The 115,343-nt window shown below is 47.4% G+C and carries 95 protein-coding genes, 1 pseudogene and 1 riboswitch (2 of these 97 cut by a window edge); of the genes and pseudogenes, 56 read left to right on the top strand and 40 right to left on the bottom strand.

The features are described from left to right. The 3 genes from H3H32_RS23400 to H3H32_RS23390 all read left to right on the top strand — a co-directional run. On the top strand, positions 1–2,535 hold the 3' portion of the coding sequence (locus H3H32_RS23400) for a TonB-dependent receptor domain-containing protein (protein WP_182458020.1). 318 nt of this gene lie to the left of the window's left edge; 2,535 of the gene's 2,853 nt are visible here — the last part of the coding sequence; the start codon falls outside the window, past its left edge; its stop codon occupies positions 2,533–2,535. 33 nt (positions 2,536–2,568) lie between these two features. Next, positions 2,569–3,315, top strand: a complete 747-nt coding sequence (locus H3H32_RS23395) for a GLPGLI family protein (RefSeq protein ID WP_182458019.1) — start codon at positions 2,569–2,571, stop codon at positions 3,313–3,315. A 167-nt stretch (positions 3,316–3,482) separates the two neighbouring features. Continuing rightward, positions 3,483–3,815, top strand: a complete 333-nt coding sequence (locus tag H3H32_RS23390; RefSeq protein ID WP_182458018.1) for a hypothetical protein — start codon at positions 3,483–3,485, stop codon at positions 3,813–3,815. Positions 3,816–4,089: 274 nt separating this feature from the next. On the opposite strand, the gene hemN is transcribed toward H3H32_RS23390, so the two are convergent. After that, entirely contained in the window at positions 4,090–5,466 is a 1,377-nt protein-coding gene (gene hemN, locus H3H32_RS23385) for an oxygen-independent coproporphyrinogen III oxidase (protein ID WP_220472558.1), read from the bottom strand. Between the two features lie 210 nt (positions 5,467–5,676). On the opposite strand from hemN, the gene H3H32_RS23380 reads away from it, so the two are divergent. The 8 genes from H3H32_RS23380 (at position 5,677) to H3H32_RS23345 (ending at position 16,803) form a co-directional block, all read left to right on the top strand. Beyond that, positions 5,677–8,199: a heavy metal translocating P-type ATPase gene (locus H3H32_RS23380; protein ID WP_182458016.1), complete on the top strand. Its 2,523-nt coding sequence runs from the start codon at positions 5,677–5,679 to the stop codon at positions 8,197–8,199. Positions 8,200–8,579: 380 nt separating this feature from the next. Next, a complete protein-coding gene (locus tag H3H32_RS23375; protein ID WP_182458015.1) occupies positions 8,580–9,092 on the top strand; it encodes an RNA polymerase sigma factor in 513 nt (170 codons plus the stop codon). After that, positions 9,082–9,654, top strand: coding sequence for a hypothetical protein (locus H3H32_RS23370; RefSeq protein WP_182458014.1), 573 nt, complete (start codon positions 9,082–9,084; stop codon positions 9,652–9,654). Before H3H32_RS23375 ends, H3H32_RS23370 begins: the two co-directional genes overlap by 11 nt. A gap of 82 nt (positions 9,655–9,736) precedes the next feature. Then, on the top strand, positions 9,737–10,915 hold the full coding sequence (locus H3H32_RS23365) for an MFS transporter (RefSeq protein WP_182458013.1): 1,179 nt from the start codon (positions 9,737–9,739) through the stop codon (positions 10,913–10,915). A gap of 164 nt (positions 10,916–11,079) precedes the next feature. Continuing rightward, a complete protein-coding gene (locus H3H32_RS23360) occupies positions 11,080–14,322 on the top strand; it encodes a BPTD_3080 family restriction endonuclease (RefSeq protein ID WP_182458012.1) in 3,243 nt (1,080 codons plus the stop codon). A gap of 161 nt (positions 14,323–14,483) precedes the next feature. Next, positions 14,484–15,422 (top strand): HNH endonuclease, encoded by a 939-nt coding sequence (locus H3H32_RS23355; RefSeq protein ID WP_182458011.1) that lies wholly within the window; start codon positions 14,484–14,486, stop codon positions 15,420–15,422. After that, complete coding sequence (locus tag H3H32_RS23350) at positions 15,419–15,763, top strand: nucleotide pyrophosphohydrolase (protein WP_182458010.1); 345 nt, start codon at positions 15,419–15,421, stop codon at positions 15,761–15,763. The genes H3H32_RS23355 and H3H32_RS23350 overlap by 4 nt, the downstream gene beginning before the upstream one ends. 107 nt (positions 15,764–15,870) lie before the next feature. Continuing rightward, complete coding sequence (locus H3H32_RS23345) at positions 15,871–16,803, top strand: hypothetical protein (RefSeq protein ID WP_182458009.1); 933 nt, start codon at positions 15,871–15,873, stop codon at positions 16,801–16,803. A 153-nt stretch (positions 16,804–16,956) separates the two neighbouring features. Here H3H32_RS23345 and H3H32_RS23340 read toward each other — a convergent pair whose 3' ends face one another. Continuing rightward, the gene (locus H3H32_RS23340) at positions 16,957–17,706 is read right to left on the bottom strand and encodes an acyl-CoA desaturase (RefSeq protein ID WP_182464459.1); all 750 of its coding nucleotides are present in this window, start codon (positions 17,704–17,706) and stop codon (positions 16,957–16,959) included. 185 nt (positions 17,707–17,891) lie between these two features. Between H3H32_RS23340 and ccoS the strand changes: the two genes are divergently transcribed. The 8 genes from ccoS (at position 17,892) to H3H32_RS23300 (ending at position 25,344) form a co-directional block, all read left to right on the top strand. Further along, a complete protein-coding gene (ccoS, locus tag H3H32_RS23335) occupies positions 17,892–18,065 on the top strand; it encodes a cbb3-type cytochrome oxidase assembly protein CcoS (protein ID WP_182464458.1) in 174 nt (57 codons plus the stop codon). A 21-nt stretch (positions 18,066–18,086) separates the two neighbouring features. Continuing rightward, positions 18,087–20,309: a cytochrome-c oxidase, cbb3-type subunit I gene (gene ccoN, locus H3H32_RS23330; RefSeq protein ID WP_182458008.1), complete on the top strand. Its 2,223-nt coding sequence runs from the start codon at positions 18,087–18,089 to the stop codon at positions 20,307–20,309. A gap of 116 nt (positions 20,310–20,425) precedes the next feature. Continuing rightward, positions 20,426–20,596, top strand: coding sequence for a hypothetical protein (locus tag H3H32_RS23325; RefSeq protein ID WP_182458007.1), 171 nt, complete (start codon positions 20,426–20,428; stop codon positions 20,594–20,596). An 11-nt stretch (positions 20,597–20,607) separates the two neighbouring features. Then, the gene (locus tag H3H32_RS23320) at positions 20,608–21,447 is read left to right on the top strand and encodes a cbb3-type cytochrome c oxidase N-terminal domain-containing protein (RefSeq protein WP_182458006.1); all 840 of its coding nucleotides are present in this window, start codon (positions 20,608–20,610) and stop codon (positions 21,445–21,447) included. Positions 21,448–21,562: 115 nt separating this feature from the next. Further along, a complete protein-coding gene (ccoG, locus tag H3H32_RS23315; protein ID WP_182458005.1) occupies positions 21,563–22,987 on the top strand; it encodes a cytochrome c oxidase accessory protein CcoG in 1,425 nt (474 codons plus the stop codon). A 93-nt stretch (positions 22,988–23,080) separates the two neighbouring features. Continuing rightward, positions 23,081–23,521, top strand: a complete 441-nt coding sequence (locus H3H32_RS23310; protein ID WP_182458004.1) for a FixH family protein — start codon at positions 23,081–23,083, stop codon at positions 23,519–23,521. Positions 23,522–23,524: 3 nt separating this feature from the next. Next, complete coding sequence (locus tag H3H32_RS23305) at positions 23,525–24,223, top strand: sulfite exporter TauE/SafE family protein (RefSeq protein ID WP_182458003.1); 699 nt, start codon at positions 23,525–23,527, stop codon at positions 24,221–24,223. Positions 24,224–24,417: 194 nt separating this feature from the next. Next, complete coding sequence (locus H3H32_RS23300; RefSeq protein WP_182458002.1) at positions 24,418–25,344, top strand: bestrophin family protein; 927 nt, start codon at positions 24,418–24,420, stop codon at positions 25,342–25,344. A gap of 83 nt (positions 25,345–25,427) precedes the next feature. Here H3H32_RS23300 and ygiD read toward each other — a convergent pair whose 3' ends face one another. From ygiD to H3H32_RS23255, 9 genes are all read right to left on the bottom strand, one after another. Continuing rightward, complete coding sequence (gene ygiD / locus H3H32_RS23295; protein WP_182458001.1) at positions 25,428–26,261, bottom strand: 4,5-DOPA-extradiol-dioxygenase; 834 nt, start codon at positions 26,259–26,261, stop codon at positions 25,428–25,430. 121 nt (positions 26,262–26,382) lie between these two features. Then, on the bottom strand, positions 26,383–26,928 hold the full coding sequence (locus H3H32_RS23290; RefSeq protein ID WP_182458000.1) for an NAD(P)-binding domain-containing protein: 546 nt from the start codon (positions 26,926–26,928) through the stop codon (positions 26,383–26,385). Positions 26,929–27,360: 432 nt separating this feature from the next. Further along, a complete protein-coding gene (locus tag H3H32_RS23285; protein ID WP_182457999.1) occupies positions 27,361–27,570 on the bottom strand; it encodes a helix-turn-helix domain-containing protein in 210 nt (69 codons plus the stop codon). A 3-nt stretch (positions 27,571–27,573) separates the two neighbouring features. Further along, positions 27,574–28,107, bottom strand: a complete 534-nt coding sequence (locus H3H32_RS23280; protein WP_182457998.1) for a DUF2975 domain-containing protein — start codon at positions 28,105–28,107, stop codon at positions 27,574–27,576. A gap of 396 nt (positions 28,108–28,503) precedes the next feature. Then, a complete protein-coding gene (locus H3H32_RS23275) occupies positions 28,504–29,616 on the bottom strand; it encodes an acyltransferase family protein (protein WP_182457997.1) in 1,113 nt (370 codons plus the stop codon). Between the two features lie 175 nt (positions 29,617–29,791). Continuing rightward, positions 29,792–30,205: a hypothetical protein gene (locus tag H3H32_RS23270; RefSeq protein ID WP_182457996.1), complete on the bottom strand. Its 414-nt coding sequence runs from the start codon at positions 30,203–30,205 to the stop codon at positions 29,792–29,794. A 345-nt stretch (positions 30,206–30,550) separates the two neighbouring features. Next, entirely contained in the window at positions 30,551–31,132 is a 582-nt protein-coding gene (locus H3H32_RS23265) for a Crp/Fnr family transcriptional regulator (protein ID WP_182457995.1), read from the bottom strand. 71 nt (positions 31,133–31,203) lie between these two features. Beyond that, positions 31,204–31,623 carry a hypothetical protein gene (locus tag H3H32_RS23260; RefSeq protein ID WP_182457994.1) on the bottom strand — a complete coding sequence of 140 codons (420 nt, stop codon included), beginning with the start codon at positions 31,621–31,623 and terminating at the stop codon, positions 31,204–31,206. 12 nt (positions 31,624–31,635) lie between these two features. Continuing rightward, on the bottom strand, positions 31,636–31,950 hold the full coding sequence (locus tag H3H32_RS23255) for a thioredoxin domain-containing protein (RefSeq protein ID WP_182457993.1): 315 nt from the start codon (positions 31,948–31,950) through the stop codon (positions 31,636–31,638). Positions 31,951–32,089: 139 nt separating this feature from the next. On the opposite strand from H3H32_RS23255, the gene H3H32_RS23250 reads away from it, so the two are divergent. The 4 genes from H3H32_RS23250 (at position 32,090) to H3H32_RS23235 (ending at position 40,157) form a co-directional block, all read left to right on the top strand. Continuing rightward, a complete protein-coding gene (locus tag H3H32_RS23250; protein ID WP_182457992.1) occupies positions 32,090–33,307 on the top strand; it encodes a PAS domain-containing sensor histidine kinase in 1,218 nt (405 codons plus the stop codon). Beyond that, positions 33,285–34,343, top strand: coding sequence for a response regulator (locus tag H3H32_RS23245; RefSeq protein WP_182457991.1), 1,059 nt, complete (start codon positions 33,285–33,287; stop codon positions 34,341–34,343). Before H3H32_RS23250 ends, H3H32_RS23245 begins: the two co-directional genes overlap by 23 nt. Positions 34,344–34,447: 104 nt before the next feature. Beyond that, positions 34,448–34,909, top strand: coding sequence for a hypothetical protein (locus H3H32_RS23240; RefSeq protein WP_182457990.1), 462 nt, complete (start codon positions 34,448–34,450; stop codon positions 34,907–34,909). A 427-nt stretch (positions 34,910–35,336) separates the two neighbouring features. Continuing rightward, positions 35,337–40,157 carry an SdrD B-like domain-containing protein gene (locus tag H3H32_RS23235; RefSeq protein ID WP_182457989.1) on the top strand — a complete coding sequence of 1,607 codons (4,821 nt, stop codon included), beginning with the start codon at positions 35,337–35,339 and terminating at the stop codon, positions 40,155–40,157. An 82-nt stretch (positions 40,158–40,239) separates the two neighbouring features. Here the strand turns inward: H3H32_RS23235 and H3H32_RS23230 are convergent, their stop codons facing one another. Continuing rightward, the gene (locus H3H32_RS23230; RefSeq protein WP_182464457.1) at positions 40,240–40,608 is read right to left on the bottom strand and encodes a hypothetical protein; all 369 of its coding nucleotides are present in this window, start codon (positions 40,606–40,608) and stop codon (positions 40,240–40,242) included. A 584-nt stretch (positions 40,609–41,192) separates the two neighbouring features. Here H3H32_RS23230 and H3H32_RS23225 point away from each other — a divergent pair. Together H3H32_RS23225 and H3H32_RS23220 are read left to right on the top strand one after the other, a co-directional pair. Then, a complete protein-coding gene (locus H3H32_RS23225; RefSeq protein WP_182457988.1) occupies positions 41,193–43,976 on the top strand; it encodes a GEVED domain-containing protein in 2,784 nt (927 codons plus the stop codon). A 42-nt stretch (positions 43,977–44,018) separates the two neighbouring features. Continuing rightward, positions 44,019–44,909, top strand: coding sequence for a hypothetical protein (locus H3H32_RS23220; RefSeq protein WP_182457987.1), 891 nt, complete (start codon positions 44,019–44,021; stop codon positions 44,907–44,909). A gap of 3 nt (positions 44,910–44,912) precedes the next feature. Here the strand turns inward: H3H32_RS23220 and H3H32_RS23215 are convergent, their stop codons facing one another. Further along, positions 44,913–47,183 carry a T9SS type A sorting domain-containing protein gene (locus H3H32_RS23215; protein ID WP_182457986.1) on the bottom strand — a complete coding sequence of 757 codons (2,271 nt, stop codon included), beginning with the start codon at positions 47,181–47,183 and terminating at the stop codon, positions 44,913–44,915. A 144-nt stretch (positions 47,184–47,327) separates the two neighbouring features. Between H3H32_RS23215 and H3H32_RS23210 the strand changes: the two genes are divergently transcribed. The 9 genes from H3H32_RS23210 (at position 47,328) to H3H32_RS23170 (ending at position 61,600) form a co-directional block, all read left to right on the top strand. Beyond that, positions 47,328–48,653 carry a UDP-N-acetylmuramoyl-tripeptide--D-alanyl-D-alanine ligase gene (locus tag H3H32_RS23210; protein WP_182464456.1) on the top strand — a complete coding sequence of 442 codons (1,326 nt, stop codon included), beginning with the start codon at positions 47,328–47,330 and terminating at the stop codon, positions 48,651–48,653. 332 nt (positions 48,654–48,985) lie between these two features. Beyond that, positions 48,986–51,307 (top strand): NHL repeat-containing protein, encoded by a 2,322-nt coding sequence (locus tag H3H32_RS23205; RefSeq protein WP_182457985.1) that lies wholly within the window; start codon positions 48,986–48,988, stop codon positions 51,305–51,307. Between the two features lie 70 nt (positions 51,308–51,377). After that, positions 51,378–52,052 (top strand): GDSL-type esterase/lipase family protein, encoded by a 675-nt coding sequence (locus H3H32_RS23200; RefSeq protein ID WP_182457984.1) that lies wholly within the window; start codon positions 51,378–51,380, stop codon positions 52,050–52,052. Between the two features lie 198 nt (positions 52,053–52,250). Beyond that, a complete protein-coding gene (locus H3H32_RS23195; protein ID WP_182457983.1) occupies positions 52,251–52,832 on the top strand; it encodes an RNA polymerase sigma-70 factor in 582 nt (193 codons plus the stop codon). Between the two features lie 53 nt (positions 52,833–52,885). Next, a complete protein-coding gene (locus H3H32_RS23190; RefSeq protein WP_182457982.1) occupies positions 52,886–53,938 on the top strand; it encodes a FecR family protein in 1,053 nt (350 codons plus the stop codon). A gap of 29 nt (positions 53,939–53,967) precedes the next feature. Continuing rightward, positions 53,968–57,534 (top strand): TonB-dependent receptor, encoded by a 3,567-nt coding sequence (locus H3H32_RS23185; RefSeq protein ID WP_182457981.1) that lies wholly within the window; start codon positions 53,968–53,970, stop codon positions 57,532–57,534. A gap of 21 nt (positions 57,535–57,555) precedes the next feature. After that, positions 57,556–59,286, top strand: a complete 1,731-nt coding sequence (locus H3H32_RS23180) for a RagB/SusD family nutrient uptake outer membrane protein (protein WP_182457980.1) — start codon at positions 57,556–57,558, stop codon at positions 59,284–59,286. Positions 59,287–59,535: 249 nt separating this feature from the next. Further along, complete coding sequence (locus tag H3H32_RS23175; protein ID WP_240543470.1) at positions 59,536–60,762, top strand: metallophosphoesterase family protein; 1,227 nt, start codon at positions 59,536–59,538, stop codon at positions 60,760–60,762. A 40-nt stretch (positions 60,763–60,802) separates the two neighbouring features. Then, on the top strand, positions 60,803–61,600 hold the full coding sequence (locus tag H3H32_RS23170; RefSeq protein WP_182457979.1) for an endonuclease/exonuclease/phosphatase family protein: 798 nt from the start codon (positions 60,803–60,805) through the stop codon (positions 61,598–61,600). 359 nt (positions 61,601–61,959) lie between these two features. Here H3H32_RS23170 and H3H32_RS23165 read toward each other — a convergent pair whose 3' ends face one another. Further along, the gene (locus tag H3H32_RS23165; protein ID WP_240543469.1) at positions 61,960–62,955 is read right to left on the bottom strand and encodes a 3-hydroxyacyl-CoA dehydrogenase family protein; all 996 of its coding nucleotides are present in this window, start codon (positions 62,953–62,955) and stop codon (positions 61,960–61,962) included. 399 nt (positions 62,956–63,354) lie between these two features. Between H3H32_RS23165 and H3H32_RS23160 the strand changes: the two genes are divergently transcribed. The 5 genes and pseudogenes from H3H32_RS23160 (at position 63,355) to H3H32_RS23135 (ending at position 73,939) form a co-directional block, all read left to right on the top strand. Further along, positions 63,355–66,537: a SusC/RagA family TonB-linked outer membrane protein gene (locus tag H3H32_RS23160; RefSeq protein WP_182457978.1), complete on the top strand. Its 3,183-nt coding sequence runs from the start codon at positions 63,355–63,357 to the stop codon at positions 66,535–66,537. A gap of 18 nt (positions 66,538–66,555) precedes the next feature. Further along, positions 66,556–68,109 carry a SusD/RagB family nutrient-binding outer membrane lipoprotein gene (locus H3H32_RS23155; protein ID WP_182457977.1) on the top strand — a complete coding sequence of 518 codons (1,554 nt, stop codon included), beginning with the start codon at positions 66,556–66,558 and terminating at the stop codon, positions 68,107–68,109. A gap of 112 nt (positions 68,110–68,221) precedes the next feature. After that, positions 68,222–71,645, top strand: a pseudogene (locus H3H32_RS38440) (VCBS repeat-containing protein). Between the two features lie 338 nt (positions 71,646–71,983). Next, positions 71,984–72,616, top strand: a complete 633-nt coding sequence (locus tag H3H32_RS23140) for a PDDEXK family nuclease (RefSeq protein WP_182457975.1) — start codon at positions 71,984–71,986, stop codon at positions 72,614–72,616. A gap of 96 nt (positions 72,617–72,712) precedes the next feature. Continuing rightward, complete coding sequence (locus H3H32_RS23135; protein WP_182457974.1) at positions 72,713–73,939, top strand: ABC transporter permease; 1,227 nt, start codon at positions 72,713–72,715, stop codon at positions 73,937–73,939. 70 nt (positions 73,940–74,009) lie between these two features. On the opposite strand, the gene H3H32_RS23130 is transcribed toward H3H32_RS23135, so the two are convergent. The 3 genes from H3H32_RS23130 to H3H32_RS23120 all read right to left on the bottom strand — a co-directional run bounded on the left by H3H32_RS23130 (position 74,010) and on the right by H3H32_RS23120 (position 77,483). Beyond that, positions 74,010–74,549, bottom strand: a complete 540-nt coding sequence (locus H3H32_RS23130) for a pyridoxamine 5'-phosphate oxidase family protein (protein WP_182457973.1) — start codon at positions 74,547–74,549, stop codon at positions 74,010–74,012. Positions 74,550–74,965: 416 nt separating this feature from the next. After that, positions 74,966–76,681: an arylsulfatase gene (locus tag H3H32_RS23125; RefSeq protein WP_182457972.1), complete on the bottom strand. Its 1,716-nt coding sequence runs from the start codon at positions 76,679–76,681 to the stop codon at positions 74,966–74,968. A 76-nt stretch (positions 76,682–76,757) separates the two neighbouring features. Next, positions 76,758–77,483: an NUDIX hydrolase gene (locus H3H32_RS23120; protein ID WP_182464453.1), complete on the bottom strand. Its 726-nt coding sequence runs from the start codon at positions 77,481–77,483 to the stop codon at positions 76,758–76,760. A 238-nt stretch (positions 77,484–77,721) separates the two neighbouring features. Here H3H32_RS23120 and H3H32_RS23115 point away from each other — a divergent pair, with 238 nt between their 5' ends. Further along, a complete protein-coding gene (locus H3H32_RS23115) occupies positions 77,722–78,678 on the top strand; it encodes a TolB family protein (RefSeq protein WP_182457971.1) in 957 nt (318 codons plus the stop codon). Positions 78,679–78,704: 26 nt separating this feature from the next. Beyond that, the gene (locus H3H32_RS23110; protein ID WP_182457970.1) at positions 78,705–80,108 is read left to right on the top strand and encodes a Gfo/Idh/MocA family protein; all 1,404 of its coding nucleotides are present in this window, start codon (positions 78,705–78,707) and stop codon (positions 80,106–80,108) included. Positions 80,109–80,156: 48 nt separating this feature from the next. On the opposite strand, the gene tenA is transcribed toward H3H32_RS23110, so the two are convergent. The 7 genes from tenA to H3H32_RS23080 all read right to left on the bottom strand — a co-directional run bounded on the left by tenA (position 80,157) and on the right by H3H32_RS23080 (position 85,033). Further along, complete coding sequence (gene tenA / locus H3H32_RS23105) at positions 80,157–80,807, bottom strand: thiaminase II (RefSeq protein ID WP_182457969.1); 651 nt, start codon at positions 80,805–80,807, stop codon at positions 80,157–80,159. A 6-nt stretch (positions 80,808–80,813) separates the two neighbouring features. Beyond that, complete coding sequence (gene thiD / locus H3H32_RS23100; RefSeq protein WP_182457968.1) at positions 80,814–81,620, bottom strand: bifunctional hydroxymethylpyrimidine kinase/phosphomethylpyrimidine kinase; 807 nt, start codon at positions 81,618–81,620, stop codon at positions 80,814–80,816. Positions 81,621–81,684: 64 nt separating this feature from the next. Beyond that, positions 81,685–82,329, bottom strand: coding sequence for a thiamine phosphate synthase (gene thiE, locus H3H32_RS23095; protein WP_182457967.1), 645 nt, complete (start codon positions 82,327–82,329; stop codon positions 81,685–81,687). Positions 82,330–82,331: 2 nt separating this feature from the next. Beyond that, positions 82,332–83,132 (bottom strand): hydroxyethylthiazole kinase, encoded by an 801-nt coding sequence (gene thiM, locus H3H32_RS23090; protein WP_182464452.1) that lies wholly within the window; start codon positions 83,130–83,132, stop codon positions 82,332–82,334. 46 nt (positions 83,133–83,178) lie between these two features. Beyond that, a riboswitch (TPP riboswitch) is annotated at positions 83,179–83,280 on the bottom strand. 218 nt (positions 83,281–83,498) lie between these two features. Further along, the gene (locus tag H3H32_RS23085; protein WP_240543466.1) at positions 83,499–83,954 is read right to left on the bottom strand and encodes a hypothetical protein; all 456 of its coding nucleotides are present in this window, start codon (positions 83,952–83,954) and stop codon (positions 83,499–83,501) included. After that, positions 83,918–84,112 (bottom strand): hypothetical protein, encoded by a 195-nt coding sequence (locus tag H3H32_RS37600; RefSeq protein WP_240543465.1) that lies wholly within the window; start codon positions 84,110–84,112, stop codon positions 83,918–83,920. The genes H3H32_RS23085 and H3H32_RS37600 overlap by 37 nt, the downstream gene beginning before the upstream one ends. A gap of 66 nt (positions 84,113–84,178) precedes the next feature. Then, positions 84,179–85,033 (bottom strand): AraC family transcriptional regulator, encoded by an 855-nt coding sequence (locus tag H3H32_RS23080; protein ID WP_182457966.1) that lies wholly within the window; start codon positions 85,031–85,033, stop codon positions 84,179–84,181. Between the two features lie 200 nt (positions 85,034–85,233). Here H3H32_RS23080 and H3H32_RS23075 point away from each other — a divergent pair, with 200 nt between their 5' ends. The 4 genes from H3H32_RS23075 (at position 85,234) to H3H32_RS23060 (ending at position 90,360) form a co-directional block, all read left to right on the top strand. Continuing rightward, a complete protein-coding gene (locus H3H32_RS23075; RefSeq protein WP_182457965.1) occupies positions 85,234–87,267 on the top strand; it encodes a beta-L-arabinofuranosidase domain-containing protein in 2,034 nt (677 codons plus the stop codon). 134 nt (positions 87,268–87,401) lie between these two features. Beyond that, positions 87,402–88,247: a sugar phosphate isomerase/epimerase family protein gene (locus H3H32_RS23070; RefSeq protein ID WP_182457964.1), complete on the top strand. Its 846-nt coding sequence runs from the start codon at positions 87,402–87,404 to the stop codon at positions 88,245–88,247. A 194-nt stretch (positions 88,248–88,441) separates the two neighbouring features. Then, positions 88,442–89,257 carry an MbnP family protein gene (locus tag H3H32_RS23065; protein WP_182457963.1) on the top strand — a complete coding sequence of 272 codons (816 nt, stop codon included), beginning with the start codon at positions 88,442–88,444 and terminating at the stop codon, positions 89,255–89,257. Then, positions 89,254–90,360: a cytochrome-c peroxidase gene (locus H3H32_RS23060; RefSeq protein WP_182457962.1), complete on the top strand. Its 1,107-nt coding sequence runs from the start codon at positions 89,254–89,256 to the stop codon at positions 90,358–90,360. Before H3H32_RS23065 ends, H3H32_RS23060 begins: the two co-directional genes overlap by 4 nt. A gap of 105 nt (positions 90,361–90,465) precedes the next feature. On the opposite strand, the gene H3H32_RS23055 is transcribed toward H3H32_RS23060, so the two are convergent. The 3 genes from H3H32_RS23055 to H3H32_RS23045 form a co-directional block, all read right to left on the bottom strand. Continuing rightward, entirely contained in the window at positions 90,466–90,846 is a 381-nt protein-coding gene (locus H3H32_RS23055) for a MerC domain-containing protein (RefSeq protein WP_182457961.1), read from the bottom strand. A gap of 146 nt (positions 90,847–90,992) precedes the next feature. Beyond that, positions 90,993–91,700, bottom strand: a complete 708-nt coding sequence (locus H3H32_RS23050; RefSeq protein ID WP_182457960.1) for a TapB family protein — start codon at positions 91,698–91,700, stop codon at positions 90,993–90,995. 157 nt (positions 91,701–91,857) lie between these two features. Then, positions 91,858–92,733: a geranylgeranylglycerol-phosphate geranylgeranyltransferase gene (locus H3H32_RS23045; RefSeq protein WP_182457959.1), complete on the bottom strand. Its 876-nt coding sequence runs from the start codon at positions 92,731–92,733 to the stop codon at positions 91,858–91,860. 158 nt (positions 92,734–92,891) lie between these two features. Between H3H32_RS23045 and bshA the strand changes: the two genes are divergently transcribed. The 3 genes from bshA to H3H32_RS23030 all read left to right on the top strand — a co-directional run bounded on the left by bshA (position 92,892) and on the right by H3H32_RS23030 (position 96,258). After that, positions 92,892–94,031 (top strand): N-acetyl-alpha-D-glucosaminyl L-malate synthase BshA, encoded by a 1,140-nt coding sequence (gene bshA / locus H3H32_RS23040; protein ID WP_182457958.1) that lies wholly within the window; start codon positions 92,892–92,894, stop codon positions 94,029–94,031. Positions 94,032–94,187: 156 nt separating this feature from the next. Next, on the top strand, positions 94,188–95,525 hold the full coding sequence (locus tag H3H32_RS23035) for an NAD(P)/FAD-dependent oxidoreductase (RefSeq protein ID WP_182457957.1): 1,338 nt from the start codon (positions 94,188–94,190) through the stop codon (positions 95,523–95,525). 85 nt (positions 95,526–95,610) lie between these two features. Next, positions 95,611–96,258 (top strand): sterol desaturase family protein, encoded by a 648-nt coding sequence (locus H3H32_RS23030; RefSeq protein ID WP_182457956.1) that lies wholly within the window; start codon positions 95,611–95,613, stop codon positions 96,256–96,258. An 88-nt stretch (positions 96,259–96,346) separates the two neighbouring features. Here H3H32_RS23030 and H3H32_RS23025 read toward each other — a convergent pair whose 3' ends face one another. Together H3H32_RS23025 and H3H32_RS23020 are read right to left on the bottom strand one after the other, a co-directional pair. Next, positions 96,347–96,673 carry a nucleotide pyrophosphohydrolase gene (locus tag H3H32_RS23025; RefSeq protein WP_182457955.1) on the bottom strand — a complete coding sequence of 109 codons (327 nt, stop codon included), beginning with the start codon at positions 96,671–96,673 and terminating at the stop codon, positions 96,347–96,349. A 71-nt stretch (positions 96,674–96,744) separates the two neighbouring features. Continuing rightward, complete coding sequence (locus H3H32_RS23020) at positions 96,745–97,980, bottom strand: M16 family metallopeptidase (RefSeq protein ID WP_182457954.1); 1,236 nt, start codon at positions 97,978–97,980, stop codon at positions 96,745–96,747. A 43-nt stretch (positions 97,981–98,023) separates the two neighbouring features. Between H3H32_RS23020 and H3H32_RS23015 the strand changes: the two genes are divergently transcribed. Next, positions 98,024–99,049: a glycosyltransferase family 9 protein gene (locus H3H32_RS23015; RefSeq protein WP_182457953.1), complete on the top strand. Its 1,026-nt coding sequence runs from the start codon at positions 98,024–98,026 to the stop codon at positions 99,047–99,049. 252 nt (positions 99,050–99,301) lie between these two features. After that, positions 99,302–100,444, top strand: a complete 1,143-nt coding sequence (locus H3H32_RS23010) for a pyridoxal phosphate-dependent aminotransferase (RefSeq protein ID WP_182457952.1) — start codon at positions 99,302–99,304, stop codon at positions 100,442–100,444. 132 nt (positions 100,445–100,576) lie between these two features. Here H3H32_RS23010 and H3H32_RS23005 read toward each other — a convergent pair whose 3' ends face one another. Continuing rightward, complete coding sequence (locus H3H32_RS23005) at positions 100,577–101,134, bottom strand: hypothetical protein (protein WP_182457951.1); 558 nt, start codon at positions 101,132–101,134, stop codon at positions 100,577–100,579. A gap of 164 nt (positions 101,135–101,298) precedes the next feature. On the opposite strand from H3H32_RS23005, the gene H3H32_RS23000 reads away from it, so the two are divergent. After that, positions 101,299–101,421, top strand: coding sequence for a hypothetical protein (locus H3H32_RS23000; RefSeq protein WP_445265562.1), 123 nt, complete (start codon positions 101,299–101,301; stop codon positions 101,419–101,421). 360 nt (positions 101,422–101,781) lie between these two features. Here the strand turns inward: H3H32_RS23000 and H3H32_RS22995 are convergent, their stop codons facing one another. Further along, positions 101,782–103,023 (bottom strand): MFS transporter, encoded by a 1,242-nt coding sequence (locus H3H32_RS22995; RefSeq protein WP_182457950.1) that lies wholly within the window; start codon positions 103,021–103,023, stop codon positions 101,782–101,784. Positions 103,024–103,110: 87 nt separating this feature from the next. Between H3H32_RS22995 and aroB the strand changes: the two genes are divergently transcribed. The 3 genes from aroB to H3H32_RS22980 all read left to right on the top strand — a co-directional run bounded on the left by aroB (position 103,111) and on the right by H3H32_RS22980 (position 105,532). Next, the gene (gene aroB, locus H3H32_RS22990) at positions 103,111–104,151 is read left to right on the top strand and encodes a 3-dehydroquinate synthase (protein ID WP_182457949.1); all 1,041 of its coding nucleotides are present in this window, start codon (positions 103,111–103,113) and stop codon (positions 104,149–104,151) included. 119 nt (positions 104,152–104,270) lie between these two features. After that, positions 104,271–104,804 (top strand): DUF4136 domain-containing protein, encoded by a 534-nt coding sequence (locus H3H32_RS22985; protein WP_157586287.1) that lies wholly within the window; start codon positions 104,271–104,273, stop codon positions 104,802–104,804. Positions 104,805–104,956: 152 nt separating this feature from the next. Beyond that, complete coding sequence (locus tag H3H32_RS22980) at positions 104,957–105,532, top strand: REP-associated tyrosine transposase (protein ID WP_182457948.1); 576 nt, start codon at positions 104,957–104,959, stop codon at positions 105,530–105,532. A gap of 73 nt (positions 105,533–105,605) precedes the next feature. Here the strand turns inward: H3H32_RS22980 and gldA are convergent, their stop codons facing one another. Continuing rightward, on the bottom strand, positions 105,606–106,523 hold the full coding sequence (gldA, locus tag H3H32_RS22975; protein ID WP_182457947.1) for a gliding motility-associated ABC transporter ATP-binding subunit GldA: 918 nt from the start codon (positions 106,521–106,523) through the stop codon (positions 105,606–105,608). 143 nt (positions 106,524–106,666) lie between these two features. On the opposite strand from gldA, the gene H3H32_RS22970 reads away from it, so the two are divergent. Then, positions 106,667–108,331 carry an amino acid permease gene (locus H3H32_RS22970; RefSeq protein ID WP_182457946.1) on the top strand — a complete coding sequence of 555 codons (1,665 nt, stop codon included), beginning with the start codon at positions 106,667–106,669 and terminating at the stop codon, positions 108,329–108,331. 116 nt (positions 108,332–108,447) lie between these two features. On the opposite strand, the gene H3H32_RS22965 is transcribed toward H3H32_RS22970, so the two are convergent. Both H3H32_RS22965 and H3H32_RS22960 read right to left on the bottom strand, forming a co-directional pair. Next, entirely contained in the window at positions 108,448–109,257 is an 810-nt protein-coding gene (locus tag H3H32_RS22965; RefSeq protein WP_182457945.1) for a toxin-antitoxin system YwqK family antitoxin, read from the bottom strand. 123 nt (positions 109,258–109,380) lie between these two features. Next, positions 109,381–110,109: a class I SAM-dependent methyltransferase gene (locus tag H3H32_RS22960; protein WP_182457944.1), complete on the bottom strand. Its 729-nt coding sequence runs from the start codon at positions 110,107–110,109 to the stop codon at positions 109,381–109,383. A 76-nt stretch (positions 110,110–110,185) separates the two neighbouring features. Here H3H32_RS22960 and H3H32_RS22955 point away from each other — a divergent pair, with 76 nt between their 5' ends. Continuing rightward, the gene (locus H3H32_RS22955; protein WP_182457943.1) at positions 110,186–110,584 is read left to right on the top strand and encodes a phage holin family protein; all 399 of its coding nucleotides are present in this window, start codon (positions 110,186–110,188) and stop codon (positions 110,582–110,584) included. A gap of 82 nt (positions 110,585–110,666) precedes the next feature. Here H3H32_RS22955 and H3H32_RS22950 read toward each other — a convergent pair whose 3' ends face one another. The 6 genes from H3H32_RS22950 to moeB all read right to left on the bottom strand — a co-directional run. Then, the gene (locus H3H32_RS22950) at positions 110,667–111,332 is read right to left on the bottom strand and encodes a zinc metallopeptidase (RefSeq protein ID WP_182457942.1); all 666 of its coding nucleotides are present in this window, start codon (positions 111,330–111,332) and stop codon (positions 110,667–110,669) included. Positions 111,333–111,544: 212 nt separating this feature from the next. Continuing rightward, entirely contained in the window at positions 111,545–111,967 is a 423-nt protein-coding gene (locus tag H3H32_RS22945; protein WP_182457941.1) for a DUF2147 domain-containing protein, read from the bottom strand. Positions 111,968–112,161: 194 nt separating this feature from the next. After that, positions 112,162–112,641 (bottom strand): D-glycero-beta-D-manno-heptose 1-phosphate adenylyltransferase, encoded by a 480-nt coding sequence (rfaE2, locus tag H3H32_RS22940; protein ID WP_182457940.1) that lies wholly within the window; start codon positions 112,639–112,641, stop codon positions 112,162–112,164. 114 nt (positions 112,642–112,755) lie between these two features. After that, positions 112,756–113,007, bottom strand: coding sequence for a hypothetical protein (locus tag H3H32_RS22935; RefSeq protein ID WP_182457939.1), 252 nt, complete (start codon positions 113,005–113,007; stop codon positions 112,756–112,758). A gap of 29 nt (positions 113,008–113,036) precedes the next feature. After that, the gene (locus tag H3H32_RS22930; protein WP_182457938.1) at positions 113,037–114,089 is read right to left on the bottom strand and encodes a lysylphosphatidylglycerol synthase transmembrane domain-containing protein; all 1,053 of its coding nucleotides are present in this window, start codon (positions 114,087–114,089) and stop codon (positions 113,037–113,039) included. Positions 114,090–114,225: 136 nt separating this feature from the next. Further along, positions 114,226–115,343, bottom strand: the 3' portion of a protein-coding gene (gene moeB / locus H3H32_RS22925; RefSeq protein WP_182457937.1) for a molybdopterin-synthase adenylyltransferase MoeB. 22 nt of this gene lie beyond the right edge of the window; the window shows 1,118 of its 1,140 coding nt (coding positions 23–1,140); the start codon falls outside the window, past its right edge; it ends in the stop codon at positions 114,226–114,228.

The following is a 115,343-nucleotide window of genomic DNA, read 5'->3' as shown; positions in this document are numbered from 1 at the left end:
CTTTTGAAGATGAAACCCATCACCCGAGAGTTGATGGAAGTGGTAGTCAGAACAGCAAAAGCCCCGTTGACCATTAAAGGCGATACGATTGAGTATAATGCCAGTTCGTTTAAGGTGCCGCCCGGTTCGACAGTTGAGGATTTGCTACGTAAACTGCCTGGTGTTCAGATTGATCAGGATGGGAATATTCGGGCGCAGGGGCAGGAAGTAAAGAAGGTGACGGTTGATGGAAAAAGCTTTTTCGGCGACGATCCGAAACTGGCTACCAAAAACCTTCAGGCCGAAGCGATCACTAAAGTGCAGGTTTTTAACGACAAAACCGAGCAGGCGAAAATGACGGGCGTTGACGATGGTAAAAAAGAAAAGACTGTCAACCTGCAACTCAAGGACGAATTTAAAAAGGGAGGTTTTGGCAAAGTAACTGCCGGAGCAGGCCCCGCTTCGAATAACGTATCGACCCGTTTTGAAGGAAAAGGGAGCTACAACAAATTTGACAGTAAACAACAATTTTCAGCTTTATTGCTAGGGAATAATACAAACCAGCAAGGGATTTCCTTTAATGATTATCAGGACTTTCGCGGAAGCAATTCGTTTAACTGGAACGATAATGCTGACTTTGGATTCAGTGGCTCTAATCGCTTTCTTTACTTTGGTGATGACAATGAAAGCCTGACCATTCCAATTAGCGGGGGCAATGGGCGGGGCTTTACCAAAAACGCGGCAGGGGGGCTTAACTACAACTACGACACCAAAAAAACCAAGCTGAGTACGAGCTACTATTTCAACCAGACCCGGTTAGATCTGGATGCGCTTCGGGAAAATAAAAGCTACCTGCCTGGGTCAACCAATTTGCGGAAAACAGATACCAGCAGCCAGGCTAACCTGACAACGAACCACCGAGTCAGCTTCCGTTTAGAAAAGCAACTCGATTCCATGCAAACGTTGCTGATAATTAGTAATAGCCGGTTTGGTATCAATAGTAGCAATCTGCAAAGTCAGCAACGGGTCTTCCAGAGTGTAGCCAATAGTTCTGAAATTCCGACTACCTATAGTCAGTCGACGAATAATTCATCGGCAAATCAGTTCGCAATGGCCAATACGCTGCTATATCGGCTGAAATTCAAAAAGAAAGGACGCAATTTTGGCGCAAGTGCGACCTTTCAGATCAATAAAAACGATGGCGATTTGCTGCTGAAAGCCCGAAACGAATTCTTTCAGGCCACTAGTGTCAATGATATGCTACGTGTGCTGAATCAGGATCAGGGAACGGCCTCGATCAGTAATCAGTACAAGGCCAATCTGCTCTACGTGGAACCGTTCGCCAAAAAATTCTTCTGGGAGACGTTCTATAACTTCAACCTCCGCTACGATGAAGTAGACCGCGATGTATCGAACCTGGACGACAGTCGCCGACAGATCGATTCATTAAGTTTGTACTATAAGAACAATTACCTGTTCAACCGACTGGGAAGCAGTGTGCGTTATTCCTACAAAGGGTTGAATATTTCGGTAGGGGTAGCTGGGCAACAATTCCAGCTCGATGGGAAGTTCGCCCGTGATCAAAGCCAGCCGCTCCAGCCTATCAAACGGACATTTACGACGGTAATTCCGAACTTTTCGCTCAACTACGATCTGAAAAACAACCGATACCTCAACGCTAGTTATGATGTAGGGGTGCAGATTCCATCTTCGCGCGATTTGCAGCCGGTAACCAGCAACAGCAACCCACTGGCAATCACCCGTGGAAATCCGAATCTGTTGCCCCAATTGGGTCATAATTTGAGCGCTTATTTCAGCTATTTTAATCCGGGTAGTTTTATTAATTTCTGGTCGAATATCTACACGACCTACTTTGTTAACCAGATTATTTACAGCCAGATCGTTGATCCGAAAACCCTGATTACGACCACAATGCCCGAAAACCTGACGGGGGGTAAAAATCTGGGTTCGTATATCGGTTTTGGTTTCCCATTGAAGAAAACCAAGGCAACCCTAAACCTGAACACGCAGTTGAATTTTGGCCATAATCTGACGCGTATCAATGAGGTGTTGAACGAAACCAACAACCAGAATTACTCGTTCGGCGTCCGGCTTGAATTGACGCCTAAAGAGTGGATTACGTTTTATGGAAATGCGAACATAGGCATTACCAATACGAAGTATTCGATCAACACGGCGCAGAATCAGACCATTTACAACAACAGCGTTCGGGGTGATCTGAACCTGAAATTACCCGGAGGTTTTTACCTGAATACAACAATGAACTATAACGAGTACAAAAACGAGAAGTTGAATTTCAATCAGCAGATTCCCTTGTTAAGTTCGTCGATCTATCGTATTGTTGGGAAAGCTAAAAAAGCGGAAGTTCGTTTGTCGGGCTTCGATCTGCTCAACCGGAATGTGGTGGTATCGCAATATGCCGGACAGAATTATACCAGTACCGAACGAATTCAGTCGCTGGCCCGGTATTTTATGCTGAGCTTTACCTACAACATGCGTGGTGTTCAGGCTAAAATGCGCCGGGATTATTATTGATTTTAACCCACTTCTAAACGCACTTAATTTACCATGAAGAAACTAGCCCTATTACTATGCCTCCTGATCAGCTCGATGGCTATGGCCCAGAAAACGGAAGGTGTAGTGACCTATGTTCGTAAAGACTACTGGAGCAAAATGATCAATAGACTGACGTTTCTGAATCAGGAACAAAAGGACCGTCAGACGCAACTACGGAAGAACTGGGAAGAGAACAACAAAGGCACAAAAATGAAGATGGCCTTCAATGCCAACGAAAGCCTGTATACCTATTTCAGCTCTGAGCCGGAAGAAGGGGGTTATTCCTGGCGGCAGTATGAATTGGATCTGTACCGCAATTTTGAAAAAGACCATAAAACCGACATCATCGAAATGCTGGGTAAAACTTACATTGTTGAAGATTCAGTCCATGCGCCTGTCTGGAAAATTGGGAATCAGATCAAAGAGGTAGCTGGTTTCATCTGCATGAAAGCTGAGACGGAGGATTTAATTAAGAAACAGAAAATTACGGCCTGGTTTGCGCAGGATATCCCGGTTTCGGCTGGTCCCGAACGGATGTGTGGATTGCCTGGCCTGATTCTGGAACTGGACATTGATGACGGAACTGTGCTTATTGAAGCGACAAACGTTACTTTCCGGTCCCTCACCCCAAACGACCTGAAACTACCCAAAACGAAAGGCAAAAAAATTGACGACGCTGGCTACGATAAGGTGATAAGCCAATACATTGCTGAGCAAATGGTTGCTCATAATAATCCGTATTGGGAAATCCGATATTGAGTCAGTTACCAGTGTTTTTGCAAGCCTGCTTTTAGCCGTTTCGGGTATAAAAGCAGGCTTGAATTTTTTGGTGGGTGGTGAAAAGTCATTTTTTGAGCTGATCTACGTCAGGTAAGTTGCCAGCGCGCTATGGTTGTTTTGTGACATCATTTAAACGCACACAAGTCATGGCAACGCTCGCACACTCAACTGATAATTATACAAACACAGCCAACACCAGCTGGCTGGCTACGTACAAAAACTATGTTGCTAAAGCCGAATTCAACCGTTTTGGCTGGGCCGTTTCGGCACTGGCTATTCAGGGTTGCATTCTATCGCCCGCACTTTTATTGATCATGTCGAATTTTGGTGGTGGCGACTGGCAGTTTCTGGTGAGTATGCTTTGTTTTCTATTAGTACTCGTACCAATTCTGTCGGCTTTCCCGGTAAAATATATTTTCCCAACCTTTGCAACCAGCCTGGTTTTGCATCTGCTGATGATCGCAATCGACTTGCTGTAAAGCCAAGAAACCCACCGTAATATCTCACGTAATAGAGTCGCCTGGTCGCTGGATCAGGCGACTCTATTTTTTCGTGGAAAGCGCTCTTCCGTTTTGAATTGTTGCTCCCCACTCCCATTTTGGGAGAGGGGCCGGGGGTGAGGGTAAAACGGCCTGCTTAAGCGATTCACCTCACGGCAGCGGCTGACCGTCCCAACCCCTCTCCTTGAAAATAAGGAGAGGGGCTAAAAGCTAGGAACTTAACAGCATTATATTGGTAAGGGGAACATATAAATCAAACCGTCTGCGAAAACAGCTTAGTTTTCATAGTGCTAGCCTTCGATTGGGAATAATTCAGTCGCTCATCGAAGGCCATGCAGATGTTCCGGAGAAAGGGCCGGCCTTTGGGATGCACACGTAGCCCCTCGGCATTATATTCCAGCAATCCATCAAGCCAGAACGATTCCAGTCGGGCGCTTAGGTCTTCCCACTCGTGTTTCGACCAACTGCCCAGGTGCCACTGCGTTTCTCCCTGACACATAATGTTCAGAATTTGCCGACGCAGAAATTGATCCTGATCATCGAGAATGTGGCCGCGTAACAAGGGCAATTGACCCGACATAACTTTATCCAGATACGCATCGATATCTTTCTCGTTCTGGGCAAATGCCGACCAGACGTCGCTAATCGAAGATGCGCCTAAGCCCAACAGAACACGCGTTTGGGTAGTGGTGTAACCCATAAAATTCCGATGAAGCGTGCCTTCCTGCATGGCGCTGTAGAGCGAATCATGTGGCAAGGCAAAATGGTCCATACCGATTTCGGTATAACCAGCATGTTCCAGTAAATCCCTGCCTGTTTCGTACAGAGTACGTTTCTGTTCGCCCGAAGGCAGGTCTGCGTCGCGAAAACCCCGTTGGCCGTTGCCCTTAATCCAGGGGACATGGGCGTAGGAATAAAAGGAAATCCGATCGGGTTGAAGTGTGATGGTTTGATAAATCGTATCGGCAATTGACTTGGTCGTCTGAAATGGTAGCCCGAATACCAGGTCGTGACTGATGGATGTATAGCCAACCTGGCGTGCCCACTCGGTTACCTGCTTAACCTGCTCGAACGGCTGATGCCGGTGAATGGCACGCTGTACTTCCGGGTCGTAATCCTGAACCCCAAAACTCACCCGCCGAAAGCCGAAATCATATAGAACCTGCAAATGCTGTTGGGTCGTGTTGTTCGGGTGTCCTTCCCAGCCGTAATCAGGCGATTCGGTTGGGGTAGCTCGTTCAAAGATTCCGGTTAAGAGTCGTTTGAGTTGATCGGGTGCAAAAAAGCTGGGAGTTCCTCCGCCCAGATGTAGTTCGGCAATGCGCGGTCTCTCGGGCAACAAATCACAATACAGATTCCATTCGGCCAGGAGTGCGCTGATGTAGGGACTTTCGACACTGTGATTTCGGGTGACGCGTTTATTGCATCCACAGAACGTACATAGGCTTTCGCAATAGGGTAGGTGCATATACAGGCTAATGCCCGTTGTTGCATTGCTCGCCAAAAAAGCTCGTTGCAGATTATGGACCCAGGCGGTTTCGCTAAAGGTTGTTTCGTCCCAGAAGGGCACCGTTGGGTAGCTGGTATAGCGTGGGCCAGGAACGTTATATTTTTGAATGAGCGGATTCATAGTAAGGAGCATTGGGCAGAGGGGGCAGGGCATAGGATGAGAGAAATTGACCCCACCTACCTATGCCCCAAGCCCCATGCCCTCTGCCATTGATTACACAAAAATGGCTTCCTGACGAATGGTGAATCCTGAGTCGTATCAGGCCGGGAGCTGATGATTATCAGGAGTTAATAAGTGGCTGCTTGCCAACTTGCCTCCAAATTCTTAGGTATGAGTACGGCCACGATTTCATCAACCATCTGCTACCATTGTGGCAATGATTGCCCCGACGAGTCAATCGTTCTTGACGATAAATTATTCTGTTGCGACGGCTGTAAAACGGTGTACAGCATCCTGAATCAACACCAGCTTTGTCAGTATTATGACATTGAACAACTAACGGGTTCTGACCAATCCAGACCGGGTCAATCCAGACCGGGCCAATCCAGGCCGGGAAACAGTTTGAAAACGGACGGCGCACGGCAGACGCGGCTGGAGTTTCTGGATCATCCCGATATCGTGGCCCAGCTACTCGAATTTTCGAGCGAGTCGGTAGCGAAGGTTACGTTTTATATTCCGACGATTCACTGTAGTTCTTGCCTTTGGCTGCTTGAACACCTCTACCGGATCAATCCGTCGATTCAGCAGGCGCGGGTTGATTTCCTGAAAAAACAGGTTCACCTGACCTATAACCCAACAGAGCTGACGCTTCGGCAGGTGGTCGAATTGCTCAGTTCTATCGGCTATGAGCCGTTGATTAGCCTGAATGACGTTGTTCAGGCCGGTCAAAAAATATCGAACCGGCCCTTTCTGTATCGGCTGGGCATAGCCGGGTTTTGTGCCGGAAATATCATGCTGTTCAGCTTCCCGGAGTATTTGGGGCTTGACGATTCGTCGTTTAAACACCTCTTCGGGATTCTTAATCTGCTGTTGGCAATTCCGGTCGTGTTCTACTCAGCATCGGGTTATTTCGAATCGGTTTGGGCAAGTTTGAAAAAGGGAGTTATCAACATTGATTTGCCGATTTTACTCGGGATTCTGGTGGCTTTTTTTCGAGGAACCTATGAAGTACTCTTTCTCGATGGAGCAGGCTATTTCGATTCACTTACCGGATTGATTTTCTTTTTGTTATGCGGGAAATGGTTTCAGCAGCGAACCCACGAATTCCTTTCTTTCGAGCGGGATTATAAGTCCTACTTCCCAATGGCCGTAACGGTGGTAGGGCGTGGGGCAACGGGCATGGGGCAAGAGGGAAAGGAAAATGAGCAGGGGGTAGGTGTAAACAACCCACTGCCCACTGCCCCATACTCCATACCCCTTGCTCAACTGCGGAAGGGAGATCGAATCCGGGTGCGTAATAACGAACTGATTCCGGCCGATGGGCTGCTTTATAAAGGGCAGGGAATGATTGATTATAGCTTCGTAACGGGCGAATCGGAACCGGAATCTAAAGAACCTGGTGCGCTGGTTTACGCGGGTGGCAAGCAGGTGGGAGAAGCCATCGAGTTGGAAGTTGTGCGTGATGTATCGCAAAGCTACCTGACTCAGCTCTGGAACAACGATGCGTTTCAGAAGAAAGACACGTCCCGGATTCGCACCTTTGCCGACGCCGTTGGAACGTATTTTACCATTACCGTTATTTCGCTGGCTACGCTCGTTGGCTTATATTGGTACGCCTGGCATGACCCCGCTCGGGCTATCAACGCCTTTACTGCCGTACTGATCATTGCGTGTCCTTGCGCGCTTTCGCTTTCGTATCCGTTTGCGTTAGGGAATGGGTTGCGGTTGCTGGGTAAACGTCATTTATATCTCAAAAACGCGGATGTTATTGAGCAGATGAGTGCTTGTGATACCATCGTTTTTGATAAAACCGGTACGCTCACAACACCGCAACAGGCTGTAGTCGAGCGGTTTGATAAATCGCTAAGTTCGCTAGAGCGGGGCGTGGTCGTATCCCTGGTTCGGCAGTCGGTACACCCGCTTAGTCGTAAATTAACTACGCATCTTTCCAATGCGTTACCACTGCCTGTCGATGGCTTTACGGAGGTGCCAGGGCACGGAATTCAGGCAATTGTAGATGGGCTAATTGTTAAAATAGGCAGCCGTTCGTTTGTGGACCCCTCGTTCGGTGAGGGTACAGAACGCAGGGAGACACTAACGGAAGCACGAACATATCTCAGCATTGATCACCAATATCGGGGTTATTTCGGTTTCCCGAATCAATATCGGTTAGGGTTAGAGCCTATGCTGGCTAGTTTACATAAAACGCATCGGCTTTACCTGCTCTCTGGCGACAACGACCATGCGCAGGCTGAACTGACTCGTTTGTTTCCTGATGCTGGACAGATGTATTTCAACTTCCGACCCGAAGAGAAACTGGCCTTCATTAAACACTTGCAGGACAATGGTCGGCGTGTTATGATGGTTGGCGATGGGTTAAATGACGCCGGAGCCTTGAAACAAGCCGATGTGGGCATTGCCGTTACCGACGATACCATTCAATTCACACCCGCCAGCGATGCCATTCTGGAGGCCGGGGCGCTTATGCAATTACCTGCCATGTTGAACTATACCCGGTTTGGTATGCGCTTAATCCGGTTCAGTTTTGTCGTATCGCTGGTGTATAATTTCATTGGTTTGAGTTATGCGCTGACGGGGCATCTATCACCAGTCGTAGCGGCTATCCTAATGCCGATCAGTTCGGCTACCATGCTGGCGATTTCTACCCTGGGTATGCGCTGGAAGAAGTTTTGATCTGTTCCTGGCGCGAGTATATTGATTTGTAAAATAACCACCTAAATACACAATACCCTTTAGGTTAACGTGTCCGTCATTCGTATCCTCGGTCTGAGTATATGCACATTTCTAGTGATGCCGTTAGGCATCGAATGTTTATAGAAAAATAGCGAACCACCTCAGTTTTTGGTCGCGTAGCGATCAGACTTTTGCTAGGTTCGATCGCTACGCGACCAAAAACTGAGGTGGTTCGCTATTTTTCTATAAACATTTGATCGCTACGCGATCGAAAAAAGATGTGTATATACCAATACTCGCGCCATTTTTGCTTAACTATTTTTTTCCTGTTTGTAAGAATTCTGGCCCTAACTAGTACTAATAGAGTAAATAGTGGGGTCATGAGTGAAATTGAACAGAATCGTATTTTTGATACATGGCTTGGCCAGTATAAGGCACTGCTGTTCAAGGTGGTGCGGGCGTATGCGGCAACCGCTATGGATCAGGACGATCTCTTTCAGGAGATTGTTATTCAGGTATGGCACTCCATTCCAACCTTCCGGCAGCAGTCTTCCAGCTCCACCTGGATTTATCGCATCGCCCTTAATACGGCCTTGAAATGGGTGGGCAAAGAGCGAAAACATGCTGCCGCTCAGGAGTCCCTCGACAGTATACCCGCTATTTTACAGGAAACTAAAGTTCAGGTCGATGAACGGCTGACCTGGCTTTATGAGGCAATTTATCAGCTCGATGAAATCGATCGATCCATCACGTTATTGCTTCTCGATGGATTCAGCTACAAAGAGATGGCTACTATAGTCGGAATCTCAGAATCAAATGTGGGTGTCAGAATCAACCGAATCAAAAAACAACTGATCACAAAAGCTAAACAACAGGACCACTATGGAATTTGACGAATTGCAAAAAATCTGGCATTCCCAAACGAACGAGCCGCTTTGGGTTATCAATGAAAAGGCACTGTACAAGCGCATTCTCGTAAAAAAGGCCAAGGCTAGTCATATCACTAACTTTAGTGAATTACTTGTCCTGATTGTTTATGCGGGAGCCGGAAGCCTGATTGCGGGTCTGAATTATGTAAAGCCCAAACCGAATCTGATGCTATACCTGATGGCAGCCTGGATGTTTGCTACGGCTTTGTATGTGCTGGTGAGTCGGATTCGCCGGATAAAAGGAAGTCATGCCTTTGATCGATCCATGCTTGGAGAATTAAATTATGCGGTCTCTATGGCAACCTACCAGGTCCGTTTTTCTCAGTTAATGCGTTGGAATATTATTCCAGTTGGCATCCTGAGTTTGTGGGGTGTCTGGAGAGTTGATCAATCGGTTTGGCTAGTGTTGGGAATAGTGATGGTGTTTATTCTGGGCTACGCTGGTGGAGGCTGGGAACATCGTATATACATCGCGAAAAAGCGGGAACTTGAAGCGTTGCAACGTAAACTGATGATCGGTTTATAGGGTCAGTAAATACCGATGCTATAAATCGATACGACGTGGCCGCCCGAGCGGTAAATACTCGCGCCAGACCTTATCTTTGGTCATGCTCCCTTCGTCGCGTATCAATGTTCAGTTACTGGTTGTTGTGTTTGCTCAATTTGCCGGAACGTCCCTCTGGTTTGCCGGAAACGCCATCCTGCCTGAACTTCAGTCGCTGTTAAACACGACAGGCACGGGACTAACTGGCTGGATTACGTCGGCAGTACAAATTGGTTTCATTGCGGGCACGCTACTCTACGCGCTCTTCGCTATACCGGATCGATTTCGATCAACGTATGTCTTTCTGGTATCGGTTATGTTAGCCGCTGCGGTTAATATACTCTGGCTACTCCTACCCATAAAAGCAGAAACGATCTTGGCCAGTCGGTTCCTGACGGGTTTCTTTCTGGCAGGTGTTTATCCAGTTGGAATGAAGATAGCCGCTGATCGATTTAAGCCCGTTTTAGGAAAAGCGATGGGTTTCCTGGTAGGTGCTTTGGTACTGGGCACAGCCTTCCCACATCTGATACGAGGTTTGGGAGGGAGCCTGCCCTATCGAACGTTGATCCTGTCGGTCAGTCTATTAGCCATTAGTGGTGGGGTTTTATTGACGCTGGTTGTACCAGCAAAAGCTACCCAGTTTTCTGGAAGTTTCTTTCGGTTGCAAACCCTGTTTTCATTAGGCAAACCTTCCGCCTACCGACCAGCTATGCTGGGGTATTTTGGGCATATGTGGGAGTTGTACACCTTCTGGGCGTTTCTACCAGCCCTGATCACGTACTACCAGGTGCAGCATCCTGCTATAGAGCTAACCAATTCGCTCTGGTCTTTTGGTGCTATTGCAGCGGGAGCAATTGGGTGTGTAGGAGGAGGGTATCTTGCTTTGCGCATCGGTAGTGCGCAAGTGGCCCGTTATCTATTGCTGACATCGGGCCTTTGTATTTTGTTAACCCCTTTGCTGGTAACCGCACCACCCATTCTGTTCGGTTTGTTTCTTGTACTTTGGGGAGCCACAGCGGCTGGTGACTCTCCGCAATTTTCGACGCTCGTTGCCAGTCATGCCACGCTAGACAATCGGGGAAGTATCCTGACGCTGGTTACCTGTTTCGGTTTCCTGCTAACGGTCTTGTCTATCCAGCTTATGGCCTGGCTGGTCGCTCACATTGGCCTCTCTGGCTGGCTGTTTTATATACTACTTCCAGGGCCGATTTTAGGCTTGTTGGCAATGCGCTGGATGCGGTAGAGCTAGCCTTATTGCTGCTTTTCTTAACGTAGAAATAAGGTATAGATACTTGTCGTTATTGGCCTATTTATGTATGCATAGTTACATTAGTACCGTATGTACTAGTCGGTAAATATTATTTATTCCATTTATCGGTTGTAATTTGAGCCTCCAATTAATGGTTTATGGACGTATCTCCTATTCTGAATAATCCTTATCAGGAACCTTATTTTCACTATGCTACTGCCGCCGATGGCGAACAGCGTGGAAGTCTGGATTATAGCCGTGTCATGGCCGGTCGGCGCATTTTTACTAATGATTTGACGGGCGCACCTACTGGTACTAAAGGTCAGAAATCTATTTTTGATGTTAACGAATATGCACCACAGTATGGTGAACAGTTAGTGAACCTGCTTCGTAAAGAGGTTGGTAAGTGGAGAAACGAAGGTTATCCCAATACAACACGTGTTACTGCTGACTTGTTGACTTTCTGGTTTCTTACAGGCGATGACACTATTCCTCCCCGTAAAAAGCTATTTTTTGCACAACAAGAAGCCATAGAAACGGCTATTTGGCTCAATGAGATAGCAGGCCGCTCAAATGCAGGTAACAATATTCTCAAGCGATTGAGTGATGGCCAACAGGAGCAAGCTGATGGCTTGCCTAGATATGGTTTTAAGATGGCTACTGGAACCGGTAAGACGGTAGTCATGGCTGCCCTTATTTTGTATCATTATTTTAACCGGCAGGAGTACCGGGCAGATACTCGTTTTGCTGATTATTTCCTGCTGGTTGCACCTGGCATTACTATTCGTGATCGCTTGAATGTATTGCAGGTTGATACGAGCACAACCGACAAATATAAAGCGGTCGATTACTACCGTCAGCGGAGCTTAGTACCAGACCGGTATAATGAACTACTGGATGGACTCAATGCCCGCATTGTTATAACAAACTATCACGCCTTTGAACCGAAAACGTTACAGGGAAACAAACGAACCCCTTTTGATGGTAAGGTGACGAGAAAAGTAGTTGCCGATGAAGTAGTAGAAGTGAAGAATGATAGCACTGGAGATAATAAAGAGGATTTTGGACAGGTCTTAAAACGCCTGTTTGGTTCGATAAAACCCGGCGCAAGGTTGCTTATTATCAATGATGAAGCGCACCACTGCTATTTACCATTAGAAAAAGGAAAGAAAACTGAGGATGGTAATACTGAAGAAGAAAATGCTCGTGCGGCAGTCTGGTTTACGGGTGTTCGTGAATTGACTAAGCGCTATCAGGTTCGCCATATTTATGATCTTTCGGCCACACCTTATTATTTGCAAGGTTCCGGTTATCCTGCTTACTCATTATTCCCTTGGATTGTATCGGACTTCGGTCTAATTGATGCTATTGAGTCAGGTTTGGTGAAAATTCCTTTTTTGCCTGAATCCGATTCGTCCCAGAGTCTCGAAGGTCCGGTGCTTCGTAACTTATACGAACACGTTAAAGAGTTTCTGCCGAAAAAAGGGCAGTTGACTCGTAAGAAGGAAGCCAAAGCCGCAAAGTCAGTATCAATTGAAGAGTCACCCCGAATGCCTGAACTGCTTGTGGCGGCAACGGGTCAGTTCTACGAACATTATGAAAAAGACTATGGGCGTATTAATACTCTGTTTAATATTCCGCCTGTGTTTATTGCAGTTTGCAACAATACATCTGTTTCTAAAGAACTCTACAAATTCATAGCAGGATTTCAGGCTAAAGATGCCGACGGGAACGTATTGAAAACGTATCACGGGCATTATGACCTGTTCGATAATTTCGACCAGTATGACCGACCGAAGGCTAAACCGCCAACCTTATTGATCGACAGTTCTGCCCTAGACGACGGGGAGCAGGTAGATGACGAATTTAAAAAGGTATTCGCCCCCGAAATCGAGAAGTTCAAAATTGAATATGCTCGGCTAAACGGACAGGGTGCTGCTGACCGAATGACTGATGCCGAAGTGTTGCGCGAAGTTGTCAACACGGTTGGTAAGCCTGGTACGCTGGGCGCACACATTCGTTGCGTGGTATCTGTATCCATGCTTACCGAAGGTTGGGATGCAAACACCGTTACGCATATTATGGGCCTGCGGGCCTTTGGGTCGCAGTTGTTGTGTGAACAGGTAGCGGGTAGAGCGCTACGTCGGAAACACTACGATCTGGCACCTTACGACAAACTTAGTGGTGAACAACTCGACACAAAAGCGGCTCTGCGCCGGAAACCAGAGTCGATGGTTTGGAAATTCCCACCTGAATACGCTCACATTATTGGTGTGCCGTTTAAGTCATTTAAAACGGGTAGTACTGCCCCGACCGAGGTACCCGATTATACCCGGATTGAGGCACTCGCCGACCGACAGGCAGCCTACGAAATTACGTTTCCGAATATTATTGGTTACCGGGTCGAGACAACCGAAGATGAACTACGGGCTGATTTTAGCCGCGTTGAGTCGTTTGTAATCGATTATACCAGTATGCCCGTGAAAACAATCATGCGGAATGCCTTTGAGGCACGGAACGAGACGCTGGAATTTACATCGGTTAATGATCTGCGTGACCAACAGGTTATTTATCGCATCACCCAACAACTGATTCACTTCTATTACTCTGGACTGGATAATCAGCCACAGTTTCGCAAGTTTAGCCAGTTGCGCGACATCGTGCAGGAATGGTATGATACGCGCGTGCAACTGGTGGGCGAAACCAATGCGGTTTATAAACGCCTGCTGTATTTCTGGGAGCCGAAAACACTTGCCGATCATATTCAACGGGGTGTCATGGCCGCGAGTCGCGACTCTGATATAATTCTGCCGATTTTCAATCACTACAATCGCTTTGGCAGTACTAAATATGTCAGCGGTAACACAGCTCGGCCGGTGTACGAAACCCGGAAAAGCCATGTCAATTACATGGTAGCTGATACTGACAGTTGGGAACAGAAAGCGGCCAAGACGCTCGACGAACTGCCTGAAGTGGTCAGCTATGTGAAAAACGCGTTTCTGGGCTTTGCTATTCCCTATGTTAGTGAGGGTAAAGAGAAACAGTATTTTCCTGACTTCATTGCCCGTATTCAAACAGCGAGTGGTCGAATTGTTAGCCTGATTGTAGAAATCACGGGCATGAGCCGTGACAAGGCGGCTAAAAAACAGTACGTTGAAGACCGTTGGCTCCGAGCTGCCAATGCGGTCCGCGGACACTATGACATGGATGAATGGTTCTTTATTGAAATTGCCAACGACATTCGGCCTATCAAGAACCAGTTAGCCGACAAGATTGGAGAAATCAACGCAGTAGTAAAACGGGCGGATAAAAAAGCACGGATACTAGCGTCTTTTGGCCGAATTAAAAACGGCCCTCCAATCAGCTCAGAACAAATGCGCCGGGAGCGTATTTATGATTAACACATTCCATTGCCAATTGCGTTCAGAGGATTATATTGTAAAAAAATTTTGACAACTTTTAAGGATATCAGATACAATAAAAAAATAATGCTTGACAATAGCATATATTCTCCTTACTTCGACTAAATAAGTTTTCCGTTAAATAATTATAAGATAAACAAGTGAAATATTACGCTGGTGTCACAGATAATTCTTGGTTTAATTATTTAAGCCAAACTAGCCCTGAAGATGTGAATTTTTGGCAACCAAGTGGTAATGTTCGTTTTAAAGCGATACCTTTTGGCTCTCCATTTCTATTTAAGCTTAAAAAGCCTAATAATAACATAGCGGGTATTGGTTACTATGTGAAGCATACATTTCTTCCTATAACTATGGCTTGGGATGTTTTTGGGGAAAGAAATGGTTGTGTATCATTCTTTGATTTTAAGAATTTAATTTTAAAATATAGAAAGGATGGTTTAGCGAATCCTCAAATTGGGTGTATTGTACTAACTGACCCAATCTTTTTTAAAAAAGAAGATTGGATTGAGGCACCTTCAGACTGGGCAAATAGTATCGTTCAAGGCAAAACTTATGATACCTCCGATAATCGCGTTGGAAAAGAGGTTTGGGAAAAGGTTAAAGAAGTAATTGAGCGGTATCGTGCTCCTGAAAATAATCTACTTTCTTCATCAGTATCAACGGTTGAAGACCCTATATCAAGATATGGAGTTTCATTCACAAAATATAGAATTGGGCAAGGTGCATTTCGTGTGCTAGTTACAGAAGCATATTCCAGAAAATGTACAATATCAGGAGAAAAGACTTTACCTGTCCTAGAAGCGGCTCATATTAAATCTTATAAGTCTAACGGACCTCATCAAACGTCTAACGGCTTATTGCTACGTTCGGATATTCACAAACTATTTGATAGTGGTTATATTACTGTCACCCCTGATTATTCAGTTGAGGTAAGTAGCCGCATTAAGAAAGAATTTGAAAATGGCAAGGAGTACTATAAGTTTCACGGACAGAAATTAATTTACTTACCACCTTCGGTTGATGAAAGGCCATCCACAGACTATTTAGATTGGCATAATATAAATATTTATAAATCATGAGCGAAGCTACATTAAATTCCTTGCTCAAAGCGGTTAAAACTTTTCGAGACGAAAGGGATTGGGGACAATTCCATACTGGGAAAAATCTTGCAATTAATTTATGTGTAGAGGGAAGTGAAGTATTGGAGTTATATACTTGGACAGATGAAATTTCTCGAGATCAAGTGCCTATACTTACTGATGAGCTTGGAGATGTATTTTATACTTTACTGTTGCTTGCTGATACATATGAAGTCGACCTTGCGACAGCATTGTTAAATAAGATTCAAAAAAATTCAGAGAAGTATCCTATTGAACGTGCCAAAGGGAGCAATCAAAAATATAATGATAATTTATTGTAGTTGATTGTGATATTTAATAACTCGGCAATAAAAAATATTATCGCTCTACGATCTAACGACGAACCAGTAAAACACTCTACGATAAACCCGAAATTGACAAGAAGCGAATGCGTGTGTCGGGGCCATTTACAGTCGAAACGCTGCAAAATTTCGAGCCAGTTAGCCCCGCCGATTTGGCAGAACCAACCAGCCGACCCGTTGAGGAAATGGAGAACTTCGAGAAGTTGGTATTTAACCGGCTTCAATCGGCGGGTATCAATAACGGCGACAAAACCCAGCATACTAAATTTACGCGGGTCGAACAGTTAGCAGGTGAGTACCTGAATGCTGAAGGATTTTACCAGACAGAAGCTGGGGAAGGAAAAGCCTACATTCATCTCGGCGGTAAGTATAGCACGGTTAGTAAAGATGCCGTGAACCGAGCCATCAAAGAATGTCGCCAGCGGAGAGATGCCGACTGGTTGCTGATTCTGGGTTTGTCCTTCGAGTCGGATATTGAAAACAGGGCTATTAGCACCAGAATGGGCAGCTTTCGGGTCGATAAAATTCGGCTCCATGACGACTTCCTGCAGGACGGTCTGATGAAAAAACCGAACAAATCCTCTGGCTCATTCGTCATGATCGGCGAGCCCGACATTCGGTTAACGCGCGAAGGGGATACCGCCGTGGCTGAAGTCTGTGGCCTGGATATTTACGACCCAATCAAAGATGACGTACGCTCTCGTGACCCCAAAGACATTGCCTACTGGATGGTAGATGATGATTACGATGGTGCCAATTTTATTGTTAAACAGGTCTTTTTCTGTGGTTCTGACGACAAAGACGAGTTTGCGAAATGGCATCGGGGCTTAAGCGACTTAGCCAAACAGAACACAAAAAAACAGGCTGAAAAAACGCTTAAAGTCGAGATTGATGATGAAGCATTCGACCGACTTTATGGCACCACCTCTCATCCCATTGAGTACAAAAAAGGCAAGAAAGTGGCCGTGCGGGTTATTAGCCAGTTTGGTGAAGAAAGCACCAAAGTGCTAACGATGTAGTCAGCAATGCAGGTGTTTGATGTCGAATATCTTCGCTTTCTTCGACATATAAGTCTATTCATGTTAAAAATTTGCCGAAAATTTAACATGAATAGACTTATATGTTAAGGTGCTTAACATGAGATAATGGTACCATCTTGTAGAATGGCATAGTTACATATACGCTTCATCCCGCCCAAGCCGTAGTTTCAAAACTCCCACTTTATTAAGCAACAGAATGAGCGGATAAGCTGGGTCGAACTCGTGCCAGCGGAAGCCGCCAAAGTTAGGACGACCACCGTATTTATGGTGATTGTTGTGATACGATTCACCCATCATCAGAAAATCGAACGGAAGCAGATTTTTGGCCGTATCGTCCAGTTTGAAGTTGGTGTAGCCGTAGCGGTGCGCGTACCAGTTTATAATAGCTCCATGAACGGGCCCCATCAGGAAATGGATGGGCAGCAACAGAAAGAACCAGGGGGATGTTGCAAACTGAATATAGAATAGCGTATAGGCCGTACCCCAGGCCAGTCGCACGGGCCAGCGATCACCAAACCATTCCATAAACGCCCAGTTTGGCACCCCCTTTTTGAACTTCGCCGGAATCGTATCCCGGTTGTTCAGGATGTCGTTATAAAACAATCGGGTTTTCCACATCATATCGAACAGGTTATCCGAATAACTTGGTGAATGAGGATCATATTTAGTATCGGCGTGGGCATGGTGCAGGCGGTGCATAATCCCATAGGCTCGCGGACTCAGAAACGACGAACCTTGCCCCACGAACGTCAGAATATAAAAGAACTTCTCCCAGCCTTTGCTCATCGTGAACATCTGGTGCGCGGCATAGCGATGGAGGAAAAACGTTTGCATCAGTACCGATAAGTACCAGTGTGCCAGGAAGAAAGCAAGGATAATCATAAATAGGGAAGTAAACTCCCGCAAAATTGCCCTCCCTACACCCGCTTCCTCCTGACCCGCGTCACCTCGATAATTGACTTTTGTCAGGTCGTTCTCAATCCGGGTAAAGTCAGTTCCAGACCTGACGAAACTCATGTAGCCTCATCAGAAATCGCCCCACTTTTGAACCACAAATCGACAAGATGATGAGCATTATCTTTTTTATGATTGGTATCAGTCTGCTAATGGCGCTGGGGTTCCTGGGAGCGTTTTTCTGGTCGATGCGAACCGGCCAACAGGACGATCTCTATACGCCCTCCATCCGAATGCTGCTGGACGATGACGTACCGACTACCGCTGAAACTCAATCAAACGCATAGTAACTTCTGTACTCCTATAGTATGAATGTTTCCATCAATCAACCTACTGCCGTTACGTCGCCCAATCGAGCGACAGGCTCAATAGCCATTGGGCATCAGCCACCAGGTGGCGATGCTGCCGTGGAACGCTTCGCCTATGACAACCGGATTGTCCGGGATTTTGGCGTGGCCACCATTATCTGGGGTATTATTGGGATGCTCGTGGGTGTTATTGTTGCCAGCCAGTTGTTTGCGCCAGCGGCTAACCTCGGCAATCAGTACACCACATTTGGTCGGATTCGCCCCTTACACACCAACGCAGTGATTTTCGCCTTTGTCGGGAACGCCATTTTCATGGGCGTGTATTATTCGTTACAACGACTCTGCAAAGCCCGGATGTTCAGCGATTTGCTGAGTAAAATTCACTTCTGGGGCTGGCAACTCATTATTCTATCGGCTGTGGCTACGCTTCCGCTGGGCCTCACAACCTCTAAAGAATACGCTGAGTTAGAATGGCCTATCGATATCGCGATCACACTGATCTGGGTGGTTTTCGGGATCAACATGTTCGGTACGATTATCAAACGGCGGGAGCGGCATTTATACGTAGCGATCTGGTTTTACATTGCTACGTTCGTGACCATTGCAGTGCTGCACATCGTCAACTCGATGGAAATGCCAGTCTCGTTCCTCAAGAGCTACTCGATGTATGCGGGTGTGCAGGATGCGCTGGTGCAGTGGTGGTACGGCCATAATGCGGTGGCCTTCTTCCTGACAACGCCGTATCTGGGCATGATGTACTACTTCCTGCCCAAAATGGCAAACCGGCCTGTCTATTCATACCGGCTCTCGATTCTACACTTCTGGGCGCTGATTTTTATCTACATCTGGGCTGGTCCTCACCATTTACTGTACACGTCACTACCCGATTGGGCGCAGTCGTTGGGGGTTGTGTTCTCCATTATGCTCATTGCGCCCTCGTGGGGTGGTATGATTAATGGGCTCCTGACGCTTCGGGGTGCCTGGGATAAAGTGCGTGAGGATGCCATCCTGAAATTCATGGTCGTGGCGCTCACCTGTTACGGGATGGCTACGTTCGAAGGGCCAATGTTATCCCTCAAGAACGTGAACGGCATTGCGCACTTCACCGACTGGATTGTGGCTCACGTACACGTTGGCGCCTTGGGCTGGAATGGGTTTATGACGTTCGCAATCCTGTACTGGCTGATTCCCCGCATGTTCAGAACGCCTTTGTACTCGAAAAAACTGCTCAATTTCCACTTCTGGATTGGTACGTTAGGAATTTTGTTCTATGCCATACCAATGTACATTGCGGGCTTCACACAGGGGCTGATGTGGAAAGAGTTCACGAAAGAAAGCGTTCTGAAATACCCAACCTTCCTCGAAACCACGCTCCAGATACTACCCATGCACATGATGCGGGCCATTGGTGGTACGCTCTACCTGCTCGGGGCTATTCTGATGGGCTATAACCTCTTCAAAACAATGGCTGCCGGTAAACTAGTGGCTAACGAAGAAGCCGAAGCGCCCGCTCTCCCCAAACTTTACACGCCAACTGGGGGCGACACATTCTGGCACCGTGCGTTAGAGCGGAAACCCTTCCCGTTACTGGTTGGCTCGCTGGTGGTGATCCTGATTGGTTCGCTCATCGAACTCATTCCAACGTTCATGGTGAAATCGAACGTACCAACTATTGCGTCGGTGCAGCCCTATACAGCGCTCGAAGTTCAGGGACGGGACATCTACATCCGCGAAGGTTGTGTGAACTGCCATAGTCAGATGGTACGGCCATTTCGTTCCGAAACAGAGCGTTATGGCGAATACTCGAAAGCGGGCGAGTTCGTATATGACCATCCGTTCCTGTGGGGGAGTAAGCGTACCGGCCCGGATTTGCACCGTGAAGGTGGTAAGTATCCGAACTCCTGGCACTACCATCACATGAACGATCCTACGTCGATGTCGCCGGGTTCTATTATGCCAGCGTATCCCTGGCTGATTACCCAAAAGCTCGACATTTCGAATACCGCAGACAAACTCACCGCCCTGAAAAAAATAGGCGTTCCCTACGACGATCCAACCATTTCGTACGCTAACGAAGACCTGAAAAAACAGGCTGTTGGTATCAGCAGTCAATTGGCGACAGAAGGTATCAAAGTCAACTCCGACCGCGAGATCGTGGCCCTCATCGCCTACTTGCAGCGGCTAGGAACGGATATTAAGAAAATGGAAACGATACAGAAGTAAATGAATAATGGATAATGTACAATGAATAATCTGCCTCGTAATCAGGCTATTTGCCTTAATTCTTCATCCTCCATTCATTGTACATTATCCATTATCCATTTTTCATTATAAAAGTCATGTTCAAGCAATTCATCTCAAAAATTCCCGGAGCAGACGTCTATATGATCGGTTCGTTCCTGACGTTTTTTACCTTCTTTATTCTGGTCGGACTGTATTTGCTGGTTGCTGATAAGCAGCACCTTCGACAAATGGGTAATCTGCCCTTAGACGATTCTACCAAGTCTTAACGACATCAGCTATGACTCTTCTGTTAACAACAATTCTTGACCCAGCCGCCGAAAAGTCGATCTGGAGTCTGACCTCTGGCGAAGACTTGCTATGGGTAATGGTGATGCTATTCGTGACGGTTGCGACGGGGCTGTTATTGGCCATTACCCTGTATCTATCCTATATACTGCGCAAGGCGTTAGCGCCAGAGCCTGCCAAAACGAAAGCTGCTGATACACGTACCACCTGGCAACGATTTACGGGATTGCACGAGCTAAGTCAGGAAGAAGACCTGAAAATGGATCATGAATACGACGGTATCGCCGAACTGAACAACCCAACACCTCCCTGGTTTATGGGGCTTTTCTACGCGACCATTGGCTTTGGCGTTGTGTATCTATTGATTTTCCACGTGATAGGCAACGGCAACATCATGGAGCAGGAGTACACGCAGGAAGTGACTATTGCCGAGAAAGAGCGGGAAGCTTACATCAAATTGGTAGCGGGTAAAATCAATGAAAATACCGTTACGCTGCTCACTGACAAGAAGGGTATTGAAGTCGGACAAGTGCTTTTCAATCAGTACTGTACAGCTTGCCACGGTCAGAATGCCGAGGGGAAAGTTGGCCCCAATCTGACGGATGAATATTGGTTACACGGGGGGACTATGAAAGCCGTGTTCCATACCGTTACGGAAGGCGTTCCCGAAAAAGGGATGCTCTCGTGGAAGAAACAGCTGAATCCACTTCAGGTTCAACAGGTTACGAGCTATATTCTATCGTTGCAAGGTACCAAACCGGCTGGAGCCAAAGAGCCGCAGGGCGATAAGGTTGAGCCAGTGCCAGCTACGCCAAAAGTGGCTATGCAGTAAGCGCTTTTTGTCATGCTGACGCAGGAAGCATCTTAAATCATCCTAATAGGTCAGTAAGGAAATTTCAAGATGCTTCCTGCGTCAGCATGACAAAAAAGAATTCACAACCACACTAATGACACCGCATCTCAACGCTCCAGCCCCATCCGTAACAACGACAACTGGTAACAAACGTCAGTGGCTCTATCCACGTGTCGTAAAAGGCCGGTATTATCGCTGGCGGACGGGCGTAGCCTGGGTCTTTCTGGCCATGCTGTTTGCCGGGCCTTTTCTGAGCTATAATGGACAACCGCTCTTTCTGTTTAACATACTCGAACGGAAGTTTAACTTTTTTGGCGTTACGTTCTGGCCACAGGATTTTTATCTGGTTGCCATTGGTTTGCTGGTGTTTATCGTCTTTGTTATCCTATTTACGGTTATCTACGGTCGAGTATTCTGCGGATGGATCTGCCCGCAAACGGTTTTTCTGGAAATGGTTTTTCGGAAAATTGAAATCTGGATTGAGGGAGATCATAATGCACGCCGAAGACTTGACGCTTCACCCTGGACAACCGAGAAGATCTGGAAGAAAAGTGCCAAGTACAGCCTCTTTTTTCTGGTATCGTTCTTAATCGCCAATACGTTTCTGGCTTACATCATTGGCAAAGATGCCCTATTGGCGGTCATCACCGATAATCCGGCTAACCACCTTGTGGGGCTGACTACGATTCTGCTGTTCACGGGCGTTTTCTATGCGGTATTTGCCTACGTACGCGAAATCGTTTGTACGACTATATGCCCATATGGACGTCTTCAAAGTGTATTACTGGACAAGCAGTCAGTCATTGTCACCTACGACGACGTTCGCGGTGAGCCGAGGGGGAAAAAAGAGCGCCAAACAGACACCTCTACGTTTTACCCCCTGCCCATTGCCCAAAGCCCTACGCCCAAAGGCGATTGTATTGATTGTAAGCTTTGTGTACAGGTCTGTCCAACGGGAATCGATATTCGAAATGGTAGTCAGATGGAGTGTGTGAGCTGTACGCAATGCATGGATGCCTGCGATGACATCATGGATAAGATCGGGCGACCTCGGGGTTTGATTCGTCATGATTCGCTGGATGGGATACAGACGCGTAAGCCGTGGCGGTTAACGAACCGTATGAAGGGTTACAGTGCAGTTCTGTTGCTATTGATGGGCGTATTGGGCTTCCTGTTGTGGAGCCGTAGCGATCTGGATACGACGCTCCTTCGGGCACCGGGGCAATTGTATCAGCGTGAGAAAGGTGGACTGGTATCCAACCTGTACCTGATCGAATTGGTAAACAAAACGCATCAGACAAAACCCGTTACGTTCCGTGTCGATTATCCGGGAGCTACGTTGCGAATGGTTCAACCCATCACGAAAGCACCTGCCGATGAGCTAACCAAAGGCATGTTTTTTATCCTGCTTCCCGAAAAGTCCATTCACGAGAGCAGTACGAAACTAACGGTCGAGATCGTCTCCGAAGGCGTCGTACTCGATCAAGTCAAAACAACATTTTTAGGACCGGTAAACTAAATGTTGAATGATTGAGTGATTGAATGATTGAATAGCTGCCTCGGGCATTCATTCCATCACTCAATCATTTAATCACTCAATCACTCAATAATCATGAACTGGGGAAAATCAATTATTCTCGTGTTTGTGCTCTTTGGGGGCTTCATTGGTACCATGGTGTATCGGATGACCCGCGAGCGCATCGATCTGGTAAGTGACAATTATTATCAGAACGAAATAGAGTATCAGCAGCACATCGATCGGGTGAGCAACGCCCAACAAATTAACTCAGACCTTAATTTCGCTACTGCCATGACGTATCTGGCCGATCAGCAGCAGATCGTGTTTGTGCTGCCTACGAGCCTTCAGAAAGGTGAAATCACATTTTATCGTCCCGGCGACAGTCGGCAGGATTTTCGGGTAAATATCCCCGCTACGCATCCAACCCGGCAGGTGGTTCCGACAAAAGCGCTGGCAAAAGGGAACTGGCGCGTGCAGTTCACTTGGTCGGATGGACAACGGGAGTATTATAAAGAAGAACAGATTTTTCTATAAACCATGTCGCCCTGGCTCGCTACCGCTTTCCTGACGGGTCTGATCAGTAGTCTACATTGCGTAGGTATGTGCGGGCCGCTTGTGGCTGCCTTGCCCGTTGGTCGGTTACCGTACGGGCAGCGATGGCAGGCCATTGGTCTGTATCATGCCGGGCGAATTGCCATCTACAGTATGCTGGGGGCGTTGGCAGGTACAGTGGGTTTTGGACTGAACTTCATTGGCTGGCAGCGACCGCTGGCTATCGGTTGCGGGATTGTTTTATTGATCAGTTTCCTTTGGCGAAAAAGCTTGCCCACTCGCTTTCACTGGCCCTGGTTGACGACCCGAATCTCGAAATTATTCGGGCAGTATGTACAGCAACCCCGGCGCTGGAGTTTTGCCGGATTAGGTATGCTGAATGGTCTGTTGCCCTGCGGATTTACCTATCTGGCATTAGCCGGAACACTGACAACCCATACGCCACTAGCGGGAGCCTCGTATATGCTGTTGTTCGGGCTGGGTACATTGCCTGCGCTTCTGGGTGTTAATCTGATCACAAGCTGGTTACCCATTGTTGGTCGGCAACGACTGAATCAAGTACTCTCGGTCGCGACGATCGTTATTGCCGTATTACTCATTGGTCGGGGCGTGGCCGAATACCGATTGCCAATTGGTCCGGCAGATGTTATTCCGATTTGCCACGGGCTTTTGACCGGGAAATAGCTGGGGATTTTTCGGAAAGCGGTGCCACGGTTACTCATGACGCTTACTTAAACCGTGGCACCGCTTTCCGAAAAATCCCCAGCTATTTCCTGATTAATCGTTCCGATAACTCAGATTGGACTTGCCCGCTGAAGATGAATGTGTATATTGATTCTTTACGAGAGAAACAATAACACACTATTCTTCTACAACCGGTGATTATTTACGAAGCAAAAAATTGGTTTGGTGCCCTTAGGCATTTTCACACCAGTTACAGTATTCGAGTGCTTTTGCAACGAGTAGGGTATGTGAGTCTTTACGGGGTTCTACTAACCCTAATCGACCAGCATGTTGCCGATATTCACGTACCGTTCGACGGAACCCTCTTTTCATTATTAGGCATCACACTTAGTTTATTGCTGGTCTTTCGGACCAATACCGCTTACGATCGGTTCTGGGAAGGCCGTCGGCAGTGGGGATTGTTAGTTAATTACAGCCGTAACCTGGCTGTCCTGATGGATGGACTCTTGCCCGATGATGCTCTAACAAACCGGGTTTTCTTCGCCCGAACGCTCTCCAACTTTGCGCTGGCGCTTAAAGGGCATCTGCGGACGGGCGTTGATTTTACAGAACTCGAAGAAGCGGGTGACGATCAATTAAAAACGCTCCCCGACTATACGCATATCCCCAGTCGGCTGGCCGCTTTACTCACGCGTCGGTTTCAGGCACTACGTCAGGACGGTCTTGTCAACGACGCCGATTTAATTACCATTCGGCTTTATCATCAGGCCTTGCTGGATATAACGGGCTCCTGCGAACGCATCAAAAAAACACCGATTCCGTTCTCGTATAGCTTCTTTATCAAGCTGTTTATTACGATGTATGTGTTGCTGATTCCCTTGGTTCTCGTTTCTAACTACGGCTATTTCGGCATCATTGCAACCACGCTGGCAGCCTATGCTTTAATTGGCATCGAGATGATTGGCGATGAAATTGAAGAACCGTTCGGGCTGGATTGCAACGACTTACCCCTGAACCAAATTGCCCAGAATATCCGGCGGAATGTGCACGAAATTCTGGGCGTAAAACCTTCCGCAACCGTTCTGGCCAAGCCGGAGGTGGATTATATCAAAGTGAACTAAAGTGCAAAGGGGTAAGGGCATGGGGCATAGGAGCTAGCGCATGCTTTTACCCCTATGCCCCATGCCCTTACCCCTTTGCCAACCTACCCAATCTTCACCGACGTCATCGTAAGCGAACCCGCCACCGCCCGGTCGTTAAAGAACGAGACGGAATCTTTAGTCCCTTGCAGACCTAAGCTGTATAACAGCGGCAGATAATGTTCGGGGGTCGGAATGGCTAAGGCGGCTTCCCGACCCAGAGTGTTGTAATTGATGAGCGGTTTTACGTCGCCGTCGCTAATCAACTGTTTGAACTTGTCGTTAAGCGATTTCGCCCAATCGAAACCGTAATTGGGCACATCCATTTTGTCCCAGGCCACCATGCGCAGGTTATGTACCATGTTGCCACTCCCGATAATCAGCACGCCTTTTTTGCGTAAGGAGTAGAGTTCACGAGCTAAATCATAGTGGTACTGTGGCCCTTTGGTATAGTCGATGCTCAATTGCAAAACAGGAATTTTAGCGTCTGGGTACATGTGCCGAACGATTGTCCAGGTGCCGTGATCCAGGCCCCAATCGTGTGCTAATTCTACATGGGCAGAGTGAAGCAAGGAAGCCGTTTCTTTAGCAAGGGCTGGATTGCCGGGAGCCGGATACTGCACGTCGAACAAGGCTTTGGGAAAGCCGCCGAAGTCGTGAATGGTTTCCGGGAAGTCCATGGCCGTAATTTTCGTACCTCGTGTAAACCAGTGCGCCGAAACGACCAGCACAGCCGTTGGCGTCGGGATTTCCTGCGCCATACGTGTCCAGCGACGACTGAATTCATTGTCTTCGATGCCGTTCATCGGCGATCCGTGGCCAACAAACAAAACGGGCATAAGGGGGCCTGTTTCGTCCAGATCGTTGGTAAATTGTTTAAAAGCTGATAAAGTGTTCATTGTAATTGCTCCTGTTAGAATGGTCTTTACAAACTGTTTCCGTTCCATGTATAAGTTGTTTTCGACAGGATTTACAGGATTAATAATCAGATAGGCAATCCTGTGAATCTTGTAAATCCTGTCAAAGAATTTTTGTGCTATCTACCGACCAATCCTCGGCCACGATGGGATTTAGTCCTGCATTCTGAATCAGCGTTGAAACCGTAATTAGCGCTTCGGGATGCGTGCTGATGAGAAATGCATCTGTTCGTTCTTCGCCCATGATGATTACGTTCACCACTTTAGAATTCGGGAGTCGTTGTTGTAATTCTTCGCCCACGTAAATAGCTGTAGACTCAAAATGACGGCTTTCTTCATCATGCAATGGTGTATAGAGACTGATAACGATTTTGCAAACGGCCACGTCTCTGATTCGATCAGCCACCTCTTTTTTTGACAATTCGGGAACGGCCAACACAATGATGTCGGCTTCCCAGGACGCATTTGTCGGGCAGTCGATAGCTTCCACTTCGGCTGTAGGAGTGACCGTCAAAAGCTGATTGACGAGTAGCTGCGACTTGGCTAAATGCTGATCGAAGATCAGCAGCCGGTAAGCACTATTGACCAGCCGGGTAGCCAATTCAGTTCCCAGATTGCCTGAACCGATAAAGGCGATGGTTGACTTCATGGCGATACGTTGTTTTGCCGAATCGTTGACGTTGATACCACAAAATTACCGCGATCCTATGGGCCAAAACGATGACCTAGTACAAGAAATAATGTTGTACCAGGTCAATGAAAACTAATCTCAGGACTTGGTGGCCCCGGTGACACTACTATAAAAACGGCCTGTGAGGACACAGGCCGAGGAATGGGAGATATGGATCCTAGATTACGGATTGTGTGACCCCATCGGGGTCACACAATCCGTAAATGATTGAATCTAAGTGCTCAAGTATAAATAGCTTAGGCTATTTTGAAAAGGCGTTTTTGTCATGCTGACGAAGGAAGCATCTTCGGGTGAGGCTATTTATCTGGCTACCAAAGATGCTTCCTTCGTCAGTATGACAAAAAATAATCTACTGTATTTTAGTCGACCTACTTAAATCGAATTAATTGCTTAGTCGTGGTCTGCATACTCCAGTAAATCGCCGGGCTGACAATCCAATGCTTTACAAATAGCCTCAAGTGTACTGAACCGTATAGCTTTTGCCTTTCCGGTTTTGAGTATCGAAAGATTGGCCAGCGTAAGATCCACTTTTTCCGAAAGCTCATTCAATGACATCTTACGCTTGGCCATCATCACATCCAGGTTGACAATAATCGGCATGGCTTATACGGTTAATTCATTTTCTGCCTGGATTTCCACGCCCCGCTTGAACACCTGCGAGATAATGAATACGAGACCAGCCATAAACAAGAGTTCGTCGGTAGCGCCACTACTGAAAGACTCTCCAGTTCTTTTTAGTAACCAGGACGTATAGGCGTTGCTGAGTGAGCCGACAATCCAGGCGCTTACTAAAACATAACTGATCTTTTCGAGGGTTTGGGCGACCTCCATTGTAAACGGGTTTGCCAGCGAAATCTTCGACAGAATTGTAGTTGTCAGAAAGAGAGCGTGCGCTTTCAGCATCAGTATCGCTAAGATGAAGGAGACCAGCGAAACATAATAGGTGATGTTCATTTGCCGAAGGTGATCGAGATCCAACCCCTTGTAGAGATTCTTTACAGCCTCAGGGTTTATAAAGCTCACGCCAAAAGAAATCAGGATGGCTCCGGTTTTTATACAAAGCCCAATGTAGGCTATCCAGGTGAGGATTTGCATCACACTTAGGATCTGTTGCGTTCTCGTTGATTTGTGTGTCATGTTTGTTGTTTTTTAGTAAATATTGAGCAAATATAGATAAATATTTATTGATAATCGATAATTAAAAAATATTTTTCTAAATCTTGGATTGTTTTCTAGGGTGATAAAAGGATGGGGAGTGTATTGCGGAAAAACGGCCTGTGTATAGACTAGTCAGCCCTGTAAGGGCGTCCTGTCAATAGCTATTGCCGTTTAGTAAGAGCCTAAAGCGCCGTAGGTGCGACCTAATTCAGCTCATATAGGTCGCACCTACGGCGCTTTGGGTTATGTCGGTTCTTTGTTTTCTATTAACAGGTCACTCCTGACGGAGTTTCGAATATATAGGTGCTAGATGAGGGATTAGGTGGAGGAATGGACATAAGGATTCTAATGGAGTAGGCCATACTTTCCGGTCCGCTACTTCAGCTTTTTTCGCAGCCAGGCTCGTGCGGGTTCATCGTACAGCTTTAAACTTGCATAAGCCAACACGATAGCTCCTGAAAAGGTGAGCAGTGCATAGGGCCAGGCCTGCCCTAATGTGATGCCTTTGTGGTTGCTTACCCAGGCCACATAGAAATAGACAAGCACATAATGCGTCATATATAAGGGATAGGAAAGATCGCCGAGGAACTTGCAGATTTTCTCTTCTGTCCAGCTACGCACTACACCGCTGGCCCCGATATAGACAATGAGTGGAAAGACAATGATGATACAAAACGCTTCGTACAAACCATTCATCCAAAGATGGTTGGCACCGCCTATTCGTGGCATAAACAAAACAACCGCCACCAGCAGACTACACCATAAGAACGCATGTTTGATAGAGGCAGGCCGTGATACCCGCGATAAAAGCAGACCAGCAAAAAATGGGAATAGCGTGCGCGTTATTCCAACACGCATCTGTTCGACGTTCAAAGTCCAGCCGCCGGTAACGTCGCCGTTCGGGTTTGTAACGGCAAAATGCAACAGCACGGCACCCGCCAGTACGACAAAACACGCCAATGCTTTGTTCGATAATTTTCGTAGACCCAGCGCGTAAAGCATATTGGCGATGTACTCGAAAAATAATGACCAGCCAACACTATTGAGCGGATGCATTTCTTGCCAGCCGCGTATATCCATAGAAAGTGGGATGGGCAAAATCGTCCAGCCGATTAGCATAACAATGATCAGCTTCCATGCAGGAACGGTATGGATAAGCGGCCATATAGTGGAGTCGGTAAAGTAAAAGCCTATGGCACCGAGCGTCATGCCCAAGACAACGAGTGGTTGCAGCCGCTCGAATCGGCGCCGGAGAAAGCCGCCAATGGTTAGTTGGTCCCATCGGTCATCATACGCATACCCAATGACGAAGCCCGATAGGAGAAAGAAAAAATCAACGGCCAGATAACCATGATTGACAACATTATCGAGGTGACTACTGGCAAGCGGCTCGGTAAGGTGAAAGAATACGACGATAATAGCGGCTACTCCCCGAAGTCCATCTAAAAGTTGATAATGCGGCTTTGTGTCAAGTTGGTTATTGTTCATTAACAGCAGGGAATTTGGGACTCTACGGTGGCTTGGTCAGGGAATAAATTGATGATAGTAGGATTTTCGCTGGTAGCCGTGCCACGGTTTATTGTAGCATCATGAAAGAACCGTGGCACGGCTTTTGGTTCCAGGCCAAGGAGTGGTGATGGACTCCTATTTTCTATATATTATTTTATAGTGGAGCGTTCTCAATATTTTGAGAATATACTTTATCTAACTGAACAAATAGTGCCGAATTGAATACGATGAAGATTATGGAATACCAGAAACCGTAATGCGGAGTAATCCAACTAATAGCTCCACCAGTATGAGCCATCAGGATGACTAACGCAAAGGTTTTTCTAAGCCGCTCGGGTAACCAATAACCAAATATACCGATGACTACCAGCCAGGCAAACGAAATCACGAATATTCCTGATGCATGATTTCTCATCAGGGTTGCCCCAATCGGGTTAGCTTCGTTACCAGCATTTAGGTCGCCATTCCAGTAAGCCGCAGGCTGTTGAAGAATCGTGATTGTCTCATCAAATAGGCAAGCCCAATAGGCAGGAATTAAGAGTATAAATCTATTTCTTAGTCTTGACATCGAATTAATGTGTTCTGTTTTCTAGGTATGCTTAAGACAAAAATATGCTATTTATGTGTAAGCTATCGTGAGGTGTTTGGTTTCTTCGTTACCCTGCTCTATATCTTCACAAACGTTTAGATTGCTAGCGAAAGCCGACTTTTGACGGTACTGGCCGTGGTACCTTGACCACATTTCAATTCTTTTCTGGTACGCTTAGAAGTCGTGAAATTAGAGCTTGAGAAGGGGCTTTACCTAGCCCAAATCAACTTTTATCGTGTCATGATTGACGGCGAATGATCCTGGAGGAATAGCGATCAAGCGCTGCGTTAAGCCAATAGCCACCCCTAAAAATACCGACAAAACTCAATCATCCGTGTGTTTTCGGGCGCGAATCCGGCTGAGAAAGGCAGGGGTAATCCCCAGATACGAAGCGATCATATGCTGCGGAACGCGCTGCACAATATCCGGGTAACGCTGTACGAATTCGGTATAGTTTTCCTCGGCCGATTGACTCAGTGAACTCACCACCCGGCGGTGTGTGGCTATGTAGTTGTTCTGGAGCATAATCCGAAAGAAACGCTCCATTTTAGGGACACGTTCGACCATGTGCTCCATGTTGTCCCGTTCCAGGAGGAGCAGTTCGGAGTCTTCGAGGGCTTCAATGTTGTATTGCGAGCGTTCGCCGGTCAGATAGCTGTACATATCCGACGTCCACCAGCCTTCCGGGGCAAACTGAACAATATGCTCAGTGCCCTTGGTATCAACTGTGTACGTTCGCAAAAGCCCCTTTTCAACAAATGAGATATATTTACAGAGATCGCCTTCCTGTAGAATGTATTGCTTCCTCCGCAGTTTTTTGGGAATGAAAAACGTTTTCAACTGGGCAAACTCGCTTTCGGTGAGGTCGACCAGTCGGGCAATATGCGTTTGAAGGCGCTCGTACATGTCGCGTTGGCTAGATCGCAACAAGTATAGCGTCTTATGGGTTAGGAGCAAAATTTAATGAAGCCAACCGCTTACAGCAGGTTCAGACTCATCATGCCCGACAAAAACTGGAGGCAGCCATCTTTGATCCGGGAAAACTCATTGGCAAGCACTGTGGCATGGCGTTCAATGGTGGCCGACAAGCCAAAGTGCGTATTGGTACAGGTGGGTTGATTCAGTACAACCTGGCACTCAACGCCTTCGCAAATCAAGTCGCGGTTCAATCGGGTGAGCTTGGTTTGTAGCTGGTTCAGGTCCCGATAATAATCGACCGCATCGTGCCGCAAACTACGACAGTTATAGAGATTCATAACGTCGAGTAACAACGATCGGAGATTGCGGATCTCTTCTTCCTGCTGACGAATAATTTGTTGCCAATGCTGGTGTTCGTGTTGGCAAGAAGCAGTTTTTTCGGACAAAGAAAGGGGCTGATTGACCTCGTTGGAATTCATGCTGGATGGCTATTAATGGGTTTTAGAAAACGTCTGGTTCATCTGGTAAAAAAGCTCGGGGCTATCTACAGGCCCCGAGTAGCGCCATAATTCCAGGCCTTGCTGAAGCAGAACGAAAGCAGGAAGGGTAGTAAAACCAAAACTGCGTACGACTTCAGGATGCGTTGTTTCGCTAACACGCATGATCTTTACAGTTGGGCTTAATACCGATTGCGCCTTTTCCAGAAGCTGGTCAATTTCGACACGTTGAGTATGAGATGCCGACGTAAAGATCAGCAGCACAGGCCGTTGAGGTAAATCCGTCAGCAACGAAGAAGGAGGTGTCATGACAATAAGTCGGTTAATGACTCAAAATTGGCCTCCCGATCGCTCCTGAATCGTGAGTCAGATCAATAGAAAAACTGATTTTTGTCAACCGCATTCAGATTGTGGGCGTTTACTTTGCAATCAGAAAGATTCGCTTTTTATGTTCGACGACTCGTTTGAGGCCGTTTTTACCCATGCCACCATTGGCATCATCGTTTGCGATGAACAGGGCCATATTCGGTCGACGAATCGGTATGCCCGCACGTTGTTTGGATATACCGAGGAGGAGATGCATGAGGTATCCATCGATGCACTTGTTCCAGATTCAGTTGCTGGTCGCCACGCTGCATTGAGAGCCTCATTCAATGCCAATCCGCAGGTGCGGGCTATGGGCCACGGGCGCGATCTGTTTGCCAAACGGAAAGACGGTTCGGTGTTCCCGGCAGAAATTAGTCTGAGTTATTTTTATCGGGAGGGCGCCCTGTTGGCAGTGGGGTATATCATCGACATTACCGCCAAGAAAGAAGCCGAACGAACCCTGTTGGAACAAAAAAGCCGCATTGAACAACTCAACGCCGAACTGGAGCAGAAAGTCATTGATCGGACGCATGCGCTGATGGCCACGCTGCATCAGCTCGAACAGTCGAAAGATGAACTGGCCAAAGCCTTAGCTGCCGAACGCGAACTGGGTGAACTGAAGTCCCGGTTTGTATCGATGGCGTCGCACGAATTCAGAACGCCCCTGAGTGCGGTATTGACATCGGCCTCGCTGATCGAGAAGTATCCTGAAACCGATCAGCAGGACAAACGACTTCGGCACATTCAACGAATTAAAGCGTCGGTCAATCACCTGAACGATATTCTGGAGGAGTTTTTGTCGGTTGGGCGACTGGAAGAGGGCCGGATTGAAGCGACTTTCTCGTGGGTCGAGTTGCCGAAACTGGTCGACGAAGCGTTTGCCGATTTACAAGGCAGCCTGAAAGCCGGGCAACAAATTGAAACGCAATTCGATTGCCCGAAACCCATCCAGACCGACCCGTCTTTACTGCGAAAAATTCTGGTTAACTTGCTATCGAATGCAATTAAGTATTCGTCTGATAATCAATCTATTTTTGTGAGTGCCCAATGTCGGGAAACTGATCTGACAATTACGATCCAGGACAAGGGAATTGGTATTTCGGCTGATGATCAGAAACACTTATTTGAACGATTCTTCCGGGCCAAAAACGCCACTAACTTTGCTGGAACAGGCCTCGGTCTGCATATTGTTGCCCGCTACCTCGAATTGCTGAATGGCACCATCGAACTAGCCAGCCAATTGGGCGAAGGTACTACGGTTACTCTTTTTCTTCCTCATGAAAACTATCCTGATCATTGAAGACAATACCGATATTCGGGAGAATACGGCCGAAATTTTAGAACTGGCGGGCTATCGAACGCTAACCGCCGAAAACGGCAAAATCGGAATTGAGCAGGCGCTGGCCAGCCACCCTGATTTGATCATCTGCGACATTATGATGCCCGTTCTGGACGGTTATGGCGTGTTGCACATTGTCAATAAAAACCCAGAACTCAATGGCATTCCGTTCATTTTCCTGACGGCAAAGTCGGAACGGGTTGATTTTCGGAAAGGCATGGAACTGGGCGCCGACGACTACCTGACCAAACCGTTCGATGATACGGAACTGCTCAAGGCGGTCGAAGGGCGGCTCAGTCGGTTCAGTAAGCTTCAGGCCGAGAAATATGATCTGAAACAGGAAGGACTTACGCAGTTTCTGAATGACGTGCATACAACGGGTGGTTTACAAGGTTTGTCGGCCGATCGAAGAACGCATCATGTTGCCAAAAAACAGTTTGTGTACACGGAGGGCGACGAACCCACGCGCTTGTATTTCGTGAAAAGTGGCCACGTTAAAACCACGCGAACCAATAATGATGGCAAAGAATTAGTAACGGGCCTGTATGGGGCGGGTGAGTTTTTTGGCGACCTGGCCTTGCTGGAGGAAACCGCCTATACCGATTCGGCGCTGACGCTCGATGACTCCGAGCTAGTTTACATTCCGAAGCAGGATTTCCTGCAACTGCTAACCGCTCAACCCGAAGTCGGACGGCAGTTTGTCCGGTTGCTGGCGGGGCGTGTCAGCGAAAAAGAAGATCAATTGTTGGGGATGGCCTATAGTTCACTCCGTCGGCGGGTGGCCAATACACTTCTGCGCCTTCAGGAACCCCTGCCAACCGGAGATCCCGCTCCACCTATTCAACTCTCCCGCGATGATTTGGCGGCCGTTATCGGCACCGCTACCGAATCGTTGATTCGAACCTTAAGCGAATTCAAACAGGATGGCCTGATTGAAGTGAGTGGGGGAGGTATCCGAGTGCTTCAGCCCGACAAACTGCGTCGGGCCAATTGGTAGCCCCAGGCCTTTGTTGATGAGAATCAGCTTTCTAACTGAGCTTTCTCACGTTGGGTAGCGGAGCGTCGGTGTAATTTTGGCAAGATTATTTGCTATCATAACACATGAAAAAAGCCCTGTTGCTCACCGACTGTTCTGTTGATTTAGCACTGACCGTAAACCGTTGGGCTGCCAATCAAGTGGATGCTATCGACCTAACGGTTGTGTATGCCTTTGCCCTTTCGCAGACCGATAATCAACCCTTAACGGCAGCCACTCACCGGGCAGCGAAGCAGGAGGCTAACGCAAATCTCGGCCAATGGCTGAACTACCTCACTACGCCCTGGTCAGGTAAAATTCAGACAGAAACACTTCTGGGCGATCCTGGGCTGGTTATACGCATTCATTTATTGCTGCGCCAGTACGATTATCTCCTGATCGATCTTGAGCAGCAGGAAGTTGCATCGGCGTTTCTGGCGTGTCAAAACTATACTACGACTGAGCTGCACAGACTCACAGTGGCCGAAGAAGTCAGGCTTACTACCGCTCAAACGGAGACAACGCAGCAGTGGTTACGAGCTGCCTGATTCATGCACGCGTTCCAAACCTATAAGGTCTCAAAGACCTTATAGGTTTGGAATCAATCCGCACCACGTTTTTTATCAGTGAATGCTATCTGAAAAGGAAGCATGGTATAGTTATTGATGATTGAGCGCAGCTAGAATTAGGTGAACTTAAATTTAGGATGATTATACACACTGTTACTTATATATTAAACTAATAAAATAGTCGCTTTCTTTATATCTAAGTCATGGCCTTTATTTTATTAATCTAAACCATTACTGCACTGTTGGTATAGCATTTGTATATGTGGTTGCTGTCAGAGTTAGGTAGTTGTTCAGAATAAATGATTTCCAGTTCGTTGCTGTTTTTTCGTACGAACTACAAGTCGCTAATCAACTGCTGCAAAAGCTTTCGGGCACTAACTCTTACGCATACATCTACAAATCATTCATGAAAAATCTTGTACAATCTGTTCCACGAACAGTGCTTTGGCTATGCCTTTTTGTAGCTGTTTCGGTAATTGCCAAGACATTTACTGCCGTAACTGATCTCCCTGCACAGTTCGCTTTTTCTGTCCCGTCCAAAGCAATTAGAGTAGAAGGAAAAGAGCCGCGTAACCCGTCGCAGGGATCAGGCAGTTCGTTAACGTCACAAACTACAGCCCCTTGCTCGCTTACACTCAACCGGGTCGATGTATCGGGCTGTTATTCCGTAAGCGGAGTGAGCAAAGCAACCGTTAGTGTTGAGGTGGGCTGGCAGGATAGCCCCGCTAATGACTATATTGTGGTGACCACGGCTGGGCAAAGTCGTACAATTGTGCCGGGTATCACAACGGTAACGTATCCTCAACCTTCCAATGTTGTTATTCAGGGTAGCCAGACTATTGTGACGCCCCAGGTTGTCGCTTTTGAAATTACGCTGACAGGAGCTGCCAGCACGAGTACCGTTACGGCTCAATTTGTCGGTACGTCGAGCTGCCAGGATAGTCAAACGTTTAACTTGCCTGCTGCTTGCCCGCCAACTGGCTGTACTGGTCTGGGTGGTGTTGTTTATCGGGATTTCAATGCAGATGGTGTTCAGCAGCCTGCTGAAACACAGGGTGTTTCGAGTATAAGTGTTACCGCCTACGACTGCAATGGCGTTAAATATGGGCCCGTCACAACGGATCAGTTTGGGAACTATACGTTTAGCAATTCCACGATTAGCTACCCGGTTCGGGTTGAATTCAGTGATCCTACCGGCTCCGATGTTGGAACAGTTTATGGGTCAGGGAGTAAATCAAGTATTCAATTCGTCAGCCAGGCATCCTGTACCGTTAATTTGGGGATCGCTAATCCAACTCTGTACTGTCAGGATCATCCCAGCATATTTATTCCTTGCTACACGTATGGTGATCCGCTGGAGCTTAATCCATCACCCCCTGTAGCTGCCACGGCATTATCGGGTAATACCGACGCGCTCGTTTACTTCCCGTATGATGAAAGTGATCCGGCAGCTATGGAAATGTCGCACGTTACAGAAGCGAAGGAAATAGGTACCGTTTGGGGGTTAGGCTACAACCGGGTAACGAAAGACTTATACGTATCGGCAACCCTGCACCGGCACGCCGGTTTAGGACCACTGGGCGTAGGGGGAATCTATGTAACGCATACCGGTTCGACTACAGTAACTACCGAAAATTTCATTGATGTGTCAACGATTGGCATCGATGTAGGGGCTGCATCGGTACCTGTAAATGGTGCGGGCGGACGTGGCCTGTCGGCTGACAAAACCAAACCCAGCAACGATGCTGCCGTATTTCCGCTGATCGGTAAAGTTGGTATTGGTGGTCTGGAAGTATCGGAAGATGGCCAAAAACTCTGGTTCGTTAACCTGTTCGACAAAAAGCTGTACAGCATTGATATTTCGGCCTACAATGCATCGGGTACTAAACCAACCAGCGCAAATGTCAAGTCGTATGCGATTCCAGATCCTGGCTGTTCGGGTGGTAGCTCGCGTCCCTGGGCATTGCATATCACCTCGGGCAAGCTGTATGTTGGTTCTGTCTGCGATGCCCTTACATCGAAAAATAAATCTGACCTGCGAGCATATGTCTATGCATTTGATATCAGTACATCAACCTTTAGCTCCATCTTCGATTTTCCGTTAACCTACCCTAAGGGGTATGGCATATCGCCGTTAAATTCGCCGGGTCAGGCAGGTGCAGATAGCACAGGCTGGTACCCCTGGACCGATTCATTTAACGATTTAATTATTGCAACCAGCACGGCGGCCTATAAAAGTTTAGTCCACCCACAACCGATGCTGGCTGATATCGACATTGATATTGATGGCTCCATGGTTCTGGGCTTTGGCGACCGAACAGGTATGCAGGGAGGCTATAACAATTACAACACTGATCCTACCGATACTAAGATATACACAGTTAACCCCGCAGCGGGTGATGTGTTACGGGCTTATTATTCGAATGGGTCATATATTTTGGAGAACAATGGGAAGGCGGGGCCTTATAGCGGTACTGGCGTTGGAAACCAACAAGGACCAGGTTCGGGTGAGTTTTATGATGACAACTACACCAGTGGTAACCGATTCGTACATACCGAACTGGCACTGGGTGGCTTAGCCTTAAAACCAGGAAGCGGCCACGTGGTTGGCGCAACGATCGACCCCGTTGCCAACATAGCGAATTCGGGCGGTGTCAAATACTGGAATAACCAAACAGGCGTAGCTGAGGCCGCTAACATTGTTTATACAACAGGTACTGATCCGGGCACGTTTGCCAAAGCCGCTGGTTTAGGAGAACCTGAACTAAACTGCGATCTGCTAGAGGTTATCGAAATTGGTAACCGCGTATGGATCGACACGAATAAAGATGGTGTGCAAGATCCATGCGAGCAGCCACTAGCTGGCGTTGAGGTTGACCTGTATAAAGGAACGACTAAAGTTGCGTCGACGACCACGAATGCCAGTGGTGAATATTATTTCTCACGCAAATCTGAGCTGACAACTGGAACGTGGTTGGGTAGTGGAGCCGATACAACCCTGCTGCCAAACACAGCGTACTCAATCGTATTTGGCAACGGTCAGTTTGCTAATAATTTGTTGACAGTCAATGGCGCTGATATGAGGCTGACCATAGTAAACAGTACAACGACAAATGCAAATGATCAGAATGATTCAGACGCTTTGGTAGGTACTGTAGCCGGTATCACGGCCCCGGTAATTAGCCTGACGACTGGGAATACGGGTTATATAAATCATAGTTTTGATGCAGGCTTTTACTTGCCTTTAGCCAGTTTGGGGGATTATGTGTTCCTGGATGCGAACAAAGATGGCATTCAGAATACAGGCGACACACCAATTGCCGGAGTAACCGTAACGCTCTATACCAATGGAGTGGCCTCGGCAACGACCGTTACCGATGCGAGTGGCTTGTACTCCTTTACTGGTCTGACGCCGGGTAACAGCCATAGCTATGTAGTTGGTTTCACGGCTCCGGTGGGTTATACGGCTACATTGGCCAATACCGGTAGCGATGACACCAAAGACAGTGACGCTGACCCCATTACTGGTAAAACGCAATCAGTGACACTGGCTCCAGATGAAAACAACCCTACGCTGGATGCTGGTTTCTATGTTCCATCGGCTGGTTTGGGCGATTATGTTTGGCTCGATACCGATAAAGATGGTGTTCAGGAGGCAAGTGAGTCTGGTATTGACGGGGTAGTTGTGACGTTATACACGAACGGCGTAGCCTCAGCAACAACGGTGACGAGTGCTACAGGCTTCTACTCGTTCACAGGGCTAACGCCGGGTAGTAGCAATAGTTATGTGGTAGGCTTTACGGCCCCGGCAGGCTATACCGCTACGCTGGCCAATGTGGGTGGCGACGATTCGAAGGACTCCGATGCTGATTTAATTACTGGAAAGACGCAGTCGATTACGCTGGCTCCGGGTGAGTACAATCCAACACTAGACGCGGGATTCTATCTGTTACCGGCCGGCCTGGGCGATTACGTATTCGAGGATGTAAATAAGAATGGTCAGCAGGATGCGGGCGATCAGCCCATTCCGGACGTCACTGTGACCTTGTTGAGTTCGGGTACGGTTGTAGCCACCACAACAACCAACGCATCGGGCTTCTACTCGTTCACAGGTTTAACCCCGAGCGTACCTTACTCAGTAAGTTTCACCGCTCCGGCAGCTTATACGGCTACTAGCCAGAATACAGGCAATGACGCCACTGATTCGGACGGCGATCCAGTTACTGGCCTGACAGGCGTATATAGTCTGACGGCAGGTGAATTCAACCCGACAGTGGACATGGGCTACTATAAGCTTAGTCCGACCGTGTCGCTGGATAAATTCGTGGATAAATCCAAAGCGAAAGTTGGCGATGTGTTGACGTATACGATTGTTGTGACCAATTCAGGCAGTGTTTCTGCAACGAATGTAGTCGTGCGCGATTCGTCAAGTATAGGGCTGACGTATGTAACAAACTCAGCTACTGCGCCAGTTGGAACCACGTTTACATCGGGAGCCATCAACACCTGGACCGTTGGTACGTTGTCGGCAGGGCAGAGTTTGAGCTTGACCTTTCAGGCGATTGCTGATAGCTCGGGTATTTTGTACAACGTGGCTACTATTCCTGGCGATACCGCTTCGGTCTGTACATCAGTTCCGTTTGTCATGTGTGCGGGGCAGGCATATACGTTCCGGTTAACAGCCGCTCCGGGCCGTTCGTCGTACAAATGGTATAAGGATAATGTAGAGATAACGGGCCAGACGACAAACGTCCTGGATGTGAGTGCACCGGGTACCTACAGCCTGGCTGTGGATAATGTTACCGGCAAGTGCCCCGATTTCAGCTGCTGCCCTTTTATTGTTGAAGAGGATACGCTACCTACCTTCCAGGCGACAACAGTGCCCGTCGGTTGTTCAGGTATTGTAGCCCAAAGCAATGGTAAAATCGTTCTGAGCGCATTCAAACCGACGTACACCTACCAGTATTCGCTGGGAGCTAGTTTCAATGCGGCTACCGTATTGTCGGGCACGAAGCAGGTAATTCCGACAAATGGTGTGATTGTTAGTAACCTGGCTAACCCCGTTTCAGCTCAGGCTTATACGGTTCGGGTATACAATGCTTCTGGTTGTTATACCGATGTAACAGTCTTGTTACCACCTACCGTTTGCGATTGTCCGCCTACCAGCTGTGTGCCTTTGGTTGTGAAGCAAACCAAACGCGCCAAACGGATTGGCGATCATCCATAACTGACTGATTTGTAGTAAAAAAAAGCGATGCTGAGGACTTCCTCGGCATCGCTTTTTTTTAACGATTATGTATTGGATCGGGCTAGTAGCGCTCGTTACCTTCTTCTTCCTCCTCTTCGAGTTCTTCGATTTCCTCTTCTATCTCATCATCCGACAGGTCGTCATCGGATAAATCATCTGCTGTAAACTCGTCGGGTTCTTCGTCGTTCGAGAGCTCGTCAGTTGCATGACGCGCCGTAGCCGTGTCGGTATACAAAAGTGTGTCCGAGGCTTCTTCGTCGCCGGGGTTTAAAATATCGGGTTGGTTGTTTACGCCCAGACCTGCATACACAACGGCGTCATCCTCTTCGTTGTTTTCGGGCGGATTATTATGTTGGGGTGAGAGCCCTTTTATCGAATTACCTGCTGTTTGGTCGGGGCTTTGTTGATCGGCGTTGTTCGTATTTTCCATAATCATCAGGAAGTTAAGTAAGCCTTGTTTCTGGTGTTGGTTGAGGCTATCCATCCATTTACTCACTAACTAGTAGGAAGGAAAAGAGTTTAGTTGGGTGCTCCTACTGAAGCTACTTACTGTTATAAAAATGAGCCTGCCTACAGAACAGCATAGCCGCCAGGTTAAGGTTTTGACTTTTTGTTATAGTGATGTCAGTTTCTTAAAACTGACACGTTAGGTTTCTTAAAACCTAACGGACAGGCTATCGACTTAACGAGGTTTTGAGAAACCTCGCTTGTCAGTTTTAAGAAACTGACATCACTGTGTACTTGATCTGACGACTATGATCCTGAGTGTAAAACTTAATGTGTTATCGGTTATTTAAGGCAGATATTGAAACTAACGTTTAAACGCCGTTTCTTATCAACTACTACCACTTTTATGTATTTTAATTAATAGTTAGCTAGGTAAAATAGTATTTATAAATGCTGTTTTATCGTCAATATTCTGAATAGTATTTACTTCCTGGTACAATGTTTGAGATGCGATGAAAATACCACATTATTCATCTTAAATGTTCTACCTCAGTCCTATTCAACCCCATGTCCAGGGTTACTCAAACACTTGGTATTCTGCTTCTTATTCAACTTCTGTTACTAGCTGGCCAGAGTAGGGCACAGGCTATTTGCGGGATTCCTCAGTTAACAGACGATCAACTGATCTGGCAAGAGAAATTGCTCGCCCATAAGCACTCGCTTCCCGCTGGCCGACGTGCCGCGCAACTCCAGTACATACCCATTCGCTTTCATGTCGTGCGCCAGAACGATGGAACGGGTGGGGCCGACATCGCCAGTCTGAACCAGGCACTGGTGTTGATCAATCAGCTGTATCAACCGATCAATATTGCCTTTTATCTATGTGGTAAGCTACCGCATTATATCAACAATACGGCCTTGTTCGATTATGATAATACGGAAGAGAGCTTGCTGTCCAATGCGAACGATGTATCGAATGCGATCAATGTTTACCTGGTCAATACACTAACCTACGCAGGTAGTGAGGTAACCGGGTACGCCTATTACCCAAACGCACAGGCTACCACGAATCGGGTATTTTTGAAAGCCAGCCAGCTAACAGATTATACATTAGCCCATGAGTTGGGTCATTATTTCAACCTCTATCATACATTTCAAAACAATCAGAGCAGCACGATCGCCAATCGCGAACTCGTGATTCGCCCTGGAGATGCGTTGCAGGGGCGGCCTTTTGGCCCTAACTGCACAACCGCTGGTGACTTTGTGTGCGATACCCCCGCCGATCCGTATGGCCTGACTGGGGCTACTCTATCTGGCTGTAGTTATACCGGAACAAGTAAGGATGCCAACGGGGATCTGTTCAACCCCTTGATCGCCAATATTATGTCGTATTATTTTTCCTGCGGCATGAGTAAATCGTTTACCGCCGGACAGTATGCCCGGATGACTGATGGACTAAGCCTGCGACTCGATCCGGGTAATGCCTATGCACTGAATTGTGTCGACAGTTCGGTTTTGACACCAACGGGTCTTTCGGCTTCGATTCAGGGAGGAGAAACAGGCGTTCAGCTACAGTTTTCGTATTCCGGAACCAATGCCGCTGGGTTTCTTATTGAACGTTCGCTTGATCCTACCGCCAATTTTACGGTCATTGGCAGTTTGCCATCGGGCTCATTTTCTTATACGGATGGCACTGTACTGTCGAATACCACCTATTATTATCGGGTCAAGGCCTCAAATGCAACTACCCAATATAGTGCGGTAGCGAGTGTCAAGACAGGCCAGTTCTACTGCGTACCTACTTACACCTGGCCTATTGCAAACTTCTTTCCAAGAATTGATGACTTTATACTAACGGGAAGCCAGTCTACCTTACGTTCTGTAGCGACCGGTATTGGCGTGGATGGTTATTCCGATTTTTCGGATGTTCAGCATAAAGTACAGGCGGGGCATGTATACTCGTTTACAGCCAGTGCCATTACGGGCAATGTCGGAAGTTACATTAAGCAACACCTAACCATCTGGCTTGATAGTAATCAGGATGGGACTTTTAGTGATACCGAAAAGCTTTTTCAATCGTCAGCTAGCCAGTATTTGACGCCTTCCCTAACGGGTACGCTAACCATACCAGCGTCCTTCTCCGCTGGGCAGACCCGGCTCCGGTTGCGTAGCCAATACTATGCTGATGGGCTCGTTGAAAGCCCTTGCGATCCGTATAATTATGGCGAGGCCGAAGATTACACCTTAGTAATCGACAACCCCACACCACCTTCCTGTTTTAGCTTGTCGGCGCTGGCAATTCCTGCGACCTGTGCTGGTAAACAGGACGGAATCGTTAGCCTCTTACTAGTAGGAGGGACGGCCCCTTTTTCCTATTCACTGGGCAATCAGATAAGTACAACAGGAACCTTCGCTGGCTTATTGGCGGGGAGTTATACGGCTACTGTCGCTAATGCAGGTTGCAGCCAGAGTCTTGTTGTAACGGTTGGCCAACCTGCCGCCTTTACCACTAGTATTTCTTCGTCGGCTACGTCAGTTTGTAGCGGTCAATCACTAACGCTTGTTGCCAGCGCAGGGAGCCAATACCGCTGGAATACAGGGCAAACGGGTGCCAGCCTTGTCGTTGCGGCATCTGGTGCGTATTCGGTAACCGTTACCAGTGTAGTCGGTTGCACGAGCGTGGCTAGTACCTCGGTTCTGGTAACGAACTGTGTGCTGCTATACCGGGCAAAAGTGCTGCTTGAAGGGTTTACGAATGCGACTACCGGACTCATGCACAGCTTGCTGATTTCCAATAATCTGCTTCCTAAACAACAACCCTATTCATCGGCTCCCTGGTCATATACGGGTTCCGAACAAGTCACAACCTTCCCGTCCAATGTGACGGACTGGGTACTGGTTGTAGCCCGAAATGCAGCGGGCGAGGTGCTATTCCAAACTGCAGCCTTTGTTCGAAACGATGGTACGTTGATTCGTTCCGATGGAACAGAAGGGGTTGTCTTTTCCACGTCATCAGAACCAATGTATGCATCGATACACCATCGTAATCACCTGGCCATCCTCTCTGGCAGGCCAATGACCGACAACCAACTCGTTGATTTTACGACCGATGCCACCGCGGTTAAGGGGACGTCGCAACTTAAATCTGTGGGGAGTAAACTGGTCATGTATAGTGGTGATTACGACGCCAATGATGTGATCAATAGTGCCGATTACAACAAGTGGAAAGTGAATGCATCAATCGTTGGGCATTATTTATCTATCGACGCCGATGGCAATGGCATCATTAATAATCAAGATTTCAATCGCTGGGTACTCAACCGTTCCAAAATAGGCACCCCCGGTTTATAACCAATCAAGTTCATGTTTTTAGCTTTTATAAACCCTTTTCAAATGCAAAGGATTGGTCTCTTCATGACTATACTGTTACTTGGTGTAGTATTATCTTCCAGGCTACTGGCACAAACGGCGAACCTCCGACTGTCGACTCAAGTTGATTGTGAGAAGGGTCAATATTTAGCTACCCTCCAGATTCGGGCAAGTGATGCCACTTCATTTTCAATTGGTACGTCCTCGGTTTTCCTAAGTTATGATCCGAGTTCGTTGACCTTTGTTAGTTATCAGTCCCTTAATTTCGATAACAATTCTCTTTGTGAAGGTCAATCGCTTTGGGATTCCCATAGTTTCGATGGATCGAGCCCTGGTTTATTTAACCTGACGATGGTGCTCAACAGCTCGTCGATTAGTTGCCCGCTTATTACCAGTACCGACTGGGTGAGTATTGGTACGATCACCTTTCAGATACGTAATCCAGATGGAAATCCCGCGTTGCTATTTAACCCTGATTTTAGCAGTTTTAACGCCGTTCCGGCCAATAACGGGCTGAACCAGATTCAACCGGGGCAGTACACTGGAGTCAATCAGGCGGGTGTTTTGCGCTGTACGCCCATTTGCTCGCTGACCGTGACGGCCACACCGGGCAGTTGCAATGCCAGCTCGAATCAATACACCATGACCGGAACGGTAAGTCTACGTAATGCCGCCGCCGGGAATTTGGTCATTACAGATGGTACTGTCTCAACAACAGTATTGATAGTAGCCAATCAGCCAACGGCGAGTTTTTCGTTGACAGGGCTGAATTCGGATGGAGTAAGCCATACTGTTTCGGCCAGCCTTGGCGGTTGTAGTACTGTTACCACATCCTATATGGCTCCGGTAAGTTGTACCACACTTCCCTGTGCATCGTCCAGTTGTGTGCCTATGTACATTGTCCGATTACACTAGAACTTACTTCCAAACCACTACTTTCTGTACCAGTGCTGGGCGATTTGCTCCCATCAGACGTACTAAATACGTTCCGTCTGGAAGGCTACCCAGATCAATTGTTGTATCTGTATCGATCGCGACCGTTTGGGCTGGAAGCATTGTTTGGCCAGATATAGAAAGAACTTCTATCGTACCGGCATAGGGCGGGCGCACCGTGAGGTACCGATCCGTTGGATTTGGGAATGTCCAGGGACCTGTTACTTCTTCTGGTACACCTGTTACGACCACTTTTTTGGACGTGTTTTTCAGATAACGAAGTCCGCCAGCCTGGGTTCCTAACATCAGATCGGGGAGTTGGTCACCGTCGAGATCAGCTACAGTAGCAATGAGGCTCGTGCCCGGCAACCCGATTGACGCGAGTGAGTCAATCAGCGTGAGGGGAGATTGACTCGTTGGGTCGGGAAATTGGTAAACCCTAACCTTTCCATTGCTTTCGGCCAAGATTAATTCGTTTTTCTGATCACCATTTAAGTCCGCCACAACGATGGAATGGGTATTGTTAAATGCCAGATCAGGTTTGATCCCTCCAAAGGTTTGGTTTTGCAGTTGGAAGGTAGGGCTAGCGGTTGTTCCGGCATTGCGGTAATAGCGAATCGTGCCGAGGCTATTGCTACCGATTAACAGATCGGGCTTGCCATCTTTGTCAACATCAACTACCGTGAGCAGATCGAGTGCTCCCATTAAATCGGGGGTTGGCCAGCGTAAGGCTCCGGCAAGGTTATATTGTGAGGCAACTCCTTTGGCTGCGGCATTGATCAATACACGAATCTCAATTGCCTGCGTAGAGGTGCCGGTGATTATCAGATCCATACTGCCATTCGCATCGACATCGAAAAAGGAAGGGACGATGTGCGTCAGCGTCAGGGATTTAGTCAGACCGAGGTAATCAGTTGTGACGAGTACAAAGGCTGGATTTTGGGTTGTGCCCTTGTTCTCGAACTGCCAGATACTGGCGCGGTAGTTACTGCCCAGACCAACTCCGTCGTAACCAACCAGCATATCCAGGTCGCCATCGCCATCCAGATCGGCTAGTGCGGGGGCAGCCCGTTCGCCTAGATCAAGCATATCGCTTTGCAGAAAATCTTTCTGAGCTAATTGAAAATCAGGCTTTGCGGTAGTACCCTTGTTTTTATAAAACCAGCTAGATGCCCGAAAATCGAAGGCATAGTTATCGTTTGCCGTTACATTGGGCGATGCAATTAAGTCTTTCTGTCCGTCACCGTCTACATCCTCAAAAAATACGGCCGGAAATGCCGGAAATAGAACCGGGTTGACGGCTGGGAACAAACTGTCGTAACTCGTAAAATTAGCTTTGTCGGAGTTGGCGCCATCATTGCGTAGGCGAGCCAGATTTTCGCAACTCACAAAACCGAACAGAAGATCCTTTTTTCCATCGCCATCCGTATCGACTACCGTAAGGGTGTTGCCCGAGTGTAAAGGTCTGGCCCGGCTTGGATCAACTTTACTCGATTTTGCTGTGGTTGCATTGGCCGCCACCCGACCTGAGCCATCGCACTGATAATTAAACGTAAAATCATTGCAGAACTCCTTATGGAAATGCCCCCAGCATGAACCGCCTGTGCGCTGAAAAATCAGTCCACCTTTCTTCCCCGTTTTTTCGACGCTCATGTTCTGCTGGTAAGCCGGGATGTTTCCGTCCGCATCGAAGGTGATAATGTCGATATCGCCGTCATCGTCGTAATCGGTAATGACCGGAATATCCGTATTGGCAACATAGACTGGTTGGCTAGTTTCACTAAGGCCAATAGTTAAAAGTGGATCGACGGCTAGTTTGAACGATACTTGTCCGGCTTGCGACTCATTATGATAGACTGCTATGCCATTGACGCTGGTTGTAAAAATGTCTTTGCGTCCATCGAAGTCGTAATCGACCAATAATAGCCAACTATACAAGGGCGTTGGAAAGGCCGTTTCGTATTCGGGGGCATATTTCCAGGACGTTCCGCTACCAGTTGGATTATCGATCGCTATAAACGTACTGACCTTGTTCGTTGTCCGATCAAATACCACCAGGTCGTCGCGGGTGTCGTCGTTTAAGCGAATGGTTGAGTACTGAGGGGTGTTGAGTCCACCCGCCCAGGGGCTTAGCAACACGTTCGAATTAACCGTAACGGTTGGACTTTGGTCGTACCGAAAGCCAATGGCCCCACCCGACTGCGCATAGTTGAGCAGGGGACTCAGCAAAAAACAAAGCGTAAATAGCTTTTTCATCTAATTTTGGGCGTGTTTAACCGCTACGGCGGCCCGGCGCAAAGTGCGCAGAGGTTACACAAAGGACGCAAAGCAAAATTTTCGTTGCGCCCTCGCGGTTGGAGCGAAACCTGATTTGAAAACGAAGAAACTGGTCCGAATGTGATGGTAACAACTGAACAACTCTACGATAAATTTCTGGAATGCACCGGAGTGTCGACCGATACGCGCCGAATTACCCCTGATTGTTTGTTTGTTGCGCTCAAAGGTGACAAATTCGATGGGAACCAATTTGCCGAGCAGGCATTGGCCCAGCGTGCCCGCTATGCGCTGGTCGATGACCCTGCCGTGGCAGAACGAGATCAGGAACGTTGCCTGCTTGTTGCCGACGGGTTAACGGCCTTGCAAGACCTGGCTCGCCATCATCGGCAAACGTTTAACTTTCCCGTTATCGGCCTGACGGGGTCTAACGGGAAGACGACCACGAAAGAACTTATCGCGGCTGTTTTGTCGAAAAAGTACCGAACCTACGCCACTGTTGGTAACCTGAATAATCACATTGGGGTGCCACTGACGTTGCTCTCCTTAAATGAACAGTGCGAACTGGCAGTTGTGGAAATGGGGGCGAATCACCAGAAGGAAATAGAATTACTCTGCTCCATTGCCCAGCCCACGCATGGTCTGATTACCAATGTTGGCAAAGCGCATCTGGAAGGTTTCGGTGGTATTGAGGGCGTTCGGAAAGGGAAAGGTGAGTTATATGATTACCTGATCCAGAACGGCAAAACGGTCTTTATCAATTCCCGTGATAAAACCCTGATGGCCATGTATCGCGAACGATTGAAAGATACTCGTTCCGAATCCACCGTGGCTGAAGTCATTTTCTATCCCGCAGCAGAGGCTGCTGACGAGCCAATCGAATTGCTGCAGGAGTCTCCCGTTGTGATCTATCGTGATTCGACCAAACAGGAAGTGACAACGCATTTGCCGGGTCGGTATAATTTCGAGAATATGCTAGCCGCTTTAGCGATCGGTGATTATTTCGGGGTGTCGGTTGAGGAAGCCAATCGCGCCATTGCCGATTATAACCCGACAAACAACCGCTCGCAGGTGATTACTAAAGGGACCAATACCGTATTGCTCGATGCCTACAACGCCAACCCCAGTTCGATGGCAGCGGCTATTCGTCAATTTGCGGCTACCCCTGCCAAACGCAAAGTGGTCATTCTGGGCGATATGTACGAACTCGGTGAGGAAAGCGAAGCTGAACATGCGGCACTAGGCAAACTCATTGCTGATAGTAAGTTCGACCTGGTTATTCTGGCGGGTAAAGACATGCATTATGCGCTTGGTTACTTGCCCAAAGCCTATTATTTCCCGGACAAATTTTCGCTACACAACTGGATCATGGATAATCCCATGACTGACACGAGTTTTCTGATAAAAGGGTCACGGGGAATGAGTTTAGAGACGGTACTACCTTTTATTTGACATCCATTTCAATTTATTCATATACGCCAAATTGTTTTAGTTTGTTTAACGATTTCTAAGGTTAGAAAGTAGCTGATCAGATCCCGCAATGTTTCCTGATAAATGTCGAATCATTTTTAAGATTCATGTAAATTTTTCGCACATCGAAAAATTTACATGAATCTTAAGAGGATGAGTTTAGAGACCGTCTTGCCTTTTATCTGAAATCTGAACTTTGGGACTTTTGGGGTAAGATTTGGTTTGTTAAATGCTTGCCACATTGATAATTAGATATAGGTTTCGCTTATTTAAAGGGATTATAAGTATTACCCGAATGACCTTTGTATCCTAGTATGAAGCACCTTTTTCTATCTCACCACAAACTAACACTTTGTTTAAGCGTCATTTTATTGCTGATTTCTACCTGGCTTCCTGCTCAAATTATTACGACAGTAGCTGGATCTGACTTAAAAGGGGATGGGGGGGCAGCCACTGCCGCCTGCTTGAACGGTCCCTCGGGTGTAACTGTGGATAAAAATGGTGCTGTTTACATCGCTGATCAAGAAAATAATCGAATTCGTAAGGTATCTACCAATGGTATTATCAGTACTGTAGCGGGCAGTTATTTGTCTAGGAATAGCCTTTTTAATGGTGATGGTGGACCTGCCACATCGGCTTTTCTAGGGAACCCTAACAGTGTAATTGTCGATGATAGTGGTAATCTATACATCTCTGAACAGTCCGCTGGCATAATTCGGAAGATATCCACCTCTGGTATTATTACGACAGTAGCGGGTAATGGTAGATCTGACCCTTTTGAGGCTGGAGATGGAGGCCCAGCTACGGCTGCCAGTTTGATTGGTCCTACTGGAATAGCACTAGATGCTGCTGGTAATCTTTACATTGCTGACTTTTATAATAATCGTATTCGAAAAGTATCCACCTCTGGTATTATTACTACTGTAGCAGGTGATGGCAATCGTAACTTTAATGGAGATGGTGGAGTTGCAACACGTGCTAGTTTGTATAATCCTACAGGAGTAGCCGTGGATGCTGCTGGTAATATTTATATTGCAGATCAAGGTAACTGTCGGATTCGGAAGATAGACGCCAATGGTATTATTACAACTATAGCTGGTAATAACTCTCGCGGGTTTAGTGGCGATGGGGGAGTAGCTACAGCCGCAAGTCTAAACAATCCCACTAGTGTAATAGTGGACGAGTACGGCAATATCTATATAACAGATTCCGTCAACCAGCGAGTTCGTAGAGTATCTACAGATGGTATCATTACTACTGTAGTTGGTAATGGGCTTAGGAGATCTACCGGAGACGGCGGCTTAGCTACCGAGGCAAGTCTAAACAATCCTGTTAGTACAGCGTTTGATAATAATGGCAATCTCTACATTGCTCTTCAAGATGGTCATCAGATTCGAAAGGTATCATCAGACGGTATCATTACTACTGTAGCGGGTAATGGTTATATCAGCTTCAGTGGAGATGGAGGATTGGCAACATCTGCTAGCTTATACAATCCCTTTGGTGTAACAACAGATAGTAGCGATAATCTTTATATTACTGATTTGTTCAATCGTCGTATTCGGAAGGTATCCCCAGATGGTATTATCACTACTGTAGCGGGTAATGGCAATGCTGGTTTTAGTGGCGATGGAGGCTTGGCCACGGCTACAACATTGAATGGGGTCTACAATATGATAGTAGATGCTGCTGGCAATCTTTACATGGCTGACTCATTTAACCATCGTGTCCGTAAAGTATCCTCTAGTGGTATTATCACTACTATTGCAGGTAATGGCAGCGCCGGTTTTAGTGGGGATAATGGTCCTGCGATACTAGCTAGCCTTAATAAGCCGGCTGACGTTGCGATGGATAGAAGTGGAAATCTATATATAGCTGAATTAGATAATCATCGTATTCGCAAGATAGACTCCAATGGTATTATCACTACTGTAGCAGGTAATGGTAATACTAGTTTTAGTGGTGATGGCGGCTTGGCTACAGCTGCTGGTTTGAATAGTCCCGCCAAAATAATCGTAGATAGGAATAATAACCTTTATATGGCTGATCAGTATGACCACCGTATTCGGAAGGTATCACCAGATGGTATTATCACTACTATAGCAGGCAATGGTAATGCTGGTTTTAGTGGCGATGGCGATTTGGCTACAGCTGCTAGCTTGAATAGTCCTACTGGCATGGCATTGGATAATGGTAATAATCTATATGTAGCTGATCTGCTTAACCATCGGATTCGGAAGGTATCCTCTGGTGGTATTATCACTACCGTAGTGGGCAGTGACTCTGTTGGTACAAGGGGCGATGGTGGCTTGGCCACCGCTGCTAGCCTAGTTTATCCCTCCGGCGTAGCATTGGATCGTCGTGGTAATTTTTATATCGCAGATGAAGGTGGTAACGGTAGTTATCGTATTCGGAAGGTGACTTCCCTTGTTACTGTTAGTATTATGAGCGTAAAGGATGGAAACTGGTCGAATGCTAGTACATGGAATTGTAATTGTGTCCCTACTCTGGATGATGTAGTTACGATTTCTAATGGACATAAGATTACGGTAAACCAAGCAGTTTATATTCAGGCATTAAAACAGTTGGGGACTTTGTTGTTCGATGCTAGCGGTAGTATTACGTTCAGGAAATAACCAATTGAGGATGAGTTTAGAGACTGTCCTGCCTTTTATTTGAAATCTTCCCCAAACAACGATCTTTCGTATGAATCGCATAACGTTCAGCTGGTGCATTGGCCTGTTTCTGGTTAACCTGACTTCATTTGGGCAATTAACGGGAGGGGCATCTAAACAACCGTTCGAGGATGAGATTCGGGCGTTTGAAAAAACGGATCAAACTACTCCGCCACCGCACAATCCAATTGTTTTTACGGGTAGCTCATCCATTCGGCTCTGGGATAATCTGGCTGACTATTTTCCCAAAAAGACGATTCTTCAACGGGGATTCGGAGGCTCTCAGTTAAACGAAGTTTTGCTCTATGCTGACCGAATTATCATTCCCTATCAGCCCAAACAGGTTGTTCTATACGCTGGCGAAAATGACATTGCTACAGGTAAACTAACTGGTCAGCAGACCTTCGAACGGTTCGTGGCCTTGTTTGTGCATGTCCGCCAGAAATTGCCGAATGTGCTGTTTACGTTTATTTCGATCAAGCCAAGCCCATCGCGCCGGAAGTTTTTTGCGGAGAACGACATCGCAAATCAACTGATCAAAGATTATCTGGCGAAACGAAAGAATACTCAATTTGTGGATATCCGCCCTGTGATGCTGACTAAAGCGGGCCAGCCTGTCCCCGAATTATTCAAACCTGATAGCCTGCACATGCTTCCAGAAGGTTATAAGCGGTGGGCCAAGGTCTTGGGGCCTTATTTGAAATAATGAATCTGTGGTGAGATGCCGAGTTTGTAGTCGTAAACTAGAACAGATGACCTGTGCCTTTTCCTGATCAATGAGTTGTTCAATGGGTGATATTGGCAGGCATATCGGGCGAAGTGGGTAATTTGAGTGGGTGATAATTCACAAAAACTTAACGTACGTATGGCTGTTTAGTGCGCCGTCAATGCCAATTTTGTGGCTATGTCTGAGCAAACGCTGAATGACGACGACCTGGTCGCTCTGCTTCGTTATGACAACGAAGAGGCATTCCAAACGCTGTATAAACGCCATTGGTACGACTTTTTTGCCATGGCCAATCGTAAACTCCGCGATGAAGATGTTGCTGCCGATATTGCCCAGGATTTGTTTCTCCGGCTCTGGCAAAAACGCAAAACACTCCTGATCAGTAACCTGACGGCTTACCTGACCACTTCTCTCAAAAACCTTATTATTGACCACGTTCGCACGCAATTACACGGCGAACAGTATGCCAGCCACTTTGTTTATACCTCGCCCGTTGGTACACTCGATACGGCCAATACGGTTCAGTTTAGTGAACTCACCGAATCGCTCAATCAGGCTTTGTTACAATTACCCGACAAAACGCGTGAAGTATTTATTCTGAACCGCTTTGAACAACTGCCTATTCGCGAAATTGCCATGCGACTTGGCCTGTCCGAGAAAGCAATTGAATACCACCTTTCCCGCTCACTTACCTTCCTCCGTGCAAACCTGCACGACTATGCCACCGCCGTTGTGTTGACAGTCCTGTTCGGTCGTTAACAAAAGCATAACATAAAAGGCTTAGGGAATTTTTAAAGTTGACCGTCTCTCTTATGAAGGCGGCTCCAAAAGAGGGCTTGCCATTGACTGACGAAATGGACCCACAACAACTCCGGGCCTTATTGACCAAGTACCAAAACGGTGAAGCATCCGATAGCGAACGAGCGCAGGTGGAAGCCTGGTACGATGCGCTGGACGCTGAAACTGAATTGACGCGAGCTGCTTCCGATAAGCGCGCGTTTATCGAACATTACTGGCAGCAGCTAGCCGAACAGATCAGACCGTCGACTAACATTAGGGCGATGCCGATAGGGCTCTATCGCCTGGCTGCTGCGGCTGTTCTGGTGTTGGGGATTGGACTGAGTTGGTATTTTCTGATGAACGCTGGTCGCGAAACAGATTCAGGACGCCTGACTGCGCAGACAGGCAAACTGGAGCTGGTACGCAAAACAAACGAGTCTGATCAACCAATTCGGGTAGCCTTGTCGGATGGCAGTGTCATTACCCTAAAGCCAGGTAGTCAGGTACAGTATCCGTCAATGTTTACGGGCAATCGTCGGGAGGTTCAGTTGGATGGGGAGGCATTTTTTGAGGTCACTAAAAATCCAGAACGGCCCTTTCTGGTGTATGCCAATGGGCTGGTCACGAAGGTACTGGGAACCAGTTTTACCATTGTCGCTAAAGCAGATAAGCCCACCGCCGAGGTTGTAGTTCGGACGGGACGAGTGGCTGTTTATCAACAAACGGACAAGCAGGCTGCTACCTCTGATATGGTGCTGAAACCCAATGAAAAAGCTACGTACTTTCTGGCCGACAGGCGAATCGTAAAATCGCTGGCCGACCATCCGGTAGTACTACGGCCAGAGGCTATCAAAACGCAGTTTGTATTCGACGATACGCCCGTTGCCAAGGTGTTTCGGGAGTTGGACGATGTGTATGGGATACATATCTCCTTCGACGAGCAGGCACTCGTCAATTGCACGCTAACGGCCAATCTGGCAAATCAACCATTATCAGCCCAGTTGGATATGATTTGCCTATCCATTGGCGCTACCTACCAAACCAAAGGTACCCAAATCCAGGTCAGCAGTCGGGGCTGTCCTTAAACCGAGAACTACTCAATCAATTACACTTTATGAAATGTTTACTTTCGCTAGTGTTCAGCATCCTGCTGAGTGCTAGTCTAGTCCAGGCTGTGCCCATTTCGGCACCAGACCTGATGAGTCGACCCGTTTCCATAACAGTAGAAAGCGAAACGGTACGAACTGTATTACAGCAACTTGAGAAGGCTGTTGATGTCAGATTTGTTTACAGCCCCCGAGTCATTGGGGCCGATAAACGGATCTCGATCAGTGCGCGCAATGAACGTTTAGCCAGTGTGCTCCAGCGGTTATTCACCTCGTTAGATGTAGCCTGGGAGGTAGTTAACGGACAGATCATTCTGAAAAAAAGTAATGCGCAAACAAGTCTGTTGTCTGTTCCTGTTTTTCGGATCAACGTGCCTGTTGTGTTTGAACAGCCCAGGCGACTCCTGTCGGGCCAGGTCAATGATTTTGCCAGCAATCAGCCGCTGCCAGGCGTGAGCATTGTGGTAAAAGGAACCACAAGAGGTACCACAACCGATGCGGATGGTCGGTTTTCGCTTAGCATTCCCGATTTGGGCGACGAGCTAATCCTTTCTTTCTCGTTCATTGGCTATGAAGCGCTGGAGGTGCCGGTGAAGAATAACCAGACAAACTTGAAGGTGGCCCTGAAGGAAACACACAACTCGTTGAGCGAAGTAGTGGTGGTGGGCTATGGCACGCAAAAGAAGGTGAACCTGACCGGGGCGGTTTCGCAGGTTTTGGCGAAAGAGCTGGAGAACCGACCGCTGAATAATATGTCCCAGATTCTTCAGGGCATGGTGCCCAACCTGAACATTACGTTCAGTACGGGTCAGCCAGGGCAGGGCGGCAACCTGAACGTTCGGGGAGAAACGTCTATCAATGGAGGAGGCCCGTTGGTGCTGATTGATGGTATTCCAGGCGATATCAATCGCATCAACCCCGCCGATGTGGAGTCGGTATCAGTGTTGAAAGATGCCGCTGCCTCGGCTATTTATGGCGCACGGGGTGCCTTTGGGGTTATTCTGGTAACGACCAAAACAGCCAAGAACGGCAAAACAACCATCTCGTATAGCAGCAACTATGGCTGGTCGGCACCAACGGTGAGCACCAAATTCCTGACCAATGGCTACGAGTACGTGCGAATGAACGACGAAGCGTTTACCAGAGCTACCGGCAACAGCTACACCCGTTATTCTGAGGAAGATTATAAGGAACTGGAAGCTCGCCGGTACGATAAAGTTGAAAATCCGGCTCGCCCCTGGACGGTGGTTAAAAATGTGAATGGTAAGGATATCTATAACTATTACGGCAATTACGACTGGTGGAATACGCTCTTCAATACAACCGAGCCATCCAAACAGCACAACATCAATTTATCGGGAGGGACAGATAAGGTGAATTACTTCCTGTCGGGGTCAATTTTTGAGAAGGACGGGATCATGAAAATCAATACCGATAAATTCACGTCGTACACCCTTCGCAGCAAGATTAACGCACAGTTGACGCCCTGGCTCAAAGTGGGTAGTAATATCCAGTACTTCGATTCTCGATATACCTATCCGGGTCTGGAAGGCGGTGCCAACGCCAATTTTGTGGCCATTACAGTACATGCTTTGCCAGCCTATGCTCCCACGAATCCAGATGGTACGGCTACCTATAACACGCTGAAAAACAACTACTCCATCGGAGATGGTTTATTCGCGAACTTGTTGAAAGGCGTAGCCGGTGGCGAAAAGAAGGTTCACGAACTGACCGCCATCAATTCGGTTACCATCGACTTTACCAAGAACTGGAATCTGGTGGGTAATTACTCCTATTCCTTTTATATCGCCGATGATTGGTATCGGTCTGCTGTGGCGCAGTACTCAATTCAGCCAGGAATCCTGGCCACGGTACCCAATTACAATACCGATCAGTACCGTAAGACCATGTGGTTTGACCCCGCAAACGTCACGAACCTGTATTCTTCGTATAACCAGACATTTGGGAAACACTACGTTGGAGCCACCGCGGGGGTAAACTATGAATCCAGAAAACACCAGCGCTTGTTTGGTGCCCGAAAAAATCTGCTCTCAGAAAGTCTTAATGATTTAAATCTGGGTACTGGCGAACAACTTTCGGCCGGAGATTCCTACCAGTACTCGCTGTTCGGGGCATTCTACCGCTTGAATTATGATTACGTTGGCAAGTATCTTCTGGAAGTGAATGGCCGTTACGATGGAACATCACGCTTTGGTGAAGGCCGACGATACGGTTTCTTCCCATCGGTTTCGGCGGGATGGCGGCTTAGCGAAGAAAGCTTCTTTGAACCGCTGAAACAGGTAGTCGATAATCTGAAAATCAGAGCTTCGTATGGTACGTTGGGCAACCAGTTACCATCCAATACCAACTCGGCGAGCTTTTATCCCTACATACCCATCATGCCAACGGCTCAATCGAGCTGGATAACCAATGGGCAAAAGCTTACGTATGTCAATAACCCCAATCCGATTTCGCCCGATCTTACCTGGGAAAAAGCTACGACGTCCAATCTTGGTCTGGATGCGGGTTTGTTGAAAAACCGACTGAATTTATCCCTGGATGCCTATATCCGCAATACAACCGGAATGCTGGTGCCGGGTCAGGTGCTGCCTGCGGTGTATGGCGCTACGGTGCCCACGCAAAATGCCGGGGATTTGCAAACCAAGGGTTTCGAACTGTCCATCGGATGGCGCGATCAGGTTAAAGTAGCAGGTAAAGCATTGGCGTATAATGCCTCCTTTATTCTTTCCGATTCTAAATCGACGATTACCCGATACGATAACCCAAACAAAATTCTGTCGAGCCGCTACGAAGGCCAGACAATTGGCGATATCTGGGGCTATTCGATTGACGGATACTTCAAAACCAACGAAGAAGCGCAAGCCTACACCGTGGATCAAACCATTGTTAATAAGCAACGCCTGAGCGCACCCGGCGACTGGAGCAAATTGCAGGCAGGAGATCTTAAGTTTATCGATATCGATGGCAATGGCAAAATAGATCAGGGGGCCAATACGCTGGCTAATCATGGCGATTTGAAAGTGATTGGTAACGACCGGGCTCGCTATCGTTATGGCATAAACCTGGGTGCTACCTGGAATGGAATAGACCTGTCGATATTGGCGCAGGGTATCCTACGGAAGAACTGGTATCCCGGTAACAATGCCGATAAATTCTGGGGGCCATATTCCCGGCCGTATTACTCCTTTATTCCTGAGAATTTCGAAGCCGATGTCTGGACGCCAACCAATACCGATGCATATTTCCCGGTTCTGAGAGGCTATACCGCCCTAAATGGGGGAGGAGATTTGAACGCAGCCAATGACCGGTACATCCAGAATGTGGGTTATCTCCGGCTGAAAAACGTGGTGATTGGCTACACCTTTCCCGAGCAGCTTACCAAGAAAATCTGGATACCGCGAGCCCGTATTTATGTGAGTGGCGAAAATCTGCTGACGTACACACCACTCCGCTCCAAATACATTGATCCTGAGCAATTGGATGGTGATGCCACCAACGGCAGAACGTACCCCTTGTCGAAAACCATTTCTGCTGGCCTGAACATCACGTTCTAAACCGATTTACTCCGTAGTTAGATGAAAAAATTAATTAGTCTCATAGCCGTAGCCATTGGTCTGGCCGCCTGCGATCTGAACCTGGTTCCTCAGGATGCGATTTCGCCTGAAACCTTTTTCAAGACCGAAAACGACCTTTTGCTCTACACCAATTCGTTTTACAATGCCTTGCCGTCTGCTGAGGATGTGTATAATGAGGATGTTGACAATGTGGTGAAGAATAGCCTTCGCGACGAATTGCAGGGCACACGTGTTGTGCCAACCAGCGGGGGAGGCTGGAGTTGGACTACCTTACGAAATATCAATTACTTTCTGGCCAATTCTGCCAAATGCCCGGATACCAAAGCGGTAGCCAAATACAATGGATTAGCCCGTTTCTTCCGCGCCTATTTTTATTTTGGCATGGTCAAGCGATTTGGCGATGTTCCCTGGTATTCCCGCGCCATTGAGGTGTCGGATCAGGAGATGCTGACGAAAGCACGTGACTCGCGCACAATGGTGATGGATTCGGTGATGGCCGATATCAATTATGCCATTGCCAATCTTGATGGCTCCCGGCAGGTGAACAGCATTACCAAATGGACCGCCCTTGCGCTAAAATCCAGAATGGCTTTATACGAAGGCACCTTCCGGAAGTATCACCCTGAATTCAACCTTCCCGGTGCCGATAAATTTCTGGATGAATGCGTTTCTGCATCGGAGAACCTAATGACGAACAGTGGCTATACAATCTACAAAGCCACACCGGCTACGGCCTATGGCAAGCTGTTTTCGTCCGATAATGCCATTCCGGATGAGGTGATTCTGGCGCGGGATTTTAGTGATGAATTACAGGTTTATCATAACCTGAATTACTACACGATGACCGCATCGTACGGAAAGCCCGGTCTGGAGAAGAAGTTGGTAAACAGCTATTTAATGGCCGATGGATCGCGTTTTACGGATATCAAAGGGTACGAAACCATGCAGTTTTATGACGAAGTACAAAACCGGGACCCTCGTTTGTCGCAAACCATTCGAACACCGGGCTACACCCGAATTGGTGAAACAACTCCGTTGGTTGCGGAATTTGGCGCTACGGTTACAGGCTATCAACTGATCAAGTTCGTGTCGGCACCGAAGTGGGATACCTTCAGCAAGGATATTACCGATATGCCCATTTTCCGGTACGCCGAAGTACTCCTGAATTTCGCGGAAGCTAAAGCCGAGCGAGGTACCTTAACCCAGGCCGATCTGGACCGATCAACCAAACTAACCCGCGATCGAGTCGGCATGCCAAATATCAACCTGACAAGTGCCAATGCGAATCCTGATCCCTATCAGGCGCAACAGTATACCCAGTTAAGTGGAAGTAACACGGGGGTAATTCTGGAAATCCGGCGGGAAAGACGCGTTGAGCTGGTGATGGAAAATTTCTTCCGCTGGGATGATCTCATTCGCTGGAAAGAAGGCCAATTGCTTACCAAAACCTTCAAAGGAATGTATTTTCCAGGGCCTGGGAATTATGATCTGGATAAAAATGGAAAAATTGATCTGGTCATCTACGAGGGCACTAAGCCCACAGTTGCTGGCGCTCAGCTCCTCAAGTTAGGCAGCGAAATATTGCTGGAAAATGGCAACAAAGGCGGCAATATTGTGGTGAACGGACATATCACCAAGAAATTCAACGAAGCTCGGGATTATCTGTACCCCATTCCGACACAGGAGCGTTTGCTGAATCCCAACCTGACTCAGAATCCAAACTGGGAGTAATTAATTTTAACGGAACTAATTCCTTCGACTAACGTAAATTCGGTATTCGGAATGGCCCGTAGGGTCTATACAGCGTAGCGTCGGTAGAAAGAGCATCCATGTTTAGGAAACGTGTGCCGTTAGGTACACAACGGTTATGTACCTGACGGCACATTGCCCCCAAAAACAATTTTTCTACCGACGCTACGCTGTGAAGGCCCTACGGGCCATGTTGAATACCGAACCAGCTTCCTTAACTACTTCATGACAATGCTTTCGGATAGACGATTATTCCTTGAAAAAATGTCGCAGCTTGGGGCACTTAGTCTGCTTCCTATTGCCCCGGTTTTAGCCAATATCGCAGTTGCCGCACCAGCGGAAGAGAAAAATCATTTCGTGGCTGGTCCCTATCTTCAAAATATGGGTACGCATGAGGTGACAATCATGTGGATTACGCACAAAAACTGCTTTAGCTGGGTCGAATATGGAGCCGGGACGTACACCAGCAAGCGGGAATTTGAGTATGTCAACGGATTGATTGAGGCTAATAATCGTATCAATAAAATTACCCTCTCTAATCTCAATCCGGGGACCGAGCATAAATACAAGATCGTTTCGACCGAAGTTCTGGGTTACAAAGGCTCGAAGGTTGAGTTTGGCGAAACCATTAGCAGTCCGATGTACGGCTTTAAAACACCCGCCGAAAATGAAGAAGAATTCAAGATGGTGGTGTTCAACGATATTCATGATCGCCCCCAGATTATTCCACAACTGCTGTACCGACACGGCTATACGGGCAACAAACGAGATTATGATTTCGTGGTATTTAACGGCGACTGCTTTGACTGGGTTACCGGAGAAAGCCAGATCGTCGATCACCTGATTAAACCATCGGTCGATATTTTTGCCGCTGAAATGCCCTTCATTCTGACCCAGGGAAACCATGAATGTCGGGGGAGTTTTTCCCGGCACCTGCCAGCCTATTTTGCTTATCCTGAAAACAAGTATTACTATGCGTTTACCCGCGGGCCAGTCCGGTTTGTTGTTCTGGATTCGGGCGAAGACAAAGGTGATGATAGTGTTGAATATGGTGGATTATCGGCCTTTGATCGGTACCGGGAAACGCAGAAAAAGTGGCTGGAAAAGGAAATTGAGAGTGTCGAGTTTAAAAAAGCTCCTTTCCGAATCGTACTTATTCACATTTCGCCCTACCATTCTGGCGATTGGCATGGCCCTATGCATGGTCAAGAAGTGTTCGGACCGCTGTTGAACAAAGCCAAAATCGATCTTCAGATTTCGGGGCATACCCACCGTTACGGCACGCATGATCCTGATGCCCTACATAACTACCCCATTGTTATTGGTGGCGGCCCGCTGGAAGGGAATCGAACGTTAATAAAACTCCATGCTACCCCAAAAGAGCTTTCGCTAAAAATGATTCGTGACGATGGCGAAGTAGTAGGGAAATATGTTATTCCCAAAAAAGCAAAGGCGTAATCGTTGCAAGGACACAAATTTATTGCACAACCCCATCCATATGAGAACAGTTATTGGCTTGCTCCTTACCCTCATTTCGCTGGCAACCTATGCCGGCGAAGGCCCTTTTGCCCGGAAGATGAAAAAGCTCAGGGTGATGACCTATAACATTCACCACTGCAATCCGCCATCGGCCGGGGCCAAAATTGAGGTGGAGGCTATTGCCCGCGTGATCACGAATGAAAAGCCAGATTTTGTTGCCCTCCAGGAAGTTGATGTGAATACGGAGCGTTCGGGGAAAGGCTTACATCAGGCGAAAGAACTAGCCCGATTAACGGGAATGCATTACTTTTTTTCGAAAGCCATCGACCATCAGGGTGGCGATTATGGGGTAGCCGTTCTATCCAGATTTCCGATAATCGACTCAACACGATTGATTCTGCCTATCGACCCCGTAATTGGTGGCGAAACCAGAACGATAGCTGCCATAACGGTAGAAGTGGCCAAAGGGAAAAAAGTCATCTTTGCCAGTACGCACCTCGATTTAAAAGAGCCTAATCGACTCTCTCAGTCGGAGTTAATCATAAACCTGTTTAAGGATTCTACGCTTCCCGTAATTCTGGCGGGCGATTTCAATGCGCAACCCGACAGTAAAGTCATTGGCCTGCTGGATCAGAACTTTACCCGAAGTTGTCTGGATTGCAAACCCACAATTCCAGTTAAAGAACCCAATCGTGTTATTGATTTTATCATGTTCAAACCGGGGAGCACCTTTAAAAGCCTGTCAACTCGAGTGATTGACGAACAGTATGCTTCAGATCACCTGCCCGTAGTGGCTGAGCTTGGCATAACGTATTAGATGGAATTACGATCGGGATTGGGTTTTATTTTATCCGTAAAAACGCGTCCCGGTTGCTGACACTGTTCTAATCACCAACATGATTTTTTTTTTGACAGGATTAACAAGATTTTTGTATTGAACCTGTTTGAACTTACTGAAATAGGAACCAAAAGAGCGTTTTTGTCATGCTGACGAAGCCGGGCGGCCGGTGCCGAAGCATCTTAAAGCATCCAAACAATCTAATAAGGGTGATTCAAGATGCTTCGGCACCGGCCGCCCGGCTTCGTCAGCATGACAAAAAGGACATTCGAACAAAAGGTTAAACAGGCTCATTAGAAATGAATCCTGCAAATCCTGTTAATCCTGTCAAAAAATAACTAGTCATCAGCGTCACGAGCTAACTTCTTTTTCACGACATCGGCTGGGTATTTGAGCGCCAGCCGACGAATATCATAGCTGAATTCTTCGTAGGTTTCTTTCCAGAGTTTAGCTTCTTCGGGTGTGTAATCATAAAATCCCTGCGCATTCAAAACACCTTTACCACCTGCCTGTACAATATCGTCGATCAGCTTGGGGACTTCTGTCTGGTTGCTCAGCGTTGGAAACAAATCCTTCATTACGGTGTGGTAAGCGGGTACGCCCGTCAAGTCCATCCACCGGAAAACGCCCACGAGAGTCATCCAGTAACCGGCATTATTTCGGCAGGCCCGATCAACATCTTCAACCGTCGCATAGCCGTTTTCGACCAGATTAAAGGCCTCCCGGTACATGGCGTACATTAGGCGATTGGTGATAAATCCTCGAATATCCTTCCGAACCAACGTCGGCTCTTTCCCCCATAAGTGCGACAACTCATAGAGCCATTCGGCCGTTGGAATATCGGTCAGGTCTCCGCAAATAATTTCCAGAAATCGAGTCGTATGCGAGGGTTCTGCCCAATGCAAACCCACAAACCGAGCAGGCAGTCGAACCTCGCGCTGAAGCAGGCTAATCGGAATGGCTGAAGTATTGCTGGTAATAAGGGCATCTTCGGCGACAACGGCTTCGATTTTCTCATAGACCGATCGTTTAATCGCGACGTTTTCGAGCGTGCACTCCATCACGACTTTGCTTTCTCTGAGAAGACTATAATCCTCTGTAATTGTCAGCTGGTCAAGGTACGACTCAGGGCTTTTCGTGAACAGTCCTTCCTGATAGGCTCTTGTCAGATGTTCCCGAATGCGCGGTTCGGCGGTTTCTATATCAATGGGAATAGGAGCAATGGCCACTACCGGATGTCCGGCTATCAAGAGGCACGTTACGATACTACAACCCATCAGTCCCAGTCCGACTACACCTACGGGTATTTTTTCTGGATTCATTGACTGGTTCATAGCATGAACAGGATTAAGATAAATGATACCGGAAAAATGGAAAAACTTCTTGGATTTACAGATAAGTGTTTTACTTGTGCCACGAGAATTCAATAAGTATGGATGATCACGTCGAAGACATTAAGTTACTTCAGATAAGTTCATAGAGCGATTTATGCTTCTGTTAATAAAATTATTTATTGATTTTATTGTGAAATACATATATTAGATTAAGTAATTACCTATTTTACCTGTAGGTATTTTATACTGTATTTTCTATATTAAAAGGGTATTAATTTTAAATTTTTTTAAGAACTATCAGGCTTATACTTAGAATATTCAATAGAATTCCGAATTTTAATTCAAAGTCAAAATAATATTCTCTAAGATTACTATTTCATTCTAACCTATTCTATCATTATGTTTAAAAATGTACTTTGTTGCATTTTGCTGCTATTTGCTATAACCGGGCCACTTTGGGCACAGGATAGGCAAATATCCGGCCTCTTGCGCGACGAGCAGGCTCAGCCGATCTCCGGAGCAAACGTGGTTATCAAAGGAACTTCGCGAGGAACAACGACAGACGCAGCTGGTGAATTTAAGCTGACGTTGCCTGCTGGAAATGTGGTGCTAACCGTTTCATCAGTAGGGTTTGTGGCGAAAGATGTGGCTGTAGCGCCGGGGCAATCACAGCTTACTGTATCGCTGGCAACCGATGATCGTTTGCTGGGCGAAGTAGTCGTGACGGCCTTGGGTATCAAACGAGAAGCCAAAGCGCTGAGCTATGCAACTCAGGCTATCAAGCCCGCTCAGATCAATGAGGTGCGGGATGGTAACGTACTGAATACCTTACAGGGCAAAATTGCTGGCGCCTATATTACGCAAGGCTCGGGTGGCCCAGGTACCGGATCGCGGATTGTGTTACGCGGTAACCGCTCTATTCAGGGTACAAACAATGCGCTGATGGTTGTGGATGGTGTTCCGATTAACAACAGCACATTCGGACAGGCAACCAATGATTTCGGTAGCGTGGCGAACTCCGATGGGGCATCGAACATCAACCCCGACGATATCGAGAATGTAACGGTCCTGCGTGGTGCGTCGGCGGCTGCGTTGTATGGTAGCCAGGCGGCCAACGGTGTTATTCTGATCACAACGAAACGCGGGAAATCGGGCCGGATTTCGGTCGATGTGAATGCTGGCGTTTCGGTCGATAAGCCGTTTGCGTTGCCAATGGTACAAAACCAATACGGTCAGGGTGTCGGTGGCAAAATGGACCCTACCGTTGGCGCTAGCTGGGGTGCGGCCATGACGGGTCAGTCTTACACAAACTACCTTGGCCAGGCAGATACCTATTCGGCACAACCGAACAACATTCGTGACTTCTTCCGGACGGCAGTAAGCTTCAACAATTCGATTGGTATTACGGGTGGTTCGGAGAAATCGCAGACGTATTTGTCGTACACCAATAACGCGTTACAGGGAACAGTACCGGGCAATGACCTGATGCGTCATACGATCAACCTGCGTTTGTCGAACCAGATCAGCTCGAAATTATCGACCGATGCGAAGATTACTTACATCAATCAGTCGGTGGTCAACAAGCCACGGACGGGTGAAGAAAACTCACCGGTAATGGACCTGTATCAGATTCCGCGCAATGTTAGTCTGTCTACGGCTCAGAACTATGGTGCACCGAATGCCTTCAATGTAATGACACCAACAGCCTGGCCATCGACGCTGAACTCTATCTACCAGAATCCGTATTGGATGACCAATCAGACGGCCATCAATCAATATCGGGATCGGGTTATCGGGTTCGTTCTGGCGAAGTATCAACTGACGGACTTCCTGAGCATTCAGGGTCGGGCTAACCTCGATAAGTACTTCGATAAAAACGAAGAAAGCTATGCGCAGGGAACAATTCTGTGGGCTAATCAGGCCGGTGGTAAGTTCTCACGGAACACCATCGTGAATACCCAAAGCTGGTACGATTTGTTGATTGAAGGAAAAAACAATCTTGGTAAAGATCTGACGATCGACTATCAGGCGGGTGCCATCATTCAGGATATCCGGTACCAATCGGCCAATGCCATAGCAGACGGTCTGAACGTACCTAACAAATTTAACCTTGCTTTTGGTACAAACCTGAGCACAACTGATGATTTTACGCGTGTACAAACGCAATCGTTGTTTGGTCAGGCATCGCTGGCATGGCGGGATGCTATTTTCGTGAATGCCAGTCTACGGAATGACTGGGCATCGACCTTACCAAAACCATACTCGTTCCAGTACCCATCGGTAGGTGCTTCGGTTGTTCTGTCGGATTTACTGAAACTGTCGGGACCGCTTTCGTTCCTGAAAATCAACGGTTCCTTTGCTCAGGTAGGAAACGCAGCTGATCCATATCTGCTAAATCAGTTCTACTCCTACTCGCAAGGAGCCGGGTCTGGGTTTATCAGTCGCGATGGTACGCTGGCGATTGGAAATCTGAAGCCTGAGATTACGAAAAGCGTAGAAATTGGTGTCGATGCTCGTTTCTTCGGCAATCGGCTGGGAGCAACCGTTACAGCTTACAAAACGAACTCGATCAACCAGTTGCTGAAATTAGGTCTGGCACCAGCGTCTGGCTTTAAAGATCAGTACATCAATGCGGGCGACATCCGCAACATGGGTCTTGAAGTGGTGATCAACGGAACGGCCATCAAAACTGATAAATTCAGTTGGGACCTGACCTTAAACATGGGCTTGAACCGTAACAAAATCGTTAGTCTGTCGCCCGATATCAAAACGGCATTCCTGTCGGGTGGATATGGTCGGTCGGCATCACCGATCGTTGCCGAAGGTGGTTCTTATGGTGATATCGTGTCCTATCGTTGGGCAAAAGATAATAATACTGGGCAATACCTGATTGGTTCGCAATCGAGTAGCTCCACTGTTTCTGATGCATCTGTTTCGTCGACGGGCTTGCCGGTTGCCACAAAAGATCAGCAACTGATCGGGAATTTTAACCCAAAAATGCAACTGGGCTTCACCAACACATTTACCTATAAAGGCTTCTCGCTCCGCTTCCTGGTCGATGGTCGGTTTGGTGGTATAGCGGTGTCGGGTACCGAAATGAACCTGGCGTTCAGCGGTATTCCTGAAGTAACGGCTCAAAATCGGGGCGGTGGCTGGGTATTGCCAGGTGTAACGGCTGGCGTGGCTGGCGCCGATGGGTCAACCTTAGTTGGTGCAGGCAAAACCAATACAACGGCAATTACGGCGGAGCAATTCTGGCAAACTGTATCGGGCAAACGCTACGGATGGGGCGAGTTCTTCGCTTACGACGCGACCAACGTTCGTCTGCGCGAGGTGTCGCTTGGTTATGGCATTCCCGTTCCATCGAACTTCTTCATCAAGTCGGCTCGTCTGTCGTTTGTAGCCCGTAACTTATTCTGGTTTTACCGGGGTAGCTCCATTTTGGACATCCCCGGCCTTGGTAAACGGAAAATGTGGTTCGATCCAGACATGAACCTCACCAATGGTAACTTCCAGGGGGTTGAATACGGTACACTGCCGTCGAACCGGAGCATCGGTCTGAACCTGAAACTTTCTTTTTAACTCGAAACTATCGTCATTATGACATCCTATAAAAAGCTATTGCGGCAAACGCTCGTGGCGGCAAGCCTATCGGCTCCGTTGTTCTGGGCTGTTGGCTGCACGAAGAATTTCGAAGAGATCAACACTAACCAAACCAAAATATCAGTTATTGGTGCGGGCGAAATTCCTTACTTATTTTCGAAAGCACAATCGGCAGCAACGCTTCCCGGTGGTAACTATCAGGTTGGTCAAAACCTGTTTTCTGATCAGTACGCCCAGTATTTTGCTTGCGTTGCCACGTACTTTCCTTCTGATCGGTTCGTGATTCGGATGGACTGGCTACAGGGGCCCTGGACGGCCCAGTACACGGAGGTAGTGCCCCAGTTGAAAACCATTTTGGCTAATACCGATGCCAGTTCGGCAGAAAATGCACTGGCGAACATCTGGTGGGTGTATTCGTTTCACCGCTGGACCGATTATGTTGGCCCAATCCCGTACTTCAAAGCCGGTGAACCCGCTACGTCGGTAGCGTACGATGCGCAGGATAAAATCTATGATGACTTCTTCAAGAAGTTAGCCGCTGCTACGACGCTGCTGAAAACCAAAACGTCGGAAAAGCCATATGGATCATTCGATCTGATCTATGGTGGCGATGTGAACAAATGGATCAAGTTTGCCAACACCCTCCGTCTCCGGCTGGCATTGCGGATCTCGAAAGTTGATCCCGCCCGTGCCAAAACCGAAGCAGAAGCAGCGGTAGCGGGTGGCGTGCTGGCAACCAGCCCCGACGATGACGCTTTAGTGGCCCGTAGCACCAAAGGCGGAGACAACAATGGTCTGGCTATTATGTCGGACTGGAACGAGTTCCGGATGAGTGCGGCTATGGAATCGGTACTGAAAGGCTACGAAGACCCACGTCTGCCAACCTACTTCCTGCCTGCCGTAAAAACCAATACGTACGAAGGTTTGCGCAATGGTCTGGCTACGACACAGTTAACCGATCCTGCTAACGTCGCAGATGCTAACTCGCACGTGGGCCAACGCTGGACATCGACCGGTTTGGGAACCGCTCAGAACGTAATGGCAACTGCCGAGGCTTATTTCCTGATGGCCGAAGGAGCGTTGAATGGCTGGAGCATGGGTGGTACGGCGAAGGACTTCTATAACAAGGGTATCGCTATGTCATTGACCCAATGGGGCGTAACAAGCGCTGCGGCTATCAGTGCTTATCAGACCAGCACAAAAACGCCAGTGGCACCGAATGATTATCTGAAATCAGCACCGTTAAGCAATATTCCAGTGGCCTGGGGTAGCACCGAAGCTATTCAGCGGGAGCAGATTGGTACACAGAAATGGCTGGCTATCTTCCCGGATGGCTTTGAAGGTTGGGCTGAGTATCGCCGGACACGCTTTCCAAAACTGTACCCCGTCGTGAACTCTGATAACCCGGATATTCCGGCGGGTGGTGTTCTCCGTCGTATCCCAATTCTGCTGGTTGAACAACAAACCAATGCAACGGAGGCTGCTAAAGCCGTATCGCTCCTAGGCGGTGCCGATAAGGTAACGACACCATTGTGGTGGGATAAAAACTAATTTCTTATAACCGTATTAAACACGGAGATACGGAGAACAACACGGAGATACGGAGAAGATTTCTCTGTTACCTCCGTGCTATTCTCCGTATCTCCGTGTTTACATTGACGCTATGAAATTTATATGCTGTTTGCTTTTTTGCCTGATCTTTTTCGCTTCCTGCGACAATACTGATACGTTATTTGAGAAACTCCCGTCCTCCCAAACGAACATTACCTTTAAAAATACGCTGGACGAATCGCCTGAATTCAACGTCCTGAAATACGGTTATTTCTACAACGGCGGGGGCGTAGCAGCGGGCGATTTCAACAACGACGGCCTGACTGACTTATACTTCACCGGCAACCTGAACGCCAACAAACTCTACCTGAATAAAACCGAACCCGGTTCGGGCAAAGTAACTTTTGAGGACATTACCGACAAGGCGGGCGTTGGTGCTGCCGATGGCTGGAACACCGGCGTTTCGGTGGTTGATATTAATGCCGATGGCTGGCTCGATCTTTACGTTTGTCGCTCGGCGGCAACGGATGCGCGGCTTCGTCGGAACCTGCTTTTTATCAATAACAAGAACTTGACGTTCTCGGAAAAAGCCGCCGAATATGGTCTCGATGATCCAGCCTATTCAACCCAGGCCGCCTTCTTTGACTATGATCGCGATGGTGATCTGGACTGCTTTTTGCTCAACCACTCGGTGCAGGAGTTTGCAGGATTCAGCCGCATGATTGCTGATTTTAAACAACAGACGAATCCCAATTACTCCAGCAAGTTATACCGAAACGATCGAAACACGGGCGGCAAATTTGTTGACGTATCAAACTCGTCAGGAATGGTGTCTAACGTCCTGAGCTTTGGCCTGGGCGTGGCTGTTAGTGATTTCAATAATGACGGCTGGCTCGACTTCTACGTCTCGAACGACTACAACGAAAACGATTATCTCTACATCAACCAGCAGAACGGCCAATTCGAAGAGGTTGTGCGGGAGTCTATGGGCCATACCTCGCTCTATTCAATGGGCTCCGATGCGGCCGATGTAAACAACGATGGCCGAATCGATCTGCTAACCCTCGACATGCTTCCCGAAGGAAATGAGCGCATCAAGTTAACTTCCGGCGACGATAATTACGATAAATACAACCAGCTCCTCCGGGCCGGTTTTCACCACCAAACCATGCGCAATATGTTGCAATTGAATGTGGGGGACGGGGGAGGGAGTAGAGGGAAGAGGGGGAGGAAGGGGACGAGAGGGAAAAGACAACGACAAATCCCTTTCCTCCCTTTCGTCCCCCTCTTCCTTTCGTCCCCCTCTTCCTATCTTCAGCGAAATTGGGCAACTGGCGGGAGTGTCAAATACCGACTGGAGCTGGGCGGGACTGTTTGCCGATTTTGATAATGACGGCTGGAAAGACCTGTTTGTGAGCAACGGCTATGCCCGCGATTACACGAATATGGAATTCCTGAAGTTTACGATGGACGAGCAGCTGAAGGTGCGCCAAACCGGGGCCCAGTCGAATCCGATGGATGTGATTGCTAAAATGCCCAGCATCGATGCACCTGATTACATCTACCGAAACCAGTCCGGCGATCCAGATAAACGGTTAACGTTTACGAACGAAACAAAAGCCTGGGGATTGAACGAGCCATCGCAATCGAACGGGGCAATTTATGCCGATCTGGACAACGACGGTGATTTAGACTTGGTCGTCAATAATGTGAATGCCGAAGCCAGTATCTACGAAAACCATGCTGATAAGCAGGGTGGAAATAATCACCTTAGTCTTCAACTAAAAAGTCCGAACCCTGCGAAAATAATGGGAGCACGCGCCACCGTTTGGGCAGGTGGTCAAATACAGATACAGGAGTTCATGCCGGTTCGTGGATTTCAGTCGTCCATGTACGTGCCCTTGCTGTTTGGACTGGGCAAAACAACAGCGGTGGATTCTGTACGGATTCGTTGGGCCGATGGTAAAACGCAGCTTGTTCGGCCAACTCGAATTACGGAACCGCTTACGATTATCTATGCACCAACAGGCGAAATGGCTCCGCCCGTTTTGCCCAAATCCTACTGGCAAGCAGATAATGAGATCGCCATAACGCATCAACAGGAAGCCATTAATGATTTCAAAATTCAACCGTTGTTGCCGTATATGCTATCTCAAACAGGGCCGTATTTCGCCGTTGGCGATGCGAATGGCGATGGGCAGCCGGATGTTTTTGTTGGCGGTGGGCGCGGTCAGGGTGGTCAGGTTCTTCTGGCTAGCCCCGCTGGATTTACGCCCATGTCCCAGCCAGCCTTACTCACCGATCGGGCTTGTGAAGATGCAGGAGCCACATGGGTTGATGTCGATGGTGACCTCGATTTAGATTTGGTCGTCAGTAGTGCTGGATATGAACTCCCGGTTGGTGATGCTCGCTTGCAGATGCGATTATACCTGAACGATGGAAAAGGTCATCTGACAAAATCCAGCACATTGCCTGATGTTCGGGCGAGTGCGTCCTGCGTGCGTGCTGCCGATATTGACGATGACGGTGATCAGGATTTATTCGTTGGAGCCAGAGTTGTACCGGGTCACTACCCCGAACTTCCTGTCAGTCATTTATTACTGAATGATGGCAAGGGACACTTTGCCGAACCAGCAAGTCTGCAACCTGTTCTGGCCAGATTGGGGATGGTAACCGATGCCGCCTTTGCTGATCTCAACCACGACAAACGCCCCGAGCTACTCGTGGCTACCGATTTTGGTCCTATTCAGGCATTCACCTTTCAACAGGGAAAGCTTCAGCCACTTGCCGACTGGCTGCCTGGCACAACTGGCTGCTGGAATCGCCTGTTGGTTCAGGATATTGATAACGACGGAAACCCCGACATTATAGCCGCCAACGCCGGGCTAAATAGCCAGCTTCAGGCTTCTCCCAATCGGCCCTTAACATTGTATGGTATTAAGAATGTAGCTGGTTCGCTGTTACCCGTGTTGGCCGGTTACGACCGAACGGGTCGTGCCAATGGAGAACCGCATCCGTTTAACGCCCGCGACGAAATGCTCGATCAGGTGGTGACGTTGCGGAAGAAATTCCCGGATTATATCAGCTATTCAAAGGCAAGGATCACTGATTTGTTTGACCCCGAAGAATTAAACCGCGCCCAGAAACTTGACGCTACAACGCTGCAAACGGTGTTATTTCATAATGACGGAGGAGCAACGCCAAAATTTACCATGCAGCCGTTACCCATTGAGGCACAGATGGCCCCTGCCTATGCACTGACAACTGCTGATGTCAATCAAGATGGCTTGCCGGATTTGCTAATCGGTGGAAATCGAGAATACAACCGCGTTCGATTAGGTAAGGAAGATGCCAACCGGGGGCAACTGTTTCTGAATAAAGGCAAAGGTCAGTTTGCTTACGTACCGATGGAGCAATCGGGTTTATTATGGGACGGCGACGTTCGCGATCTGGCGACGGTACAGGTTGCGGGGAAAACGGAATTATTGGTAGGCGCTACCGGGAAAGCTGTGAGGACGTTTAGGTTGAGCAAATAATAGTATTTTTTGTATCCTTGGTCTGTGTCCTCACCTAGCGTATATACACATTTCTAGTGATGCCGTAGGCATCGAATGTTTGTAGAAACGCAAGTAATCCCCACCCCTTTTTGGGTCGCGTAGCGATCGGACCTGGGCTTAATTCGGTCGCTACGCGACCAACATAAGGAGCCGATTAGCTATTTTCTACAAACATTGGATCGCTACGCGATCGAAATAAGATGTGTATACACGCTAGATGAGGACACAGATCGAGGATACGATTAATAGAATAGCGAAGCACTGGAAAGCAAATAATAAATTTGGGGTATCTTTGACTAGTGAAAACTGAGCGGGAAATGATAGCAACCAAATCTGGAGTGCAAGGGAGAAAGCCCAAGACGAAAGTGCCTGAGTACCTGATTTACGAAATCATGGATGGTAAGCCTATTCATTACAAAGGCTATCTGGAGGTATTGGCAGGCACAAAAACGTTTTCAGAAATTATGGGTTCAAGTGCATTACAATCATTTGTTGTGGCCTATGTTCAACGATTGCTTTTTAAGGAGTTAAGTGAAGATGATTTCATAATCCTTTCCAGTGAGTCGGGTCTTCATCTTGACAAGCGCAATAATTTAGCGGGTGATATTCTCATTTTCGATAATGCTACCTTACCCATCGAAGCCATTGATGAGTTTTATGCCCAGGTGCCTCCTAAGGTCGTGATTGAAGTGGATATTACTGCCGATCCCACAGATGTTACCAGCGATAGCTATATTTTCCAGAAAACAGAGAAACTACTGAAATTCGGCGTAGAGAAAGTAATCTGGATTACGACCCAAGCCAAAAAGGTGACCGTAGCTACTCCTAATGATGACCGCGACGGCGGCCCGGTGGCAGGTAATAGCTGGCACAAAGACGTTGATATACTGAATGGCATCTCGTTTAACATTGGCCGATATTTAACCCAAAAAGGTTCACCTTTTGCTTAAGAAGAAATCAGTCAGAAAACCTCTCATCACATAAGCGTCGCATTGAGTTAGTAAAGTGCCTTACTTTAAGGCTTCTACGCTAGCACTGCACCGCTCATGGTCAAGAAAATCCTGGTTTCGTTTGCGACGGCCCTCCAAAATATTCGGACGCGCTTTTTTCATACTATTCTGTCGATATTGGGTATTGTCATTGGCGTGGCCGCGCTAGTGGCTATGCTGTCACTGATTGATGGGATGGAGCAGTATGCTCAGGAGCAGATCACGAAAACGACATCGCTCAATTCCATTCTGATCCAACCCAATCTTTATAAATCGGTGAATGAGGTTGGAGTGAAGAAACAGAATTACGATTACCTGAACTACGATTCTTTCCTAAAGCTGCGGGCGAGTCTGACAAAACCAGCAAAGGGTTACCTCTATAGTCGCCAAAGCGATGAAATTACCGCAAAGGCTGATAATCGCCTTATGGGTACAATTGTTACGGGTATGAGCTTGCCACTGCATCCCGACATACAGTTGCTGCACGGCGTTGTGTTTAGTGAAACCGACCTGAAAACGAAGCGCTCTGTTGCGGTTATCAATCAGCGCTTGGCGAAGCAACTGGTAGGAAAGAAGCCCGAGAAAACGGCGATCAATCAACAAGTTGTGTATAAAGGTACCTTGCTGACCGTTATCGGGATTTCGGCGGATAAAGATGCCAAAGTTGGGCAGTTGATGATGCCCGTTACGCTCTTTCCGGATAGCGTTCTAAAAGCTACCCCGCCAATGGGTATCATTGAAGCCAAAAATGTTGAGGAAGTGCCTAAACTGAAAAAACAGATCGAGAACTGGCTCACTACCAACATGAAAGCCAAGCTGGCTGATTTTTCGATTATTACGAACGAGCAGCGTGTGAGTCAGGTGGCTAAAGGGTTTCTCCTGTTTCGTCTGATTATGGGTATGATCGTAGGAATTTCGGTGCTGGTTGGCGGCATTGGGGTAATGAATGTCCTGCTGATTTCGGTAACAGAGCGAACAGTAGAAATAGGCGTTCGCAAAGCCCTCGGCGCGAAAAAACAGGATATATTGTGGCAATTTCTCTCGGAATCCATTACGATTTCAACCTTTGGTAGTTTGCTTGGCCTGGCGCTGGGACTGTTGAGTACGATGGCTTTTGTACCGATCGTAAAAGCCCTTACCGATGTACCTTTTCAGATGGCGTATACCTGGAATACGTTTATGATCATCATGGTGATTGCGATGCTGATCGGCGTTATTTTCGGTACTTACCCCGCCATGCGAGCAGCCCGGCTTGATCCGGTTGAAGCCATTCGACGGGAATAAAGACAGGGGTGAAGTTTGTGCTACCAGATCGGTGAGGACGCAGACCTGATAGCACAAACGGACCAATTCGCTAGGATACTCTTAATGTTCCTTCAATGGAATCATCCAGGGTTTTACCCATAATTGCACCCGCAATGGTCTTGACAAAGGCCACTGCATTGCCATGTTTATTGTCCCAATAGTAGCCTTCCTGAACGTCTACTTTTAGTACTGTAATACGCGGGTCATCCTCGCCTTCTGTAAACCACGTTTTCAAAATGGGTTCCCACAGTTCCTTGATGAGTTGCTTGTCTTTAGAAATAGTAGCCACTCCGTATACACTTAGGAAATCGGAATAATCAGAGCCCTGGAAGAGGAGCTGAACTTTGTTGTCAGTCTCTATCTCTGCATTTTTATGACTGTCAGCTGCGCTTAAAAACCAGAAACTACCGCCTTCGTCTACCTTCTGTACCGACATGGGCCTGGTTTTCAAGGGTTCTCCAGTGGTGATCTTCGTGCAGAAATAGCAGGTACTACTTTTGCCGACTAAGTCTTTAATTTTCTTGCCAGCTTCGGTGCCTGTCAAATCTTCGTGATTGTCTTCCGGCTGTTGTTGATTAATGCTGTCCATAACGGTTGAGTTAATTGATCGATCATTGTTCAGCCTCTAACTGTTTGTGTAACGAACTCTCTTTTCCTAAATCAATAGATGCTCATTTAATTAGTATATGGTCGGGTTGTCAATAAAAAGGGTCTGTGTCCGTACCTAAAGTGTATACATATTTCTAGTGATGCCGTTAGGCATCGAATGTTTATAGAAAAACAAGTAATCCCCACCCTTTTTTCGGTCGCGTAGCGATCGGACTTGGGCTTCATTCGGTCGCTACGCGACCAACATAAGGAGCCATTGGCTATTTCTACAAACATTAGATCGCTACGCGATCTGAATAAGATGTGTATATACTCTATGTGTCCGCACAGACCCTGGTATTGTGTATGATCAATGAGAGCATGAAGATTAGTTCGAACAGAGATGCTCGTACGATCTTATTTCTTTTTCCCTGGTTTCGGAAATACCTGATGCGTGTTTGCCCATTGATGCCACTGGCTTTCTAACTGGCGTACTTTATCAGGAAACTGAGCAGCCACGTCATGAGTTTCGGACTTATCGGTAGCCAGATTAAACAAATGCCAGGTACTGTCGCGACTAGAGGAAACCAATTTCCAGTTGCCCGAACGGGCGTACCGAGCACCAAAATGCTCATTGAATAACGTTTCATGACCCGCAGCGGCTTTTCCCTGGAAAGAGGGCATCAGGCTGATTCCGGTTGTTGGCGTAATGGCATGCCCTTTAAACTCCTTGGGATAAGTAGCCCCCGACATGTCAACAAAGGTGCTCATGAAATCCATCACATGACCTACCTGAGCGCTATAGCTCCCTTTCTTCGCCGTAATTCCGTTGGGCCAGAACGCCACCAAAGGTGTATGAACACCGCCTTCGTACGATTCGGCTTTCCAGAATTGATAGGGTGTATTCGCAACGTTCGCCCAGCGCTGGCCAATAGAGGCATAGGAAGTTTGGGCACCGGGCAGTATCTGCTTTTTCAGATCATACACAATTGGTCGGCCATCCCGGGTTTCGTTAGGGCGGTCGAAGCCGGGGCCGTAAGCAGCACAGTTTTCGGGACTGGCACCGTTGTCCGACAAGAACAGAATCAGCGTGTTGTCGAGTTGGCCCGTTTCGCGAAGTGCTTTGATCATGCGACCAATTCCCTGGTCCATCCGGTCGATCATAGCGGCATGAACGGCCATTGCCCGAGCATCCCATTCCTTATCAGGGTTGTTTTCCCAGCTCAGATCATCCTGCCAGCGTTTGGAAAACTTAGTTCTGGTCGGGTCAATCAGACCCATTTTGCTCATTTTGTCATATCGGGCTTTCCGGATGGCATCCCAACCCGATTTGTACGTGTCCTTGTATTTCGCAATGTCTTCGGGCAACGCCATCAGGGGCCAATGGGGAGCCGTTTCGGCGACATAGATAAAGAACGGGGCCGATGATTTAGCGAAGGACTTAATGTAGCCAACCGTCGTATCGCTGATGGCGTCGGTATGATAGTAATTCTTGGGTACGTTTTTGATCGGCTTGGTGCCACTCACGAGGCTAAACGGATCGAAGAAATCGACTACCCCCCAGATATTGCCAAAGTATTTATCGAAACCCCGGTTGGTTGGGTATTGCTCGAGCGGAGCAAAATCGCCGTAGTCTTTTTTGTGGTTCAGCCAGTCGAGTTGTTCCTGCGGATTTTTCTGAACGCGGGTATTCGATACGTGCCACTTGCCTGTCATGGCTGTCTGATACCCCGCCGTTTTCAGGACTTCGGCCAGCGTAACGGTGTTTTCGGTCAGATGCCCGCGGTAGCCGGGTTCATCTTCGGCATCGGTCATTTTACCAATACCCGCCTGTTGGTTGTAGAGGCCAGTAAGCAAAGCCGCCCGCGTAGGGCAACACCGCGATGTGTTGTAAAACTGCGTATACCGGATGCCGTTGTTGGCCAAAAAATCAATGTTGGGTGTATGAATTTCACCGCCGTAACAGCCCAGATCCGAGAAGCCCATATCGTCGGCCATGATCACAATGATATTGGGCTTGCGTGTTGCCTTGGGCGACGAGGAGTCGACTTGTTTCTGTTCAAACCCGCCGAACATCAGGGTAGTTAGGACCGCGATTACCGGCAATGAACCAACGAACAACACCTTTTTCATAAATTCTACTGATTAGCTTATTGAAGCAAAGATTTGTAAACACAGAGCAGCCCGTCGTTACGGCACGGAGAACGCACTATTTTTTAAATCGATATAAATAAGGCGCTTTGTTGGCTGCCCCCGTATATTTTTTTTCAAGGCGTTCCAATACGTTCAAATCCAGGATTTTCTTCTGGAAGTTGGTGATGACAAACGGTCGGTTATAAACGGCTTCGTAGAGTTCCTGAACCTCCCGCATGGTGAACGTTTCGGGCAGAAGATTAAAGCCAATAAGTTTCTGGTCAAGATTTTGGCGAAGAGCGTCGAGGGCAACGGTTAAAATCTCGCCATGATCATGGATCATTTCTGGAATGCCTTTCACGCTTCGCCATTCGAGGTATTCATCGAACTCGCCTGCTTGTGGATTTACTTTGTTAATGTCGACAAGAGCATAATAGCCGATGCACACAAACCGGCTGGTTAACCAGTCGATGGCTGTGGAATCGAATCGGTGCTCATCAAACTTGCGCAGTTCGGATTTGATTGTGGCTTTGTAAGGGCTGTTGACAATCCGATTTTCATCGCCAAAGACGCGAAACTGCTCTAAATAGATATTTTTTAAACCCGTTCTTTCTTCGAGTATTCTACGGGCTGCTTTGTCGATCCCTTCTGTTTTTAAGACATAGCCGCCGGGCAATGACCAGCTACCAGCGCCAAATTTGAATTTAGAAATCAGCACTTTCAGCTCTTTATCCTGATAGCCAAAAATCACGCAGTCAATAGACAGGTGTGAAATGTAATCGTCATTGCCTAATTTCTTCATCATTCTCGCGCTTACCAGCCGCACAGGCATGGTTCTCCATTGCGCTTATCTTATAGTTTTTACGAATTAATTCCACAAAAGTAGGGCATATTCTCCTAATTAGGTTAGTTGCTTAAATAGTGCTATTTCTATATGAAATAGTAAAAATAAAATCTATTATATATTTTTTATAAAATAAGAATAAACTGTTTATTTTTGCCCAGATCAATTTTTAGCCTTTAATCAAAAACCGTGTTTTATGAAAAAAACGTATCAGGTACAGGGCCCTAAGCCCTGCCTCAAATGGCTTCTCATGCTTGCCTTTTGCTCGCTTATTTCGTCCTATTCTGTTGCGCAAGCCAAAAAAGATACGACGAGTTATATTCAGACTCTAGACATTAAAACGGGGAAGATCGATACCGTTTTAACGATCAAAAACCACTTCGAAGCGCCGAACTGGCACCCCAGTAATTATTTGGTGCTCAACAGCAAGGGTAAGATTTATACGCTGGATCTGGCGTCTAAGAAGTTAACCGAACTGAACACCGGCTTCGCTACGCAATGCAACAACGACCACGGGATTTCGCCCGACAAAAAGTGGCTGGTCGTGAGTCATAATGACCGGAATGATCCATCGATGAAGCCCTACAAATCAGCCCTTTTTATACTTCCTATTGCCGGGGGAGAACCTAAAAAAGTCACCTCCGAAGTGCCGTCGTTCTGGCATGGCTGGACTCCCGATAGTAAGACGCTCGCTTACTGTGCCGAGCGCAACGGCAACTTTGATATTTACACGATCGGGGTCGAGGGAGGAACCGAAAAACGGCTGACCACCACAGAAGGCTTAGACGATGGCCCCGATTATTCGCCCGATGGGAAATACATTTATTTCAACTCGTACCGAACCGGCCATATGCAAATCTGGCGCATGCTGGCCGATGGATCGAAGCCAGAGCAATTAACTTTCGATGAAAATTCGAACTGGTTTGCTCATCCTTCGCCCGATAATAAGCAGATTGTTTACATTGCCTATATGTCTGACGAAAAGCAAAACCATTTGTTTGGTAAAAATGTCAAACTCCGATTGATGGACCTTAAAACCAAAGCGATCAACGATGCTACGCCCGTTTTTTATGGTGGCCAGGGTACAATCAATGTACCTTCGTGGAGCCCTGATAGCCGAAAATTTGCCTTCGTCAGCTACAAGGTCAACTAACAGTCAGTTCGTAATCCTCCTTTTACATGCAAAAGCATAATTCAAGCTCAAGAAGACAATTTTTACAACAAATTGGAGCTACCAGTTTAGTGGCGGCATCCTCGCCTTTGTCGTCTCTGGCTGCTCAGGAAAAAGCCGAAGAACGTATTCTTCATTACGAGAAACCAGTCTCAGCTAACGACACCATCCGTTTAGGCGTGATTGGGTACGGCGTGCAGGGACATTTTGATTTGGCTACTGCGCTCAAAGTGCCTGGTGTAGAGCTAGCGGGCATTTGCGACTTGTATACCGGTCGACTGGAAAACGCGAAGGAAAAATTCGGGAATGAGTTATACACCACCCGAAATTATAAAGAGCTGCTGGCTCGTAAAGACATCGACGCCGTGATTATTGCAACCCATGATGTCTGGCACTCGCGCATTACGCTGGATGCTCTGGCAAAAGGCAAGCACGTGTATTGCGAAAAGCCGATGGTTTATAAAATCAGCCAAGGCTATCCAGTAATAGAAGCCGCCAAAAAGGCGGGTAAGGTATTGCAGGTAGGCAGTCAGCGAGTGAGTAGTATCGGTTATGCCAAGGCAAAAGAACTGCTGGCGGCTGGTGAAATTGGGAAGCTCAACATGGTGAATGCCGTGTATGACCGGCAAAGCTCTATTGGCTCCTGGGAGTACACGATTCCTAAAGACGCCAGTGCTCAAACAACCGATTGGGAACGCTTTATTGGCGTTACGGCCAAAATGCCCTTCGATGCGAAAAAGTTTTTCTGGTGGCGGGCTTTTAAAGAAGTCGGTACCGGCGTAGCAGGCGACTTGTTTATCCACTTGCTAAGTGGCACTCACTTCATCACCAACTCAAAAGGCCCTAAAACTATTTACAGCACCGGGCAATTCAGTTATTGGAAGGATGGACGTAATCTGCCGGACGTGATGTCGGGCGTGATGCAATACCCCGACAGCCCCGAACACGCTGCTTTCCAGTTGACCTTACAGGTGAACTTTATCAGTGGTACGGGCGGGCAGGAAGTTATCCGACTGGTTGGGTCGGAAGGTGTTATTGATGTGATTGGCAATAATATTACGGTCAAACATAGCCTAATGCCTGAGGCTCCCGGATTTGGTGGGTACGATTCCCTGTTCACCTTTTCGAAGGCTATGCAGGACGACATGCAGAAGGATTTCGACGCCAAATGGACACCCGAACAACGAAGAAGACCTACTAAAGAGGATATCGTCTTTAAAGCGCCTGCTGGCTACGATGACCACCTGGACCATTTTACTAATTTCTTCGATTCAATCAGAACGGGTAAACCTGTGGTTGAGAATGCGGAGTTTGGTTTTCGGGCTGCTGCGCCTGCGTTGGCTTGTAACCAAAGCTTCTTCAACAAAAATATCGTGCATTGGGACCCGGTTGGGATGAAGTTGTTGAAATAGAAGCTGTTTTTTGTCATCCTGCTTTTAGGCGGGATGACAAAAAACGAGTTACACAAGCCACCGATTTTGGATATAGGCATCGTTCCAGAAATACCATTCCAATCGGCTGGATATTCGGAACGCTTCCTGCATTTGTGCTCGCTCGGTTGGGCTGGCTAATTCGGCAAAACGGTCAGTCAGATCAAGCATCTGGCTAACCGACTGATCGAACGCGTCGCCCGCATACGTGTCAATCCAGGCACGGTAGGGATTTTCCTGAATAGCTCGCTCGTAAATGTGTTTGCCAACTTGCCGGTAAATCCAGAAGCAGGGCAAAACGGCAGCTGCCCCGATGGCAATCGATTGGAGCGAGGTGGTGGCTAACAGATAATTCGTATAGGCAAAGCAGGCAGGCATTTTCGTAGTCTCTGGTTGAATGGCATATAAGGAGAAATAGGTCTCGTGCAAAGCCCGTTCAACCAGAATTGCATTCTGCGCAAACTGCGTGAATTGAAGCATATCGTCGGGCGTGGTGGCCCGTGCCGCTAACTGATTCAGGGCGCGGCTAAAATCGGCCAGATACAAGGCATCCTGTTGGATGTAATACTGAAAGGTCGCCGTTGGGAGACTTCCCATCATGAGTTCATCTACGAAGCCATGCGTCAGAATCGAGGAATATATTGGGCTTATATCTTGCCAGAGTTGTTCGGTGAAGCGCATCGTTTTCTAAGACCAGTAGGTGTAAAAATGGTGAACCGGGCCATGACCATGTCCTAATTGATACTGTGCTCCCGCCTGAAGCGCTCCAGTCAGATAGGCTTTGGCAGCTGCTACAGCCTCAACCACCGATAGACCTTTGGCCAATCCGCAGGCAATGGCCGACGAAAGTGTACAACCCGTTCCGTGAGAGTTATTAGTTTGAATCCGATTCGTCGGAAACCAGTGAGATTCCGTTGCCGAAACGTATAGCAGGTCTGTGCTTTCAGTGGTTGTCAGATGGCCGCCTTTCACCAGTATAGCTCCTGAACATAACGTAGCCAGATCGGCTGCTGCCGGTAGCATATCGGACATTATCTCTACCGGACGACCCAGTAGAACGCTCGCTTCCGGTAGGTTAGGTGTAATGACTGAGGAAATAGGTAGTAGATACGTTTTGAGTGCATCGATGGCTTCGTCCTGCAAGAGTTTGTCTCCGCTTTTAGCCACCATCACCGGGTCCAGCACGATTGTAGATACCCCGAATTCGGTTAGCGTTTTGGCCACCTGCACAATAACCTCCGGCGAGTGCAGCATCCCGATTTTAACCGCATCGACACCAATGTCGCTCAGGACCGCCTTCATCTGTTCGGCAATGAAAGCAGGAGGGACCGGCATGATGCCTGTTACTGCTTTGGTATTTTGAGCCGTCAGAGCCGTTATAACCGACATGCCATAGCAACCAAGTGCTGAAAATGTTTTCAGATCCGCCTGAATACCAGCTCCTCCACCACTATCCGAACCAGCAATTGTTAAAACGCGTGTGTAGTTTTTCATTTCCGTAACCTGGACGTCTACGTCCGGGCGTAAAGTTGTTGTTTACCTTAACTGGTGTCAGGTTCTAAACCGACAGCACCTTTGACTGTGCATCCCCCATCAACCGAATAAGCTCACGGGTAGCTTCATAAGGCGAAGCCTGCCCGCAAATGGCCGAAACAACCGCCGAACCCGTTGCTCCGGTTCGAGTAATGTCCTGAATTGTACGGGTATTGATGCCGCCAATGGCGAAAGTCGGTAGTTGAGTTCGGCTGCAAATTTCCTGAAGCCCTGCTATGCCCAACAGGCTGGACGTATCCTGTTTGGTGCCCGTCGGGAAGATGGTTGCAATGCCGAGGTAGTCCACGTTGGCATTTTGGGCAGCTTCTAACTCTGCCAGATTATTGATAGATAACCCAATGATTTTATCAGGACCAATCAGCGAACGCACCAGCTCGTAAGGCATATCGTCCTGCCCGACATGAACACCGTCGGCATCAATGGCCAGGGCAATATCGACCCGGTCGTTGATAATAAGCTTGGCACCGTAGGCTTGGGTAATGCGTTTTAAGTCCATGCCGAGTTCCAGAAAGGCGCGGGTTGAGAGCGATTTCTCCCGCAACTGCACCCATCGGACACCTGCCCGGCAGGCTTCGTCAACCACGAAAGCCAGCGTATGCCCTGCTGCCTGAGCAATGGCGCTATCGGTCACTAAATACAATTGACTCATAACTACGATAACTTAAGCCTTTCCTCGATTTCTGATTCGGTCAACGTATACAACGCATCCAGAAAGTTGACCTGTAGGCTACCCGGAGCCTGGTTTTTCTCCGCAGCCAATTCACCCGCAATACCCATAACAGCCATTGCATGCGTAGCGGCCTGAACATAGTTAGTATTGATTGCCGCAAAGGCACCCGTCAGCGCAGTTGCCGTACACCCCATACCCGTTACTTTGGTCATGAGTGGGTGCCCATTGGCCACAGCGGCTAGCTGTTCACCCTGAACGATATAATCAATAGCTCCGCTGATGACCACCACGCAACCCAAAACGGAACTTAAACGTCTGGCTGCGTCGAGGGCGGCATCCGACCCATATAGGCTATCGACACCTTTAGTTTGTGCGTTCAGACCGGCCAAGGCCATAATTTCGGAAGCATTTCCCCGGATGATATCGGGTGGGGCCAGCGCAAGGAGTTCTTCGCTAACCCGGTTGCGGTACGTGGTTGCCCCAACGCCAACCGGATCAAAAACAATGGGTTTTCCCAATGATTTTGCCTGTCGCATAGCGAGCTTCATCCCTGCCACAAATGTGGAATCGAGGGTGCCAATGTTGACCACCAGCGCACTGGAAATGGAAACAAACTCTTCGACCTCTTCGGGCGCATGAACCATAGCGGGCGAGGCTCCTATAGCCAGCAGCGCATTGGCCGTGTTGTTCATGACCACGAAGTTGGTAATGTTGTGAATAAGCGGAGCCTGCGTACGGATACGCTCGACATCGGTCCAGATTGATTGAGGAGATTGGGTCATATTGCTGCTAATGAGTTCAGTAAACAGCAACTTTAGGAGAGCAGAACGCATCTCGTTAACTTTTTCCTACGGCAGTACGAACTGCATCAGGTAATGAGGGTATTCTCTCAGTCAGCCCAATCTGGTGCTGACACCCCTAAAGTTGTTGGGCAAAGGTAGGGGATTATTGACTAAAATAACTATTTACTCCGGCTAGCACATTGATACCTGCAATGGGATTGCTTTCACGAGTGATGTTTATGCTCATTGCTTTTTTATCGGCACTGTTGCTCCGATTAGTAGCAGTGCCAGCATAAGCGCCAAAAAATAGCTTTAACTCTTTGATCGGGTCGTAAGAGGAACTTCATCGGCGCTATTCAATACCATTTACCTGTGCGACGCCAGTTTCGATACATTTTTTATCTCTGCTGATCGTTGCCAGACTGCCACCGCCAACGCTAACCACGCAAATCCCCAGAGGCCAATCATAGCGGGAGGTCGTGCTCCGGTTAAAAATCGGAGCGGAAACATAAATACAAAGGGGAAAAGCCCTACCAGGAGCGGAGTATACCGTTTCCAGTCTGTCCAAATTTTCGATTTAAGGCTGGCAATACCTACTATGATCATCCCTAATCCATTCAGAACGGCTCCTAACGGGGCAAAAGGCAAAACCACCCATATGCTTAGTAAATAACTGATAGCGCCAGCTATCGGTACAACTAGCAAGCCCCTCTTTTTTCCAAAACCGATTGGTTCGCCTGCTTGCCAAAGTGAGATGCCCCCAATAAGTAACCCTAAGCTTCCTATTAACTGAGGCCAGTTGGTGAGCCAAATGCCTGACACGTCATCGACCAGATAAAAGAAAGGGGGAAAAAGCGGCCTTTAGGCATCTTGTCGATGGCATTTAAAAACCAAAATGGGAATCCGAAGGATAGTAAGCCTATGCTGGCAATGAAATAGCCTATTGCTGCCCTATGCAGATAACGACTTGTGTTTTCCATAGTTGTGTAATTTACCGCAAAACTGAGTCAACAGAAGATCAGGAGCATAGTAAAAAAACGACAACTTCAGGATCGGCCTGACCGGCTGATAAAGGCGTTCCTCAACTCCCGATGGGCTAACTCTTCGGTAAATAGCTGGTTAGGGCTAGTACCTGCAAACTGCTGAAAATCTTTGACTAAGTGATTCGGATCATAATACTGACAGGCATAAGCAATGTCGAGCCAGGAGCGATTGGGGTCGATTTCGCGGAGTTTATAAGCCTGTCTGAATCGGGCAATTCGAGTGAATAGCTTAGGGCTAACACCCACCCGTTCACGAAACTTGCGTTCAAACTGGCGTATACTCAGGCAGGCATCGTTGGCTAACTGATCGAGTTGGTGGTAGGCTTTCGGATCAAGCATACGTTGAGCAACAATATCGATTGGTAGTACAGCCGCCTGACAATGAGCAGCTTTTCGTAATAGGAAATCTTCAACAAGTCGAATCATGGCTTCGTAACCAGCTGCTTCCGGAAGACGCTCATATACTTCGTTTACGAGATTGCCCGTAATCGCTTCCAGATCGGCATGGTCATCGACTAGCAAATTCATAGGTACTCCTAACAATCGGAACAACGCCCCCGGCTGAAAACTTACTTTTAGCATCAGGTAATTGGGGTTAAGCGTGATGTTCATGCGCGTAAGAGGTTGCCCTACTACAATACCAGCGGTAGCACTTTCGGGAGCCTGATTACCTACTTTAACGCTGTGGGGCAAGTTGTAAGGATAAAAGTACAGGCATTGTTCTGTGCTGGGCGGATAGGGTTTTTGAGGTAATTGCTCTCTTGGAATTTTGGGGTCGAGTTGGACATGAATAATCCAGTAATGGCGCACGAATGTCTGCAAGGCCGGATGGGGAGTATATTCACGGAAGAAGACCATGATCGGGTAGGGGCTTGATAACATTCTCAAGATAGCCAATGTAAAGCTGGTTACAAGATAAGTTGAAAAAGACTTACCGCCCTTTTACGGCGGTCTATAGGCTTGACTGTTGACTCCATCACGCTACTTTTTCGCCGACCAAATAGGGTAAATTGGCTCGTAAGCGTCTTTAGTTTTCTGGCACAACGCCGATTTACTTCATGAAAACTTCATTCGTAGTCCATTTAACCGGGATTGCCCTGCTGACGACAGTGTTATCGCACGCCCAGCAGAAACCACTCTATGTAACGAGTCGGGCACCGCTGGCGCCCCAGAAATACATCGAATTACCCCTGGGCGCTATCAAGCCCGAAGGTTGGTTGCAACAGCAGTTGGTTATCATGAAAAACGGTGCGACAGGCCATTTAGACGAGTATCATGCTAAAGTTCAACACGATAACGGCTGGCTTGGGGGCAAAGGCGATGCCTGGGAAGAAACGCCTTACTGGCTCGATGGTGCTTTGCCCTTGGCGTATCAGTTGGATGATAAAACACTGAAAGACAAAGTGCTGAAATACGTAAACTGGAATCTGGATCATCAGCGTCCCAATGGGTTTTTCGGCCCGTTGACCAAGAAAGAACTGGAAGGTAAACCGATGGAATCCTGTGCCGATGGGGCCGATTGGTGGCCTCGTATGGTGATGCTCAAAGTGCTGCAACAGTATTATACAGCAACCAACGACCCGCGCGTGATTCCGTTCATGACGAAGTATTTCAAGTACCAATATGCGAATCTGAAAACCTGCCCGCTGGCGAAATGGACCGAGTGGTCAGAATCGCGTGGTGGCGACAATATCATGAGCGTGTACTGGCTCTACGATCATACGGGCGATAAATTCCTGCTCGATTTGGCTGACCTGCTCTACAAACAAACCACCAACTGGACTGACCTACTGGGCGGACGCAACTGGGCTATTGATGCGGCTGTGAACCAAACCGGGGCGAAATGGATGAATCGCCATGCTGTTAATGTAGGGATGGGTTTGAAACTCCCCGCCGAATATTACCGAGCGAAAAAAGACGTCAAATACTTGAATGCAGTGAAAACGGGCTTCGGTGATCTGATGACGCTTCACGGCTTGCCACACGGCATGTTTTCGGGTGATGAAGACCTGCATGGCAACGAACCGACGCAGGGCGTTGAACTGTGCGCCATTGTCGAAACGATGTTCTCGCTGGAAGAAATCATTGGCATTACCGGTGACCCTTCGTACATGGATGCGTTGGAACGGATGACCTTCAATGCGTTGCCTACGCAAACCACCGATGATTATCGGTCGCGGCAGTATTTCCAGATTGCCAACCAGGTGCAGGTCTCGCGGGGTGTGTTCGATTTCTCGTTGCCGTTCGGGCGGGGTATGAACAACGTGTTTGGACCGTATGCGGGCTACACCTGCTGCACGGCCAACATGCATCAGGGCTGGACCAAATTTGCATCGCACCTCTGGTATGCTACCGGATCGGGTGGCGTAGCCGCGCTGGAATATGCACCGAATATGCTCAAAGCCAAAGTTGCCAATGGAACAGAGGTGACGATTCTAGAAGCGACTGATTATCCGTTCGATGATCAGATTGCGTTTACGATCAACCTGCCAAAACCGACGACCTTCCCCTTTGCCTTACGCATTCCGGGCTGGTGCATCGAAGCGACGTTTTTTGTAAACGGGCAAAAGCTTCGTTCCGATAAGGGAGGTCAGGTAATCAGTTTATCGAGAGCCTGGAAAAATGGCGACAAGGTAACCTTGAAATTACCCATGCCTGTTCGAACCAGCAACTGGGCGAAAAATTCGCGTACCATCGAACGTGGCCCGCTGGTCTATGCCTTAAAAGTAGAATCGACGGTTGACGAAAAGACCGAAAAAACGGAAGGCACCTATTTCGAATACCAGCCAAAGACGGCCTGGAACTATGGGTTGCCTAAAGCAATCATCGAAAATCCAGAAAAAAACACGACGGTCACGATCAGGGCGATGCCTGCTAATTTTGTCTGGAACGAAGCGAGTGCCCCCATTGAAATTAAAACAACAGGCCGTCAGATTCCGAACTGGAAATTGGTGGAAGGTGTAGCCCGTCAGCCGGTTACCACCCGTGAGGGCATTTATCAGGGCGAGGTTGCCGACAAAGTAGAAACCTTAACGTTCATTCCTTACGGCTTTACCAAGTTGCGCGTTGTGGCGTTTCCCGTGGTAAAATGATCTATTTTTGACGTGATAGAACGCTGATTTTTATGATAGATATGATTTGACTAAGATTTCGATAAAATCATTGTTAATCATATTTATCGTAAAAATCGGCGTTCTATTCCCTATTCAATTAATTCATTCCTAACATGATACGTACAACTTTAGTAAGCTTAGCCTTGTGGGCCAGCGTTTCGGCCGTACAGGCGCAACCGTTTGGTAAACTGCTTCCCAAAACACCCGGTATCGTTTCCTACACGATGCGCGATAGTTTCAGTAAAGACGTTCCCGGCACGCTCGATAAGATCAAAGCCTGGGGGATCACCGACATTGAGTTTTCGGGCCTGTTCGGGAAAACGGCTCCCGAATTACGCGCCCTGCTCGATCAGCGTGGACTGAAGTGCAGCAGCTACGGCGTGAGCTACGATGCTATTGATCTGAAGCCCGATTCGATTCTGCAAAATGCACAAGCTCTGGGCGTTAAATACATTCGTATCGGTTCGATCCCGCACAAGACAGCGGCCACGCTGGAGATGATGCAGAAGGCGGCCGAGGTGTTCAATCGCTTTGGAAAACTGGCGCACGCGAAAGGCATGATGTTCTGTTACCACAACCACGGCTTCGAGTTTCAGCCCTATGAAAATGGCACCCTGTTCGATTATCTGGTGAAGGAAACCAACCCGGAGTACGTTGGCTACGAAATGGACGTAACCTGGACATATCTACCCGGACAAGACCCTGCCGCACTGTTGACGAAATACCCTAAACGCTTCCGGCTTATTCACCTGAAAGATGTGGAAAAAGGCGTTCCTCATAGCGATAAAGGAGGCATGGCCAATTCACAATCGGTGGTTTTAGGAACCGGGCAAATCGACTGGCCAGCCGTTTTGAAAGCCGCCCGTAAAACGTCCATCGATCATTTTTACATCGAAGACGAAAGCATGGCTGTTGAGCAACAAGTGCCCAAGAGTCTGGCGTATTTAAAGAGTTTGTAGGGTTACTTGGTTAATCGACATATGCCATATCTTTTGAGATATGGCATATGTCTTTGATTCTGCATCCAAAGAATCAACAGAAGCCTAATTAATTGCTTCCTAACACAGATTTAATCCAGAGCCTAAATGATTTTAGGCTCTTTTTTCGTTACCTACGAACATACTCCTTCTGTTGTTGTGATATACTGTACGCTATGAAAACTACTACTGCCGCTGGACTATTGGCCATACTGGCTATTGGTGGCCTTGTTCTTGCCTGTGACTCAAATGACACAAATCCATTGACGACTTCGTCTGGAAAACTGCGAATTGCCTTCGATAATGTCGTCAGCACATCGGACCTGAAACTAGGTACAGGTTCCTACCAGAACTCTTCCGGCGAAACCTTTACCGTTACCAAATTCAACTATTTCATTAGTAACATTCGCCTTCGGAAACAGGATGGCAGCGATTATGTCGTTCCTCAGGACAGCAGTTATTTTCTGATTCAGGAGGATAAACCCGCTTCTCAGACGATTACCTTGAACAACCTACCGGCTGGCAACTATACGGGCCTTACGTTTACGGTTGGGGTTGATAGCCTGCGCAGTCTAGCCGACATCACCAAACGAACGGGCGTACTCGATCCAGCGCTGAACGACGGCATGTATTGGGAGTGGAACTCGGGGTATATTTTCCTGAAGCTGGAAGGAACGTCTCCAGTGGCACCTGCTCTTCAAAATAATGCTTTCTTTTACCACGTTGGTGGTTTTGGGGGAGGTTATGATGGAAAGAAAACCATTAATAACTTACGGACGATAACGATTCCATTTTCGAGTAGCGTCGCTGCTGTACAGGCAGGCGCTGTGCCGTCGATACAACTCAAAACCGATGTGATGAAGATATTCGATGGACCAACCAAGCTTAGCATAGCTCAATATTCGTCCGTGATGTTTGACCCATATTCGACCAATATTTCTAACAATTACGCACAGATGTTCAGTCTGGTGGGCGTTCAGGCCAATCAATGATTTTTCTGAAAACCATATCGACAAAGCGTATCGGACTGTTTTTCAGTGCGCTTCTGTTTGCATTGGTACTTGCCTGCCAAAGCCAGAAAACGTCAGACCCCAATCCCGTCCCCCCCGATCCCGGCGGTGGTATTGATTACCAGACAACGCCCGTTACACTCCGAGAGCCAGCTAACTTCCCAACTAAACTTTACGACCTGACAACGAACCCGTTGACGGTGGAAGGGGTGTCTTTAGGGAAAACATTATTTTACGACCCCATGCTTTCGCGCGATACGAGTCTGAGCTGTGGATTCTGTCACCAGCAGTTTGCCGGGTTTGGCCACTCCGACCATCCATTGAGTCATGGAATTGATAATAAATTCGGGACGCGCAATGTGCCGGGTTTGCAGAACCTGGCCTGGGATCGTGAGTTTTTCTGGGATGGAGGTGTTACTAGCTTGGATGAGTTGCCCATTTCGCCAATTCAGAACGCGGTTGAAATGGATTTGAAATTTTCGGAAGCACTCAATCGGGTTCAGAAAAATCCTAAGTATCCGCCCCTGTTCAAAGCTGCTTTTGGCTCCGATACCGTCACGACGGCCCGTTTCCTGAAAGCCATTTCGCAGTTTTTATTAACGCTTGTATCCGCCGATTCGCGTTACGATAAATACGTCAGAAAGGAGAGCGGGGGAACGCTCACAACGGATGAACTGGCGGGCCTCGCGTTGTTCCAACAGAAGTGTGCCACCTGCCATGCTACCGATTTATTTACGGATAAGAGTTATCGGAACAACGGCCTTCCGGTTAGTGGTATCAACGATCAGGGCCGTTACACCATAACCCTAAACGAAGCCGACCGGCTAAAATTCCGAGTGCCAAGTTTGCGGAATGTGGAGAAAACGTTTCCGTACATGCACGACGGGCGATTTAGTTCTTTAGATCAGGTAGTTGAGCATTACCGAACGGGTGTTACGGATAGCCCTACGCTCGATCCAGCCCTGAAAACCAATGGGAAGCTCGGTATCGCCCTGACCGATACGGAAAAGACGCAGATCATCGCCTTTTTGCTCACCCTGACGGACAATACGTTTATGACGAACCGGGCGTTTAGCGCGAACTGAAACCGGGATTTAGCTGATTTGATTGACCGACTATGATTTTGTTAGCATCAGAAACGGTTTTCAGAATCATACTAATCAATAGAATCATAAAAATCCCGGTTCAGACTAATGTGCGTGACTCACCCGGTGTTGCCGGATGTTCAGCATATGCGTGATAACCAAACCCGCCGAAGATGCATAGGCGAGGTATTCAAAAGCAGGTGCCGTTTCTTCCAGCAATAGTGCGATGCTGAACAGACTCAGAAAGCCCCAAAGGGCTACTTTAATGGCTCGAGGGGCGTAATGTCGGGTAGCGAAATAAACGGCTACGATATTGACTCCTATAAATACGTAATCCAGGCTTAGGAAACCAACACGAAGAGTCGTGTCTTGAAGGAAAGAAGTCGTTAGCAACAATACAGGTGTAACAAGACAGTGAATAATGCACAACACTGAGCCAGTGATACCAATATAATCCGCTTTACGGGAGAGACTATCTGTTTTCATGAGCAAGCACAAAAATACAATGCCTTCGGCAATGATTCTTTAGGTTAACCCACTTTTTTGCAACAAAGTTGCGTAAAGATGTATGATGTAGGATATATGATGTATAGTTTTCTAGAATGAATACATCATACACCCTATATCATACATCAATTTGTCTTCGTTAATAGCGAGTAGCCCATTAGCTTACCATTCTTGTTATAGGACTCTGATTTTACGTCAAACAATTGTTTTTCAGTTCGATAAGTGACTATACGCATCGTATTTCGAATGGGAATACCCATCACTTTATTCTCAAAATTGACGTCAGACGTAATTTTGTAGGTGTCGAATGTTCCGGCAGGCGTTGTAATCGGCTCTTTACTTTCTACTTGCCGATTCGCCATCGTCATGCTCATGTTTGCCATTGGACCGCCACCACCGCTGCTCATTTCAGCCTCCATTTGTCCATCACTTAGTTTCTGCCCAACACTGAGTTTGCCGGGGTAAACAAGCTTATTGGTTTTCAGTTTCAGCTCCATGTCTTTCATGCCACCATTTTGCATGGCCTGCATCATCCCCGCCATGTCGGCCACCAGTTCGTCGCCGGTGCAGGTATAGTGAATAATGTAGGGTGGACGTTGTTTGCCTTTCTCATCTTCAAACTGCGCCGTAATGTCCATCACCGTCGAACTCCCTTCTTTATGGACATCTTTGACCTGATAAAGCACTTTCCCGATTGGCTTTTCTTTGGCGTTAAAATGACTCAATTCGAAGTTCATCCCGGTCTTGAACGTCATGCCCAGGCAATCCTGCGCCTGACTGTTGTTCACGGTACATACGAGTGCCACCAATAGGGCACAGATAACATTTTTCATGTGGAAAAATAATTGGGTTATAGAAGACTAAAGGTAGTTGGCTTAATAATCAGATTCCAAAATCGTTGAGCGAACGGAGGTAAATATGTATGATGTATGATATAGGGTGTATGTATTTTCGTCATGGATACATCATACATCCTATATCATACATAATTTACGTCCACATCATACTCAAAATACCGACGAGCATAATGAGTTTGCAGAGGCCACTGAGGTAGCCGAACTCGCGTCGGGTATCGGCTAGGGCAAGTCGGTAAACCAGCCAGGCGATTGGGATGAGGAGGAGTAGGAAAATGAGAATCAACCGACTGTTATGGAGCGAACCAGCAATCAGGAAAAGGGTAACGACAAATACGCCTACTAAAACATAAAGAAGGTATTTGGTTCGGCGTAGCCCCCAGATAATCGGGATTGTTCGGCACCCAAAACGGGCATCACCCCGAATATCCTGCATGTCTTTGATGATCTCCCGAATTAAGGAAATACCGAAGGAGAATAGGGCGTACATAAGTACCATGTTGGCATTCTGTCGGTAATAAATCGCTAAAACAAGCAACGAAAGCGACGATAGCAGCGAAATGACAATATTGCCGATGAGCGGCTGTCGTTTGAAGTTGGCCGAATAAAACCACAATAACGATACGGCAACGACATCGATCAAAAAGACCCATTTGCTCAGATAAAGGCCAATCAGGCAACCGATTACATTCAGTCCCTGATGAATGCCGATGGCTACCCGACGTTTGAGATACCGGCCAATAATAACTCGTTGAGGCTTGTTGATCAGGTCGATTTTTACGTCGAAATAGTCGTTGATAATGTAGCCCGCTGCGGCAATACAAACGGTAGAGAAGGACAGTAGCCAGAAACCCGTGTCGGTAATAAGGTGTAAACTCTCCTCACGTGGGCCTACTAAAAACAGGCGGGCCAACAACTGCGTCAACACGACGATCAGCAGATTCTGTACCCGAATGAGTCGCAGAAAGCCGGACATAAAGGCCGAGAAAGGAATCGACTGTCGCGCAACCATTGGGGTGGATTTTTTAGTAAAAATAGCGTATTCAACGCAGTAAGTATATGTAACGATTCGAGCAACTCGTCTTATTTTATTCACTGCACTTAATCCGATGCGTTCGGGATTCTTTTTGCTAGTATTTGTTGTTCAGAGACAAACTCGTTCTCTCACGCATGAAAATTGGCATTGTGTGCTACCCGACTTTTGGGGGCAGTGGTGTAGTGGCTACCGAACTCGGTAAAGGATTGGCAAAAAATGGTCACCAGATTCATTTTATTACCTATCAACAACCACCCCGACTCGATTTTTTCAACGAAAATGTCTTTTATCATGAAGTAAATATACCCTCGTATCCCCTCTTTCAATACGCACCTTACGAGTCGGCCCTGGCCAGCGCCATGGTTAATGTGGTGATTAACGAAAACGTTGATTTACTGCATGTTCACTACGCCATTCCGCACGCGTCGGCTGCGTATATGGCCAAGATGATTCTGCGCTCGCAGGGGCGAAATGTGCCCATTGTGACGACACTACACGGTACCGATATTACACTGGTAGGTAAAGATGCCTCATATGAGCCGGTTGTTACGTTCAGTATCAATGAGTCGGATGGCGTTACGGCCGTTTCTGAAGACCTGCGTCGAGACACCTACAAGCATTTTAATGTTCATCGCGAAATTGAAGTGATTCCCAACTTCATTGATCTGAGTCGCTTCAAACGCCAGCAGAAGGAGCATTTCAAAAAAGCCATTTGCCCTAATGGCGAAAAGTTGATTGTACATACATCAAACTTTCGGCGGGTAAAACGGATTGATGATGCCGTGATGGCCTTTTATCATATTCAACAGCAAACACCAGCTAAACTCCTGCTAGTAGGCGATGGCCCCGAACGGGCTCGGATTGAACGACTCGTGCGCGATTTAGGTATCTACGATCAGGTGCGGTTTCTGGGGAAATTAGACGCGGTTGAGGAAGTGCTGTCGGTAGCTGACCTGTTTATTATGCCTTCCGAGAACGAGAGTTTCGGTCTGGCTGCTCTCGAAGCGCTGGCCTGCGAAGTGCCTCTGATTACCTCAAATGCGGGTGGATTGCCCGAATTGAATATTCAGGGTGTTACAGGTTTCCTGAGTCCGGTTGGCGATGTGGATGATATGGTCAAAAACGCACTCTATATACTGGATGATGCAAATCTGCCCACATTCAAAGAAAATGCATTGGCAAGGGCTAAAGAGTTTGAGCTATCGCGTATCTTGCCTCTCTACGAAGCCCACTATGAGCGCGTATTGCAGACAGCTCATTCGCTGGTGTCTTGAGCTAAACCTAACAAATATCAGTCGTTGATGTTACAATTGTCAGTTTGTTGCAAGTAGCTTTTGCCGACTTTTGTGTGGTCAGAGGCTCATCACCAAAAATGCACACCGTCTGTCAATGATCGATCATCAGCAGTCTGGTGTAAATCATATAGTTGAATGAACCCAAACATACCTCAAACCGATCGTAAGCGCGTAGTCATTGTTGGTGCTGGTTTTGGTGGCCTGAAATTGGCCCGTAAGCTATCTCACCGAAAGGAGTTTCAGGTAGTTCTGATCAATAAACAGAATTATCATGAGTTCCAGCCGCTTTATTATCAGGTGGCTACAGCCGGTTTAGAAGCAAACTCGATTCTGTTTCCGTTGCGTGCGGTGTTTGGTAATTGCAAAAACGTACATATCCGGGTGACTAATGTCACGGGAATTCGAACGGCCGATAAGGCTATCGATACGGAGCTGGGACCAATTACATACGATTATTTGGTGATGGCTACCGGGGCCGACACTAACTTTTTCAACCAGCAGAACATTATCGAGAAAGCCCTGCCAATGAAATCGGTATCAGAGGCCATTGCGTTGCGAAACCGGATGCTTCAGAATTTCGAGGATGCATTAAGTGTCGAAACGCTTGATGAGCGGGAGGGCTTGATGGATGTGGTGGTTGTAGGGGGCGGTCCAACGGGTGTGGAGTTGTGTGGAACGCTGGCCGAAATGCGGAAGACCGTTCTGCCGAAGGATTATCCTGAGCTTGATTTCAAGATGATGGATATTTACCTCATTGAGTCGGGTGGAGAGCTATTAGGGCCGATGTCTGTACAATCGCAGCAGCATTCGTTGAAATACTTAGAGGGCCTGGGTGTGCATGTACGACTGAATACCCGTGTGAAGGATTTCGACGGACGGACAGTTACCATGAATGACGGCACAACGCTACGAACCAACAACCTGATCTGGGCGGCTGGCGTAAAAGCCAATCCACTGGCTGGCTTACCCACCGAGGTTATCGGACGGGGTGGGCGTGTGCTGGTCAATCGCTACAGTCAGGTTCAGGGCTTTACGGATGTATTCGCGATTGGTGATGTCGCGATGATGGCCGAAGAAAAATGGCCGAATGGTCACCCGCAGATAGCGCAGCCGGCTATGCAACAAGGACGACATCTGGCTAAAAACTTTATTCATTGGGTTCGAAACGAGCAACCCGAGGAATTTACATACCACGATTTAGGGACAATGGCGACGATTGGCCGGGGCTTGGCTGTGGTTGATCTGCCATTTTTCAAGTTTCAGGGATTTTTTGCCTGGCTTACGTGGTTATTTGTACACTTAATGTCGATTGTTGGCGTAAAAAATAGACTATCGATCTTTCTGAACTGGATGTTTAACTACCTGACATACAATAACTCACTACGTCTGATTATACGGCCAAAACTACCTAAAGGCGACGTGACAGCTATGCAGGAAAAACTTTCTGATCAGTTAGAGGTTAGCAAGTCGTAATTAAAATATAGTAAATAGAGTTTACTATATTGACCCTATGAATTTATTTTCATTGTAATTTTGCACTGTTAATTGAGTACAACTTATGGAATCTACTACTGAGAAGCTGCAAACCATGGCTGGTCACGGTAAAACCCGGCCTAAAAATAGCGGCACCAAAAAATTATTTGATAACCCCATTTTAGAAGCGCTATCGCGCACCCACATCATGGTTCCGATCTCGATGTGGATTGTCTTATCCGTGTTTTTGGGCTGGTATGCGTATACCTATACCGATATGAGCAATACCACCATTGGGCTGTTGTTTGTGGTGGGGCTATTTTCGTTTACGCTATTTGAATACGTTCTTCATCGGTATCTCTACCATTTAACACCGTCAACACCCCAGCGGGCCAAAATTCAGTATACCTTCCACGGCATTCACCACGAATACCCAAAAGATAAAACCCGGTTGGCTATGCCTCCGGCACTGGCTATTTTTGTAGCTGCCTTTTTCTTTGGGTTGTTCTTTTTGATGATGGGCGAAGCTGCTTATGCGTTCTTCCCTGGCTTTCTGGTAGGTTATTCAGGTTATCTGGCCACGCACTTCATTGTACATGCGTACGCACCACCCAAGAATTTCTTCAAACAGCTTTGGATTAACCACAGCGTTCACCACTACAAAAACCCAGAAAGCAACTACGGCGTATCGTCGCCCATGTGGGATTATATTTTTGGGTCGTTCCAGAAGTAACAGAAGCTATTACCTTCAATAAAAATGCCCGCTGAGATTGATCTCAGCGGGCATTTTTTATTGAAAGTAGCGCGGGTTTCCACCCGCGCTACTTTAACTTCTCATTCGATAAATGCCGGGTAGCGTCCCGAATATTCTTTTTATCCAGATTTTTATGAAAAGCCTCTGTCAAATCGACTCCGGTCTGATTGGCCAGGCAGATGAGTACCCAAAGCACATCGGCTAGTTCGTCGCCGAGGTCTTTGTTTTTGTCAGATTCCTTTTCAGATTGTTCGCCATAACGGCGGGCAATGATACGGGCAACTTCACCAACTTCCTCGGTTAGTTGAGCCATGTTCGTCAGCTCATTGAAATAGCGAACACCAACAGTTTTTATCCAGTCGTCGACGGTAGATTGGGCATCTTTTATAGTCATAATAGTCTGGGCTAAGCCAGAGCTTGGCCCGTCTGATAATTTAACGGGCCAAGCCAGAGCTTGGCCCAGACTTATTTTTCCGGTACAAACGTTAGCGTGCTGAACTGACTTTCATCGAAAACATCCTGCGCGAGGCCCTGAAGCTGTTCGGCGGTTACGGATTTGATATCGTTGAAAATATCGTTCAGCGATTCCACCCGATTAATATCGAGCAGGCTTTTGGCCATCATTAGCATAAAACTGTTGTTGCTTTCTTCGGCCATGGCCAGCTGCCCAATCAGTTGTTCTTTCGTTTGATGCAGTTGCAGAGTCGTTAAGGACTGTTCGCGAAGCCGCTTCATCTCTTTCATGACCAGCGAATGGGCCTTATCTACTTTTTTGGGATCGGTACCAAAGTAGATTCCCAGAAAACCAGTATCCAGATAAGGTGTATAACTGGCGTCAATCGAATAGACCAGACCATACTTTTCTCGGAGGTTAAGGTTCAATCGAGAATTCATGCCCGGTCCGCCAAGTAAGTTAACAAGCATGAAGAATGGGAGTCGACGTGGGTCTGTTAAGCCATAGGCAGGTCGGCCAAGGGCGCATTGAGCCTGGGTAATCGGTCGTTCAACCTGTGTTTGACGTGGTGTGTAGTCCGTTGGCATTTTGCGTTTCCGTGCAGAATGCTGAGCAGGTACATCCCGAAAGTATTTTTCGGCAACTTTCACAACCTGTTTAAACGGCAACTTGCTCACAGACGCAAATACGATCCGGCTGGTGTCGTAATTCTCGGCAATGAATTGCTGAAGATCTTCACGTCGAAATGCTTCAACCGTTTCCGTAGTTCCCAGAATATTGCCCCCCAACGCGTGATTCGGGAAGACCAATTCATCGAAATCGTCCTGAATAGCGTCTTCGGGCGAGTCGTAATACATCGCCATTTCTTCCAGAATAACACCCCGTTCGCGCTCGATCTGCTTTTCGGGGAATACCGAGTGGAAGGTAATATCGGCCAGTAATTCAGCTGCTTTCTCAAAGTGAACGCCTAAAACAGACGCGTGAAAACACACTTTTTCTTTAGTTGTGTAGGCATTTAATTCACCACCGATGTTTTCTAGCCGCGTGATAATGTGGTACGACTTTCGTTTCTCCGTACCTTTGAACGCCATATGCTCCCAGAAATGGGCCAATCCCTGCTGGTGTGGTTGTTCGTCGCGACTGCCGATGTCGAGCATAATACCACAGTGGGCAATTTGCGTATGCGGCATTTGTTTATGCGCAATCCGAATTCCATTGGGCAGGGTATAAACTTCGTAATCTTCCATTCTTAGTAATTTACGCAGTCGTAACGACGTATAGCGCGTACTTATGATAACCGCAACCAAACAGCCCCGGTTCCTGATTATCCAAACCGCTTTTATCGGCGATGTGATTCTGGCAACGGCTCTGCTCGAGCAACTCCATCAAGCCCGGCCCGATGCCATTATTGATGTGTTGGTTCGTAAAGGAAATGAGAGTCTGTTGGCCAATCATCCATTTCTGAATGAAGTCTTGGTCTGGCATAAAAAGGGCACCAAATATCGGGATTTGTGGCGGTTATTGCGAATTGTTCGTAATCGTAAATACGATGCCGTTCTAAACCTGCAACGCTACGGAACAATGGGGTTATTTACCGCTTTTTCGGGAGCTGATGTTACGGCTGGATTCAATAAAAACCCTTTCGCGCGATTCTTTACGTATCAAGTTGATCACCGATTTGAACCCGGTGTGCACGAAATCAATCGCAATGCAGGTTTGCTAACCGCATTAGGATTTACCGAGCATCTTCAAGCGAATGCCCTGACACGCCCTAAGTTGTATCCATCGGATGCTGATTATGATGCTGTCAAAATCTATCAGGATCAGCCATATGTGTGTATAGCACCGATGTCGGTCTGGTTTACGAAGCAGTACCCGATGGCACGATGGGTTGAATTGATAAATGCCTTACCGGCACACCTGACCGTTTATTTGTTAGGCGCCCCCACCGACACGGCGGCTTGTGATGCGATTAAAGCATTGACTGGCGAGGGGAGAGCCGTTGTCAATCTGGCGGGGAAATTAAGTTTGCTGCAATCAGCAGCCCTACAGCAGCGAGCCCTGATGAACTACGTCAATGATTCGGCTCCGTTGCATCTGTGTTCGTCTATGAACGCGCCCACGACGGCCATTTTCTGCTCGACGGTACCTGAGTTTGGGTTTGGACCTCTGGCCGATGTTTCGCGGGTGGTACAAACGCCCGAAACGCTTGATTGTAGACCCTGTAACCTACATGGGAGAGTAGCTTGCCCACTGGGTCATTTTCGGTGCGCCTGGAGTATTCAGTTAGAGGAACTGGCGCAGTTGGAATTCTAGTAATAGGTTGGCTTTGAATAGTTTACTTTTATTTGTATTTTCTTATATTTATTAAAATTTTGTATAATAGATACTGATATTTAATGAAATATTATTTGAATACGTTGTTTTCGGCCATATATTTGGTCTACTCGATAGAGTACAACAAAATAATCCTTTTCGGCTTCGTATTAAGTGCTTCCAGAAGTCGTTTCGTCCGTTAACGTCTAGTCGTCAGTTTATTTATTCATGCGATAAAAATAACCTTCGCTTATGTCTCTCAATCGTCGTGACTGGCTCCGGGCCAGTATGTTATCTGGCTTAAGTTTGGCGGCTGCACCGGCTGCATTCTGTGAACCAGAACCCGAAATGCTCGCAGGCTACAAACTGCCTAAAGACGGCGTGCTGAAAGCTCGCTTATCAGCTAATGAGAATCCCTATGGTCCGTCGCCAAAGGTGATTAAAACCATTGCAGAGGCTGCTCCTGATGGCTATCTCTACGCGATGGAGCATGCTAAGAAATTTCGCAAATTAGTAGCTGATAGCGAAGGTGTTCCTGAAGAATACGTTCTGTTGGGAGCTGGTTCAGGCGAGTTATTGACGGCAGCCTCGATGTGGGCCGCTTATCGCCCGAATGCTGGTCGGACCATCGTTGCGCCCGATCCAACCTTTGACCAACTTCCCCGCGCTGCTGTTAAACATGGCATCACAATGGATCGTGTTCCCCTGGTAGCGGCTGATGGGTACGACATCAACCTGAACAAACTCAATGAGCGCATAGGTAGCCAGACAGGTATGGTATACATGTGTAATCCCAATAACCCGACTGCTATTACGGTCGATCCAACGAAACTTCGTGCCTTCTGCGAAGCCGTTGGTGCGAAGACGCCAATTCTGGTAGACGAAGCCTACATCGATTACACCCCCGATCCGAAAGCCTATACAATGGTGGATATGGTTAAGAAAGGCTATAACGTCATCATTACCAAGACATTCTCGAAAGTACACGGTTTTGCTGGTTTGCGGACGGGTTATATGATTGCAAAACCTGAGTTGCTGGAGCAGATCACTAAATTCTCAACGGGTGGCGGCTGTATCAGCGGAACAACCTTGCGTGCAGCCAGTGTCAGTTTGCAGGATAAGGACTTTATCAAATACTCGCTTGGTAAGGCCCAGGAGTCGAAAGATTATCTGCTGGGTGTGCTGAAGCAGCATAACTACGAACCGCTGCCATCGGGCGCTAACTTCGTGATGTTCCCAATCCGGATGAAGGGCGAAGATTTCGTAGCTCGCATGATGGAACAGGGGGTAAGCATTCGCCAATGGAAATTCGACGGCCAATACTGGTGCCGCGTTTCGTTGGGTACTATGCCACAAATGCAGGCATTTGCCGATGGGTTGAAATTGGTGTCGTAATTGTAAGTAGAGCGGGTTCCCACCCGCTTTTGTAGCCAAAAAACCTTGAAAGATGGCAACATATCCTGCTAGCATCTTTCAAGGTTTTTTTGCAGAATAGCTCCATAAATTAACTTGTATTAGACTGTGCTTTTAAAATTTAAGGACACCTTTATTGGGGTTATTCACATAAATGTAATACCCTTTTATATAGATAGTTTCTAATAATAGATTGCCAAATGAAAAGCCTATAATAGTATTTGTAGGCTTTAATATTTCACCTGTCTGTCCATCATCTATAATAAACATAACGGGTAAGGTATATCGGCCTAAATAGCGAGGATTTAACGGCGGTAGTTTTCGTATCGCTTTTTTTACGTTTACGTCAAAATCATCGACACGTCCCCCTATTCTAGAGTCAAAGGAAGGATTAAGGATTATAACATCCTGAATATGTCCCATTGTATCAATATCGAATTGGGCATAAACCAGTTTGGTTCTTCTTATCGTGACTTCAAAAGGAGGGTAGGATATTCGACGGGATAAAACCTTTTTAAATACAGGGTCTTGATTCAATAGTTCAGCTCTGGCTGAATCTGATTGTGTGAAAGTCGGTGATACTGCCAAAAACGGCGTTGATGGAGATTTATCAGTTTGCCCCGAAACATAAATAGAGAATAAAATAAATGCAAGAAGAAATATAAGCCTCATTTAAAACAAATAAGTAGGGTAATTTGTAATATTGGTAAATATAAATAGTATTTAGTGCAAATAAATATTTATTAGATTATATTTTATTGTTTATCTCCTTTTATACAATTGAAGTGGATAAAGACCCTATTTTATTGTCCTTTTACGGGTAGAAAGGCAAATAGATGGATCGATCAGGTGAAGATTTCGTTGCCCGCATGATGGAGCAGGGTGTAAGCATTCGCCAATGGAAATTCGATGGCCAATACTGGTGCCGCGTTTCGTTGGGTACCATGCCCCAAATGTAGGCATTTGCCGATGGGTTGAAATTGGTGTCGTAATCGTATAGGGCGGACGGTCGGCCGTTGCCGTGGAAACCCGCTTGTTTATAAGGCGAAAGTACAAAAAGTGACAGGATTGAGTTCTTGTCACTTTTTGCTTTTGGGAGGAATGACTTTATCTCTAGAGTGAGATCATTTTTTAAGGTATTTGATTAGCGCAAATATGCTCAAGATACCAACAGTGATACCTACTAAATAGCTGATTAGTGAAAGCACTATGATTACTGGAGCCAGGTAATGAGCGATTGTCCACATAGTTTATTCTTTTTGATTCTTATAGTGCGTACTTCTGTGTATTGCTAAATTGATTGCTGGGAACATATTCCTCTACTTTACTGCTACAGGCTTCGTTGGGTCAATGCGCAGCCACAACAGCGCACTGACCAGCAAACAACCCGCTATCATAAACAGAGGATAGTTGAAGTTTTTGGTTTGTTCCACGATGATGCCGAACAGGATCGTGATGAAAAAGCCACCCAACTGTCCGGCGAAGTTCATAGAACCAGCCACCGTACCTGCGTTTCGTTGACCGATATCTACACAAACGGCAAACGCTACAGGAAGGGCTAAGTCTTTCGTCAGCACACAAATCGCGAGCAAATAGCCCGCCAGTTCATTGTCAGTAGTGAGACCTGCCAGGAGGAAAAATAAGCTCGATAAGCCCAGGCCGCCAACACCAACTGCCCGGCGTCCGATTTTCAGGCCATACCGTTTCGTTAACGTGTCGCTCAGTAAACCGCCAACCAGGCAGCCCACAGCACCCAGAAAATACGATAACGAGATGAAGTTCTTTGTCTGATCTTCGGTCAGGCCGCGCCCCTCTTGAAAATACACCGACGACCAGTTGGTGAAAAAATACGATCCGTAGAAAAATAAATGGCACATGAGCATCAAGGCCCATAAATCGGGATTGCTGATGATGGTTGTCCAGGGAATTCGGTGGTCGTTTGGTTTGATGTTCCGACCCGTCTCGATTTCTTCTACTTCAGTCGCACTGATTCCCGATTTTTCGGACGGTTCGTCGCGGAACCAGAAATACCAGCCAATAGCCCAGAGGACACCGACAATCCCCAGAATCGCAAACGCCCAGCGCCAGCCCGCCCAGTGAACCAGTGGAATGACCAGTAGGGGAGTGAGTGCCCCACCCAGGCGTCCGGCAGCCCAGATTACGGATTGCGCCCGACCTACCTCAACAGCCGGAAACCAGCGGGCAATTACGATAGACGCATTGGGGTAAGCTCCAGCCTCGCCAATACCGAACAGAAACCGGACAATCAGCAAGTACACAAAATTAAAGGCCGTACCTGTGAGGGCCGTAAACCCCGACCACCAGAGCACAACCCGCGTCAGTACACGCCGGGGGCCAATGCGGTCGCCCAACGAGCCAGTTGGTATTTCAAAGAGTGCGTACGACAGCGAAAAGGCTCCTAAAATCCAGCCAAGTTGCTGATTGTCGAGGTGTAAATCTGTTTTGACATACTTGCTGACTACGTTCATGCAAACGCGGTCGAGGTAGGTGATGGTCGACAGCAGGAATAAACCTGATAAGACCCGGTAGCGAGCTTTCATGAATGAAGAAGGGAAATACAAGAATACAATAAAAAATACTTGCCTTCCTATTTTTTTGCCTGCCGACAACCGCCGTACTTTTACGGTATGTCAACAGTAACCATCGCCCCCATCACCGAAAGCCTACCTGCTTTTCTGGACGCTAACGATTTCTCGGCCATTGCCGTTATCGCCGATAACCATACATTCCGGTTTTGCTACCCGGAGCTAAAAACGATATTGCCCAAGCATACGCTTGTTCGGATTAAGGCAGGCGAGGAGCAGAAACACATTGCCACCTGCGAGCTAATCTGGGATGCGTTGACGCGCGCTAATTTCGACCGACATGCGCTGGTACTTAACCTGGGCGGTGGGGTTATTGGCGATATGGGCGGTTTCTGTGCGGCTACCTACAAACGCGGCATTGCGTTCGCACAATTGCCTACTACGTTGCTTTCACAGGTGGATGCCAGTGTAGGCGGGAAACTTGGCATTGATTTCCGGGGACTCAAAAATCACATCGGGGTATTTCAACAACCCAATACCGTGTTGATTGATCCCGCTTTTCTATCAACGTTATCCGAACGCGAACTTCGGTCGGGGTTTGCCGAAGTTATTAAACATTGCCTGATTGCTGATGCTGCGATGTGGGACGAAATCCGTCGGCGCGATCTTGATGAGCAGGATTGGGCGGTGTTGGTTGCTCATTCGGTTGCCGTTAAAGAGAAAGTGGTTGCCCAGGACCCTACTGAGAAAGGACTCCGTAAGATTTTGAACTTTGGCCATACGCTGGGTCATGCGGTAGAGACCTATTTCCTGAATCAACCCCGCAAACGATTATTGCATGGAGAAGCTATTGCCGTTGGTATGGTTGCCGAAGCATTTATGGCTTTTCAGAAAAAGATGATCGATCAGGACCTATTGACGCAAATCGAAGAATACATATTTGCCGTATATGGAAATGTACGTTTGACCGATGAAGATGTTGAGCCTATTCTGACACTAACAGCGCAGGACAAAAAGAATCGGGGTCGGGAAGTGCGTATGTCTCTGCTCGACGGACCGGGTAGTTGTGCCTTTGATATCCACGTAACAATTGCCGAAATGCGTCGGGGACTGGAGTTTTACCGGGGGCTAAATAAGAATTGAAAATTTGGTCATACGGTATTGTTTGCCAAACAATTACGGTTATATTTGGGTTCGACCCCAAAGTATACTCTCACTAATAACTCATTCTAGTATATAATTAAAACCTTTACAAGCTGGGTATGAAAAAGTGCATTGGTATTTTGTTTGTGCTATCTGCTATCGTTATGGCAGGCTGTTCGTCGAGCAGGCTCTTTGTAGAGCATGACTATAGCTACGAAGGCCATTTTAAAAACTACGAATCCTTTAATTTTCTGGAGTGCGAATTTGTGGACTCCACACTTCTCTGTTCCGACATTCAGGACGCTATCCGGCACCAGATGGAAGCTCGTGGCTATCGGGTGAGCAACCGCGCTCCGAACCTATTGATCTCGTATAACATCTTCCGATCTGATCTGCGTTTCCGTGGTTATCAACAACCCGTCATTAAGGACTGGGTAGTTCGGGAAGACGATGACGCCACCTACAAACGAATTGACTATAATCTCGATGAAGGCACATTGATGATCTCATTGATCGATGCCGAGTCGTATCAGGTCATCTGGAAAGGGTATGCGTCGAAAATGATGCGCAACCAGAACTTCAAGAATAATTACTTCAAAGGTATCGTCCGGTCTATTTTCGACCAATACCCGCTGATGGCGACTGTGAAGTAAGTAACGTAACCAAGTAACGCGGACATCCTGTCCGCAGTGTATAAAAAGATTACGTCTTCTTACACTGCGGACAGGATGTCCGCGTTACTTTTGCGAGCGGCTTTCGTATGTAGTACATGCACGAGCCGTACCACCGACGTTTGCCCCATGTCATGCCGCCCGGCGAAACATTATTTATAACTTACCGCCTTCACGGTACAGTCCCCTTCGCAATATTACGTCAACTTCAAGAAGAACACGATTGGCTAATTCAGCAGAATAGTCGTGAGGATGAGTCATTAGAAGTAGCTAAGAAACGACTGGAGGGTAGATATTTTGTGTCATTTGATCAATACATAGATACTTGTCGGAGTGGGGCAGATTGGCTGAAAAATGAAGAGATCGCGGAATTGGTTAAGCAAAGTTTACACTTTGGTCATACTACGCACTATCATTTACATGCCTATTGTGTGATGCCCAATCATGTTCATGTATTATTGACCGTATTATGTGAAGATATGCCTTTCTATAAAATACTTCAGCGTTTAAAAACGTATACAGCTGTTCGGGCGAACCGACTATTGAACCGTACAGGGCAACCATTCTGGCAGTCGGAGAGTTACGACCACGCTGTTAGAAATGAGAAATCATTTAAGCGCATTGTTAACTATATTCTGCAAAATCCTGTAAAAGCGGGTCTAGTTACGGATTGGGAAGATTGGCCTCACAGTTATTGTCAATACGAGTAACCCAGTAACGCGGACATCCTGTCCGCAATGTTCAATAAGCAAATCCTATCACACTGCGGACAGGATGTCCGCGTTACTTGGTCAACTCCTTAAAAATCCCCTCTAGCGAATTTTCCTGCTGACGTAGGCCCACTAAAGTTAGGCTTTGATCGGCCGCAAGGCGGAAGATGGCGGCCCGTAAGTCTGTGTTGGGGGCTGCTGTGACTCGATACTGACCACGCTCCAGAGGCTCTACACGCTCAACGCCAGGAATAGAGGCTAACAGGTCAGGATTCTCCAGATTCCCCTCAAATTCTGCAACAACAACGACACCTGCGCCCGAAGCGGAACTACGAAGCTGACTTAGTGGACTGTCGGCGACAATCTGGCCCCGGTTGATGATGACGACGCGGTCACAAATGGCTTCAACTTCCTGCATGATGTGTGTTGAGAACAATACGGTTTTGTCGCGTCCGGCATTGCGAATAACCTGTCGGATTTCGGCTAATTGATTAGGGTCAAGTCCCGTTGTTGGTTCGTCGAGAATCAATACAGGCGGGTTATGCAACAGGGCCTGGGCTAAGCCAACACGCTGGCGATAGCCTTTCGATAATTGACTAATCCGTTTGTGTTGCTCGCGCCCTAAGCCGACTAGTTCAATCATGTCGCCAATCCGTCGGTTTAGGGCGGAACCGCGCAAGCCATGTAAAGAACCCGCAAAGCGCAGGTATTCCTTCACGTATAAGTCCAGATAAAGCGGATTGTGCTCGGGCAAATACCCAACACTCCGGCGAACATCCATTGAGTGTGTTCGAACATCGAAACCGTTCACCTCTACCGTGCCATCGGTAGGTTGGAGATAACCAGTGGCAATCTTCATCGTTGTTGATTTCCCGGCACCATTTGGCCCAAGAAACCCAACAATTTCGCCTGGTTCGACGGTAAGGGAAATCTGATTGACAGCCCGCTGCTGCTTATATTCTTTCGTAAGATTCTGAACCCGGATCGACATAATTTACTGGTGATACTGAACAATGAACGATAGCCGATGGCTAATTGGCATAAGGCGAATGTAAACGTAACAGATTAAAAACCGGAAAGAATTTCTATTTTAGCTGTTTAACATCAATAGACACAGTTTTTCTCCCTCCGTTTATGTCCCTTTTTCGTAAGAAGACCGTAACCCAAATCCTAAGTGATGCCGCTGAAGGTGAATCGAGCAAACTTGTAAAGACGCTGGGAGTTCGCGACCTGACTTCGTTTGGCATTGCGGCTATTATTGGGGCTGGTATTTTCAGTACGATTGGACTGGCAAGTTATAACGGTGGGCCGGCTGTATCCTTATTATTTGTATTTACCGCGATTGCCTGTGTATTCACCGCACTCAGTTATGCTCAGTTTGCCAGTACGGTACCTGTGAGCGGTAGCGCCTATACGTATGCGTACGTGGCCTTCGGGGAGATTTTTGCGTGGATTATCGGTTGGGCGCTTATTCTCGAATATGCAGTTAGCAACATGGTGGTTGCTATTTCGTGGTCGGAATACTTTACATCGATGCTCAGTGGATTTGGCGTCACGTTTCCCAAATATTTTGCTACCGATTATGGTTCGGCATCTCGTGCGTACGAATTAGTACAACAGACCCAACAAGCGGGCACAGCGTTAACAACCTTGCCTGATAATACACGATTACTAGCCGAGGCTTATGCCAATGCGCCCATGTTTGGTAATTTAAAATTGATTGCTAATCTGCCCGCAGGTGCCATTACGGCCCTTATTACCGCACTGGTGTATGTTGGCATTAAGGAGTCGCGTACGGCGAGTAATATTCTGGTCGTGCTTAAATTGGCTGTAATTGGGCTGGTTATCGGGGTAGGGGCCTTCTATGTAAAACCTGCCAACTGGTCTCCCTTTGCACCGAATGGCGTGTCGGGTGTGTTGAGCGGAGTGGCATCGGTGTTTTTTGCGTTTATCGGCTTCGACTCAATTTCAACCACTGCCGAGGAATGCAAAAATCCGCAGCGCGATTTACCCCGTGCCATGCTCTATTGCCTGGGTATCTGTACCATTTTGTACGTGCTGATTACACTTGTGCTAACCGGTATGGTTAATTACAAAGAACTGGGCGTAAGCGATCCGTTGGCTTATGTATTTCAGAAAGTGAACCTTGATTTTGTTGCGGGCGTCATTTCGGTAAGTGCCGTTGTCGCCATTACGAGTGCGTTGTTGGTGTATCAACTTGGGCAACCGCGCATCTGGATGACCATGAGTCGCGATGGCTTGCTCTGGAAACGCTTCTCGACGATTCATCCCAAATTCAAAACGCCTTCGTTTGCTACCATTGTTACGGGCTTTCTAGTGGCCATTCCTTCGCTGTTTATGGACCTGAAATTCTTTGTCGATCTAACAAGCGTCGGGACATTTTTCGCGTTCATTCTCGTTTGTGCGGGTATCCTGTTTCTGGATGCCAGAGGGTTAACGGCACAATCAAAATTCAAGGTGCCTTATATTAATGGCAAATACATTATTGGTGTTGTGCTGCTGGCTGTGCTGGCGTATGCGCTAACTGGTGCCGATTTACTGCAAACCTTAGAAAGTAAACCACTGCTGATCGTTTTCTGGGGTGTGTGGACGTTTCTGGCCGTACAGGGTTTCCGGTACAATTTCTCGTTGTTACCTGTAATCGGTATCTTAACGAACCTCTACCTGATGACTGAGTTAGGCGCTAGTAACTGGAAGATTTTTGGAATCTGGCTAGTGATTGGCTTAGTGATTTACTTCTCGTACGGATTCCGAAAAAGTAAGCTGTCTCATCAGTAGAGAAGTTTATTTTTCGACAGGATTTACAGCCGGACCGCCGTAGAGGATAAAATAGGATTTAAAAAGAGAATTATAAAATCCTATTTTATCCTGTCAAAAAAAACTCACCTGGAGACTTAGTAATAAGATAGTTCCGTTATGAGGTTGTTTTGTCGAATACGAATCGGATAGCCATTGGCTGCATAGTCGTAGGTTTCGTTCGCTGTGCGTTGCAGGTGTCGGCTCGTGAAAAAGGCAGAAACATAATGTACGGTGCCTGCATAGGGATTTAGCGCCTGGTCGTAGTTGTAAGTAAACGTACGGTCGGCAAGGTCAGGTGTGGCTCCTGTGTTCAGTTCCCGGACTGAAACTACGTTGCCTTTACTATCATAAGTTAGTGCCTGGGTTACGATTAAATTGTAGGCAACATCGTAGCGCGCGACCTTTATTGGCTGATTTTGGCTATCATATTCATAAGTGGTTGTGCTGCGTAGTTTCCATTGCCCCGATAGTTTCAAAAACGTACGACTCTCCTGAATGCGTCCGGTGTTATCGAGGTCAATCTCATCATAACTTGTCCACTTGACCGGACCAGTGCATGTACTGAGACTTGAATAGCCACACTCATTATCGAAGTGCTGTACGTAACGTAATCGGCCATTGGTATCATAGCGGTACTGATCAGCTGTAGCCACCTGTCCGTTCTGGTACCGGCGCCCTTCTATTAATTTGCCCTGTTGGTTGTAACGCCATTCACCACTTAACTGCCCGGCACTGGTCTCACTTTTTAAGCGGCCTGCTATCAAACTACCATTCTGAATGGGTTGATAATCAGTAGGTAAATCGGCGATTGATTGAACGGGCCCCGTAAGAGGTTGAGCCTCATTTCCATCCTGGCAGGCAGATAAAAAAAGTAATACTCCGACGAAAAGGTACAAATGGCGCATATACTGAGTTTTTAGGAATGTTCTAACACTTGTATCGAATAGGATACCTAAAAGATTCAGAACCAGATGGAACGGTTGTAATTGACTGAGAAAAATGGTTCGTTACTGGAAAATTTACCATACTCATTTACCAAAAAACATAATGTGTTGCTGCGGAAGCCGATCGTCGTTTTTTAGGAGCTTCAACCCAATAACGTTCATTTCCTTCGTGGCTTGGGCTACGCTTAGTTTGTGAAGTTCTTTGATAGGCACGTTTGGATCTTCAGCGCGGTATTCGACCAGTACGATTCGTCCACCCGGTTTTAAGGCTGATGCGATGTGCTGCATCATTTCTCGGGGATACGAAAATTCATGATAAGCGTCGATCAGAATAGCCAGATCAATACTGCTGGTGGCTAATTTGGGATCTGATTCAGTACCAAGAACGGGCTCCACATTAGCTGCTTTGTGTTTGACTTTGCCTTCATTGAGATACGTAATCATTTCGGGCTGAATATCAACCGCCAGCACCTTTCCTTTCGTTAATTTGGGTGCCATCAGGAACGTAAAAAAGCCGGTCCCGGCGCCAATGTCGGCTACCACATCGGTAGGTTTCAGGTTGAGGGCTTTTAGTAATAAATCGGTGCGTTCTTCGCGTTCACGTTCCGGTCGGTCGAGCCACGAAGCGCCCAGGTGTCCCATAACCTGCGCAATTTCCCGGCCTTGGTATATTTTGCCAGTACCATCACGGCTAGCTTTCCTGACTTGGTATATATTTGCTGGCGTGGCCTGGGGTGCGGTAACGGTTTGTTGTGACCAACCCTGGTAGCCACTCGTCAGTAAAGCAAAGTATAGAATCCAGCGTCGTGTCATAGCTACGTTGTTCAGATGCAATCAGTAAACCATCTCAAGTGCAAACAGTTGTTCAATTTAACTAATTAGAGAGTTTATGAATCTTATCTTACATGTATTGCTTGATGCTGCCGTTATTTTCGGCTTAGCCTACCTGATGCCGCAAATTGATGTTAAAAACTTCGGAACGGCGGTACTCATTGCCCTGCTACTGGGCTTATTGAATTTCTTTGTGGGCTGGTTGATCCGCTTTCCACTTAACCTGTTTACTTTTTTCCTGCTAACCGGACTCGTTCGAATTGTGGTGACGGCTCTTTTGCTAAAACTGATCGATAAATTCATGGACAGTTTTACCATTGTCGGTTTCTGGCCCGCACTCGTTATTGCGCTGGCGGTTGCTGTAGCTGGCATGTTGATCGACCGCTCGGCACCAACGCCCGAAATGGTTGAATCAGGCTATGTTACTTACCTGCTTTCTTATTTACAATTGGCCTGACGGTGACTATACTTCCAGTCCAATAATCAAAAAGCCGGATCGAGATCGATCCGGCTTTTTGATTATTGAAATTAGCGGTTGATTAGTCGCTCCGACGACCGCCCAACAAGAGGCTTGCGTAGTAGAGCAACGTGGCTAATGAGCCAAGAGCGGCCACCACATAGGTCATAGCAGCCCACCAAAGCGCATCTTTGGCGAAACCATATTCGCGTTGATTCACAACGCCCCGGTTTTGAATCCAGGCCAGGGCTCTTTTGCTGGCATCGAACTCAACGGGTAAGGTAACAAAGCTAAACAGCGTTGTCAAGGCAAACAGAGCAACCCCAATGGCTAATGGAATAGGCGTTGTACGGATCAGTAAAACACCGGCCAGCAGAATCCATTGCATCCATTGCGATGAAACCGTTAGCACTGGGACCATGGCCGAACGGAATTTCAGAGGGGCGTAAGCTAGCTTGTGTTGCACAGCGTGCCCGCACTCGTGGGCCGCAACAGCCGCAGCGGCTACACTTCGGCCATAATACACATCGGCGCTCAGGTTTACGGTTTTTTCTTCCGGGTTATAGTGATCGGTGAGCATCCCTTCAACCGATACAACGCGGACATCATAAATGCCGTTTTCGTTCAGCATCTTTTGCGCCACTTCAGCACCACTCAAGCCATTGCTCAGGCCAATTTGGGAGTATTCATTGAATTTGCTTCGTAATCGCCAGCTCACAAATGCGCTAGCACCGAAGGTAAGAATCATAATTAACCAGATCATCTCAATTAGTCAGGTTTGTGGTTTCAATTAAACGGCCAAGGTATTCGGTCGTTACTAGTAAAACAACCGTTAGGCCAAAAAGTATCCCGATGGGCTGACCATTTATCAAGCCTGCGGGCCATTTAAACGCCCAAAACGCATTCGGCTCTACCCGCTGAACGAATAGAGCCGAATACCAATGCCGAAAAATAAGGATGTTATTGAGGTGCCCGCGTCAATACATATTCTTTATGTAGCCACCGAAATCCCTTATAAATCCGTGCGGTAAGTGTCTGCGAATCGAGGAGTTGAAGTTCAATATCAAAATGATTTCCTGTTTTCGGATGAATCAATTGACCACTCGACCAGCCTTTGCCGTCGAAGGATAGGTTCTGCATCAATAGTTGATTCTTAACGACGCCAAACTGGTTTTTACCAGTAGTACTTACGTCAAAAATACGACCAAAATACTGATTGCCAGATTTATAGATTTCTACACTCGATCCTTTCGCAGGAAATAGCCAGCGCCCCAAAATCTGATCTCCGGTATGGTCTACCGAAGACTTACCAGTAATAGGCCAGAGGAGAAGCACTATCAGGCTCAAGCCCCAGAAATAACGCTGGCTGCGCAATGAAATCATTTGTACGCTGATTTATAGAGTGATAATCAACTGAAACGACTCCGTAGCCTGGCTAGTAGCTTACCGTTGGTCCGTAACAGAACTTAAAAATATAGAATATATTTCTAAATCCATAAACATAGTAGATTAAATAGCTGAACAATCATAATAATCTTAAAAATCAGCCCGGGCCGCCGGTGCGGTTCTATAAACCGCTAATAACTTTGCTTGATTCGTTCAATAAGCTTGGTGGTCGAATAGCCCGGTACAAGCGCAACTGTTTCGACGCGGCCACCGCGACCTAACACAAAATCGGAACCGACGATATTTTCGACTGTGTAGTCGTTGCCTTTAACGAGGATATCAGGCTTAACCGCTTCGATCAGTTTAAGCGGGGTTTCTTCTCCAAAAAGCGTGACGGCATCAATAAATTCGAGCGCAGCCATGAGTCGGGCGCGAGCGTACTCATTCACAACAGGGCGTAATGGGCCTTTGATACAACTAACCGATGCATCTGTGTTAAGACCCAGAATCATACGGTCACCGAGGGCACGGGCTTTTTCGAGATAATCTATGTGGCCCAAGTGAACAATGTCGAAACAGCCGTTCGTAAAAACAATTTTTTTGCCTTCAGCGCGCCATTGATCAGCCTGACGGATGGCTTGCTCGCGAGTAAGAATTTTAGATTCGGTCATGAGATTCAATCAAAACTCAATATTGAGTCGCTCAAGGAAGGCTTATGCGCAATTAATTCATCAATGATTCTATCACGATCAAGATCGGCTTGTTCAGTAAATACAATCGAAAATTTATTTGGGCCATCCATATTTCAACCGGATACGACGGGAAGCCTCTTCGCCCGAAACTCCTGTTTCTGGATGAGCTTTATAGTAATTATAACGTTTTGTTAGTAGTTCTTTGAGGAGAGACTGGTACTCTGGATTATTTTCTTCAGCTACTGGTTGTTCCCGTAGAAACTGGCGAACGGTTACCAACAACTCTCGTTGCTGTTCCTCTGACAGTTCATCTATCGTTTTGTGTAATTCTTCTGCGACACTCATAGCTGGTCTGTTTTTACAAATATAATCAATTACGGCTCCAGTTTCACCGCTTTAGGATCGTCCAGCACGTCGGGCAACTCAGTGGTTTTGTTGCGCCGGAGCAGCACAACTAGTAGCGCCAAAACGCCTAGAATGATGATCATCAGCGTGGAAACACCATGAATGAACGTAGCTAGTATCTGGCCATCCTGGGTGGTAAGGCCGTAAAGCAAGGCAACCTGACCAACTAGCAAGTGGAATGAACCGATGCCTCCTGGCGTAGGCGCTGCCATACCCAGCGTGCCAACCATAAGAATCGTTAACCCAGCCAATGGGCCGAGGTTTTCGGTGGCAGGCATGGCAAAAAACAGGGTATACGACATTAAGTAATACATTGTCCAGATGAGCAATGTATGAAATACAAAAGCGCCAGGTCTGTGTATTTTTCGAACGCTGAGCAGACCGTCTAGCAACCCTTTTAGAAAACCGCTGACCTTTTGATATAAGGGATGACGACCCAGTGCTTCCCGGTAACGGTTGAACAGAAACCAGGCAAGTAATGCACCGCCTAACAGTACGGCCCCTGCCAGCAGTAATATCCCTGAGCCACTAGAGCCTTTGGGGAGCTTACCACCCAGAAATTCGAGAAAGAATTGACTGATACGATCAAACTCCAGAACAAACGTAGCTGCCAGCAATAACACCAGCATCAACAAATCGAAGAGCCGTTCGGCGACAACTGCGCCAAAACTAACATTGACGGGTACTGCCGATAGCCGATACAGTGTTCCGCAGCGGATAAATTCACCAGCGCGGGGTAGGGCCATATTCGCCAGATAGCCCGTCAGAACGCTTACCGTTGTATCCAGTGAGGTGGGACGTTGAGGAACAACCGGTTCCAGCAATATACGCCAGCGTTCGGCCCGGCTCCAGTGGGCTACAAGGGTAAGTACGGCTGAAAGTAATACCCAACGATAATCGGCAGCTTTGATTTTCTGCCATAAACCAGCCGCATCGAGATGGCTTTGCTGAAAGGTAAACCACAGCAATCCCCCAGCAATAGAGAGGGAAACAAGGTATTTAAGTATATTCTTGAGATTCATACAGTGTGTAACGCAACTGGAAAGTCGCGCTGAGAGTACTATAAATACGGCTTCTCAGCCGCGCTACATTAAAAAAACTCCGCTACAAAGTAACGGAGTTTCATTGAAATGAACGGTAACGTTTAGCAAATGGCTGCTAGTATACCGCCATTTCGGGCTCAATGTCTCTTGCCCAGGCGTTTATTCCCCCGTCGAGATTATACAAATTCGTTAGCCCTGCCTGTGCATATAAGTATTGAGCCACATTGGCCGATCGGATACCGTGGTGACAATAAATGACAACAGGACGATCCGTTGGAATACGTTTCCGATTGTTTGGAATCATACCTACTGGAATCAATACAGAGCCTTCCAGATGGCACAAATCATATTCAGGTCGTTCCCGAACATCCAGAAGGAAAATATCGTCGCCCAGGATCAGGCGTTCAGATAGCTCCTGAACCGACATTTTCTGTGGTCCCAATGCCCCCGGAGTTGGGCGTAAACCCGCTGTCGTCAAGCCTTGTCGAGCCAGTTCGACAGCATCGGCCCGGCGTTTATTCTTGATTTTCTGTTGACCCATCGACAGTAAATCGACCATCAACAAATGCTCATTCAGCGTCTGGCCAACGCCTGTAATCAGTTTGATAACTTCGTTTGCCTGATAGGTGCCAATTACGCCCGGCAGCACGCCTAATACACCCGTGTCGTTGCAATTAGGAATTTCAATTTCGTTGGGATATTCGGGAAATAAGCATCGGTACGTTGGCCCCCGACGACCATCGCCCAGGTCGGCATTGAGAACAGCTACCTGCCCTTCGAACCGATGAATGGCCCCATATACGAACGGTTTTCCAAGCGTAACACAAACATCATTAACTAAATAACGCACTTTAAAATTGTCGGTACAGTCGACCACAATATCGTACGCTTCGATAATAGAACGGGCATTGCTGATATCCAGCGACATCGTGTAGGTATCGAAGGTAATATCTGGATTGAGCCGATTCAGATGATTAACGGCGATCTTGGCTTTAGGCTTTCCAATTTCATCGGTTGTATAAAGCACCTGACGTTGTAAATTGCTTAAATCAACTTTATCTGGATCAATAACGCCAATTGTACCAACGCCAGCAGCTGTCAGATAGAGCAGAACCGGGCATCCTAATCCACCAGCGCCAACAACTAGTACACGCGAATTTTTGAGCCTTAGTTGACCCGCTGGGCCAATTTCGGGGAGATTCAGGTGTTTCTGATAGCGTTGCTGTTCGGAAG

Source organism: Spirosoma foliorum (genome assembly GCF_014117325.1).
Taxonomy (GTDB): domain Bacteria; phylum Bacteroidota; class Bacteroidia; order Cytophagales; family Spirosomataceae; genus Spirosoma; species Spirosoma foliorum.
The sequence above is the reverse complement of the archived record's forward strand: the minus strand, read 5'-3'. Positions and strand labels throughout refer to the sequence as shown.

Coding starts and splice junctions, on each gene's coding strand:
- H3H32_RS23395 (WP_182458019.1), top strand. CDS start 2,569: ATGAAGAAACTAGCCCTATTACTATGCCTCCTGATCAGCTCGATGGCT.
- H3H32_RS23390 (WP_182458018.1), top strand. CDS start 3,483: ATGGCAACGCTCGCACACTCAACTGATAATTATACAAACACAGCCAAC.
- hemN (WP_220472558.1), bottom strand. CDS start 5,466: ATGAATCCGCTCATTCAAAAATATAACGTTCCTGGCCCACGCTATACC.
- H3H32_RS23380 (WP_182458016.1), top strand. CDS start 5,677: ATGAGTACGGCCACGATTTCATCAACCATCTGCTACCATTGTGGCAAT.
- H3H32_RS23375 (WP_182458015.1), top strand. CDS start 8,580: ATGAGTGAAATTGAACAGAATCGTATTTTTGATACATGGCTTGGCCAG.
- H3H32_RS23370 (WP_182458014.1), top strand. CDS start 9,082: ATGGAATTTGACGAATTGCAAAAAATCTGGCATTCCCAAACGAACGAG.
- H3H32_RS23365 (WP_182458013.1), top strand. CDS start 9,737: ATGCTCCCTTCGTCGCGTATCAATGTTCAGTTACTGGTTGTTGTGTTT.
- H3H32_RS23360 (WP_182458012.1), top strand. CDS start 11,080: ATGGACGTATCTCCTATTCTGAATAATCCTTATCAGGAACCTTATTTT.
- H3H32_RS23350 (WP_182458010.1), top strand. CDS start 15,419: ATGAGCGAAGCTACATTAAATTCCTTGCTCAAAGCGGTTAAAACTTTT.
- H3H32_RS23345 (WP_182458009.1), top strand. CDS start 15,871: ATGCGTGTGTCGGGGCCATTTACAGTCGAAACGCTGCAAAATTTCGAG.
- H3H32_RS23340 (WP_182464459.1), bottom strand. CDS start 17,706: ATGATTATCCTTGCTTTCTTCCTGGCACACTGGTACTTATCGGTACTG.
- ccoS (WP_182464458.1), top strand. CDS start 17,892: ATGAGCATTATCTTTTTTATGATTGGTATCAGTCTGCTAATGGCGCTG.
- ccoN (WP_182458008.1), top strand. CDS start 18,087: ATGAATGTTTCCATCAATCAACCTACTGCCGTTACGTCGCCCAATCGA.
- H3H32_RS23325 (WP_182458007.1), top strand. CDS start 20,426: ATGTTCAAGCAATTCATCTCAAAAATTCCCGGAGCAGACGTCTATATG.
- H3H32_RS23320 (WP_182458006.1), top strand. CDS start 20,608: ATGACTCTTCTGTTAACAACAATTCTTGACCCAGCCGCCGAAAAGTCG.
- ccoG (WP_182458005.1), top strand. CDS start 21,563: ATGACACCGCATCTCAACGCTCCAGCCCCATCCGTAACAACGACAACT.
- H3H32_RS23310 (WP_182458004.1), top strand. CDS start 23,081: ATGAACTGGGGAAAATCAATTATTCTCGTGTTTGTGCTCTTTGGGGGC.
- H3H32_RS23305 (WP_182458003.1), top strand. CDS start 23,525: ATGTCGCCCTGGCTCGCTACCGCTTTCCTGACGGGTCTGATCAGTAGT.
- ygiD (WP_182458001.1), bottom strand. CDS start 26,261: ATGAACACTTTATCAGCTTTTAAACAATTTACCAACGATCTGGACGAA.
- H3H32_RS23290 (WP_182458000.1), bottom strand. CDS start 26,928: ATGAAGTCAACCATCGCCTTTATCGGTTCAGGCAATCTGGGAACTGAA.
- H3H32_RS23285 (WP_182457999.1), bottom strand. CDS start 27,570: ATGCCGATTATTGTCAACCTGGATGTGATGATGGCCAAGCGTAAGATG.
- H3H32_RS23280 (WP_182457998.1), bottom strand. CDS start 28,107: ATGACACACAAATCAACGAGAACGCAACAGATCCTAAGTGTGATGCAA.
- H3H32_RS23275 (WP_182457997.1), bottom strand. CDS start 29,616: ATGAACAATAACCAACTTGACACAAAGCCGCATTATCAACTTTTAGAT.
- H3H32_RS23270 (WP_182457996.1), bottom strand. CDS start 30,205: ATGTCAAGACTAAGAAATAGATTTATACTCTTAATTCCTGCCTATTGG.
- H3H32_RS23265 (WP_182457995.1), bottom strand. CDS start 31,132: ATGTACGAGCGCCTTCAAACGCATATTGCCCGACTGGTCGACCTCACC.
- H3H32_RS23260 (WP_182457994.1), bottom strand. CDS start 31,623: ATGAATTCCAACGAGGTCAATCAGCCCCTTTCTTTGTCCGAAAAAACT.
- H3H32_RS23255 (WP_182457993.1), bottom strand. CDS start 31,950: ATGACACCTCCTTCTTCGTTGCTGACGGATTTACCTCAACGGCCTGTG.
- H3H32_RS23250 (WP_182457992.1), top strand. CDS start 32,090: ATGTTCGACGACTCGTTTGAGGCCGTTTTTACCCATGCCACCATTGGC.
- H3H32_RS23245 (WP_182457991.1), top strand. CDS start 33,285: ATGAAAACTATCCTGATCATTGAAGACAATACCGATATTCGGGAGAAT.
- H3H32_RS23240 (WP_182457990.1), top strand. CDS start 34,448: ATGAAAAAAGCCCTGTTGCTCACCGACTGTTCTGTTGATTTAGCACTG.
- H3H32_RS23235 (WP_182457989.1), top strand. CDS start 35,337: ATGAAAAATCTTGTACAATCTGTTCCACGAACAGTGCTTTGGCTATGC.
- H3H32_RS23230 (WP_182464457.1), bottom strand. CDS start 40,608: ATGGAAAATACGAACAACGCCGATCAACAAAGCCCCGACCAAACAGCA.
- H3H32_RS23225 (WP_182457988.1), top strand. CDS start 41,193: ATGTCCAGGGTTACTCAAACACTTGGTATTCTGCTTCTTATTCAACTT.
- H3H32_RS23220 (WP_182457987.1), top strand. CDS start 44,019: ATGCAAAGGATTGGTCTCTTCATGACTATACTGTTACTTGGTGTAGTA.
- H3H32_RS23215 (WP_182457986.1), bottom strand. CDS start 47,183: ATGAAAAAGCTATTTACGCTTTGTTTTTTGCTGAGTCCCCTGCTCAAC.
- H3H32_RS23210 (WP_182464456.1), top strand. CDS start 47,328: ATGGTAACAACTGAACAACTCTACGATAAATTTCTGGAATGCACCGGA.
- H3H32_RS23205 (WP_182457985.1), top strand. CDS start 48,986: ATGAAGCACCTTTTTCTATCTCACCACAAACTAACACTTTGTTTAAGC.
- H3H32_RS23200 (WP_182457984.1), top strand. CDS start 51,378: ATGAATCGCATAACGTTCAGCTGGTGCATTGGCCTGTTTCTGGTTAAC.
- H3H32_RS23195 (WP_182457983.1), top strand. CDS start 52,251: ATGTCTGAGCAAACGCTGAATGACGACGACCTGGTCGCTCTGCTTCGT.
- H3H32_RS23190 (WP_182457982.1), top strand. CDS start 52,886: ATGAAGGCGGCTCCAAAAGAGGGCTTGCCATTGACTGACGAAATGGAC.
- H3H32_RS23185 (WP_182457981.1), top strand. CDS start 53,968: ATGAAATGTTTACTTTCGCTAGTGTTCAGCATCCTGCTGAGTGCTAGT.
- H3H32_RS23180 (WP_182457980.1), top strand. CDS start 57,556: ATGAAAAAATTAATTAGTCTCATAGCCGTAGCCATTGGTCTGGCCGCC.
- H3H32_RS23175 (WP_240543470.1), top strand. CDS start 59,536: ATGCTTTCGGATAGACGATTATTCCTTGAAAAAATGTCGCAGCTTGGG.
- H3H32_RS23170 (WP_182457979.1), top strand. CDS start 60,803: ATGAGAACAGTTATTGGCTTGCTCCTTACCCTCATTTCGCTGGCAACC.
- H3H32_RS23165 (WP_240543469.1), bottom strand. CDS start 62,955: ATGAACCAGTCAATGAATCCAGAAAAAATACCCGTAGGTGTAGTCGGA.
- H3H32_RS23160 (WP_182457978.1), top strand. CDS start 63,355: ATGTTTAAAAATGTACTTTGTTGCATTTTGCTGCTATTTGCTATAACC.
- H3H32_RS23155 (WP_182457977.1), top strand. CDS start 66,556: ATGACATCCTATAAAAAGCTATTGCGGCAAACGCTCGTGGCGGCAAGC.
- H3H32_RS23140 (WP_182457975.1), top strand. CDS start 71,984: ATGATAGCAACCAAATCTGGAGTGCAAGGGAGAAAGCCCAAGACGAAA.
- H3H32_RS23135 (WP_182457974.1), top strand. CDS start 72,713: ATGGTCAAGAAAATCCTGGTTTCGTTTGCGACGGCCCTCCAAAATATT.
- H3H32_RS23130 (WP_182457973.1), bottom strand. CDS start 74,549: ATGGACAGCATTAATCAACAACAGCCGGAAGACAATCACGAAGATTTG.
- H3H32_RS23125 (WP_182457972.1), bottom strand. CDS start 76,681: ATGAAAAAGGTGTTGTTCGTTGGTTCATTGCCGGTAATCGCGGTCCTA.
- H3H32_RS23120 (WP_182464453.1), bottom strand. CDS start 77,483: ATGAAGAAATTAGGCAATGACGATTACATTTCACACCTGTCTATTGAC.
- H3H32_RS23115 (WP_182457971.1), top strand. CDS start 77,722: ATGAAAAAAACGTATCAGGTACAGGGCCCTAAGCCCTGCCTCAAATGG.
- H3H32_RS23110 (WP_182457970.1), top strand. CDS start 78,705: ATGCAAAAGCATAATTCAAGCTCAAGAAGACAATTTTTACAACAAATT.
- tenA (WP_182457969.1), bottom strand. CDS start 80,807: ATGCGCTTCACCGAACAACTCTGGCAAGATATAAGCCCAATATATTCC.
- thiD (WP_182457968.1), bottom strand. CDS start 81,620: ATGAAAAACTACACACGCGTTTTAACAATTGCTGGTTCGGATAGTGGT.
- thiE (WP_182457967.1), bottom strand. CDS start 82,329: ATGAGTCAATTGTATTTAGTGACCGATAGCGCCATTGCTCAGGCAGCA.
- thiM (WP_182464452.1), bottom strand. CDS start 83,132: ATGACCCAATCTCCTCAATCAATCTGGACCGATGTCGAGCGTATCCGT.
- H3H32_RS37600 (WP_240543465.1), bottom strand. CDS start 84,112: ATGGAAAACACAAGTCGTTATCTGCATAGGGCAGCAATAGGCTATTTC.
- H3H32_RS23080 (WP_182457966.1), bottom strand. CDS start 85,033: ATGGTCTTCTTCCGTGAATATACTCCCCATCCGGCCTTGCAGACATTC.
- H3H32_RS23075 (WP_182457965.1), top strand. CDS start 85,234: ATGAAAACTTCATTCGTAGTCCATTTAACCGGGATTGCCCTGCTGACG.
- H3H32_RS23070 (WP_182457964.1), top strand. CDS start 87,402: ATGATACGTACAACTTTAGTAAGCTTAGCCTTGTGGGCCAGCGTTTCG.
- H3H32_RS23065 (WP_182457963.1), top strand. CDS start 88,442: ATGAAAACTACTACTGCCGCTGGACTATTGGCCATACTGGCTATTGGT.
- H3H32_RS23060 (WP_182457962.1), top strand. CDS start 89,254: ATGATTTTTCTGAAAACCATATCGACAAAGCGTATCGGACTGTTTTTC.
- H3H32_RS23055 (WP_182457961.1), bottom strand. CDS start 90,846: ATGAAAACAGATAGTCTCTCCCGTAAAGCGGATTATATTGGTATCACT.
- H3H32_RS23050 (WP_182457960.1), bottom strand. CDS start 91,700: ATGAAAAATGTTATCTGTGCCCTATTGGTGGCACTCGTATGTACCGTG.
- H3H32_RS23045 (WP_182457959.1), bottom strand. CDS start 92,733: ATGGTTGCGCGACAGTCGATTCCTTTCTCGGCCTTTATGTCCGGCTTT.
- bshA (WP_182457958.1), top strand. CDS start 92,892: ATGAAAATTGGCATTGTGTGCTACCCGACTTTTGGGGGCAGTGGTGTA.
- H3H32_RS23035 (WP_182457957.1), top strand. CDS start 94,188: ATGAACCCAAACATACCTCAAACCGATCGTAAGCGCGTAGTCATTGTT.
- H3H32_RS23030 (WP_182457956.1), top strand. CDS start 95,611: ATGGAATCTACTACTGAGAAGCTGCAAACCATGGCTGGTCACGGTAAA.
- H3H32_RS23025 (WP_182457955.1), bottom strand. CDS start 96,673: ATGACTATAAAAGATGCCCAATCTACCGTCGACGACTGGATAAAAACT.
- H3H32_RS23020 (WP_182457954.1), bottom strand. CDS start 97,980: ATGGAAGATTACGAAGTTTATACCCTGCCCAATGGAATTCGGATTGCG.
- H3H32_RS23015 (WP_182457953.1), top strand. CDS start 98,024: ATGATAACCGCAACCAAACAGCCCCGGTTCCTGATTATCCAAACCGCT.
- H3H32_RS23010 (WP_182457952.1), top strand. CDS start 99,302: ATGTCTCTCAATCGTCGTGACTGGCTCCGGGCCAGTATGTTATCTGGC.
- H3H32_RS23005 (WP_182457951.1), bottom strand. CDS start 101,134: ATGAGGCTTATATTTCTTCTTGCATTTATTTTATTCTCTATTTATGTT.
- H3H32_RS23000 (WP_445265562.1), top strand. CDS start 101,299: ATGGATCGATCAGGTGAAGATTTCGTTGCCCGCATGATGGAGCAGGGT.
- H3H32_RS22995 (WP_182457950.1), bottom strand. CDS start 103,023: ATGAAAGCTCGCTACCGGGTCTTATCAGGTTTATTCCTGCTGTCGACC.
- aroB (WP_182457949.1), top strand. CDS start 103,111: ATGTCAACAGTAACCATCGCCCCCATCACCGAAAGCCTACCTGCTTTT.
- H3H32_RS22985 (WP_157586287.1), top strand. CDS start 104,271: ATGAAAAAGTGCATTGGTATTTTGTTTGTGCTATCTGCTATCGTTATG.
- H3H32_RS22980 (WP_182457948.1), top strand. CDS start 104,957: ATGCCGCCCGGCGAAACATTATTTATAACTTACCGCCTTCACGGTACA.
- gldA (WP_182457947.1), bottom strand. CDS start 106,523: ATGTCGATCCGGGTTCAGAATCTTACGAAAGAATATAAGCAGCAGCGG.
- H3H32_RS22970 (WP_182457946.1), top strand. CDS start 106,667: ATGTCCCTTTTTCGTAAGAAGACCGTAACCCAAATCCTAAGTGATGCC.
- H3H32_RS22965 (WP_182457945.1), bottom strand. CDS start 109,257: ATGCGCCATTTGTACCTTTTCGTCGGAGTATTACTTTTTTTATCTGCC.
- H3H32_RS22960 (WP_182457944.1), bottom strand. CDS start 110,109: ATGACACGACGCTGGATTCTATACTTTGCTTTACTGACGAGTGGCTAC.
- H3H32_RS22955 (WP_182457943.1), top strand. CDS start 110,186: ATGAATCTTATCTTACATGTATTGCTTGATGCTGCCGTTATTTTCGGC.
- H3H32_RS22950 (WP_182457942.1), bottom strand. CDS start 111,332: ATGATTCTTACCTTCGGTGCTAGCGCATTTGTGAGCTGGCGATTACGA.
- H3H32_RS22945 (WP_182457941.1), bottom strand. CDS start 111,967: ATGATTTCATTGCGCAGCCAGCGTTATTTCTGGGGCTTGAGCCTGATA.
- rfaE2 (WP_182457940.1), bottom strand. CDS start 112,641: ATGACCGAATCTAAAATTCTTACTCGCGAGCAAGCCATCCGTCAGGCT.
- H3H32_RS22935 (WP_182457939.1), bottom strand. CDS start 113,007: ATGAGTGTCGCAGAAGAATTACACAAAACGATAGATGAACTGTCAGAG.
- H3H32_RS22930 (WP_182457938.1), bottom strand. CDS start 114,089: ATGAATCTCAAGAATATACTTAAATACCTTGTTTCCCTCTCTATTGCT.